Below are 115343 nucleotides of genomic sequence, written 5' to 3' on the forward strand. Positions count from 1 at the left end.
CCGGCTGGGTGAGCTGGGCCGGCGGGAGGAGGGCCTGGCCGCGATCCAACGCGCCGTCGAGGCCTATGAGCGGCTGGCCGCCGCCACCCCCGACGCCTACCTGCCCCACCTCGCCGCCTCGTTGAACAACCTGTCGCTCCGGCTGGGTGAGCTGGGCCGGCGGGAGGAGGGCCTGGCCGCGATCCAACGCGCCGTCGAGGCCTATGAGCGGCTGGCCGCCGCCACCCCCGACGCCTACCTGCCCCACCTCGCCGCCTCGTTGAACACCCTGTCGCTCCGGCTGGGTGAGCTGGGCCGGCGGGAGGAGGGCCTGGCCGCGATCCAACGCGCCGTCGAGGCCGATGAGCGGCTGGCCGCCGCCACCCCCGACGCCTACCTGCCCGACCTCGCCGGTTCGTTGAACAACCTGTCGGTCGACCTGGCTGCGATGGGGCGGCGGGTGGAAGGCCTGGCCGCCATCAGGGAAGCCGTACGTATTAGGCGCACCCTTGCTAGTGCCAGCCCTGACGCGTACTCAAAGGACTTGGCCACCAGTTGCCTGGTCAATGGCCTGCTGCTGATTGAATCCGCTCCTTCCGAAGAGGCGGTCATGTTGATCGTGGAAGGACTCGGGATCGCCGTCGAGCGAGATTTAGGAGATCTCACACAGACGGCGATATCCCTCCTCAGAGATGCCTATCGACAGAGCCCCTCAGAGATTGCGGAGGCATGGCGCAATGCGACCTCGACCGAACCACCAAAGTGGATGACGCACTGATCGTTATGACTTCCAGTAGTCGTCTCCTGGTCGGGCAGCAACCAACCCGGTGTTCGAGCACCATCTAACGCAACCCCCTGCACAGCGCGCATCTTACGAGCATGGGGTCCCGGACGAGGTCGTTCCCGGCCTAGCGGTTTTCAAGAGCACTTTGATCCCTGCACCTGTACCGCCTCTGACCTGCTGTTGCTCCTGGGAATCGACCAGCTCCAATCAAGATCATCCCGTACATATCCCGTACGGAGACGCCACGGTCTCACCCCACGCTCGCATAGGCCGCTCTACTGCCGGCCGGCACCCTGAGCTGTCAGTCTGAGGGTGCCGTACACCCCTGTCGCCAACACCATTTAATCCGTAGCAGCTCGTCAGGGGCCTTCTACCCAGGTGAGGCGGCGAATGCGGGTCAATGTCGTGTGATCGCGTAAGCCGGTGTTGCTGTATGGCGCTGCTGTACAGCAGCGCACAGCACCCTGGGCCAAGCGCTCGTATCGATGTTGTCGCTGGCCTGCCCTAGCTAGCGTCTTCTCATCCGCGTGGAGCCACGTCGCCTCGGGGCACCAGGACGCGAACGAACATGCCCTGGGCGGTCGAGGGCCCGTAGCAGCGTCGCGATCTACATCTACTTGGAGCCGTAGAATCAAGCCTTCAGCTGGAGTGGTGTGGGCTTTATCGGGAGGCATGGTGATCTCCACTAGCACGACTCGGGCGCTTCTGCGCTACGTCCTCCCACTCGGCAAGGACATTCCTTTCGATCGTGATGGCTTCCTCGATCTCCCCCCTGAAGGCGCCTGGTGGCTTGGCCCCAACGCGCACCCGCGTCCCGTGACCGAACTTCTTGATCAAGGCGGGAGCTTCGTCCTCCTGGCCGCAGGCGGCGTGGGCAAGACGCGCGTTCTCGACGACATGCGTGCCCGAGAAGGGGATGTCGCGAAGATCGACCTGGTTGGTGCTGAGAGCCGGGACATACGCGAGGCGATCAGCCAGGCGATCGCTGAGGGAAGACCGATATACCTAGACGGTCTGGACGAAGCGGTCATCTACCTCCCCGCCCTCTTCCGCATCCTTGAGCAATGCCTGAACAAGGCTTCGGCGGGCGAAGTGCCTTGGCGCCTGAGCTGTCGTCCAGCGGCTTGGGACGCCACGCTTGCGCGCAGGCTAGCGGAGGTCGTACCCGGATTCCGGGCACTGCGGCTCCTGCCACTCACTCGTGCGCATGCTGTCGATCTCGCTGAGCGGCTTATGGCCCAGCCCGGCTCTATTGCTGATCCGGCCGCCATGGTTGAGCGACTTGGCAGACTAGCTTCCACTCCAGGCGGACTGCACGCCGCGATTCGCCGATGGAGGAAGACAGGTTCACTGCCTGACGGACAGCTCGAAGCGCTGCGCTTCGAAGTCGAGGATCTCCTGACGGAAGTGAATCCCTCGCTGCCGACGCCGATGGTCTCATTGGATCGGCGGTATCGGCTGGCCTCCAGGCTGGGAGCCATCTCCCTGTTCAGCTTGGGAACAGGGAGATTCTCGCGCTCCGTAGGAGATCAAGCAGACGTCGTGGGCGTTTCTGAACTGCCGTCCGATCCCGAACCCGAGGAGCCGGGCACCCCCGTGACGCCGCAGGAGTACCAGGAGATCCTGAACACGGCACTCTTTGACGCTGCGCCGGATTCAACAGTCAGTTTCCGCCATCACCAGTACGCCGAGTTCCTCGCTGCCTATTTTCTGGTGGTCAGAAAGATCGGCCGCGCACAGCTGAAGGGAGTGCTCGGCGTTCATGCGGAAGGTAAGCTTCCCGGCGCCATGATGGGTGTCGCTGCCTGGCTCGGGGCACTGAAGCCGAGCCTGATAGAGGACCTCATCGTCGGTAATGCCTTGGGATTGGCCCAGACCGGAGTGGCCCTCTCAAGCGATGTGCGAGCGAAAATTGTCGACTCCCTGCTGATGCTCGCTTCTACAGGGAATATAGACCCGTGGTGGCAGATCGATCTCTCAGTACTCAGTCATCCAGATCTTGAGGCCCAACTCAGGCGCCATCTCGATGACGCACATCGCGCAGAACATCTGTGGTGGATTGCGCGCTTTGCTCAAGCCGGAATGTGCCGCCCATTGGTTGGACGACTACTTGAACTTGCCATCGAAAGCCAGGCGCCGTCTTGGGCGCGCGGCGCACTGGTCGAGGCGGTCGGTGCATTGGGCACGGACCAGGACCGGGTGGCTCTTCACGCCTTTTTGACGTGCGATGAGATCGCGGACCCTGACGACGATCTCCTCGCCAAGGCTTTCGCGGTGCTGTACCCAAATCAGATGAGCTGTCAAGATCTTCTCGGCAAGCTTCGGCCGAGGCGAAACAGGCAATTGGTCGGCTCCTACCTGATCTTTTTGGGGGGACTCGCCGAACGTCTACCCGCCGATGATGTACCTACGGCCCTTGCGTGGGCTAGCCGGCATCTAGATGACGCGCAGGACGCCTACGGTCGGCTCTTCAGTCAACTGCTCGCAAGAGGCTGCTCGACTGCGTCACGCCGGGACATAGCTGAAGCCCTGGCCGGTTTTCTAGCTGACCTCCTTAACCATCCGGCCTGGAGTCGGGAGATGTACCGCGATGGCATGCCTTGGCACAGGATGGATGCCGAACAGCGGCGCCTCTTGGCCGTCAAGGTTGCGAACCGCTTGACCTCCGACGCCTGGTACAGGCTGTATCGGAGCGAGCTCATCCAAGCTGACGATTTGCTGTGGCTCATCAAAGAACTTACCAGTTTGCCAAAACCTGCGCAGGAAGCACTCGCCGAATGCGTTTCCGTGCTGAGCCATCAGCCTACGGCGGCCACAGCTGAGCTCATCCTGTCGCTGGAGCCGGACCATCCCGCATACCCGTTAACGGAACATCTGCGGCAGCCCATGGCGATCGACTGCCACTCCGCGCAACAATGGCGGCGAGCACGGGACAGCGAGACTGTATATGAGCAACGCCGCAGCACTGCGGCTTCCGAGCAGGAAGCTAACCTGCGAACAGCCATCGATGAAGCTGAGACGAACACGGAGTCGTGGTGGAAGATCATCTATTGGATCTCCCTGGACCCCCATCAATCCGATCACAAGTTCTTCGCTCATGATCTTACTACCCGTCCCGGCTGGCAGCGCCTCGATGAGATGCAGCGCGACCGGGTCCTAGAGATCGGGCTCGACTATGTGAAGACGCACCAAGTGAACGCGTCGGAATGGGCAGGTCGCGATAGCTTTACCCTGGATCAGGTACTGCCGGACTGGTCAGGAGTCCACCTGATGACCTCGCTAGCCCAACGCAGGTCGGAACTCCTCCAGGTACTCGAGCCCTCGGTATGGAAGTGTTGGGCGCCCGCGATCGTAGGCGCCTGGATAGAAGATCACCAGGAAGATGGGATCCGGACGCGCGCGGATCTTTTCGACATGGCCCCCGACAAAGGCCAACAAGCCATTCTGGCTGCTGCCTTGGACTTCCTGGACGATCTGCAAACCCACGGCAGCCAGTTGTCCTTTTATCCATTGTACAAGCACATTGCCGACCGTCTCGCCTCTGATGTGGCGGAGCGTCTTGTGGCAGATCGCTATGACGATCATTTGGCAGCGGCTCTTCTCCGGTTACTGACCGAGAAAGCCCCCAATGTAGCCACGGCAACCTGCCGTCAATTGCGCTCGAACCCTTCATCGATGCAATCCATTGTGGCATCCCAGTGCTTAGCTGAGCTGGATCCGTCCTCCATAGTCGATTCTCTCTGCGCCGGCGAGTCAGACCTCGAAGGCATCGGTCCCTACCTAAAAATTGAGGCTCTCGACGAGCCGCACCTTAGTGCTCTCGCCAGACTAATCTTGGATCGGTTCTCCTACGCAGACGACACATCCGCGTCCAAGCCCTGGGGAATTGGACGCGACATCCGCCAAACTCGCCAGGCAGTCCTACAGCAGATGACGGACCTCGGCCTGGTGGAGGAACTCGAATCACTGAAAGAAGGCCGCCCGCTCGCCGACAGCGAGATAGTCGCCTGGTACCTCAGGACAGCCCGCTCACGCGTCGCCGATCTCGCCCTCACCCGGCCCACGCCACCTGAGTTGCTCGTCTTCCTCGCCCGATCAGATACTCGACTCATCCGACACGGTGACAACCTCCAAACCGTCGTTCTCGAACAGCTTCACCTAATGCAGCATGAGATCACGCACAATACCGCCTTTCGTGACCTGTGGAACGAAACCAAGCAGGGAGACTCCCCTAAGGGGGAAGACGACATCTCTGATTGGATTCGAAGGGCAATCGAGGTGCACCTTACCAATGGATGTGTCATCGATCGCGAGATTCAGGTAGCACGTCGAGCTTCCAAAGGCTTTGGCACGCGTATCGACCTCACAGCAACGGCGACCGCTGCGACTCAGGCACAAGAAGTGGTACGAGTCATCATCGAAGCGAAGCTGGTCGGCAACGACGAACTCCTGACCGCCATGCATCAGCAATTGAAGGAGAAGTACCTCATCCCAATGGGAGTCAACCACGGCATCTACCTGGTTTATTGGGTCGCGCCCGAGCAACGGCCCGCGGGCTGGTCGAGACGTAAGCATCCTGACCTGGCAACGTTGATGAACCAGCTCCGTGAGCAAGCCCAGCAGATACAGCCACCCTTGTCGATCCAACCGTTCGTCCTGGATATCAGCCGTCCCGCACCCTTCTAAAGGGTGTCGCGGTGGGATGCCCGGTGGTAAGGCCCGACGAAGGAGGGCCGCGGCAGTTCCCTGAGTCGACCCTCTGCCGGGTATAGAGGGCGTTGTTGCTGGTCATGAGCGCAGCATGAAGCGTTCTGGGTGCGGTGAGGACGTGGGGTGTCCGGCGGCAAGGTGACCCGGACCGCAGCGAAGTGTTCGCTACTCCTGACCTGCGGCGCAGCGCTTCCGTACGACCCCTGCCAGCAAGATCATTGCACGCATATTGCAGGATGAGACGATCAAGAGTTGGGCTCGTGCGGCCCGCACGTTCCACCCTCGTCCGCGCATCCCGTATGCCATCGACCCATCGCGAAGCGACAGCGGGCCGGCGACGTAGGCGCAAGCCCGTCTTCGCGTATACGTCAGCCGGTCGCCATTCCTCGGCCATTGGACGCCAACGTGCACAGATGGGCTTGCGTCGGAGGAGTCTTCGGCCGTTCACGTCCAGGGAGATGGTGTGCGGGTGATCTAGACCTGGCGCTGGCACGGGTGAGATCGATGTGACATGAGACGGCCACTCCGTAATCCTTCGATTCGCTCACATCAACACGAAGGGGACGAAGTGGCCGTCAATAACATTGTGCCCGCTGCCGGGGAGTACTTCGAAGACACCCTGGCTGCGGCGAGCCCGGACCTGCTGCGCACGATGATCCGGGAGTTCGCGCAGCGGATGATGGACGCCGAGGTCGAGCAGATCTGCGGCGCCGGTTACGGCGAGGTCAGCGACCAGCGGGTCAACACCCGCAACGGCTACCGGGTACGGCCGTGGGACACCCGGGCCGGGTCGATCGAGCTGGCCGTACCCCGGCTGCGGTCCGGCTCGTACTTCCCGGACTTCCTGCTGGACAAGCGGCGCCGGGCCGAGCGGGCACTCACGTCGGTGGTGGCCACCTCGTATCTGTTGGGGGTCTCGACGCGGCGGGTGGAGAAGCTGGCCGAGGCGATGGGCATCACGAGCCTGTCGAAGTCGCAGGTGTCGGCGATGGCCGCCGAGCTGGACGGCATGGTGGAGCAGTTCCGCTCCCGGCCCTTGGACGGCGGCCCGTACACGTTCGTGTGGATTGACGCGCTGACGCAGAAGGTGCGTGAGGGCGGGCGGACGGTGAATGTGCACGCTCTGGTTGCTACCGGGGTCAATGCAGATGGCCATCGAGAGATCCTCGGGCTGGAGGTGACCTCCTCCGAAGATGGCGCGGGCTGGCTGGCGTTCCTGCGCGGCCTGGTCGCCCGGGGCCTGTCGGGGGTGGAGATGGTCACCTCCGACTGTCATGCCGGGCTACGGGATGCGATCGCCGCCACGCTGCCGGGCGCGTCCTGGCAGCGGTGTCGCACGCACTACGCGAGAAACTTGCTCTGCCGCGTTGCGAAGTCGGCGCAGCCGTGGGTGGCGACCATGCTGCGGACCGTCTTCGAGCAGCCCGACGCCGCCTCGGTCTACGCCCAGCACCGTCACGTCGTGGAGACGCTGGAGGCCAAGTACCCGGCCGCTGCCGAGCACCTGGACCAGGCCAGGGACGACATCCTGGCGTTCACCGCGTTCCCCAAGGCGGTCTGGCGTCAGGTCTGGTCCAACAACCCTCAGGAGCGGCTGAACAAGGAGATCCGCAGGCGGACCGACGTGGTCGGCATCTTCCCCAACAGAGAGGCGATCATCCGGCTGGTCGGTGCCGTGTTGGCAGAGCAGAACGACGAGTGGACCGAGCAGCGCCGCTACATGGGGCGGGAGATCTTGGCCGACTGCCGGAAGAAGACCGGCACGGCGAACGAGACAAACGATGCTAAAGTGAATATTGAGGCGATTACCTCTTAATAGACCACCGGGTTACGGGTGGCCTTCTCAAACACCATCTCCCCGGACGTGGCCAGTCGGCCGTTTCATAGTGACTTGCCTGGGTCGATGGCAGGAGGGATGCGCGGCCTCTACCTCAGCCACCTGCGAACACCGACTCCGGGTCGTTGCGATCATCCCGGCGCCGGAGTGCCCCCGCCGGAGGCACGACGCTGCGCGCGGCGGGCAAGTAACCGCGCCACTCGGGCAGGTTCTTGGTAAATACGATCGAGCAGTAGGTCTGTCCACTCAGCACTTTCTTGCGCCTCAGACATGGTAATCGGCGGTCCGTCGAAATCCGCATGTGCAGCCTCATTGCCCAAAAATCGAATTTCGTGGACTGCCTCCTTTAGCTCTTGCCCGATAAGGCCTGCTGCCGCTAGAGCTTCAATTTTACTCTGAAGGTTTCCTTTCGTAATGTTGTGGTCCTTGGCAACAGCCTCGACGAGGGTCCGTGTCATCGCTGCCGCAGCCCTGGGCGCCCCTGCTTGCAAGCAGCGGTCAATCTCACCGGCAGCGAGCGCAATGTGTTTTGGAAGGTCGTCGTATACCTTCGTACTAAAGTTCTTTGGCCAGTAGTCGCGGAGCTCATTGTCTTGCACGTCTCCTACTATCGGCCCCCGGCACCAATCGCAAGCCATGAATACGGGGTCGAAAGTTGGCGCCCCCCCTTGCCCGGGCCGAATCGCTGGAAAGGGCTGCGACTGTCGGTAAGGTAAATGTAGCTAAAGGTGCTGCGAACTCCGCAGTGCGGACATAGAAGGACGACTATCGGGAGCTTCGAGTTCGTCATGTCGGGCATAAGAATCACGGTCCTCTAGTCGTTCAATGCCGGGCTGGAAAAGCGACCCGAGTGGCGGCCGGGACCGGCCCCCAGGCCGCATGCCCGGCCGCCGAGCGGGCGTAGGGCCGCGAGGCGGCGCGGAGCGCCGCCCTTGATCGCCCTACAAGTGTCCTGCGTTCGCTGAGTCGGGCCACCGTGCCATTCGATGGCAAGGTCCGACGAAGGAGGGCCGCGGCAGCGATCACCCTGTCCTCGACGGCGAGTAACGACGGCTCACCTGGTCGTCGGGGAGCGCCGGTCGCGCTTCGTGGCAACGCATCCGGCCGTGGACACCACCGGACGCTCGCGATCAAGGGCGGAATGCAACTCGAACTGCAACTGAGCCCGCGCCTAGCGCTGTGGCCTCACCGCCGCCGGTGGCTGATGCGGTGAATCTGCCAGATCGCCTCGCGTATGGATTCCGCTGTGAGATTGCTACGCGGCTGATTCGAGCTTGCCGATCAGATTGGACAACTCCCTGTACCAGGCATAGCGTGCCCGACGGGCTGGGGCAGGAGGATCGCCCAAGGCGACCACGAGATCGGTGACGTTGTAGCTAATCCGAAAGCACAGCACTTCCGCTGCCACGTACATCCACTGGTCGGTCTGGGCCGGCGGCGGATGACCCAGGGCCGTGGTGAACCACACCGGCAGCAGCGCCCGCTGGTTGAGCGCGAGGGCGACGCGCTGACGCATCAAGCTGTGCAACTTGGCGTAGGCGGCATCCCCGGTCATCATCGCCGGGCCATGGGTAGCACGGCGAGCATTGTCGGCGGCAAGGTCCCTCTGGGCTGTCTCATACTCCGGTCGCAGTCGGCCCAGCTGCTCAGCCAGTTTGTTGATCTGCTGCAGCACCGTTTGAAAGTCAGCCGCCGCCTTGGTGTGCGCCGCCTCACCGGCATTGGTCTTGATCAGGGTCTTGCTGTGCTCCATCGCCTGGTCGAGGTGGCCCTGATATTCGCCATACAAACTCTGGTAGTACTTGATGCGGTAGTCCATGCTGGTTCGCGCCGTATCGGTGCGTAGGGCCGCCTGGGCCTCGCGCCCCTTGGCCGTCCGGGCCGCCAGCGTGCTGATGGTCTTGTCCACCACGTCCAGGTTCGCGGGCTCGGCCCCGCTGGCTGCCTGAACGTTTTGCTCCAGTGATGCGACCCGGTCGACCAACCGCCGCAGCGCTGCCTTGACCTTGGTCAGCTCCGAGGGCAGCTCGGAGAACTCCTCGCGTGCCTCGCGCAGATCGTACTCCAGGCTCTCCAGCCGCTGGTGCTCGATCACATTGGCGCGCCGGTCCAGCTCTTCCTGAGTGTCGCGCAACTCGTCGATGCTCCAACGCATCTGGTTGAGCTCGTCCTTAACCTCTTGTAACCCCTCCAGCTCCTGCATGGGCGTCTCCCTCGCCGAATCAGCCTTCATCGCTATGTGCGGACTCCGGTGGTATCCCCGCGGTCAGATACGTGACGAACGTCACCGACACCACGGCGATCACTGCGATGGACCACCACGTGCTGACCACTCCGGCGCTCAGCACCGCCGTAGCAGCCGCAGCCGCCATGAACACCCACACCGTGAAGGTCCGCTGCTGTTGGCCTTGGTACGGCCAACCAGCCTCACTCAAGGCCACGAACGTCACCGCCGCCAGCAGCGGAATGATCAAAAAGAGCCAACCCCGGGGCACCCATCCGATCCCGGCCACCACCCCGAGCACCAAGAGGCCGCCTGCGGCCAGCACACCGGTCCGCCGGATGACCCGCGCTGCTGCCATCCGCTTGCTCTCCTGCGCCTGTGCCACGAGCTGCTCTTCACGTTGCAGCAGGGTTTGGGTGTCCTGCAGCACGGCGGACGCCAGCGTCGTGTATTCCTTACTACCTGGCTGCGCTGTGTCGATCTCGGCATGATGGTCGGCAAGCCGCTTCTTCAGCTGCTCGACATCGCCCACATCGTCAGGCACCTGTCCTCCATCCAAAGTTGGCACGACCCATGTCATCAACGGTGAAGAAACTCACCGCGACTGTAACTCGGCCCTTCGACGAAATAACCAGGGTTGAGGAGATTGGCGAGACTCCCTGCGGGCTCTGGCGACATCCGGGCCGACCGCGCCGAACACGCCATCAGCGAGGAGATCACCACCGGACGCCTTCCCCTTTTCGATGAAGACACTGTCCTGGTCATCGCCGAGTGGCAATACGTCGGCCGCGGCTTCACCCCCGGTGACGCCCTCATCGCCGCCTCCATCACCGGAACCCGGCCCCCGGACGGTGACCATTGATCACCCTCGAACGGCTCTGGACGGTGGAAGAGGTCTCGGAGTTCCTCGGCGTCCCGGTGGCCACGCTCTACCAGTGGCGACACCACCGGACCGGCCCTCGCAGCCGGAAGATCGGCCGTTACCTGCGCTACCTGCCCGAGGACGTCATGTCCTGGGTCCGGGAGCAGGTGTAGCCGGTGGCCTTCGTCAAGGACCTGTGGACCAAGACCGTTCGCCACCCGGACGGTAAGACAGAGAAGGTCAAGTCCGCGCGGTACGGCGTCGGCAAGCGATGGCTCGCCGTCTGGCTCGATCCGGTCGGGAAAGAGGTGTCGACCGCGTTCGAGCGGAAGGCCGACGCGGAGAAGAAGGCGTCGTCCATGGAGACCGACGTCAGCCGCGGCGAGTACATCGATCCGAACGCCGGTAAGGCGCTCTTCGGCGACTTCGCCGCGCGCTGGCTGGACTCCCGCATCGTCGACCCGTCAACCAAAGTCCGATACGAGTACATCTATCGCCTCCACGTCTCCCCCGCCTTCGACCGGCGGCAGGTGAAGAGCATCCTCCCGTCGCACATTCAGGCGTGGATCAGTGACCTGAACGAGCGCTACGGGCCGTCGACCATCAAAACATCGTTCCTCGTCCTGCAAGGAGTCCTGGACTGGCCATCGCAGACGAGGCGATCAAGAAGAATCCGGCCCGATCCCCGGTCGTCCAGGTGCCGAAGCACAACGGGGAAGAGCTGATCGCATGGGCTGACGAGCGGGTCCACGCGGTGATTCACGCCCACCCCGATCTCTTTCGCCTGATCCCGATCATTGCCGCCTCCTGCGGCCTGCGACAGGGCGAACTGTTCGGCCTGGCCCTGGAAGACGTCGACTTCGACGAGGAGCTGATCCGGGTCAGGCGGCAGATCAAGAAGTTGGGCGCTGACCATGTCTATGCGCTGCCCAAGAACGACCGTGAGCGCGTCGTCCCGCTCCCCCTGTGGGCCGCTGAGGCGATCAGGCGGCATGTGAAGGCGCATCCTCCGCTCGTCTGCTCGCTGCCCTGGGAGAAGCCGAACGGCAAGATCCAAACACACCACCTGCTGTTCCGCTGGACGGACGACAAGTTCATCAGGGCACGCAGCTACAGCGAACTCATCTGGAAACCCGCCCTCGTCGCCGGCGGCGTCATCCCGACCCCTGAGAAGGACACCCGCGCCCGGAAGCGGTTCACGACCTCCCGGAAGGAAGGGCTTCACCAGCTCCGGCACTACTACGCCAGCGTCATGCTCGCCGGAGCCGTCTCCATCCGAGAACTCGCCGAGTACCTCGGCCACGCGGACCCTGGGTTCACTCTCCGTGTCTACGCCCACATGATGCCGGGCTCTCACGACCGCGCCAGGAAAGCCATCGATGAGCGCCTGTTCCAGCTGCGTGCCGTCTCTCACGGAACAAGGACGGAACAGTGATCATTTAGAGGCTGGATTCGGAGACAGCGAACCCCGCCCACCGAACACGGCAGGCGGGGTTTTCACTGGTCAGGGGTTACTTGAGGAGTTGGCGGGCCATGACCATGCGCTGGATCTGGTTGGTGCCCTCGTAGATCTGGGTGATCTTGGCGTCGCGCATCATGCGCTCGACGGGATACTCGCGCGTGTAGCCGTAGCCGCCGAGGAGCTGGACGGCGTCGGTGGTGATCTCCATGGCGGCGTCGGAGGCGGCGCACTTGGCCGCGCTGGAGAAGAACGTGAGGTCCTTGACCGGCGTGCCGTGCATGGCGCGCTCGGACTTCGCGGCGGCGGCGTAGGTGAGCTGCCGGGCGGCCTCCAGCTTCATCGCCATGTCGGCGATCATGAACTGGAGTCCCTGGAAGTCGGCGATCGGCTTGCCGAACTGCTTGCGCTCCTTGACGTACCCGATGGCGTAGTCGAGCGCGCCCTGCGCGATGCCGAGCGCCTGAGCGGCGATCGTGACGCGGGTGTGGTCGAGGGTGGCCAGCGCGGTCTTGAAGCCGGTGCCGGGGGCGCCGACCATGCGGGACTCGGGGATGCGCACGTTCTCCAGGATGACCTGCCGGGTGGGCGATCCCTTGATGCCGAGCTTCTTCTCCTTGGCGCCGAAGGACACGCCCTCGTCGGACTTCTCCACCACGAACGCCGAGATGCCGCGCGCGCCGGCGGACGGGTCGGTCACGGCCATGACCGTGTAGTACTCCGACACCCCGGCGTTGGTGATCCACATCTTGGTGCCGTTGAGCACGTAGTGGTCGCCGTCCTTGACCGCGCGGGTCTTCATGGCCGCGGCGTCGGAGCCGGCCTCGGGCTCGCTCAGCGCGTACGAGAACATCGCCTCACCGCGGGCGACGGGCGGCAGGTAGCGCTGCTTGAGCTCGTCGGACGCGGACAGCAGCAGCGGGACCGTGCCCAGCTTGTTGACGGCGGGGATGAGCGAGGACGAGGCGCAGGCGCGCGCGACCTCCTCGATCACGATGACCGCCGCGAGCGCGTCGGCCCCGGCCCCGCCGTACTCCTCGGGGACGTGCACGGCGTGGAAGTCGGCGGCGACGAGGTCCTTGTAGACCTCCCAGGGGAACTCCTCGCTCTCGTCCGCCTCCGCGGCACGCGGGGCGATCTTCTCGTCGGCAAGGGCACGGATGGCCTCGCGGAGCATCTGGTGCTCCTCGGACGGCTGGTACAGCTCCGCGTCCACGGTTTATCCTCCTTTATGACATCTTGTGCACAACTATAAGACACTGAGTGCCACTGGAGAAGGTGCTCTTGCGGGAAAGGACGGGTCACCCGTGGCGGTTCGACGCGACGTACGGCGGAGCCTGACCGCCGCCGCCCTGGACCTCTTCCTCGCCCAGGGGTTCGACGAGACGACGGTGGACCAGATCGCCGAGGCCGCGGGTGTGGCCAGGCGCACCTTCTTCCGGCACTTCCGGGTGAAGGAAGACGCGATCTTCCCTGACCACGACGCCGTGCTGCGGGAGATCGTCGGCCATCTGGAGGCGGCGTCGCCGCTGGTCCCACCGCTGACGGCGGTCACGGAGGCGGCGTTGATGGTCGTGGACACCTACGCCACGGATCCGGAGACGTCGGTCAAGCGCTACGAGCTGACCCGGCGCGTCCCGTCCCTGCGGGAGCACGAGATCGGGGCGACCAGCCGCTACCAGCGGGCCTTCACCGCCTTCCTCAACGAGCGCGACGGGGCCGACGAGCCTCGGCGGCTGCGCCACGAGGTGATTTCGGCGGCCGTCGTGACCACGCACAACCACGTGCTGCGCGCCTGGCTCCGCGGTGGCGGGACGGGTGACGTGCGAGCCGAGCTCACCGAGGCGCTGTCCGGCATCCTGGCCGGGTTGCAGCCCTGGCTGGACGATCGCGACCGTCCCCGGGAGGTCGAGGACGACGTGCTGATCGTGGTGACCCGCCGCGGCACCCCCTTGTGGAAGATCGCACAGGAGATAGAAGCCGCCGGGTGAATTCCGGATGCCCCCGCGGGGAAGGGTTTGTGCACGTCAGGGGAACGCATCCGTAGCCCCCGGCGTCGTTTGGCGAGGTGCTGACTGGGGCAGTTGACTGGCCCGATACCATGCGCACACCCCGACAAACAGGTAGATGGGAGCATGGCCGTGCCGTACCGCCTGACAGTGATCGGGACCGGGTACCTGGGAGCCACCCATGCGGCGTGCATGGCCGAGCTGGGCTTCGAGGTGCTCGGTCTCGACATCGATCCCGGCAAGATCGAGCGCCTACAGCGCGGCGAACTGCCCATCCACGAGCCCGGTCTCGAAGAGCTGCTCCAGCGCAACCTCGCCGCGGGCCGGCTCAGGTTCACGACCTCCTACCAGGAGGTGGCCGAGTTCGGCGACGTCCACTTCGTCTGCGTCGGCACGCCGCAGAAGAAGGGCGAGTACGCCGCGGACGTGTCCTATCTCGACGCCGTCGTGGAGTCCCTCGCCCCTTTTCTCGATCGCGAATGCGTGGTCGTGGGCAAGTCGACCGTGCCCGTCGGCACCGCCGAGCGGCTCGCCGAGAAGCTCGTACGGCTCGCGCCCGCCGAGTCGCAGGTGGAGCTGGCGTGGAACCCCGAGTTCCTGCGTGAGGGCTTCGCCGTGCAGGACACCCTCAAGCCCGACCGGATCGTGCTCGGGGTGACCTCGGAGCGCGCCGAGAAGGTGCTGCGGGACGTCTACGCGCCGCTCGGCGACATCCCGATGGTCGTGACGGACTACCCGACGGCCGAGCTGGTCAAGTCGGCGGCGAACGCCTTCCTGGCCACCAAGATCTCCTTCATCAACGCGATGGCGGAGGTGTGCGAGGCCTCGCACGCGGACGTCAAGCAGCTCTCCCTGGCCCTGTCGTTCGACGAGCGGATCGGCGGGAAGTTCCTCAACCCCGGCCTCGGCTTCGGCGGCGGGTGCCTGCCCAAGGACATCCGGGCGTTCATGGCGCGTGCCGGGGAGCTGGGCGCCGACCAGGCGCTGACGTTCCTGCGCGAGGTGGACGCCATCAACATGCGCAGGCGGGCGCGCATGGTGGACCTCGCGCGCGGCCTCGTCGGCGGCTCGTTCCAGGGCTGCACGGTCGGCGTGCTCGGCGCGGCCTTCAAGCCCAACTCCGACGACATCCGGGACTCCCCCGCCCTCGACGTGGCGGTGACGATCAGCCAGTCGGGCGGCCGGGTGACGGTGTACGACCCGGTGGCGCTGGACAACGCGCGCCGGGCCCACCCCCGGCTCGGATACGCGGAGAGCGCCACCGGCGCGGTCAGCGGCGCGGACGTCGTGCTGCTGCTAACCGAGTGGCAGGAGTTCGTCACCCTCGATCCCGAGGAGCTCGGCACGGCGGTGCGGATCCGGAACATCGTGGACGGCCGCAACGCGCTCGACGCGGAGACCTGGCGCGCGGCCGGCTGGAACTACCGCGCCCTCGGCCGCCCCTGATCCGGCGCGACACCTCCTGATCAACCACAAAAGAGATGCCCCAGGGATCACCTGGGGCATCTCTTGATATTTCACGACATTTCCCGGCCGCGCAGAGCCCAGAACATGCCACAAACAGGGCTCAGAGCGCCCTGGAGCGCCGCAAGATGCCATAAACAGCACAGAGTGCCAGCAATACCTCAGAACGCCTCAAAGTGGCTCTGAGGCGTTCCGGAACCGGGAACCAACGGCTCGGAGCGGTCCTCAGGGTCAGGACAGAGAGCCAAGCTCCCGTGCCTCGGCGCGGAGCCGCTCCCCCTTGTCGTACGCCTGGGCCTTCAGGTCGGCTTGGAACATCTCCATCCGCTCCCGCAGCGCGGGATCGGCGGCGGCCAGGATGCGTACGGCGAGCAGCCCGGCGTTGCGCGCCCCACCGACGGCCACGGTGGCCACCGGCACGCCGGCCGGCATCTGGACGATCGACAGCAGCGAGTCCATGCCGTCGAGGTACTTCAGCGGCACCGGGACGCCGATCACCGGCAGCGGCGTGACCGAGGCCAGCATCCCGGGCAGGTGCGCCGCCCCGCCCGCCCCCGCGATGATCACCCGCAGGCCGCGGGAGGCCGCGTGGGTGCCGTACTCGATCATCTCGGCGGGCATCCGGTGGGCGGAGACGACGTCGGCCTCGAACGGCACGCCGAACTCCTGGAGCGCCTCGGCGGCCTGCCGCATGACCGGCCAGTCCGAGTCGCTTCCCATCACGATCCCGACGGCGGCCCCGGTCTCAGACAACATCGATCGGCCCCCTCAGGCAGTCGGCGGCGTGCCAGGCACGGGCGCGGACCTCGTCGAGGTCGGTGCCGAGCGCGGTGACGTGCCCGATCTTCCGGCCGGGCCGTACGTCCTTGCCATAGAAATGGATCTTGATGCCGGGGTCGTTCGCCATGACGTGCTCGTAGCGGGCGAAGACGTCAGGATCGGGCCCGCCCAGCAGGTTGACCATGACGACGACCGGCGCGGTGAGCGACGGCGAGCCGAGCGGCAGGTCGAGGACGGCCCGCAGGTGCTGCTCGAACTGGGAGGTCCTGGCCCCCTCGATGGTCCAGTGGCCGCTGTTGTGCGGCCGCATCGCCAGCTCGTTGACGACCAGGCCGGACTTGGTGGCGAACATCTCGACGGCGAGCAACCCGGTCACGCCGAGCTGCTGCGCGATGCGGAGGGCGATCCGCTGCGCGGCCGCGGCGTCCTCGGCGGCCAGACCGGGCGCCGGGGCGATCACCTCGACGCAGATGCCGTCCTTCTGCACGGTCTCCACGACGGGATAGCTGACGCCCTGCCCGTGCGGCGACCTGGCGACCAGCACGGCCAGCTCGCGCTCGAACGGCACGAACGCCTCCGCCAGCAGCGGCACCCCAGAGTCGACGACCTCGCGCGCCTCGTCCGCCGACGCGCACACCCACACGCCCCGGCCGTCGTAGCCGCCACGCACCGCCTTCAGCACGACCGGCCAGCCGTGCTCCTCGCCGAACGCCTCGACGTCGGCGAGGCCGGACACGGGCGTCCAGGCCGGGCAGGGGGCGCCGATCTCGGTCAGCCGCTGCCGCATGACCGCCTTGTCCTGGGCGTGGACGAGCGCCTCCGCCCCCGGGTGTACGGCTAGGCCGTCGTCGATGAGGGCCTGGATGTGCTCGGTCGGCACGTGCTCGTGGTCGAATGTGACTGCGTCGCAGCCTTTCGCGAAGTCGCGCAGGTCGGCGAGGTCACGGTAGTCACCGACGCGGGTGTCCACGATCACGCGGGCGGCGCTCTCGTCCCGGGAGTTCGCGAGCACCCGCAGCTCGACGCCGAGCGCGATCGCGGCCTGCTGGGTCATCCTGGCGAGCTGTCCCGCTCCCACGAGGCCGACCACCGGGCCGGGGGAATGGGGCACGTTTGGGCTGTTCACGACATGCCAGCCTACCGATCCCGCCGGACCAGGATTTCCCCTGCCGTACCCGGCGGAGCTGTAGCCGCTCTCCCGCCGCGGATCAGGCGTCGGGAGAATAGTGCGTCCCACCCACCTTGGCTCCACATAGCCCGATATTTCATGAAACTTTCTTCCGTTTCCAGGAAGACCGGGCCTCCTTCCCAGGTGGCGGCGCCGGACCGGGGTGACCCGGACCACTGGAAGCCTCGAGACCGGTAATCTGGTGAGAACGCAGTGCAGGCCTGGAAGGATCGAGCGAGTCGTGCAGCTTCTCCGAGGCGTTTACGAGCGGTTCGCCGCCATCCTCCATGAGCTGATCAAGTTCGGTCTGGTGGGCGCGCTCGCGTTCGTGGTCGACTTCGGCGGTGCGAGCATGCTGCGCTTCGGCGTCGGCCTCGGACCGCTGACCTCCAAGACCATCGCGACCGTGATCGCGGCCACGTTCGCCTACTTCGGCAACCGGTTCTGGACGTTCCGGCACCGGGAGCAGAGCGGCCTCGCCCGCGAATACCTGATGTTCTTCCTGCTCAACGCCGTCGGCCTGGCGATCTCGCTGTCCGTCATCTCGTTCGTCGAGTACGTGCTGGGGCTGCACGACGCCGTCAGCTACAGCATCGCCCAGATCATCGGCCTGGTTCTGGGCACGCTGTTCCGCTTCTGGTCTTACAAGAAGTGGGTGTTCCTCGAGGTTCCCGACACTCCCGCCGTGATGGTGGAGAATCAGGCCGGACCGCTCACCACGCGGTAACGCCCGTCATCCTCGACGTGCCGTAGGAAGATCGCGAAGATCGCCGGCTGTCGCTTGATCAGTTCCAGCCGCCCGCCGTCCGCGGCGACGATCGACCGGGCGAGCGTCAGCCCGAGGCCGGTGCCCCCCGCCCCGCTGATATTGCGTTCGAAGACCCTGGTGCCGAGCTCCTCGGGGATGCCCGGCCCCTGGTCGGCCACCTCGATGACGACCGACTTCTCCGTGCTCGTGGTGGTGATGGTGAGCGTGCCGCCGCCGTGCTGGAGCGAGTTCTCCAGGAGGGTGGAGATCGCCTGGCCCAGCCCGCCCGTCGTGGCGAGCGCACGCAGGCCGCGGCTGCCCACCAGCTTGACGGAGCGCTGCGCCCGCCGGAACGTGGGCTCCCATTCGGTGACCTGCTGGTCCAGGATCTGGTCGACGTCGATCGGCTCGGCCTGGGCGTGCCGCTGCCGCCGCGCGGCGGCGAGCAGCTCGTCGATGACCGCGGTCAGGCGCTCGACCTGCACGATCGCGGCCTCGCCCTCCTCGCGGACGATCGCGGGCTCGCCCGCCGCGGCGACGATCTCCTCCAGCCGCATGTTCAGACCGGTGAGCGGCGTGCGCAGCTGGTGTGACGCGTCCGTCGCGAACTCGCGCTCCCGCCCGAGCAACTCCGCGATGCGTACGGCACTGCGGTCCAGCACCTCGGCGACCCGATCCAGCTCGGGTATGCCGTATCTGTGCCGGCTCGGCCGGGCGTCACCCGAGCCGAGCCGCTCCGCGATCCTGGCGAGATCCTGGAGCGGCAGCGTCAGACGCAGCGAGGTCACGATGGCGAGCCCGACCGCCACCCCGAGCGCCGCGAGAACGAGCGCGACGATGAGCACTAATCGCGCCCGGACGTCCCGCTGGACCTGCGCGGCGTCCCGGCTGATCCGGACGTAGCCGTTCTCTGACCGCGCTTCCGCGGTCAGTTGCCGGTGCGTGGGGGGCGCCGTTCCTGCCGCGATCGGCGCGGCCCCCTGCACGAACACCTGGATGTAGCGGTCGGGATAGTTCTTCTCCAACTGCTTGGGGTCGATGGACTGCTCCTGGCTAATGGAGTATTCGACCCCGATCAGCAGCCGGGTGGCCTCCGAACGCAGCTCCTGTGCGGCGTCCTCATGGATCAGGCGGACGACGACCACGCCCAGGGGGACCCCGAGCAGCAGTACCGCGATGACCGCGACGAGCAGCATCGAGGAGAGCAGGCGCCGACGCACGCGCTAGTCCCTTCGTCTATATGGATCTATTCGCGCTCGAATCGGAAGCCCACTCCCCTGACGGTTGTGATGTAACGCGGCTTGGCTGCGTCGTCCCCGAGCTTCCGTCGGAGCCAGGAGATGTGCATGTCCAGGGTCTTCGTGGACCCCCACCAGTTGGTGTCCCACACCTCCCGCATGATCTGCTCGCGGGTGACCACCTTGCCCGCGTCGCGCACGAGCACGCGCAGGAGATCGAACTCCTTGGTGGTCAGGTGCAGCTCCTTGTCTCCCATCCACGCCCGGCGGGAGTCGGCGTCGATCCTGACGCCTTGGACCACCGGGGTCTCAGAGGTGCCACGCCGGAGCAGGGCCCGTACACGGGCGAGCAGCTCGGCGAGGCGGAACGGCTTGGTCACATAGTCGTCGGCCCCGGCGTCGAGGCCCACGACGGTGTCGACTTCGTCGACACGTGCGGTGAGAATCAGCACCGGCGTGCCGTGCCCTTCGGCGCGGATCCGGCGCGCGACCTCGAGGCCGTCCATCTCGGGCAGGCCTAGGTCGAGAACTATGAGGTCGACACCTCCCGACAGAGCCCTTTCCAGGGCCTGCGGGCCATCAGGGCTCACCTCTACCTGATAGCCCTCCCGGCGCAACGCGCGCGCGAGCGGCTCGGAAATCGAGGTGTCATCCTCGGCGAGAAGTACGCAGGTCATGGTGCGATCGTAGGACCTTAAGGGGTTGTTTCCCGGCCACAGCGCGCGGTTTGACTTGTCGTTGACCCATCAATTGACCTGGGCAAACACTGATATATGCCGAATAGTCTCCACGCAAGGGTTCCAGCTTTTCGCGATCCCGTGTCATCGCCGTACCCCGAAGGGGGATCGCCGACACGTTGCGGCGGGTTCTTCATCGGAATGGAAAGGGACCCAAAAAAGAACGCCCGCCGAAACCGGCGGGCGTCAAATGTCCGGAAATTTCATGAGGACGATGGTTCGGCGTACCGCTGGAGGTAGAGCTTCTCCCCGAGGCTCTCGAAGAGGCCCAGCTCGGTCTCCAGGTAGTCGATGTGCTTCTCCTCGTCTTCCAGGATGTCCTCGAAGATGTTGGCGGAGGTGATGTCGCCGCGTTCACGCATGAACGCGACGCCCGGCTTCAGACGCTTGACCACGCCGTACTCCAGTGCCAGGTCCGCCTGCAACTGCTCCTTGACGGTCTGCCCGATGTGCAGCGTGTTCAGCTTCTGGTAGTTGGGCAGCCCGTCCAGGAAGAGGATCCGGTCGGTGAGTCTCTCGGCGTGCTTCATCTCGTCGAACGACTCGCGCCGGGTGTACTCGGCGAGCTTGGTGTATCCCCAGTTCGCCTGCATCTTGGAGTGCAGGAAGTACTGGTTGATCGCGGTCAGCTCCGAGGTGAGCTGCTCATTGAGCAGCGCGATGATTTCCTTGTCGCCCTGCATCAGGCCTCTCGATCTATGCGCTGGTTACGAGGTCGTCTGATCTCTTCAGCATCGCACAGATCTTCCGGACACAGAGTGCGCAGTCCCCCCCGGCGCCCGTCATGTCGCGCACCTGCCGCGCGCTCTTCGCGCCGTCGGCGATGCAGTCGTGCACTTCACTGTCGGTCACTGCACGACAAACGCAGACATACATGGCAACCTCTCGGGAGGATTAGGTAAGGCACACCTAAGGTACCTCACAGAGGTAAGGCTTGCCTATGTGAGGCCCCCCACATCGGTCGATGTGGGGGGCCTCGTCGTACGCCCTGCGCCTCGCCCTGCGCCTCGCCCTGTTACTTGACGTTCGGCGCCTCGGCGCCGATCGTGGTCGACTCGCCGTGACCGGTGTTCACCACGGTGTCCTCCGGGAGCGTGAGGAGCCGCTGCCTGATCGACTCGACGATGGTGTCATGCGACGAGAAGGACCGGCCGGTGGCGCCCGGACCGCCCTGGAAGAGGGTGTCACCGGTGAACACCACGCCCAGTTCGGGCGCGTACAGGCAGACCGCGCCGGGAGCGTGACCGGGCGTGTGCAGCACCCTGAGCTCGGGGCCGCCGGTCTCGATCACCTGGCCGTCCTCCAGCGGCTGGTACGGCACCGCGTCGCCGTACTCCATCTCCCAGAGGACCTGGTCGGCGGGGTGGAGCAGGATCGGCGCCCCGGTGCGCTCGGACAGCTCCGCCGCGGCGTTGATGTGGTCGTTGTGCGCGTGGGTGCAGACGATCGCCCGCAGCCTGCGGGGGCCGACGGCTTCGGCGATGGCGGCGGCGTCGTGCGCCGCGTCGATCACCACCACCTCCTCGTCGGAGCCGACCAGCCAGACGTTGTTGTCGACCTCCCACGTCCCCCCGTCCAGGGAGAACGTGCCCGAGGTGATCAGGCGGGAGACAGTGCTCATCGATGGATCTCTTCTCGCGTCGCAGGTTTCGCGTGGTTCGCCGGTATCGCTGGGTTCGCTGGGTTCACGAGTCCGTCAGAGGACCACGACCGAGCGAAGCACCTCTCCGCGGTGCATCTTGTCGAACGCCTCCTCGACCTGGTTCAGCCCGATCGTCTCGGAGACGAACCCGTCCAGGTTGAGCCGCCCCTGCAGGTAGAGGTCGATCAGCATCGGGAAGTCCCGGCTCGGCAGGCAGTCGCCGTACCAGGAGGACTTGAGCGAGCCGCCACGGCCGAAGACGTCGAGCAGCGGCAGGTCGATCCGCATCTCCGGCGTGGGGACGCCGACCAGCACCACGGTCCCGGCGAGGTCGCGGGCGTAGAACGCCTGCTCGTAGGTCTCGGGCCGGCCCACCGCGTCGATCACGACGTCCGCGCCGTGGCCGCCGGTCAGCTCCCGGATCGCCTCGACGGCGTCGGTCTCCCGCGAGTTGACCGTGTGCGTGGCCCCGAAGTCCCGGGCCCAGGCGAGCTTGCGGTCGTCCACGTCCACCGCGATGACCGTGCCGGCCCCCGCGAGGTGGGCGCCGAGGACCGCCGCGTTGCCCACGCCGCCGCAGCCGATGACCGCGACGGAGTCGCCTCGCGTCACGCCGCCCGTGTTGATCGCGGCGCCCAGCCCGGCCATCACGCCGCAGCCGAGCAGGCCGGCGACCGCGGCCTTGGCGTCGGGGTTGACCTTGGTGCACTGCCCGGCGGCGACCAGCGTCTTCTCCGCGAACGCGCCGATGCCGAGCGCCGGGCTGAGGACCGTCCCATCGGCCAGTGTCATCTTCTGCGCGGCGTTGTGCGTGTTGAAGCAGTACCACGGGCGTCCGCGCAGGCAGGCCCGGCACTGGCCGCACACGGCACGCCAGTTGAGGATCACGTAGTCACCGGGCGCGACGTCGGTGACGCCCGGGCCGACCGCCTCGACGACCCCGGCCGCCTCGTGCCCGAGCAGGAAGGGGAAGTCGTCGTTGATCCCGCCCTCGCGGTAGTGCAGGTCGGTGTGGCAGACGCCGCAGGCCTGGACGTTCACCACGGCCTCCCCTGGACCGGGATCGGGGACGTGGACGGTCTCCAACGTCACCGGCTCGCCCTTGCCCCGTGCGATCACACCCTGGACCTCGTACGGCATATCTGCTCTGCCCCTCATTTCAGACAAACGGAACGAACAAGAGTTTTTCATGATGGTCAGGCTCGTCAAACGCCTGTCCCCGTGGCGGGAGAACTGCGACGAACGACATACGGCTGGACGAGCCCCAGGCCGCGGGCCGGACGGCGGCGGATCCGCAGCACCTGGACCCCCGGGACACCCTCCAACCCCTGGGCCATCTCGCTGTCGGCGAGGATCGCCCCCGGCCGCGCGATGGCTGTCAGCCGCGCCGCCAGATTGACCGTGGTGCCGAACACGTCACCCATCACCGGAAGCACCGGGCCGTAGGAGAGGCCGATCCGTACGTCGGGTCCCTCCCCGCCCTTGCCGGTGGAGCGCTTGAGCTCGTCGACCAGATCGAGGGCGATCCGCGCCGCCGTCGCAGGGGCCGCCGCCGTGAACAGCACCTCGTCCCCGAGCGTCTTCACCACCCGTCCCCCGTGCGTCGCGATGACGTCGGAGGTCCGGGCCTCGAACCCCTCCACCAGATCCGCCAGGGCGAACTCGTCCAGCTGCCGGGAGAACGCCGTGAACGACACCAGGTCGGCGAACCCCACGGCGAGCGACATGCGCGTCGCCGTCGGCAGCTCGTCCGCGAGCTCGGCGAGGGCGAGCAGGCGGCTCGCCGTGGCGGCGAGCTGCGCCCGCCAGACGTGGACCAGTGTCTGCTCAAAATCCGGCAGGAAGCGGGCGGCGACGGTCATCGACCGGGCCAGATCCTCGTCGGTCGGCCGCGTCTGCGGATCGAGGATCGCGCCGATCATGATCTCCGCCTGCCACTCGGCGAGCCGCGACGTCGTACGGCCCATCGCCCTCGCCATCCGGATGATCGCCCGCTCGTCCAGCAGGCCGGTGTCCAGCATGGCCCGGATCCGGCGCAGCGCGTCCACGTCGCCGTCGTTGAACGCCACCGCGTCGTCGGCGAGCGTGGCGAAGCCGAGCGCGCGCCAGATCCGCCCGGTGAACTCCTGCGGCAGACCGGCGGCGGCGGCGACCTCGCCGCGGGTGTAGCGGGGCGGCGACCCGACGAACAGCCGCCGGATGTCGTCAGAGGTGGGACGCCGTGTGGCCACCTTCCCCTCCTGCCGGGCTACTTGCCGTCCATGGTCCCATCGGAGGCATCCTCCACCAGGCGGAACAGCTCCTGGCGGACGAGCTGGATCTTCGGGATCTCCCGGTAGTAGATCTCGCCCTTCTCCGAGGCCGACTCGACCCGAAGCGTCCCGCACCCCAGAATCCGCTCGGAGAACCTCTGATCCGAACTGACACTGTTGACCTTCGCCAACGGGATGTCGTCGTCCGACTTGTTCAGGATGCCGGTGCTGATCGCGAACCGGTGCGACGTCAAGGTGTACGACGTGGTCTTCCACCGCAGATAGGGGATAAACGTCCACAGCGTCAGGGCGACGACCGCGACCACCGCCACCGCGATCCGGGCATACCCGGAATAGGCGTAGTCGCTGGGGATGAAGTAGATCGCGGCGCTGGAAGCGGCCACGACGAGGACGAACGCGAGGAAGGGCAGAACCAGCCGCTTCCAATGAGGATGAAACGAGAGCACGATGCGCTCGCCCTCAGTCAATTGGTGTTCGGGGAGACCCATGCCGCAAATCGTGGCACGTTCCCGCCCCGCCGCGCGACGGTCACCGCCCAGGTGTCGCGCCACCCCTGCTCATCGCTCGCTCACCACACATGCCTACTGCCCGCTCACCACTCGCCGTACATGAACGACGTCGCCCGCGCTCAGCGCGTGCTCCTCGCCGGCCGCGCGTACGAGCAGGCGGCCGGACTCGTCCACGCCGGTGGCCACCCCGGTCAGGACCCGGTCGCCGGGCAGCTCCACCCTGACCTCCTGGCCGATCGTCGCGCACGAGGCGAGGTACGCGGAGCGCAGGCCGCAGGCATCCGGATCCCCGCCCACGGACAGCCACTCCCGGTAATGCGTCTCGATCTCCCGGAGCACGGCCCGCAGCAGCGGATCGCGGTCGAGGCAGGCGGCCTTCTCGACGGCCAGCGACGTCGCCCGCTCGACGGGCAGCTCCTCGGGCCGTATCGAGACGTTGAGCCCCATCCCGACGACGATGCCGTCCTCCACGCGTTCGGCCAGGATCCCGGCCAGCTTGCGCTCACCGATGAGCAGGTCGTTGGGCCACTTCAGCCAGACCTCCACCTCGGCCACGCCCCGCACGGCCGCGGCGGCGGCGACGCCGACCAGCAGCGGCAGCCAGCCCAGCCGGACCGGCCGCGCGGCCGAACCGCCCGGCCGGAACAGCATCGAGACGGTCAGCCCCGAACGCGGCGGGGCCGACCAGACACGGCCGAGCCGCCCCCTGCCCTCGACCTGCGACTCGGCGACCAGCACCGCGCCCTCGGGCGCCCCGCCCCCCGCCGCCTCCACGAGGTCCGCGTTCGTGGACCCCGTCCGCTCCACCACCGTGATCTCGGACCAGAGCGACCCGGGGCGGATCAGCGCCTTCCGCAGCGCCTTCTCTGACAGCGGCGGCCGATCGAGGTCGGTGAAGCGAGATTCCGGCATCCGCCCAGGCTACCGGCCGTGCCGTTCCCGCCGGCGGTCGGGCGTACCCTGGACGGCGCATCCGGGCGCCGCGCGATCGTGGTTCCGCCTCTCCCCTCCGAGCAGCGAAGATGGAGCCGTGACCTTGCAATCGGGCGACAGCCGTACACACCGCCCCGGGCCGATCACCAGGATCCGGGTCCGCCAGGTGTCCGGCTCCGGGGTGCGGGACCGACGGGACGATCTGGCCACCGAGGAGCCGCTGGAGATCCGGCTGACCGCCGGAGGCGAGAGCCGGACCATCGCGATCACCATGCGCACGCCGGGCGCGGACTTCGAGCTCGCCGCCGGGTTCCTGCACGGCGAGGGAGTCGTCGGCCCCGGCGACATCGCGGCCATCGGCTACTGCACCGACGTGGACCTCGAACCGGAGGCCCGCTACAACACCGTGACCGTCCGGCTGGCCGCCGGGCAACTCCCCGACATCTCACGGCTTGAGCGGCATTTCATGACGTCGAGTGCCTGCGGAGTGTGCGGCACGGCGAGCCTCGACGCGCTGCGCGGCCGTTGCGTGCCGCTCACCGCCTCCTCCGGCCTCGCCGTCAGCCCCGAGGTCCTGTACGCGCTGCCGCACCGGCTCAGGGAGGCCCAAGGCGTGTTCGGGCGGACCGGCGGACTGCACGCGGCCGGCCTGTTCACGCCCGGCGGCGCCCTGATCGGGGCCCGCGAGGATGTGGGACGGCACAACGCCGTGGACAAGCTGGTCGGCTGGGCGCTGCTGAACGACCGGTTGCCGCTCAGCCAGCACGTCCTGCTGGTCAGCGGGCGGTCGAGCTACGAGATCATGCAGAAGGCCCTGGCCGCGGGCGTCCAGGTCGTCTGCGCGGTCTCGGCGCCGTCGTCCCTCGCCGTCGACCTGGCCCGCGAGTTCGGCATGACCCTCGTCGGCTTCCTGCGCGACGAGCGGTTCAACATCTATTCCGGAGCCGAACGGATCACCGCCTGAGACCCGGCGCCGGAACCCGGCGCCGGGCGGCGGTCCGGACCGGCGTCCGGACCTGTGGATCAGCGGGTCGCGACGGTGACGTACGTCTTCCGCATGGTCTCGTGCACTTCCCAGGTGCCGCGCCAGCCGTCAGGCAGCACCACCGTCGAACCGGGGACGAGCTCCACGACCCCGCCGTCCTCACCGCGTACGGTGGCACGGCCGGTGAGGATCTGGCAGATCTCGTGGAAGCCGTCGCGGACCGCCGTGAAGGTACCCGGTTCGCATTCCCAGATCCCGGCCTCGGCGCCGTCGCGGTCGGCTGCCCAGAGCACGAGGAGGCTTTCCTCCTGGCCGGTCAGGCTTGTCGGCTTGGGCCGCGCGGCCGGCAGCTCGGCCTGGGGGGCATCCACCAGGTGTGCCAGGGCGGTGGACGTGTCGCTCAAGAGTTCACCCTTCTGCGGGATTCGGTGATGAGAGTCAGGAAGGTCTGGGGGCGGCCCGGCCCGGGGGTGAGCCGGGTCACCGGCCGGAGATGAGGCCGGCCAGCCGGGCATACGCGGAGGTGTGCTCCATCCGGGTCTCCCTGCGGTCGGCGGCCCGGAAGAGCGAGTAGATCAACTGCACGCCGATCCAGCGCAGCGGCTCCGGCTCCCACTGGCGCACCTGACGCCCGACCCACGGCAACGCGGTGAGTTCGGTGTCCCGCCGCAGCACGAGGTCGCGGAGAGTGCGGCCGGCGAGGTTGGTCGTGGTGACGCCGCTGCCGACGTAGCCGCCGGCCCAGCCCAGGCCGGTCGCGTGATCGACGTGGACGGTGGAGCACCAGTCGCGCGGCACGCCGAGCACGCCGCACCACGAATGCTGGATCCGCGCCGCGGCGGTGGCCGGGAACAGCTCGGTCAGGATCTTCCGGAGCGCGGCGACGGTCTGCGGCTGGGTGGCCCCGCGTACGTCCGTGCGCGAGCCGTACCGGTAGGGGACGCCGCGCCCGCCGATGGCGATGCGGCCGTCGGCGGTGCGCTGGGCGTAGCAGTACGCGTGCGCCTCGTCGCCGAGCAGCTCGAACTCCCGCCAGCCGATCCGCTCCCACATCTCGGCCGGAAGCGGCTCGGTGACGATCATCGAGCTGTTCATGGGCAGCCACTGGCGGTGCTGCCCCTTGATCCCGGCGGTGAAGCCCTCGGTGGCGCGGATGACGTACTCGGCGGCGACCGTGCCCCGGTCGGTGACGGCCGCGGCCTTGCCGGCGCCGGTCCGTGGGCGGATCTCGGTGACGGTGGTGCCCTCGAAGACGTCCACGCCCAGATCCGCCACCACACGGGCCAGCCCGACGGCGAGCTTGGCGGGCTGGATGCGCGCGCAGTGCGGGCTGTAGGCGGCCGCCAGCGCCCCGGAGACGCGGATGCGCTCCCCCATCTCGTCGCGGTCGAGCAGCCGCATGTCCTGCTCGGCGAAGCCCCACGTGCGCAGGTCGGCGAGATGGGCCCGCAGGCGGCGGTCCTGCGCCGGGTTGGTCGCGACGTGGAGCAGCCCGCCCTTGTGGATGTCGGCGTCGATGCCCTCGGACGCGGCGACCTCGATCACCTCGTCCACCGCCGTGAACATGGCGTGCTGCAGATCGATCATGGCCTGCCGTCCGCGCGCCGCGGCGTGCCGCTCGCGCGAGCCGGCGAACTCCGCCGACAGCCAGCCGCCGTTGCGCCCGGAGGCGCCGAACCCGGCGAACTCCTTCTCCAGGATCACGATCCGCAGCTCGGGCTGGGCTTTCTTCAGGTAGTACGCGGTCCACATGCCGGTGTAACCGCCGCCCACGATCGCCACGTCGTACTCCCGCGCACCGGGCAGCGGGGCCCGCTGCGCGGGGATGCCGATCTGGCGGTACCAGAACGAGACGTCCCCGTTCTGGAAGTTGTCCGTCAGGGGAACGCCGTTCAGTGCGTTGTCACTCATGAGGTCTCCGTGACAGAAGTGCTGTGCTTGCCGATATCCATCGCGCCGGGCGATCCTCACCGGTCAGGTGAAGACCGTCTCCACTTCCGGGTCGTCGGGGAGGAGAACGGAGTCCTCGACCCGCCACGTCAGGGTGACCTCGTCACCTGGACGTGCGTCGCTCAGCGTGCCCGCCGACTCGCGCACCAGCGCGGTGGAACCGTCGGGGAGGGCCAGCTCGAGCTTGCGGCTGGAGCCGAGGTAGATCTCACTGGTGACGGTGGCCGGCAGCACGTTCCGATCGGGTTCCGGCTGGTGCCCGCGGGGCTGTACTGCGATCCGCTCCGGCCGTACGACGATCGCGGCCCGTGGGCCGTCGATGTGCCCGGCGGCGCGCAGCGTGCGGGCGCACACGCCGACCACGGAGCCGTCCCCTTCGCGGGTCGCCTCCCCGCGCAGCACCGTCGACTCCCCGAGGAACTTCGCGACGAACAGGGTGGCGGGGCGCTCGTACATCTCGCTCGCCGGGCCGACCTGCTCGATGCGGCCGTGGTTGAAGACGGCGATCCGGTCGGAGAGGACCAGCGCCTCCTCCTGGTCGTGCGTGACATAGACGAAGGTCGTGCCGAGCTCGGCGTGGATGCGCTTGATCTCCAGTTGCAGCCAGTCGCGCAGCTTCTTGTCCAGCGCGCCGAGCGGCTCGTCCATGAGCAGCACGCGCGGGCTGTAGACGATCGCGCGGGCGACGGCGACGCGCTGCTGCTGCCCGCCCGAGAGCTCGCGCGGGTACCGGTGGCCGTAGTCGCCGAGGTGGACGGTGTCCAGCGCGGCGCGGATCAGCTCCGCCCGCCGCGCCTTCGGCATGCCGCGCCGCTTGAGCGGGTAGGCGATGTTCTCGGCGACGGTGAGGTGCGGGAAGAGCGCGTAGTGCTGGAACACCACGCCCATGTCCCGTTTGTGCGCCGGCGTCGCCTCGATCGCCGCGCCGTCGACCTTCAGCGTGCCGGACGTCGGGTGGACGAACCCGGCGATGATGTTGAGGGTCGTGGTCTTGCCGGAGCCACTGGGCCCCAGAAAGGTCATGAACTCGCCCGGCTCGATGACCAGCGAGATGTCGTCCACCGCGGCGAAGTCGCCGTAGCGTTTCGACAGGTCGGTCAGCTCGATGCGGGCGCCGCGACCTGCGAGGTCGTTGTGGCCTGACGCTGCGCCGGGGACCGGCGCCTGGACGGTGTTACTTGGCACGGGTCCTCCTGGCGACGAAGAAGGTGGCCGCGAAGACGAGCGTCGTCGTGAGCACGATGATCATCGTGGCGGCCGCGGCGATGGTGGGGTCGGTCTCCCTGGTGACGCTGGCGTACATCTTGACCGGCAGCGTCTGCAGGTACGGGCTCTGGATGAACAGGGAGACCACGACCTCGTCGAAGCTGGTCACGAAGGCGAAGAGCGCGCCCGAGGCCACGCCCGGAGCCACCAGAGGAAGCGTGACGGAGCGGAACGTCGTCCAGGCTCCGGCGCCGAGGCTCGCGGCGGCGTTCTCCAGGCGGCGGTCGAAGCCCCGCAGGCTCGCGGTGACCGGGATCATCACGAACGGCAGGGCGAGCACGGTGTGCGCCATGACGAACCCGGCGAGCGTGCCGACGAGCTGCAGCTTCAGGAACACCGAGTACGTGCCGATGGCCAGGACGACGCCCGGCACGATCATCGGCGCGAGCATCGCTCCCTGGGCCGCGCCGAGCCAGCGGACGCGGGCCCGGGTCAGGCCGATCGCTGCCGCGGTGCCGAGCGTCGTCGCCACCACGGTGACGAGCAGCGCCACCTGGACCGAGGTCCAGAACGCCGACGTCCACGCGCTGTCGCCGAAGAAGTTCGCGTACCACTGGGTGGACCAGCTGTCCGGCGGGAACTTCAGCGACGGCTTGCCGGTGAAGCTCAGCGGGATGACGACGAGGACCGGCACGACCAGCCAGCAGCCGATGAGCGCGCACAGCGCCCAGAGGAGGCCACGTCCCACACGAGAGGTTCTCATCCGCTGACTCTCTTTCCGGCGCGGCGGAGCGAGACCGCCAGGAGAGCGATCATCGCCAGCGTCAGGCCGAGCAGGATCACGCCCATGGCGCCGCCGCGCCCCCACTTGAGCAAGCCGTTGACCTGCGTGAAGATCTGTTGCGAGATCAGCGCGTCGGTCGGCGAGCCGAGCAGCGCCGGGGTGATGTAGAAGCCGAGGGCGCTGATGAACACCGTCAGGCAGCCCGCGGAGACGCCCGGCAGCGACAGCGGCATGTACACCGTGACGAACGCCGTGGCCGGGCGGGCCCCGAGGCTGCGGGCGGCCGGGAGCAGGCGCTTGTCGATGCCGGACATCACCGCGTACAGCGGCAGCACCATGAACGGCATGAGCAGCTGCACCATGCCGATGATCACACCGGTCTGCGTGCGGATCAGGCTGAACGGGCCGAGCCCCACCGCGCCGAGGATCTGGTTGATCACTCCGGTGTCCTGCAGCAGGATCACCCAGGCGAAGGTCCTGACCATCAGGCTGGTCCAGAAGGGCAGGAGGACCAGCATCATGAGCGCGGCGCGGACCCGTGTACCCGCCACCGTCATCGCGTAGGCGTACGGATAGGAGAGCACGAGCGAGACGAGCGTGACCCACAGGGCCGTGGTGAACGTGCGGACCAGCGTGGCGATGTTGGCCGGCTCGCTGAAGAACCACGTGAAGTTGCCGAGACCCGGCTCCGGATCGGTGAAGGCGTTCCAGCCGACCACGGCCAGCGGGTACAGGAAGAACACGGCGAGGGCGATCAGCGCGGGAAGGATCAGCAGCGCCGGGCGGCGTGCGCCGGGTTCGCGGGCCGCCGCCCGCCCCTTGGTGACGGGGCGGGCGGCGCCGGACAGTTCGTCCAGAAGGGCCATGTCAGATCGGATCCCGCCTCAGCCGCCCAGCCAGGCGGACCACTTCTCGATCATCGCCGGCTGGTTGTCCGCCCACCACTTGGAGTCGATCGGCACGGCCTTGGGGGCGACCTCCGGCTGCGTGGTGAGGAAGGAGGTGCCGAGCTCGTCGAGACCAGGCTTGGCGTCGGTGTTGATCGGCGAGTAGGAGGTCAGCTCGGTGAGCTTCGCCTGCTGCTGTGCGCCCAGGTAGTAGTTGATCAGCGCCATGGCGGCCTTGGGGTTCTTGGCGTTCTTGGGCACGCCGAGCGTGTCCATGATCGGCATCCACTGGTTCCACTGGACCTGGAAGGACGCGCCGTTCTTGACGGCCGCGTACGCCCGGCCGCTCCAGACCATGGCCATGTCGACCTCGCCCGACTCCAGGAGCTGCTGCGACTCGGCGCCCGTCTTCCAGAAGACGAGGGAGGAGCGAACGCTGTCGAGCTTCTTGTTCGCCCGGTCGGTGTCCAGCGGGAACAGCTGGTCCGGCGCGACCCCGTCGGCGATCAGCGCGGCCTCCCACGGCCCCGGAGCCGCGTCACCGGGAAGGCCCGGGTAGCCGCGCTTGCCGGGGAACTTCGCGGTGTCGAAGAAGTCCTTCCAGTCCTGCGGCGGGTTCGCGCCGAACTTCTTGGCGTTGTAGGCGAGCACCATGCCGTACTGCATGGCCGGGACGCTGCACTCGGTGGCCAGGCCGTCCGGGATCTTCGACTTGTCGATGATCGAATAGTCCAGCGGCTGGAGCAGCTTGCCGCACTGGGCCTCGGCCCAGACCGCGTCGGTGTCCACGACGTCCCACGTGACGTTGGAGGAGTCGACCTGCGCCTTGATCTTGGCGTAGTCGGTCGGCCCGTCCTGCAGCACCTGCGCGCCCGACTCCTTGGCGAACGGGTCCACGGCCGCGTCCTGCTGGCCCTTCTGGTAGACGCCGCCGTACGAGACGAAGGTCAGGTTGACGCCCTTCAGCGCGTCCTTCTTCACCGTGCCGGCCGTGGCCGGCCCGGACCCCAGGTCGACCTGCGCGGGCGTGGGCGTGCCACCGCCGCAGGCGGTCGCCAGCAGCAGTGACGCGGCGACGGCGGCCAGCGAGACGGATCGTGAGGTTGGTGACATGGGTCCCCCTCAGGTAGCGGGTGATGGACAAGACGTCAGGACATGTCTCGTCGCGCCCCCGCGAGGCCGCGGGCGCGTGGTGGAGGTCGGGACAGCCGTTCCCTTGCGGGCCGGCCGTTCAGTTCGGGGTGGGGGGGCTGATCAGCCAGAGCACTTCGACCGGCTCCGTGCCCGTGTTGACGACGCGGTGCGGCGTCGAGGTCCGGTACTCGATGCTGTCTCCTGCCTCAAGCTCGTACGAGGACGCGGCGTCCGACTGTCCGATCCACAGCGTGGCCCGGCCGCGCAGGACCAGGAAGATCTCCTGGGAGTCTCCGTGCGTGTAGGGCTCATCACCGGTGGAGGCTCCCGGGTCGAACTCTCCGCTGTACATCTCCAGGTTCTGCAGCGGTCGCTGCGATATCAGGTACTTGCGGACGCCCGGTCCAGTGGGCAACTCCGGGCGCTCGGATCTGCGCACGATCCGAGGCTCGACGATGTCGCCCTCGCTGAACAGGTCGGCCACCGTGAGACCGAGCACTCCGGCGATCCGCCGGAGCATCCCGACGCTCGCGCTGGTGCGCCCGCGTTCGAGCTGGCTGATGAAGCCGGGGCTGGCCCCCGCCTGGCCGGCGAGGTCCCGCAGCGTCATCTGGCGCATGCTCCGGTATGCCCTGATCCGCGTTCCCAGGCGTACGGCGTCCGCCTCGGCCACGTCGTCAGCCCCGAAGTTCCGCGCCATCAAACATTCCGATCTTCTTTACTAAACGTGGTGTTTGCTAGCGATTGCAAGGACTGTATAGAGCCGCATTACGGCTTCTCAAGGGCCAAGAGATAACAAAGGTGTCACACGTTACGGCGCACCCCAAAGATGCGAATAACTCACATTCCTGACATATCGCCTAAACGTGACGTTGAGGAGTGATCGTGGAGGTGGTCAGCCGGTGTTCTGCAGGCCGGCGGCCACGCCGTTCACGGACAGGAGCAGCAGCGCGGACAGGCGATCCCGCTCCCTCTCGGACAGGTCGCCGTCCGCGCGCAGGGCCGACAGCGCGCGGAGCTGGAGGTGGCTGAGCGCGTCCACGTACGGGTCGCGCAGCTGCACGGCCCGGGACAGGACGCGGCGGTTCTCCAGCAGCCGGGAGTGGCCGGTGGTCTCCAGGACCAGCTTCCTGGTGCGGTCGTACTCCTTGAGCACCTGCCCGGTGAAGTCCGCCCTGCCGCCCAGCGCGAGATAGCGCGAGGCGATGGCCCGGTCGGTCTTGGCCAGCGACATCTCCACGTTGTCCAGCAGCGACGCGAACAGCGGCCACTCCTTGTAGGCCGACCGCAGCTCGGACAGCCCGCCGCCCGAGACGACCTCGGCCAGCCCGCTGCCCAGGCCGAACCAGCCGGGGAGGTTGACCCGGGTCTGCGCCCAGGCGAACACCCACGGGATGGCCCGCAGGTCCTCCAGGGACCGCGGCGCGCCGAGGCCGCGGCGGGCCGGACGCGAGCCGAGCCGCAACGAGCCGATCTCCTCGAGCGGGCTGACCAGCGCGAACCACTCGGCGAAGCCCGGCGCCTCGGTCAGCGCGCGGTAGGCACGCTCCGACGCCGACGCCACCCGCTCGGCCAGCGCGCGGAACTTCGCCGCCGCGGCGGCCGTACGCGACTCGACGGTGGGCGTGGAGGCGAGCAGCACGGCATTGGTCACCTGCTCGATGTGCCGCCGGGCGATGGCGGAGTGCCCGTAGCGGGCGAAGATGACCTCGCCCTGCTCGGTGACCTTGAACCGGCCCGCGACCGAGCCCGGCGCCTGGGCGAGCACCGCCCGGTTGGCCGGGCCGCCGCCGCGGCCGAGGGCGCCGCCCCGGCCGTGGAACAGCGTGAGCCGGATGTCGTTGGCCTCGGCCCACGCGGTCAGCGCGGCCTGGGCGTCGTACAGGCGCAGCGTCGCGGCGGCCGGGCCGAGCTCCTTGGCGGAGTCGGAGTAGCCGAGCATGACCTCCAGCCGGCGGCCGTTGGCGGCGAGCCTCCGGCGTACCGGCTCCAGCTCAACCATGCCGGACAGCACCGCGGCCGCGTTGTCGAGGTCCGCGCCCGACTCGAACAGCGGTACGACGTCGAGGACCGGGGCCCGGTCGCCGAGCGCGTGCCTGGCCAGCTCGTAGACGGCCGCGATGTCCTCGGCCGACCGCGTGAACGACACGACGTAACGGGAGCAGGCGGTCACGCCGAAGCGCTCCTGGATCCAGGCGATCGTCCGGATCGTGGCGAGAACCTCCTCGCCGCGCCCGGAGAGCGACCCCGAGGTGATCTCCTCCAGAGTCGCCGCGTGGACCTGCGAGTGCTGGCGCACCTCCAGCTCGGCCAGGTGGAACCCGAACGTCTCCACCTGCCAGATCAGGTGCTGCAACTCGCCGTACGCCTGCCGTAGGGCGCCGGCGTCGCGCAGGGACTCCTGCACCAGCCGGAGGTCGTCGAGCAGCTCGGACGGCGAGCGGTAGGCCAGGTCGAGGTCGCGGCGGCGCGTGGCCGCGATGCGCGCGGCGGCGAAGAACAGCCACTGGCGGTGCGGCTCCTCGGGCGACCGGGTGGCCATCTCCGACACCATGTCGGGGAAGTCGCCGGTGGCACGGGCGAGCGCGGCCCGCAGGTCGGCGGACGGCGGCGTGTCCTTGGCGCCCGCGGTCATGGTGCGCCCGATCCGGATGGCGGCGTTCTCCAGCGCGGTGAGCACGTGCTCCGCCTGGATCAGCACGGCCTCGCGGGTCACCTTGGACGTCACGTTCGGGTTGCCGTCGCGGTCGCCGCCGATCCAGCTTCCGTACCGGATGTACGCCTTGGCCAGCGGCTCGCGGGTCCCGGTGCCCGGTTGGAGCGCCGTGTCCAGCGCCCGGTAGATCTGCGGCACGACGCGGAAGAGCGTCTCGTCGAAGGCGGCCATGGCGGTGCGGACCTCGTCGAGCGGGTCCAGCTTGGTCGAGCGCAGCTGGGCGGTGCGCCACAGCAGGTCGATCTCCTCCAACAGCCGCCGGTGGGCCTCCTCCCGCTCGCCCGCTCCCCTGTCCGGGGCGTTGTACGCGTCGAGCTGCCCGCTGATCCGCTGGATCGCGGTGACGACGGCCCGCCGCCGCGCCTCGGTCGGGTGGGCGGTGAGCACCGGGCGGTATTCCAGCCCGCCGATGAGGTCATCCGGCCGCTCGTAGCCGCGCAGTTCCCGCACGGCCTCCGCGAGCGACTCCTTCAGCGGGACGTCGTCGCGGTCCCGTTGCCGGAGGATGCGGATGCGGTAGTGCTCCTCGGCGAGGTTGGCCAGGTGGAAGTAGCAGGTGAACGCCCGCGCGATCAGGACCGCGCGGTCGATGGGCCATTCGGCGACGAGGGCGGCGACCTGGTCGGTCGTCGTGTCGCCACGCCGCGCGCCGATCACCGCTTTGCGCAGGCGTTCGACGTCGGCGAGGAGATCGGGACCGCCGTGTTCGGCGATCACCTGACCCAGGAGTCCACCCAGGAGACGGACGTCGGCACGGAGCTCATCAGGCATCTCCGTGACGGCACTGTGTCGATCGGCAGGTGCGATGGCGGCCATATTTCGAAGACTAGCGACTTCGGTCACAATGCCGGATACCGGTCTCACTAATTGGACTAGACCACTCACCCGAAGCCGCTCACCTGGAAAAACGGCGCCTCCCCTCGACGGCGCGTCAGGTCGGGCGGGACACCGCCGCGACGATCTCCGGCAGCCGGTTGTGGCCGATCATGCCGCCGAGCCTGCGGCCGCCCCACGCGGCCAGCAGCCCGTACGGCACGGCCAGCACGCTCGCCCAGGTGGCGCCGAAAATGAGGGGCACGAACACCGGAAGCGCGACCATGCTGGTGCCCAGCATCGCCCCGAGGGAGCCGAGGAACGCCTCGCCGCCCTGCCCGGGGGCCGCGCCGGTGAAGGCGTTGAGCCGATCGGGGAGGGTGTAGGGCAGGATCACGCTGGTCACCGCCCCCACGCCGAGGCCGACCCCGAGCACGCCCCACGCGCTGAGCACGGCGGGCACGGCCCAGGCCGGCTCGCCCGCGACGAGGGACGCGCCGACGGAGAGCACCAGCAGGAGCGGCACCGCGATGATGGCGATCGCGAGTTGCCGGCCGGCGAAATCGGTGCGCACGTCCCGCTCGGAGGAGAACGCGACGGCGTTCATCCAGAGGGAGCGGCCGTCGATACCGAAGGAGTTGGCCGCCTGGATCCCGATCATCGTCGCCGCCAGGCACGCCGGGCCGATCACGAACGCGGGCCCGGTCAAGCCGTCCGGCCCGCGCAGCGAGAACGTGAGGACGCCGGTCACCACGACCGCCAGGAACCAGGAGATCCGGCCCCGCGGCTCCCTCCTGGCGTACTTGAGCTCCTTGGCGACGACCGCGCCGATCACGCCGCCCGGCAGGAGGCCACCGAGGCGCGAGCGGCGCACCGAGCCGCCGCTCTGGTTGGAGGAGTCGGGCGTGACGAGGGCCCGGCGCAGCGCGATGATCCACAACCACCCGAGCACCGCGACCGCCGCCGCGACGACCACCAGCTCGCCGAGGCCGACGAGGCCGCCGGCCTCGATGGCGTGGGCGGCCATGCCGGGCGGCGCCCAGCGCAGGACGGAGGCCGCCGAGTCGAGCAGCACCCGCGGATCGCCGGAGAAGCCCTGGCTGGCGAGCATCCCGGGAAGCTGGAACAGGAGGATGACGAGCACGGCGGCCACCGCCAGCACGTCGCGCCCGCGGCGGCTGCGCAGCGAGGCCGACAGCGCGGTGGTGACGGCGCGGGACGCGACCACGCACAGGGCGAACTGCAGCAGCACGGCGGGGACGCCGATCAGCACGCCGCTCGGCCCGGACGCGAGGCCGACGACCGCGCCGGAGAGCGCGACCAGCGAGGCGAGCGGCCAGGGCCCGGCGACGGACGCGGCGAACAGCCCGGCCGCCATCTGCCGGGTGGTGAGCGGGAACAGCGCCAGACGGGACGGATCGAGCGTCTCGTCCAAGCCGAAGGCGAGCAGCGGAACGAGGATCCACCCGATCGTGAAGACGGTGAACGCGACGATCCCGAGGTCGCCCGCCACGCCGGGAACGGCCAGCCGGAGCAGGGCGAACAGGGCGAATCCTCCGACGGCGCAGCCCAGCGCGGCCAGCGTGGTGAAGGCGAAGCCGATCTGCTTGACCGTGTCACCGTGCAGGTTGCCGCGGATCAGCCGCAGCTTCAGACGGACGAAGAGCCCAACCACGACAGCCCCTCCTCTCCGCCATGGCGCGCGCCGACCAGGTCGAGGAACGCCTCGTTGAGCGTGCGTCCACGCCGGATGGAGTCGAGCGGCCCCTGGGCCACGATGCTCCCCCGGCTCATCACGGACACCCAGTCGCAGAGCCGCTCGACGAGGTCCATGACGTGGCTGGAGAAGACGACCGTGGACCCGGACGAGGTGTACCGCTGGAGGACCTCGACCAGGGTGTTGGCCGAGACCGGGTCGACGCCCTCGAACGGCTCGTCGAGGAAGAGCACGTCGGGGTTGTGCAGCAGCGCGGCGGCCAGGCCGATCTTCTTACGCATGCCGGTGGAGTAGTCCACGACCAGCTTGTCCTGCGCCTCGACGAGGTCCATGACGCGGAGCAGTTCGTCGGCCCGGCGCTCGACCTCGTCGCGCGCGATGCCCCTGAGCTGGCCGTTGTACAGCAGGAGCTCCCGGCCGGAGAGCCGCTCGAACAGGCGCAGCCCCTCGGGGAGCACCCCGATGTGTGCCTTGACCTTGACCGGGTCTCTCCACACGTTGTGCCCGTTGATCTCGATCAGGCCGGCGTCAGGCCGCAGCAGGCCGGTGACCATGCTGAGGGTGGTGGTCTTGCCCGCGCCGTTGGGGCCGACCAGCCCGGCGAAGCTGCCCTTCGGCACGATCAGGTCCACGCCTGCGACGGCGACCTGCGTGCCGAATCTCTTGAACAATCCTTGGGTGCGTACTGCCTCGGGCTTTCCCTCAACCATGCCCTCAACTCTGCCAGACGGCCCGGGAGGCTCGGACGGCGCCAGGCGCGTGGTTACCCTGCAGAGCATGACCGCGGAACGGGCACCTGAGATCGACATCCACACGACCGCAGGCAAGATCGCCGACCTGGAACGCCGCCGGGAGGAGGCGGCCCACGCCGGTTCGGCGCGAGCGGTGGAGCGACAGCACGCCAAGGGCAAGATGACCGCCAGGGAGCGGGTGCGCGCCCTGCTCGACGAGGATTCCTTCGTCGAGTTCGACGCCATGGCCAGGCATCGGTCGACGAGCTTCGGCCTCGACCGCGAACGTCCGTACGGCGACGGCGTCGTCACCGGCCACGGCACCGTGGACGGCCGCCCGGTCGCCGTGTTCGCGCAGGACTTCACGGTCTTCGGCGGCTCTTTGGGCGAGGTCTTCGGCGAGAAGATCGTCAAGGTCATGGACCACGCGCTCAAGACCGGCTGCCCGGTGATCGGCATCAACGACTCGGGCGGCGCGCGCATCCAGGAGGGCGTCGTCTCCCTCGGCCTGTACGCCGAGATCTTCAAGCGGAACGTGCACGCGTCGGGCGTGATCCCGCAGATCTCCCTGATCATGGGTCCCTGCGCGGGCGGCGCGGTCTACTCCCCCGCCCTCACGGACTTCGTCCTGATGGTTCGGGAGAAGTCGCACATGTTCATCACCGGCCCGGACGTCATCAGGACCGTGACCGGCGAGGAGGTGACGTTCGAGGAACTCGGCGGCGCGCACGCGCACGGGACCAGGTCCGGCGTCGCGCACTACGAGGCCGTGGACGAGGAGGACTGCCTGGACTTCGCCCGGGCGCTGCTGTCCTACCTGCCGTCCAACAACATGGACGACGCCCCCGTCTACGACGCCGACGCGCCGATGGAGATCACCCCGGAGGACCTCGAACTCGACACTCTCGTCCCGGACTCGGCAAACCAGCCGTACGACATACGGTCGGTCGTCGAGCACATCCTGGACGACGGCGAGTTCCTGGAGGTTCACGCGGGTTTCGCGCCGAACATCGTGGTGGGTTTCGGCCGGGTCGAAGGGCGCTCCGTCGGCGTGGTCGCGAACCAGCCGATGAGTTTCGCCGGAACGCTGGACATCGCGGCGTCCGAGAAAGCCGCACGCTTTGTCAGAACTTGTGATGCCTTCAATATTCCAGTCTTGACATTTGTTGATGTTCCGGGATTCCTGCCGGGCACCGACCAGGAATGGAACGGAATCATCCGGCGCGGGGCGAAACTCCTCTACGCGTACGCGGAGGCCACGGTGCCCCTGGTCACCGTCATCACCCGCAAGGCGTACGGCGGGGCGTACGACGTCATGGGATCCAAGCATCTCGGCGCGGACGTCAACCTCGCCTGGCCGACCGCCCAGATCGCGGTGATGGGCGCCCAGGGGGCGGTCAACATCCTCTACCGGCGCGAACTGGCCGCCGCCGAGGACGCCGAGGCCGCGCGCGCCGTGTTCGTCAGCGAGTACGAGGACACGCTGGCCAACCCCTATCTGGCGGCGGAACGCGGCTACGTGGACGCGGTGATCAGGCCGTCGGAAACGCGGACCCAGATCGTCAGAGCGCTGCGCGCCCTCCGCGACAAGCGGGCGACGCTGCCGCCCAAGAAGCACGGGAACATCCCGCTGTGATCGATCCTGAGGCGCTTCGCGGCGAGATCGTACGGGGTGACCCGATTTCGGAGGAGATCGCCGCCCTCGTGTCCGCGCTTCTCTCCGCCCGCCATCGCGGTGTCGTGTCCCGAGCCGTTCCCATGCCTTCCGCCGCATCGGCGCGTAAGAAATGGGCAAACCCCGCACATGGGATGCGAACGGGACTCCCGCACGGTCCTGGGGCGTGGCGTTCGCCCATGCTTCGGCATTAGATCAGCGGAACAGGGTGTCAACAGGCTCAAGAGTTGGGAGTATCTAGAAAAGGGGGAGATATAGTCAGCCGATCATCTAGTGACGAGTCCTGGAGGACGACATGGCCATCCTGGACCTCACCGCACACAGCATGGCTGCCAAGTACGCGGTCCTCGTGGACGTCGGCTACCTATATGCGGCGGCCGGCGAAGTCCTGCTGGGGGCGAAGGAGCGTAAGGAATACCGCGTCGCCGCGGACGAGCTCATCCAGTCGTTGCAGAAACACGCGCTGGAGCGCATTCCCGGCGAGTTGCTCCGCGTCTACTGGTATGACGCCGCACGCGACCGGGTTCCGACGGTCGACCAACGTGTGATCGCCCAGCTTCCCTGGGTGAAGGTACGACTTGGCAACCTGAACGCGCGCGGCCAGCAGAAAGGTGTGGACGCCCAGATCCGCAGCGACCTGGAGGCCCTTGCCCGGCATCACGCCGTCAGCGACACCGTGCTGATCGCGGGTGACGAGGACATGGTGCCCGCGGTGGAGGCCGCGCAGGCATACGGCGTACGCGTCCATCTTTGGGGGGTGGAGCCGCCGTTCGGCACCAACCAGGCCGAGCGGCTGGTGTGGGAGTCGGACACTGTCGAGATCTTGAGCGCCGATTTCCTGCGTCCCTACTTCAACCGGGCGCCCGTTCCGGTGCCTGTCACGCCCGCGCCGTCCCCGGCGCAGGTGTTCGCGGGCCGCACGGTCAGACCGGTGCCGAAGGCGCCTGTCGGGCAGATCACCAAGCTGGGGCCCGGACGGCCGCATGTGGAGGAGGTCGGCGAGCACGTCGCGCAGAAGTGGATACTGACCCGCGGCCGCGACAACATCAGGGACCTGCTTCCCGGGCCCATCCTGCCGACCGTCATCGACACCGAGCTCTTGATCGAGGCGGAGAAGGAGCTGGGCCACTCGCTGCGCCCCTACCCGGAGGCGAGGGTGTGGCTGCGGGACGGCTTCTGGGCCAGGGTGTACCGCGAGTTCGACCTCGGAGTCGGCATCTCCAGCAAGTGACCGGACCGGCCGCGAGGCCGTGACGGTGAGGTCCGATTTCCGCCAGCCCGATGGTCCGGGCAGGGCATAACGTCGAACACGTGAGCACACGACACCTGGACTTCGAGTCATGCTACCTGGCGGTGTCCGCCTGTGATCCCCGGTTCGACGGGCGTTTCTACACGGCGGTCACGTCCACGGGCATCTACTGCCGGCCCGTGTGCCCGGCGCGCACGCCCGCGCGGAAGAACGTCCGCTTCTACCGGCACGCGGCCAGCGCCGAGGCCGCCGGGTTCCGGCCCTGCCGCCGCTGCCGCCCGGAGCTGAGCCCGGGCGCCCCCGGCTGGGACGTGCGCGCGGACCTCGTCGGGCGGGCGCTCCGCCTGATCGGGGACGGCGAGGCCGACGACCACGGCGTCAGCGGCCTCGCGCGGCGGCTCAACGTGACCGAACGGCACCTCCACCGGCTGTTCGTCGCCGAGCTGGGAACCGGACCGCTCGCCGTCGCCAGGACCCGGCGGCTGCTGCTGGCCAAGCAGCTGCTCACCGAGACCCACCTGCCGATCGCCGACGTGGCCTTCGCATCGGGGTTCGGGAGCGTGCGCCAGTTCAACGCCGCCATGAAGGAGTCGTACGGCTTCGCACCCGGAGACCTCAGGAAGACCACCGGAGCGGTGGGCGCCGTTCCCCGGCCGTGCCTCGCCCCCCACGGCCTGACCCTGCGGCTGCATTACCGCGGGCCGTACGACGCGGCGGCGCTGTTCCGCTACCTGGCCGCCCGCGCCATCCCCGGGACCGAGTCCGTCACCTGGCCGGCAGGGGAATCCGCCGAGTCCGGGGAGATCGGCCAGGACGCCGGCGGCAGGCCGACCTACCTCCGGGCCGTCCCCGGCGGGTGGATCGCGCTGGTTCCCGTGGCAGACCACATCCGGCTCACCGTGCGTACCGCCGACACCCGGCAGCTGGCCCGGATCGTGGCGCGGTGCCGCCGCCTGCTGGACCTGGACGCCGACCCCGAGGCCATCACCTCGGCGCTCGGCGCGACCTCGCTCGGGCCGCTGGTCGCGGAGCGCCCGGGCCTGCGCGTCCCCGGCGCGTTCGACGGCTTCGAGCTGGCCGTACGCGCGGTCGTGGGGCAGCAGATCTCGGTAGCGGGAGCCCGGACGCTCCTCGGCCGCATCGCCGCCAGGGCGGGCACGGCCGTCACCGCGCCGCCCGGTGACGAGGTCACGCCGGTCACCCTGCTCTTCCCCACGGCGGACCGGCTCGCGGCGGCCGATCTGACCGGCCTCGGGCTGACCACCCGCCGCGTCGGCACGCTGCGGGCGCTCGCCGAGGAGGTCGCCGCGGGGCGGATCGACCTCGACGGCGCCGAGGACGTCCCGGAGACGGTCGCCAAACTGCTCCGCCTCCCCGGGATCGGACCGTGGACCGCGAGCTACGTCGCGCTGCGCGCGCTCGGCGACCCGGACGCGTGGCCCGGCGGCGACCTGGTGCTAAAGAGGACCATGCAGTGCCTCGGCATCCCGGCCGAGCACGCCGAACGATGGCGGCCCTGGCGGGCGTACGCCGCGCTCCACCTGTGGAACGCGAGCACCGGCCCGGCCGCCGCCCGCGACATCTGAGAGAACGCAGACAGGAGGGAGCGGCGGGCCCGCGCGGCCCCCCGCGAGCATCATGATCATTGCTCAGGTTCTTCCCACACCGGTGGGCCCGGCGAGCGTGCTCGCCCGTGACGGCGTCGTCGTGGCCGCCGGTTTCAGCGCGGATCCCCGGGAGCAGTTCGCCCGCCTCCCGGCCGCGCTCCAGGAGCTGCCGCTGGTCGAGGGCGACCTCGGCGACATCGCGCAGGCCGTACGGGACTATCTGGACGGCGAGATCGACGCCCTGGACCGCGTCCCGGTGACGCAGCCGGGAACGCCGACCCGGCAGCGGCTCTACACGGCGCTGCGGAGCGTCTCCGCCGGGACCACGGTGTCGTACGGCCGGTTGGCGGAGATGGCGGGGCTGCCCAGGACGGCGGCGCGGGCGGCCGGGGCGGCGTGCGCCCAGAACCTGATCGCGCCGTTCGTCCCCTGCCATCGCGTTCTGCCCACGACGGGCGGGTTCGGCGGCTATTACTACGGCGTCCCCGTGAAGGAGTGGCTGCTCGCCCACGAAAGCCACCGATGACCACGGCGGCGACGGGCGACCGGCTCCACTGTCAGCCCGTGACGACGGATTGCACCTCGCCCACGGGGACGTCGCGGGTGGCGGCAGCCCGGATCGGCTCGAACGGGAACGGCTGGCCCCCCTGGTCGTCGGTGCTGACGACCTGCCACACGGAGGTCACGGTGAGCGTGTAGACGTCGCGCGACTGGTCGATCGAGGCCCTCAGGTAGCGGACGCCGCAGGTGAAGTCGCCTCCCTTGGTGTACGGGCGCCCGCCGGCGCCGCAGTTCTCACGCACCTCGGCGCGGTCGGACGTGGTGCCCGGGTCGATCTCCACGTTCTTGGGGGTGGCAGTGACCGTCACGCTCATGAACCCCGGGAGGGTCGCGGTCACCGAGCGCGGCACCTGTGCCCCGCCCTCCAGCCAGACCCAGGTCGGCAGGTTGACGTAGCTCTTGGCGTCCGGGCTGAGCTTGACCTGCGGCTCGGGCACGGTCAGCGCGGCCCGGGCGATCGCCCGAAGCTCCTCCGCGGTGATCCCGCCCGGGGGCGTGGTCCCGGTCGGCACCCATACGGCGGTGGCCAGCGCGGCCGAGCAGGCCGCTCCGTTCTGATCGCCCGCGTTGTACGCGGCGCGCCACCAACGCCCCTGCTGCCCCAGTTTGTCCCTGTACTGCTGGAGGAAATCATTCGTGTACTGCCGGCTGTTCGAGCTGGAACTGGAGAGGTCGGGGTCGGCTCTGAACGCGTGTTGCAACGTCGAGTCCTCCTCGCGGAGCATCTCCTCGGCGCTCTTGTACGGCTCGTACCAGCACGGGCGTGGAATCCGGTAGCCGTCGCCCTTCGCGCCCTTGCCGCCGAGGCCGTTGCCGGAGAGCACGATGGCCGAGTGCATCAGCCGTACACCGGCGGTCCTGCCCTCCTGGAAACCCTCCGCGGTCGGGTGGGACGGATCCGGCGCCGCGAGCAGAGACGCCACCAAAGACGCCACCAGAGGCGTGAGCGGGGCGGCGAACGGTCTCATCGGGCACACTCCTTCGCGGGTGCGGCCGGGTAGGTGGCGATGCGGAACAGCCTGATCCGCCAGACACCGTGCTCATCCCGGCCGATCGCGGCGGACCAGAGATAGACCGACGTCGGCGGCCGGGTCCAGCTCGGCTGGTCCGCGATCGGCTTCCCCTCCGTGTCGATCATCCGGATCGCCGACTCGTCCACGCAGCCGAGCACCTGCACCCCCATCCGGTCGCCGACCGTGACCGAGGAATCGACCCGCAGCGCGTACAGCCGGGCCACGCCGCGCGCCGACAGGTTCCGGTCGAGGAACCCGCGCAGGCGGGTCACGATGTCGCCGATGGCCGTCTCGTCCACCTTCGTGAGGTAGGAGGCGTCATGCCCGCCGGTGGTGACGGCCCGCCACAGGGCGGTGTAGCTCTCGGCGTACGCCCGCACCGCTCCGGCCACGTCGGCGTCCAGCCCCGAGGGCCACTCGATCTCGACCCGCAGGCCCTCTCCGGCCGGGACCGCCTCGACCCCCGGAGTGATCGGGACCTGCGTCTGGCGGCCGGGACCGGCCGTGGCGGTGGGCGGTGTCCCCTGTCCGGCGTCGGGCGCCGGCTGCCCGGCCGTCTTTCCGGCGAGCGCGCCTGTCCCCCCAGGGGTGAAGACCGGCTCCTTCCCGGAGGAGCCGCACCCCGCCGCGAGCAGGCCGCCCAGCAGGCCGCACAGCAGCCCGCACAGTACGCCGCCACGCAAGACCGCGGCACCCCGCGCCGCTCTGCCCGTTCGCATGGCTCTCGCCCTTCGCATGGCTCTCACCGTCGCCCGTGACCGGTCACGCGAGGCGCGGGGTGCCGAGGCCCGAGGGGGCGCCCCGGCGCCAGTCCGGGAGCAGTTCATCGATCAGCGCCTCCGTCTCGGGAGCCATGCCGCCTCCGTAGGGATGCGACGCGGACCTTCGGTGCATGCCGTCCACCACCGCGCGCAGCCGCGCGGGATCGCCGGTGGCGTGCGCGGCGCGCAGCAGGTCGCGCCAGAGCCCCTCGTCGTCTGCCGCGAGGAGCAGGCCGGCCCGGGCCGCCGCGACCGCGGCCTCGGCCTCGCCCCGCGCCAGCCGCAGCTCGCAGAGGCGGTGGGCGGCGTCGGCCACGCTCGCCGTGACGTCGTACTCGAGCGAGTCGGCGGCGAGCCAGGCGTACCGGCCCGCCGGTCGGCCGCTCAGCAGCGGCCCGCGCACCAGCCCGACGGCCTTCTCCAGGAGGAGAACCTCCGCCTCGGGATGCTGATCGCGGGACCGGCGGACCAGCTCCTGGAAGAGGTGCCAGTCGCTTCTGACCTCGGGGCCGAGCCGCAGCCGTCCCGCCTCGTCCAGGTGGACGTGGGGGCGGCCGTCGGCGTCGGCGCCGAGCCACTTCACCACGCGGGCGATGGTCGCGTCGCGCACCACCGCCTGCACGCCGCGCGGCCACAGGACGCCGCCGAGCACGACGGGATGGACCCCCGCCGGGTGCCCCGCCAGATAGACGACCATCTCGTGCGCGAGCGCGGATCGGCCCTCCTCCAGGGGGTTCACCGGGCCGATCTCGATCGGGCCGAGGATGCGGACCTCGATCGACGGCGGCTCGTCGGGCACCCGTACCTCGGGCTCGGGCAGCGGCTCGCCGTCGGTGCGCTGAGCCGTACGGAACAGGTCGATGACGGCGGTGTAGTGGCGGCGCGGCAGCAGCTGGGCATCGACCTCGAACCCCAGGGCGTCGATCCTGGCCCGGTCGTCGTCGGTGATCTCCCAGGTCCAGGTGGCGTGCGGCATCCCGCCCGCCACGACGTACCCGGTGGCCGTGCGCGTCGCCTTGCCGAGCACCGCGAGGCGGCGCGCCTCGTCCTCGTCGGGACGGATCGCCGAGAGCAGGTAGTGCGGCGTCCAGACGGGGTCGTCCACCCGGGAGTGGATCCGCCCGGTGAGGACGTCTCCGGTCTCGTGGGCGGCGCGCTCCTCCAGTTCGGGCAGGACCTCGGCGAGGCTGCCCGCGATCCGGATCCGTTCGGGGGCGATCAGCGTCAGCTCCTCGCCGAACCCGACGAGGGTGAGCCGCATGTGGTCCGACCAGCGGTTAGTCGCCAGTTCCACCGCGAGCGCGGACATGGCGGCGACGGTTCGGGTGCCCTCCATGGCGACGACGCCCTGCGCGGCCTCCAGGTCGATGAGCACCCGGCCGCCGTCGGCGGTGCCCAGGGAGACCAGGCCGGGGTACGGCGCGGGCACTCCGGCGAGGTCCTGCTCGTCGATCCGGCGGCCCTCGTGCGCGTGGAGCCGCCAGACCTGCCCGCCGTCGCACGCCTCCCAGGGCTCTGGGGCGTCCAGGTCGGCGGGGTGGATCCACAGGTCGAGGCCCCTGCTGGACAGGTGGACCGCGTAGATCGTCGGCGGGCGCCTGCCCTGGTCGGCGAGCAGCCGGCCCAGCAGGCGCAGGCCCAGATCGAGCATGCGGCTGCCCGGAGCGTCGGCCCCGAGGCGGATCGCGACCTCGGCCCCGGCGGCGTCCCCTCTGGGCCGGACCACCCGCCGGCCGAACGCGCGCCGCCAGAGCTGCTCCCTGCGCCGCCGTCCCAGTACGGCGAGCAGCCCCGCCGCCGCCAGCGACGCCGCCGCGAGGTAGTCGGCCAGGTCGAGGCCACCGTCCTGCTCCTGCCCGTGGCGTCCGGCCAGAGAGGGTTCGCCGCGCGAGGATCGGTCGTCCGCCGCTCCCTGCCGGTCGTCCCTCGCGGACCTCTCCCGCGGTGACGGAACCGCTGACGAGTCGGCGTCGGCGGTCTCGTGGCGGGGTCGCTCCGTCAGGGCGGGCGGCGGCAACCGGAAATCGCCCTTCCCCGACGCCGGATCGCGGTTCTCGTGCCGCCCTGTGTCCCGCCCTGTGTCTCGGCCGGTGTCCTGGCCTGCTTCCTGGCCGCCGCCGAGGTCGTCATTCAGGTCGCCGCTGGTGTCCGTGGGCATGCGGGGGTGGTGTTCCAGCGTGGTCGGCCGGTCCTCGTCCGCGGGGACGATCAGGACGTTCCTCGCGTCGTCCGGCATGTCGAGGACCCAGCCCGGCCTGATCAGGTCGGCCATCCGCAACCGGCTGCCGTCGGGCTGCTGCTTGTGCTGGTTGAGCCGGTAGATCTCGGGATAGCGGCGGCCGTCCCCGAGGCACTTGTCGGCGATCTCCCACAGGCTCTCGTGGTGCCGCCCATGCGGCGGCTGCACGACGTAGACCTTCTTGACCTCGCGGGCCTGGAGCGGCGGGCGATCGTCGCTCGTGACGATCGGCGCGGACAGCGTGGCCGCCTGGGGGCGGATCGCGGGGGTCGTGCCGCCCCCCGTGCCCGGCCCGATCACCGGGACGGCCACCGCCGCCGCCGCGAACAGCAGCAGCACCGCGGAGACGAGCCGGTGGGCGAGTGCCTGGGTGCCTCCGGACAGGGGCACCCGCGCGGGCATTCCCACCCGGCGGATCCCGGCGTACACCTCGACGATCACGCAGACGAACAGCTGCAGCCAGGCCAGCCACACCAGCAGGACGAGGATCGCGATGACCGTCTCCGGGCCGACGTCGCTCGTGAGCAGGTCCAGGTCGCGCAGCTCGGGCCGCAGCGGCGGCCCGGCCAGCCTGATCAGCGCGTACGGCACGCCGCCCACGAGAGCGGCCAGGGCCAGCAAGGCGGCGATCCCGGCGAGGATGTCACGCGGCGTCCGTTTCGGCGGGATGCGCACCGGCCGCCGGGCGGCCCGGCGGCCGGGCTGCCGGTGCGGGTGCGGGTGCGAAGCGGGCCGCTGGAAGGTCGAGAAGGCCGACGGGTCCGGATCACGGGTCGGCGACCGGGTGGAGCGCGTGTCGGACGGCGGCACGGGATCACGGGCAGGGGGCAGCGCGGGCGGCAGTGTCGGCTTCAGGTTCGGCGACACGTTCGGCGGCACGTTCGGCGGCAGGGTGGTCGGGGCTGCGGGCGCCGGCGGCGTCCGCTGCCCGGGAGGGCGGCCACCGCCAGGAGGACGGCCGCCACCGGGAGGGCGGCCCGCTCCACGGGGGCGGCGCGGCGATCCCGAGCCGCGCGGCCACGAGTTCCCGTCACCGGTCATGCGTCCCCCGCGTCCGGCCCGGCAGTGGCGGTCGCCGCCATCTCCGAGCCGCCGAATCCGAGCATCGACAAGAACACGGCGTCCCAGCGGACACCGACCTCGACGGTCACCTCCGCCTGGGCGCCGCCGATCTCGCACCGCTTCAACTGCACGGCCTGGTCGTCGTGCGCACTCACGATCTCCCGCGCCCGGCCGCACACGGCACCCTCGTCGGCGAGCAGCCGGACCTGGCCAGTGGCGCGCAGCGCCTCCACGTCGATCTGGTCGGCCGCGGCGCGGGCGCCCTGCTCGGCGACGTCGGCGGCCCTGAGCCGGGCGTTGATGGCCGCCCCGCCGTCGACGAGCAGCCCCGCGAGCAGGAACACCGCCACTGAGAAGATCACCACGAAGACCGACATCGATCCCCGCTCGGCCCCTGCGCGTCGCTCGTGTGGGCACCGAGGTCCGTGCCTTCGGGTCACTCCACCCTCCGGAACTGCTCCAGCGGGACGACGGACGTCCCTTTCATCCGCCGCGTCGCGCCGAACCCGAGGAACTCCAGGTCCAGCTCGCAGGTCACGGCGACGTGGACGACGCCGCCCTCCTTCCATTCGGTGCCCGACAGGCCGACCTCGGGAGCGCATTGGCCGGAAAGCGCGGCCTCGGCCGTCTCCTTCGCCGCGGACTCGGCCTCGGAGCGGGTCCGCTGGACCGACGCCGCGCGGGCCGCGTCCCTGGCCGCGCCGTTGACCTCCCCCTGGGCCTCGACGACCCGGCCCGCTCCGACGAGGAACATGAGGAAGAGCAGGAAGACGGGCGCGAGCATCACGGTCTCGGCCGTCATCGACCCGCCGTCCCGCGATTTGGAGTGGGGGCGGGCCGTCGTGGGCGGCGGGAGCCGTACGGGCCGGGTCATCGGCAGCCGTCCGAACCGTCGTCGGGCCGGAAGCACTCGATGGGACCGCCGAAGCTCGCCGTGATGGTGAACGTCATCTCGGGGAGCAGCGGCACCACCTGGACGGCGCTGCCGGTGACCTCGACGCCGCGCTGGTCGCCGCGTTCCCAGGCCCGGGCCGTGGCGTTCTTGAGGATCTTGGGCCCGACCGCCCGCACGATCTGCTCGGCCTTCGCCTCGGCATCGCCCTGCCAGCCCTCCGAGGTCCCGGCGGCACGGGCCAGCCTGGCCCCTTCCCTGGCGGCGGCGTCGGCGACCTGCCGGCCATGGAACCAGAGCGTGAGCTGTACGACGAGGAGCACCACGGCCAGCACGATCGGCATGATCATGGCGAGCTCGATGACGGTGGCCCCCCGATCGCGCGCGGACCGGGACACCACAGACCGGGCCACCACAGACCGCGCCACCACGGGCCGGGCCACCACAGACCGCGCCACCACAGACCGCGCCACCACGGGCCGGGCCACCACGGACGGGGTTACCGCAGACTGGACCACCACGGGCCGGGCCACCGGGGACGGGGTCACTCTGAACCGCCGTCGAACTGACCTCCCCCGCCGCCCCCGCCGCCGCCACCGCCACCGCCGCCACCGCCTCCGCCGCCGAAGTTGGAGGTGATGTCGGCTTCCTTCTGGGTGACCAGGTTCTTGATGAGGGTGGCCAGGCCGAGGGCGACTCCGGCGATGATCGCCGTGATGATCACCCATTCGACGGCCGAGGCCCCCTTGCTCGGCGCGTTACGGGCGCGGTCGATCCGCACGTGGAGCATCGCGATCAAATAGGTGAGCATCTATGCCCCCAACATCTTCATGGCCGCCGGAAAACTGAGGAAGATCACGAACCCGGCGCACAGCAGGAGCTGGGCGACGAGCATCGACTGGGACCGCTCCCCCGCCTTGCCCTCGACCTCGGCGAGCTCCCGTCGCCGGAGCGTCGCGGCGCGCGCGGTGAGCGAGGAGCGGACCTTGGCGCCGTCGTCGGCGACCAGGCCGAGCGCGGCGGACAGGTCGCGCAGCTCGTCCACGTTGATCTCGTCGCCGAGCTGGCCGAGGGCCTGCCACGGGGTGATGCCGACGATGCGTGCGTTGCCGAGCGCCTCGCGGATGCGTTCCATGGCCCAGTTGGCGCCCGCCCCGGAGCTCCCGGTGGGGCTGCCGACGGCGACCGCCATCATCAGGGCCTCCGGGACGCCGCGGCCCCCCGCGAGGTTCATCGCGACCAGGTCGAGGAACGCGCCGACCGCGTGCCGGAAGTCGCGGCGGCGCACCCCCGCGTCCCGCCGGATCTGCAGGTCGGGCAGCAGGAAGAAGACCGCGGAGACCGCCAGCGCGGACCAGAGCGGGATGCCCAGCGACAGACCCAGGTCCATCAGCGCCAGCCAGCCGACCAGGAGGGGGAAGACCAGCAGCCCCGCCGCCGCGAGCAGGACCTTCGTCGCGAGGAACCCCTCGAAGGACTTGCCGAGCAGCGCCAGGTCGGCCCGGGTGGAGCGCGCCTCCCACCCCCTCGCCGCGTAGAAGCGCGCGAGCCGTACGCCGAGGTCACGGCGGAACGCGCTGACCTGCTCGTCCGGCGCGATGAGCGGCGCCTTCGGCAGGTCTTCGCCAGCGCGCGCCAGGTCCAGTGCGGTCAGCCGGGCGAACAGCCCGGGCCGGGGCGGGAAGAGCGCCCGGAAGAGCAGGAAGAGGCCCAGGCCGAGTACGGCTCCCGCCAGCGCCGGCTCCGTCATCGCTTTCCCCCCGTCCGGAGCGTGTGGTCGTCCGCGACGTCATCGCGCGCCTCACCGCCCCTCCCCGCCGCGCCCTGCCCGCCCGTGCCCTGCCCGCCTGTGCCCGCGTACGGCGCGAGGATGCGGGCGGGCTTGTCGAAGCGGGCCAGCCGGCGCATCCACGCGAACCCTGCGCCGAACAGCCCCGCCACCACGACGAGGACGGCCTGGCCGAGCAGTGAGCCGTACTCCTCGACGTACGAACGGTTGAAGATCACGAGAGCGGCGGCGAAGGCCAGCGCCGTGCCGACCACGATCTGCACGCTCTTGCGGGTGGAGCGGCGCTCGGCCTCGACCCGCCGCCGCATGTCGAGCTCCTCGCGGGCGGAGACGGCCAGCGCGGACAGCACGTCGCGCAGGCCGGGGCCGCGCAGCCGCGAGTTGAGGATCAGCGCCGCGACGACGAGGTCGGCGGAGGGGTCGTCCAGCTCGTCGGCGAACATCCGGAGCGCGTCCGCCAGGGGCATGCGGGAGTGCAGCCGGTCCACGAGCGCGAGCAGGTGCGGCCGGAGCATGGGCGCGGCCGCCCGGATGGACGACGGGATGGCCTGTTCGAGCCCGGCGGCCCCAGCGATCGTGTCCCGCAGCGACTCGGTCCACGCGGCCAGCCCCTCCAGGCGCCGCATGGCGGCGCGCTCCTCCGACGCGCCGCCGGTGAGGCCACGCCAGGCCAGGACGAGCAGCACGGCGCCGACCGCCACCACCGGCCACCCCGTGACCAGCAGGACGACGACCCCGACGATCACCGCGACGGCCGTCCGGGTGGAGAGCGTCCTGAGCAGCTCCAGCCATCCGGCCTTCCCGTCGGGACCGGCGGGCCGGGGGCGCACGCCGTACAGGGCGAGGGCGAGGAGGAACAGGCCACCGCCCGCCACCGCGCCGGCCAGCAGCGCCAGCGGATCGAACACCCCGGCGGGCATCAGCGCCACACCTCCTGCGCGGGGTCGTAACCGTGCGCGGCCAGCTCGTCCAGGCAGGAGATCGGGGCGTGCGGGACGACGCGGTCGCCGGCGGCGATGAAGACCTCCGAGGACAGCACCCGTCCGTCGCAGCCCGTGACCTCGCGGACGCTGGACACGAAGCGCCGGAGCGTCCCGCCACGGTGGTAGTCGTTGCGCTTCTCGATGAAGACGACGAAGTCGATCGCGCCCGCGATGAGCATGTGGGTCGCCTCGATGGGGAGCCGCTCGTCGGCCTGCAGGGCGTACGTCGCGATGCGGTTGAAGACCTCCATCGAGGAGTTGGCGTGGATCGTGGAGAGCGAGCCGTCGTTGCCCTGCGTCATCGCGTTGAGCATCGTGACGATCTCGTCGCCGAGGACCTCGCCGACGATGACCCGCGAGGGGTTCATCCGCAGCGAGCGCCGGACGAGCTCGGCCATGGTGATCTCACCCTGCCCCTCGGAGTTCGGCAGGCGCTGCTCGAACGCGACCACGTTGGGATGGAGCTCAGGGAACTGGTCGAGGCCGAGTTCGAGCGCGCGCTCGACCGTGATGAGCCGCTCGGCCGCCGGGATCTCGTTGGCCAGTGCCCGCAGCAGCGTCGTCTTCCCCGCGTTGGTCGATCCGGCGATCATGAGGTTCTTGCGCGCGGCCACCGCGGCGGCCAGGAAGCGGCCCAGCTCGGGCGCGAGCGTGCCGTTGCCCACCAGGTCGCTGAGGAACACCTTGCCCAGGCGGGCCCGCCGGATCGACACGGCCGGCCGGACGGTGACGTCCATGACGGCCGAGAGCCGGGAGCCGTCGGGCAGGCGCAGGTCGAGCTGCGGGTTCGCCGTGTCGAACGGCCGGGACGACAGGCCGGAGTACGCCGCCAGGATCTGGATGAGCTCGATCAGCTCGTCGTCGGAGTCGGCGACGGGCTCGTGCGCGATCTCCTGGCCGTCGGCGTAGCTCACGAACACCCGGTCGCAGCCGTTGATGTCGATGTTCTCGACCTCGGGGTCGTCCAGGAACGGCTGGAGGCGGCCCACGCCGAACAGCGCGGCGTGGATGCCGGCGGCGAGCGCCTCCTCCTCATCGGCGGTGGGCGGGGTGCGGCCGACGCCGATCTCGCCCCTGGCGTACTCCTCGAGGACCTGGGCGATCAGCGCGCGGGCGAACTGCCGCTCGTCCTCCCCCGTCATCGGGGGGACGCCGCTCGCCTGGTCCAGCCGCCGCTGATGGGCCAGCCGGTCGCCGACCTCCTGGCGGAACCGTTTCACCAGCGCGTGGTCGACGCCGGCCTGCTGCCCGCTCATCGGCTCGCTCCGCTCCGGTCCGTCCGCTCCCCGGCCGCCGTCTCCGGCGAGAGCAGCGCGGCGAGCCGCCCGGCCAGCTCGCGCGCGGTGCGGATCAGCAGGCTGCGGTCCAGCCGCCCGCCCCACTGGCCACGCAGCAGCTCGGCGCCCTTCGGGTCGTGCGCGAGGCCGGCCACGAACGCGACGTCCCAGGGCGCGACGATGCGCCGGACCTCCTCGATCGACGCGCGGTACGACCGGGGGTCGGCGACCACGACCACAACGGGCCGGCCGTCCAGCAGGGCCAGCCGCTCGCGCAGATGGGCGACGTGGTCGAGGCTCGGCCGGGTGAAGAGCACGACCTGGGCGGCCTCCGCGATCAGGTCGCCCACCTCGGCGTGCGCGCCGAGGCGGCCGCAGTCGGCCAGCACGTCGGCGTGCGGCAGCGCGGCCAGCGACCGGCCGAGCGGACCCCACAACCAGGTGAGCCCCCCGGCCTGCTCGCCGTGGGTCAGACCGGTGAGGACGTCCAGACCGCCGACGAGCTTCTGCGTGTGCTCGTAGATCTGGTCGGCGTGCAGCCCGCGCCGGGCGACCGCGCCCAGGCTGAGCAGGCCGCGGCCGGGATTCAGCACGCCGCCGTCGTGGGCCGGCAGCCGGTACGCGAGGTCGCCGCCGGACGGGTCGCACTCGGCCAGCAGCACCGGACGCGGCCATACCGCTCCGAGGGCGGTCGCCGCGGTGGTCACGCCGGGCGCCCCCTTGTCGGCGGCGAGGACGATGAGGGCCACGTCACCCGGCTCCGGGCAGCACGGCCAGCGCGATCTCGCCGCTGGAGGCGTACGCGGCGACGGCGGGCGAGATGGACGCGTCGACGACCACCGAGACCAGCCCGCTGCCCGACCTCCCGGGCGCGCCTACGCTGTGGACGCGGGCATTGGGCGCGAGCACCCGCTGCTGGGCCGATCCCTTGCCGCCCGCCGGAACGTAGATCACCTGGACGACGTCGCCCTTGGTCATGCCGACCGGCGCCTGCCCCGCCTTGAGCGCGAGGCCCACGATGGCCTTGCCCGGGCCGAGCTCATCGCTCGCCTTGGTGACCATCGTGCTGGTCAGCAGCGTGCCGGGCAGGAGGGTCACCGCGGCATAGGTGGTCTCGACCTCGTTCCGGTATCGCCAGGGGACGTAGTCGATGCCGGTGTCGGCGATCTGGACCTCCTTGATGGCGGAGGCCGGGATGAGCTGCCCCGCGCCGACCTGCTGGACGATTCCCACGGCCGAGACGCGGTCGCCGCTGCGCAGGACGAGCAGCGTGGTGGTCAGCGCCCCGCCGAGGATGAGGAGGACGGCGAGGGCGGCGAGCGCGGGCTTGCGCTCGCGCGGCGGGACGGGCAGCTTGCGCGAGGCCGGTCCGGACAGCCCGGGCCGCTCGCCGGCGGGTACGCGTCCGTCGGAGGCGGGCTTGTCGCTGATCCTCATGGGTGGGGGGCTCCCAGGGACGATCGCTTCCGGTACTGGAATGAGGGCCGGAGTAACGGCCGCGCCTTCATCCGCAGTATTGGTCAGTTCGAATTACTGAATTGACGCCATTATGGACAACCACCCGCTGTTGTGTGGCCGGAAACCGGCCATCCATGCTTATCCGTTGGAAATACCGGTGTCAAATGCCCGATTGATCGATGCCTGTTTACTATTATCACTTTCCTGTGGTTGAATCGCGTGATAAGAAGCACTCTGTCCACATAGATCACATCGCTCCCACCGGCCCGGCCACGCCTTGGACGTACGGCGGGGGGCGGGCTCCGGCGTTTCTCGCGAACAAGGAGATATCTGGGGATAGCCCCGATACCTTGGCTCGGCAAGAGCCCTTTCGCCGGGCGCGTCCCGGAGGGACACTCCCCCGAAAGGGGTCGCGGGCCGGTTCCATGGGCGCCGGCCGATTGGCACGCACCGAGTTCACACACCGAGTTCACGCCATGAGTTCACGCACCGAGTTCACGCCATGAGTTCACGCACCGAGTTCACGCCATGTTCACGCCATGAGTTCACGTCACGGCGAACCGCCCTTCCCCCGAGAAGGCGGCCCTTGGGAGTCTGAGTATGCGGATCATGCTCACCGTGGTGGCCGGGCACGGTCGGCGCGAGGTGATGGTCGAGGGCGACGAGTCCACCACGGTCGGCGCGCTGGCCACCGCGCTCGCCGGCCCGGCCCGCCCCTCCAACGTCGTACGGCTGCCGCCCGCGAGGGCGCCGTACGACCTGGACAGGGGACGGCGGCGCCGGGCCGAGGGCCCCAAACTCTGGGTGGACGGGCGGCCACTCGATCCCGACGCCCTCGTCTTCGGGCTGATCCGCGACGGCGACCTGGTCGCGCTCGACGGCCAGGCGGCGTCCGCGACGATGGCCGAGGAGCCGGACGGCGTGATCGAGCTGCGGGTGGCCGGCGGCCCGGGAGCGGGTTCCGTCCACCGGCTCGGCCCCGGCCTCCACACGATGGGATCGGACCCTGGATGCGCGATCGCCGTACCCGATCCGCGGATGCCGCCCCACGCGGCGACGATCCGGGTCGCGCCCGGCGGGGTCACCGTCGAGCCGGCGCATCCGGCCGCCGGCCTCGAACTGGACGGCGAGCACGTACGCGAGGCGACACCGTGGGAACCCCGGGACCCGGACCGGCGAGCCGCCGAGGCATCCGGGAAGGCCGGGCGCGGAGCGGGCCGCAGATCCCGCAGGTCCCGCGAAGCCCGCAAATCAAGCAAAGCAGGCAAATCGCGTGAAGATCGTGAAACTCGTGAAGCGCGGAAATCCCGCAGCACCCGTGAAGCCCGGGCCCGTACGACATTAGGGGCGCGCCAGGCGGCGGAGCCCGGCTCAGACAGGATGGCGGGCCGGGCGGCGGCCGCTGACCCGCGGCAGGTCCTGCTGTCCTGCGGCGGCTCGGTGTTCTCCATCGGCCCGGTCGAGCCGCCGGACGCCCATCTGGACGCGCTGCCCGACGGAGGGCTGGCCTACAACCGGCCGCCCCGACTCCGCGCGCCCGAACGGCACCGGCGCGTGGAGGTGCCCGCCGAGCCGAAACGCGCCGAGGGAGCCCGGCTCCAGCTCCTGGCCGCGCTGCTGCCCGCGGTGCTCGGCGTGGGCATGGCCATCGCCCTCCACACTCTGTACTTCCTGCTGTTCGCCCTGATGAGTCCGATGATCATGCTTGGGCAGTGGGCGAGCGACCGCAGGCACGGCAGGAAGAAGCACCGCCAGGCCGTCAGGGCATACCGGGATCGGCTCGTGGAGTTCGAGGCCGAGGTGGCGGGGGCGCGCGAGGAGGACGAGGCGGCCCGCAGGGACGCCGCCCCCGACCCGGCCGAGATCCTGCTGACCGCGACCGGACCGCGCCGCCGCCTGTGGGAGCGGCGGCTGCACGATCCGGACAGCCTGCGGCTCCGCGTCGGCCTGGCCGACCTCCCCGCGGATGTCGGGTTCGCGCCGGAACGCGGAACGCCCGCCGACGAGCAACTGCCCGAGCCGCCACTTGCCCGGCACGTGCCCGTCGCGCTCGCGATGCGCAGGCTGGGCGTGGCGGGTGTGACCGGCCCCAGGGACGTGGCGCTCGGCGCCGCCCGCTGGCTGGTCGGGCAGGCGGCGGCCCTGCACAGCCCCAGGGATCTTGCCGTCGTGGTGCTCTCCGCGCACGCGGACGCCGCCGAGCAGTGGGGATGGGTCCGGTGGCTGCCGCACTGCGCCGCCGAAGGAGCGGCAGGGGGCGCGCCGAGCGTCGCCTCCCTCGCCTCCGGCACGGTCGCCCTCGTCGGCGCCGATCCGGAGGCCGCCGCCCGCCGGATCGCCGATCTCGCCGCGCTCATCGGCGAGCGGCTCGACCCGGCCGAGCCCGCCCCGCCCGGCACCGGCTCGTACGGCACCGGCTCGTACGGCACCGGCTCGTACGGCACCGGCTCGTACGGCACCGGCTCGTACGGCATGGCGGCCCGCGGCGGGCCGCTGTCCGGAGGCCCCGCGGGCTGGGCGGATCTCGGCCGCCCGGGGAGCACTCGGCCGGACGAGGCGGCCGAACCCGCGTTCGCGACCTACGACGAGCGGCCCTGCGACGTGCTGGTCGTCCTCGACGGCGCCCAGGTGCTGCGCGGCCTTCCCGGGATGCCGCAGGTCCTCAGGCAGGGCCCCCGAGCCGGGGTGTACACCGTCGCGATCGACGACGACGAGCGGCTCCTCCCGGAAGAGTGCGCGACGGTGGTGTCCTGCGAGCCGGACGGGTCCGTACGGCTCCGCGGCGGGGGGCTGGACGCGATCGGGCCGATCCGAGCCGACCAGGTCTCGGCGTCGTGGTCGGAACGGCTGGGCCGGGCGCTGGCCCCGCTGCGGGACGTCAGCAGGGACGACCAGACGTCGGCGCTCCCGGAGTCGGTGCGGCTGCTCGACCTGGTCGGCTCCGAGGGCATCGCGAAGCGGTGGGGCCGCTCGACCCGGGCGGTCATCGGCGTGGGCCCCGACGGGCCGTTCGAGATCGACATCAGCAGGGACGGCCCGCACGCGCTGATCGCGGGGACCACGGGCGCGGGCAAGTCGGAGCTGCTCCAGACGCTGATCTGCTCCCTGGCCGCCGCCAACCGGCCGGACGAGATGACGTTCGTGCTCATCGACTACAAGGGCGGCGCCGCCTTCAAGGAGTGTGTACGGCTCCCGCACACCGTGGGGATGGTGACCGACCTGGACGGCCACCTCACCCAGCGGGCCCTGGCGTCGCTCGCGGCCGAGATCCGCCGCAGGGAACGGCTGCTCCTGTCCGCCGGGGCCAAGGACATCGAGGACTACCAGGGGTCGCGGGCGTCCGGCTCCGCACCGCTGCCCCGGCTGGTGCTGGTCATCGACGAATTCGCGGCGATGGTGGCCGAGCTGCCGGACTTCATGGACGGCCTGGTCGACATCGCCAGGCGGGGCCGCTCGCTCGGCATCCACCTGGTCCTCGCCACCCAGCGGCCCGGCGGCGTGGTGACCGCGGACATCCAGGCGAACACGTCGCTGCGGATCGCGCTGCGGGTGACCGACGCCAGGGAGTCCGCCGACGTGATCGACGGCCCCGAGGCCGCCCACATCTCCAAGGCGACACCCGGACGCTGCTACGTGCGGTCCGGGTCCGGGCAGGCGGTCGCCGTACAGGCGGCGCGGATCGGGGGGCGCACCCCGGACGGCCGGGACGGAGGCGGGGCCGGCGGGAACCCGCGGGTGATCGAGCTGCCGTGGCGGGCGCTCGGCCATGCCCTGCCCAGCTCGTCCGGCTCGTCCACGTCGTCCGCCTCGTCCACGTCTGCGTCGCCCGGCTGGTCCGCGTCGCCCGGCTCGCCAGCGTCGTCCGCCGGGGAGACGTCGTCGCCCGGGACGGACCTCGCGCTGCTGGTGGACGCGATCGACGCGGCGGCGCGGGGCATCGCCCGCCGACCCAGCCCGTGGCTGCCGCCGCTCCCCGACGCCGTCACGTTGTCCCCCGAGCGGGGCGTGGACGGGCGGCCGCCGGCGCCGGGCGGCGCTCTGTCGCTGCCGTTCGGGCTGACCGACCTGCCGTGGGATCAGGCCAGGGGGCCGCTCTCCCTGGACCTGGAGAACGGCGGGCACCTACTGATCGCCGGAACGGCGCGGAGCGGGCGTTCCACGGCCCTGCGGACGATCGCGGGGTCGATCGCGGCCTGGGCCTCCCCCGAGGACGTCCACCTGTACGCCGTCGACTGCGGTTCCGGGGCGCTGCTCCCGCTGGTCGGCCTCCCCCACTGCGGCGCGGTCGTCACCCGCGACCAGCTCGATCGGGTGGAGCGGCTGCTGTCCCGGCTCCGCGCCGAGGTCGGCCGCCGCCAGCAGCTCCTCGCGGAGGCCGGGTACGCCTCCCTGGCCGAGGCCCGCGCCGCCGCCGGAAACGGGCCGGGGGGTGACGGGCCGGCGGGTGACAGGCGCGTGGGTGACAGGCGCGCGGGTGACGAGCCGGCGGGGCACACGGCCATCGGACGGCTCCCCTGGCTGGTGCTGCTACTCGACCGGTGGGAGGGGTACGTCGCCGCGTTCGAGAACTACGACTATGGGCGGCTGCTCGACGCGCTGCTGCAACTGCTGCGCGAGGGGCCGGCCGTGGGCCTGCGGGCGGTCGTCACCTCCGACAGGTCGGGACTGCTCGGCCAGATCTCGACGGTGTTCGAGGAGCGTCTCGTCCTGCGCCTGGCCGACCCCGCCGACTACGGACTGGCGGGGCTCCCGGTGAAGGACCTGCCCTCCTTCCTGCCTCCGGGTCGCGCCCTGTCCGTCGGGGAGCACGGGCTGGTGGAGAGCCAGATCGCGCTGCTCGCCGACGATCCGTCCGGCCCCGCGCAGGTGGCCGCGCTGCAGGCGCTGGGCCGTACGGCTCCCGCGCGGTTCGGCGGCGACCCGGAACGGCGAGGGCCGTGGGGGTGGCGGTCGGCGCCGCCCCTGCGCGTGGACGCGCTGCCCATCCGCGTCACGGCCGACCAGGCGATGGACCTGGCGCCGTCGTTCGAGCCGCCGTCGCCGCTGTGGGCGCTGCTCGGCGTGGGCGGGGACGCGCTGGAGCCGCTGGGGCTGGATCTCCTCTCCCAGGGCCCGGCGGCGGTGATCGGCGGCCCGGCCCGCTCAGGCCGGTCGTCGTGCCTGGTCACGGCCGCGCGGTCGCTGGTGCGGCGCGGGACGCCCGTCCTCGTGGTCACACCCCGCCGGAGCCCGCTGCGCGAGATGGCCGGCGCGCCGGGAGTGCTCGCCGTACTGGACGGCAACGCCAGGGGCGTGGCCGGAGGCGAGCCGGACGGATTCGGCGGGCTGCCCGGCGCGCAGGATCCGCGCGCGCTCCTTTCGGACAGGGAGGGCTACGTGGTGATCGTCGACGACGCCGAGCTGATCTCCCCGGACTCGCCGCTCGGCCTGGCTCTGGAGGAGATCCTGCGCACCGCTCGGGACGGGGAGCACGGGTTGCTGATCGCGGGGGCGACGGGTGATCTGGCCACGGCCTACCGGGGCTTCACCGCGGAGGCCCGCAAGTCGAGGACCGGCCTGCTGCTGTCGGTGCAGAGCCCTGCGGACGGCGATCTCTTCAGCGTGCGGCTGCCGCGCGGAGCGGTCGGCGGCCCGCCCGGGCGGGGGCTCCTGATCACCTCGGGAACCGTGACCCCGATCCAGGCCGCGGTCTCCGGATAGCCGGGCCGCGTCCCGGATCTGGGCCGGGAGGAAGATCGGGAAAGAAGATGAAGTCGTACCGCTCGGCCGAGGAGCGGCGGGCGGGCTACCGGGTCGCGGACTCGATGTTGCCGCGGTAGGCGTTGATCACCCGGGACGCCTCGTTGAGCTCTTCGGACATGCGCTGGAAGGCCGACCGGTAGCTCTGCCACGCCTCGTTGAAGCGCTGCGCGCCCGGCCCCGTCCAGGCGGTGCCGACCTTGGCCGCCTCGCGGTCGAGACTCGCCATCGTGGCGCGAACCTGGTCGGCCTGCTGGGTGAACTGGGCGGCCATGCTCTGCATCTCCGCGGGGTCGCCGCCGAGCAGGTTGTTACTCATCCAGTAGCTCCTTCGTCGACAGTTCGGGCGCCCTCACCGTAGATCACGTACGGTCCTTGTAAAGGTGTTATGCCGACTGGTTATGAAGCCGGTCAGGAGGATCATGAAAGGATGCAGATCGAGTCCCCGCCTTGAGGCCGTGAGAGGACGTCAATAGTCTGTCCCGCCGGATCAACTGCTGTGGGGGTCGGTCATGCGTCGTCTAGCCGCGATCACACCGGTGCTGTCGATGCTGCTGCCGATCGCGCTCATCACGCCGCCCGCGTCCGCGGACGCCGCGAAGAAGGACACCTGCGCCCCGTCCAGGCCGGGCTCACTCACCCTGAGCGAGCCGTGGGCGCAGCGGAGGCTCGACTTCACGTCCGTTTGGCCGCTCACCCGGGGCCGCGGGGTGACGGTCGCCATCGTGGACAGCGGGGTGGACGCCCGGCATCCGCAGCTCAAGGTGGCCCGGTCGGTCGACCTCACCGGAACGGGAACCCAGGACTGCATGGGCCACGGCACGAGCGTGGCCGGGATCATCGCCGCGACCGAGCGCAAGGGAAGCCCCTTCGCCGGTGTCGCCCCGGACGCCCGGCTGATCTCGATCAAGCAGACCAACGCGGAACGAGGAGATCCGGCCCTGCTCGCCAGGGCGATCGCCAAGGCGGCGGACCTCGGCGCCCAGGTGATCAACGTCTCGGTCAAGGCCGTCGACCGGATGGATCTGAGGAGGGCGGTGGGATACGCCCTGTCCAAGGACGCGGTGATCGTGGCCGCCGCGGGGAACGTGACCAAGGATGACGGCACCCCCTCGCCCGCGTACCCCGCCGCCTATCCCGGCGTCCTCGCGGTGGGATCGTCAACACCTGACGACGAGCTCGCCGAGTTCTCCAACACGAGCACGCCGGTCGCGGTCCTCGCCCCAGGGCAGGACCTCACCAGCACCTGGCCCGGGGGCACGTACCAGAACGATCTGAAGGGCACGAGCCACGCGACCGCGTACGTCTCGGGGGTGGTCGCGCTGGTCCGCGCTCGCTACCCGGAGCTGGACAACGTCCGGGTACGGCGGCGCGTGGTGCTGACCGCCGACGGCACGAAGGGCACCGGAACCGGCGCGGGCATCGTCAACCCGCGACTGGCCGTGACGATGATCCTGCCCTCGGAGGTCGTCGCCGTGGCACCCCAGGAGCCCGCGTCGCTCTCGGACGACGCGATCCTCAAGGCCGATCCGCCGGACGAGCACGCCATCGGCGTGGCGGCGATCGTGGCGGGTGGAGCGCTCGGCGCGGCGGCGCTCACGGTCGTGGCGACCGTGGTCCTCCCCTTGGGCCGCCGCAGGAGATGGCGACCCGGCGAGGCGAACTGACCCAGCGGGCGGCGACGGAGGTCGGGAGCAGCGAGGACCCGAAATTGACCGAAATCAACCGAAGTCGCGGAGCCGTCGCGAGCTCGGCGGCGGACCGGCAGTAGGCCGGCAGTGGACCGGCAGCGGGCTCGGTATCGCTGACATCGCGGATACCCCTTATCGGCCGGTGTTTGTCAATTAGTCACCCGGAATCCGTGATGGCAGGGGGTTGATTTTGGTTGAATGTGACTTGATCATGACTGCCCTCATTGAACCGATACGGCCCGGAAGGAAGTTCGATGGGCGATATACACCCCCTGCTGCCTGACGATCCAGAGCAGGTAGGCGGATACGCCCTCGTCGGGCGGCTCGGTGAAGGACCCCGAGGTGTCACCTATCTGGGACGCCCCTCTCCGGAGGCGGCGGCGTCCGTCGTCAAGGTGATGCACGCCCGGCCGTCCGCCGACGCGGAGGCCAGGGACCGGCTCGTCCAGGAACTGAGCGCGGCCAAGGGATTGTCCGGCTCCCACGCCGTCCCGCCGATCGAGGCGGGCTGGGTGGGCGACCAGCCGTATGTGGTCCGCGGGTACGTCAAGGGAGCCTCCCTGCACGAGACCGTGCGGGACGGCGGGCCGCTGGAGGCCGACGCCCTGGAGCGCCTCGCCCTGGGCACCCTCACCGCTCTCACCGCGGTCCACGCGGCCGGCCTGGTCCACCGGGGACTCACGCCGGACAACATCCTGATCGGGTCGGACGGCCCCCGGGTGTCCGACATCGGCATGGGAGAGGCCGTGGGCGCGTACCGCGCTCCCGAGCAGATCCGCGGCGAGCCCGGTGACGCACGGTCGGACCTCTTCTCCTGGGCGGCGTCCATCGCCTACGCCGCGACCGGACACGCCCCCGGCGCATCCGCCCCGGCCGCGGACACCCCGTCGGACCCTGCCGAGGACGGCGGGCCTTCACCTGAGATGACCGTCAACGTGCGGGGCATCGCCGCCGCCATCGCCGCCGGCAGGGCGGGCGGTACGTCAGGCGGTACGGCCACCGGCGCGCCAGGTGACGCGGCGGGTGGCGCGGGCGGCGACCGGCCGGCCGGGGACGTGCCCGCTCTGGACGGCGTTCCGCAGCCGCTGCGGCGCGTCGTCCTCGCCTGCCTCTCCCCCGATCCGGCCGCCCGGCCCACCGCGCGGAACGCGATGCTGCGGCTGCTCGGCGAGGACGACGCCGCGGCCCCGTCCGCGGACGTCGCCGTACCCGCCGCGCCGCTGCCCGGCGCTCCCGTTGCGGGCGTCGTCCTCCCTGCGCAGCAGCACGGCCCGCAGCCGTTCCCCCGGCCGGAGGGCGGGCAGCCCTGGGGGCCGCCTCCGCCGCCCGGTTCCGCGTCTCCCGCTCCGGGCCCGCACGGGAACCCGATGGCGGCTCCCGGCCAGGTCTGGCAGGGCCCTCCCCAGCAGCAGCTGCCGCCGGCCGCGCCCGCGTGGGGGGCGCCCCCGATGCCCAACCAGGCCCCGCCCGTGCAGGGGACTGTCGGCGGGCCGGGTCGCCAGGATCAGCGCGCTCCGCTGCGCAAGGGTCCCTCCCTCGGGCTGGCGGCGTCCCTGGCCGCGGTCCTCGCGCTGTCCGTCGGCGGGGTGTGGGCCGCCGGTCACTACGCCGACACGAAGTCGTTCGACCGCGCGGCGGCCGAGGGGGCCGCTGAAGGGAAGCACAGCATGGCGGCGAGCCCCGCGGACACCATCCCGTCCGTGGGGACCACCGGCAAGCCGCAGCAGCCCCAGACCCAGGTGACCGTCCCGTGGGCGACCACTCCGGAGCCGGAGGCCACCGGCGTGTTTCCGCTGACGTTGCCCACCGACTGGGTGTCGGAGAACCCCACACCCGACGTGGTCACGGTTCCGACGATCCCGAACATCCCGATGTCGCCGCCCCCCGTGCCGATCACACAGCCGACCACACAGCGGACGACGGAGAAGCCCACGGCCGCCCCGTCGCCGACGCGCAGCCACCGGGGCCGGCCCAACCGCACACCGTCGCCCACGCCCACGGCGACGCCTATCGAGACGCAGGAACCGGCTCCCGACCCGACGACGCCGGCTCCCACGCACATCGTCACGAGGCGGCCCGATCCCACGCCGACGAAGACCGTGGCACCACCTCCCACGCCGACGAAGACCGTGGCACCGCCTCCCACCAGGAAGCCGGACCCCACGCCGACGAAGACCGCACCGCCTCCCACGCCGACGAAGACCGTGGCACCGCCTCCCACCAAGGCGCCGGAGCCGCCCGCGCAGAAGCCGGCGCCCCAGCCGGCCAGGAACCCGTACACGCCGGAGCAGGTCTGCAACTCCGGCGGTCACGGATCGGGCTACTACGTCCAGCGGTCGGCAGGCTTCAACGGGGGCACGGTCTACCAGCTCTACAGCAACTCCTCCGGATACAACTGCGTGGTCGCCATGAAGACGGCGGACGTCGGTAAGGCCACCCAGGTCTGGGCCAAGCTGGAGATCCAGGGCGGCGGCAGCTCGAGCGACGGCGGGGCCTTCCAGTACTACGCCGGTCCGGTGATGCTGTCCGGAAAGGGCAAGTGCGTGCGCTTCTCCGGTGGCGGCGACGGCGGCAGCACCGGCGGCGACTGGGCGAACTGCGGGTGATCGCCCATCCCGGATGAGCCCGGCGGATCCCGTACGAGGCGCGGCGGCCACGATGATCGTGACCGCCGCGCCTCCGGCCGTCCTGACCGGAGAGAATCGGAGGCTCCGGCGAACCGCCCTGATCACCCGCCTCGGGAGAACGGACTGGGATGCAGACCCGTAAGGATCTCTATCAGGCACATCGGCTGATGATGCAGCGCCTGGGCATGGCCCTGCTGCAGGCGGAGCCGGACGTGCCGGAGTCGCCGATGCGCAGGCACAGCGTCGCGACGTTCTCGGGCGTCCTGGTCGCGATCCTCGTCCTGGCGATCTTCGGGATCTGGGGGCTGCTCAAGCCGGGCGGCGCGACCAACCTGACCGAGCCCGGCCAACTGCTCGTCGAGGAGGAGAGCGGCGCCACCTACGTCTTCAGCGAGCCCGGGGACACGCTGCTCCCCGTCGCCAACTACGTCTCGGCGCGCCTGCTGCTCGACAGCGCGAACGTGACAACGCGCACCGTGTCGGCGGCCTCGCTCGCGAAGTTCGACCGCGGTCCGCTCGTGGGCATCCCCGGAGCGCCGAACTCCCTCCCCGCCTCCGAGAGCCTGGTCCGCGGCCCCTGGTCGGCCTGCGTGACCGAGGCGACCGACGCCGCCGGGTCGCACACGGCGTACGTGACCCTGGTGGGTGGCAGGGACGTCGGGGGCCGGGCGATCGGCGGGGACGCCATGGTCGTCGAGGACGGCCGGCAGGAGTGGCTGATCTGGGGCGACCAGCGGCTGCGCGTCACCGGTGGCGGCGCCCGCGCGCTGCTCGGCGCGAACCCCAGGACGGTGCCGGCTGCCTGGCTCAACGCCATCCCGGAAGGGCCCGGCTTCCGCGGCCCGGACGTCCCCGAGCGCGGGCGCAAGGTCCGCGGGCCGGACGGCCGGAGCGCCGTGGTCGGCCAGGTGTTCACGGTCCCGCCGATCGCCGGGAGCCCCGCCCGGTGGTACGTCCTCCTCCGTGACGGGCTCGCCCCGATCTCCATCACCCAGGCGCGCCTGCTGCTGGAGGACCCCGAGAGCAAGAGGCAGGCGTACGGCAGTCGGCCGGTGAAGCCCATCGAGATCGACGCGGCCACGGCGAACGGCGCCCCCGCGTCGGGGACCGACCTGACCGTCGCCGGGCTGCCCACCGAGATGCCGGAGATCATCACTCCGGACGTGTCCGCGCCGCTGTGCGCCGTCTACGCCGACAGCCAGGCCGGGTCCGCCCGAGCCCGGCTCACGATCGGCAGCGGGATGGAGATCCCGGTCCCCCCGACGAGCGGCGACCAGGAGCATTTCGACCAGGTGCTGCTCCCGCCCGGCGGAGCGGCCGTGGCGGGGGTGCTGCCCGGTGACGGCCAGCTTTCGGCGGTCCACACCTACTCGCTGATCACCGACCAGGGGCGCCGGTTCGCCGTCGCGTCCGCCGATCTGCTCGCCAAGCTCGGCTACGAGCTCTCGGACGTCACGCCGGTGCCCACGCAGATCCTCCACCTGATCCCCGAGGGCCCCGTGCTCGACCCCGCCGCCGCCAGGAAACCCCTGCAGTACGGCCAGTGACAGTGCGACCGGTGACTGGGACCGGTGACCAGGCCCGCCGGCGGCGGTAGGTCCGGATGCCGAGGGGTCGCCCGCTTCGGCCTGCGGTTCGTACCTACCGATAATTCGACGGCATCCGGATGTCCTGCCTGAGCCCGGCGTCCTTGGTGTGCTTCAGGAAGGCGCTGGAGAAGTCGGCACCCTGCTGGGGCAGCGCCTTCATGCTGGGGAAGAGTTCCCCCGTCTGCGAACTCAGCGAGTTCACCAGCGCGATGACTCCGGTGAGCGTGAAAATGGCCCTGCCCTGCTTCTCCAGGAGGCCTTTGAGTAAGGTCGCCAGGTCGGCCAGCGCCGTGCTCGAGGCGATCCGGACGGCCAGCTTGGACGGTGGGTAGGCGAGGCACAGGTACTGGATCGCGGCCAAGCTGGCCAGCACGCCTGCCACGACGACGCAGACGATGGCGCCGACATGGTAGAGCCGGGCGCTCTGGTCGAGGGAGTCACCCGCCGCGTCGTGGTTCTTCTTGAGCTGGTCGATCCCCTCGACAAACGCGTCCACGGTGGAGGTGAAGGTCGAATGCGCCGGCCCCTCCCATTTGTCCTTGATCGAGTCCCGCAACCGGACGATCTCGTTCTTGAGTTGGTCGAGGTCGATGCGCCACATCTCCGCCCCGGCGGCCATGGCCTGCGGATTCGAGAGGAACGACGTCATCATGAGGACGATGGTCTTGGCGACCGGGTATTCCCACAGCAACGTCGCCGCACCGGCCGCCACCGCCGTCGAGTCCATGTACAGCATCGTGTCGTTCTCGTAAGCCACGAGCGGCGTCCTCTTTCTGCGGTGGTGTTACCTGATGGTTCTCAGCCGATGTGACCGACCACTGGGGGCGCCACATCGTCGTCGGCGCCCCAGTCGTCCTCGTTGCCGGAGAGGTACTTCGGCTTCTCCCTCTCGCGTTCCTGCCCCCCGGCGGCGCCCCCGCCCATCGGCGGCGCGTACACCGGCGGGCCGCCCGTTCCCGCAGCGCGCGCGCCGACCGCCGTCCCCGTGCCTGTGCCCGTGCCCGTGCCCGCAGCGCGCGCGCCGACCGCCGTCCCCGTGCCCGTGCCCGTGCCCGTGCCCGTTCCGGACCCGGAGTAGCCGGATCCACCGGTGGTCGTGCCCGTGTCGGCTCCCTGCCAGGTCGGGCCGCCGGTTCCTCCTGGACCTCCGGGAGGCTGCCATTGCGGGGTCGACGGAGCGTTCGGGTCGAATCCCGCGAGCCGCGTGCTCGGATCGGTCACGGACGGGGTGTTCAGCCCACCGGTGTCCTTGTCGGGGAGACCGGTTCCCGCTGAGCCGAGATCCGGCTGCGTGACGCGGGGATCGGGCAGGCCGCCGGTGCCGTTCGTTCCAGGCGATCCGGGCAATTTGGTGTCCGGCTTCGGCATATCGCCCAAGCCGGAACCGCCACCCGGCCCTCCGGTCCCCCCGCCCGTTCCCGTGCCCAGATCACCGCTCCCCAGATCCGGCTTGGTCCCGAGCCCCCCTGGATCCAGGTTCCCCAGATCCGGCTTGGTCCCGAGACCTCCGGGCCCCAGGCCCCCCAGATCCGGCTTGGTCCCGAGACCTCCAGGACCCAGGCCTCCAGGACCCAGGCCTCCAGGACCCAGGCCTCCAGGACCCAGGCCTCCGGGGCCCAGGTCTCCGGGGCCGGACAGGTCCTTGATCTCCTTGGTGTTGTTGGACCGGTCGTAGTTGTCGTCCATGGCCGCGAGTGCCTCCTGCCAGGTCTCCAGCGCGTCCCGGGCTTCCGAGAGAGCCTTCGCGGCGGCCTTGCGCGCGCTGTCGTGCGCCATGGCGAGACCGATGCCCATGACGCCGAACCCCGGGAAACCGATCTCGATCGAACCGGTCACCGTCGAGATGTCCCCCAAAGCGGGAGCGTGGCCGCCGAACTGCTTGCCGAGGTCCGCCACCACTCCCTTTTCCCTCGGGAACTTGATCTCACCGCTGTTCATCAGGTCGGCGGCACTCGGCAGCGACGGGTTGGAGGAACTCATATGCGCGCCTTCCGCTGTTCGCTACGTCACGATCGGGGGAGTGGCGGTGCCGCCGTGGCCCCAGACTTCGTCGTCTTCCGTGAGCCAGGTGTCGTTCTCGCGGTCCGCCTGCTCCTCGCGGCCCCGTCCGCCATGCGAGGCGGGCATCACCATGCCGTTCGCGCCCGGCCGGCCCGCGCCCGCACCCGCGCCCGCGCCACGGGCTCCCGTACGCGGGGAGGTCGCCCCGCCGCCGGACATGCCTCCGGATCTGCCGCCGGACATGCCGTCGTACGCCGGAACGATCCCCGTGGAGCCCCCTCCGAAGGCGCCGGAGCCGGTGGAGCCGCCAGAACTGGGGAGGCCACCACTGGAAGGGCCGGTGAGCGAGGTTCCCGGTGGCGTGAGCGTCCCCGGACCGTTGTATCCGGCGAGATCGGCCGTGCCCGGTCCGTTCCCCGGTCCGTTCCCCGACCCGGTCCCCCATCCCGTTCCGGCCCCCGGTCCCGTCTCTGGAAGTCCGCCACCGGTCGCGCCTCCGTTCCAGCCGCTTCCCCCGGAACCTCCCGTGGACGGGCCGAGAACGGATGGTGTCACCCCGTCCGTGCCGGGGCCGGTGAGCCCCAGGTCGCGGGAGTTCAGCCCCGTCCCCGTCATGCCGTCCACTTTGGGCATCGACGGGTTCGGTGCCGACGGCATGCCTCCTGGTCCGGAGAAACCCGGGAGGGTGCCGTTCGGGCCCCCTGGCATCGTGACGGTGACCTTGTCCGGGTCGAATCCGGTGGGCGTGTAGACGGGCAGGTCGATCGCGTTCGGATCGGGCAGCGCCAGCTGGACCTCGGAGGGAAGCGCGGCATAATGCTTGACGATCAGCTTGTTGACCTCCCTCAGGTGGTTCACCGCGCGCTTTTCCACTCGCTGGATGCCATAGAACGGAATCGCGTCGGCCCAGTCCATGTCGTGATCGGAGCGCGAGTCCTCGAACCTCTTGACCACGACGTTCCGTTGCGCCCAGACGAGAGTCTCGGCGTAGTCCTGGAGCGTCCGTCCGATCTGCCCCAGCTTGGCAGCGAGCTCCCGCGCGCTCGCGTGCAGGCTCCGCAACTGCTTCTGCGTTTCGACGGCCACCGGGCCTCGGTAGTTCTCCGCCAGCGCGACGGCGGCGCTTTTGACGTGCCCGGCGAAGTCCTCGAGCAGCGTCTGGGCGGCGCAGTAGTACTGCCCGGCCCTCCGCACCGTGTTCGGTTCGGTGTCGTCGACCCAGTTCTTGATCTTGTTGATGTTGGAGTGAAGTGCGGCCGACAACCAGTCGGTGGGGAGCTCGACGTCCTCGGTCGGAGCGATCCCCATCTCTTTCAGTTTCATGGACTTCGGTGTCGGACTCGTCATCGTGAACTCCGTCAGACCTCGCGCGGTACGTGGGCTCCATTGGCCTGTTCCGCCTTGTCAAAGCTTTCGACCATCTCCAGCAGCGTCTCGGCCATGGCGTCGGCCCGCATGACCACATCCGCGTACGCGCCGCTTCCCGCCTGCAGGCGGTCGCCGCCCGGGGAACCTCTCCTGTCCCCGTCCCGTTTGATCGCGCCCTCCCCGATGAGCAGGCCGTACGCCGTCCCCATCGTCGACGCGAAGTTCTGCGCCGCCTGCCACTTCCCGAGATGCTCGTCACTGATCGCGCACTGCAGCCGCAGGTCCGGCAGCGATCCCGCTCCGGCCGGAGGCCCGGGAAGTGGCGGCGGAGTGTCCCCCTTGGCGAACGCCACCGCTCTGGCGGGCGGCGCCGTCGCGGTGATCAACGGTTCCAGGGCCTTCCGCAGGTCACCCGCGATCCGCTTGATCTCCGTACGGTTGAGTTCCGGGTAGCCCGATCCGCCGACGTCGTCCTTCTCGGAGAGGCCGGGCCAGTCGGGGTCGTGTTCAGGCGACATGCGCACCTTCCTGGTCTGGTTGAAGCTAGGTCGTGTTCCGTGGATCCTCAGTACGGCGAAGATCCACGGACACTCTCTAGCCGATCACCGGCGGGGTGGCCCGATGGGTCGAGGCCCAGGCGTCCGGGTCCTCGGGCAGCGAGGTCGTTCTTACCTGGTCTCCGGAGTCACTCGCTCCGCCTGCTCCACCCATCGGTATGAACGGCATCGGCGATCCCGCCGGGCCGCGGGGCGCGACGAGACCCGGCTCGGCGGTCACACCCCTGCCGGATCCCGGCCCGCCGAGGATCGACGGAACGCCTGGCGGGACCGTGCCCGGGCCCGTCACCGGACCGGTGATGTTGCCCGGGTACGTGGAGATCGGTGCGGAGATCGGCGTGGAGGTGGGCGTGGAGGTGGGCGTCGTGATCGGCAGATCCGGGACGCCCGCCACCTCGGTGTGCTGGGGATCGCTCCCCGCCGATCCGTGGCCCTGCCCGATCACTGGCGGGGTGACACCGTCACCGGTATTCGTTCCGGTGCCCGAGCCGTTCGCCGAACCGCCCGGGGCGCCGCCGTCGGCCGTACCTCCCGGACCGCCCCCGGTGCCGCTTCCCGTGTCACCACCGGTGCCGCCGCCTGTACCGCCCGAGGTGTCGCCACCGGTGCCGCCGCCTGTACCGCCCGAGGTGCCGCCGCCTGTGCCGCTGCCTCCGGTGTGCCCACCGGGCCGGTCACCGCCTGTACCGCCTGTACCGCCAGTGCCGCCGGTTCCGGCCGATCCCGATCCACCGGCGCCCGACCCTCCGGAGCCCGATCCACCGGGGCCCGAGCCACCGGTTCCGGAGTTCCCCCAGGACGTCGGGCTCGCACCGCCGGAACCGCTTCCCGACGTGCCCGCCCCACCGGTGTACGGAGACGTGTCGCCGTAGTGGACCGGCCGCCGGGGAGAGGAGTCGCCGTCCGCAGGAGCCACCATGGGCAGCTCGTAGGTCACGTTCGGCGGGATATGCGCGTGATAGAGATCGACGATTTTCTGGTTCAGCTTGTCGAGCACCTGCCGGGCCTGGCTGTCCGCGTACGCCTGGGCCTGCAGGTAGCTGGCCTTGGTGGTGATGCCGTTGGGCGGCAGAGCCGGCGGCGCGGGAAACCTGGTCGGGTTTCCGTCCGTGATCAGCATCGGCGGGCGCAGCAGGGGGTCGGTGCCGGTGGTCGACAGGAGCGGGCCGGTGGTCGTCGTCGGAGGCGGGACCATGCGCGCGGTGTCGTAGCACATCCCGGGCAGCTGACCCTGCAGGTAGGTGTCGAGCTTCTCGATGGCGGCCTTCGCCTCGGGGAGGTGGACGTCGCCGTACAACCTGAGCGCCCGGCTCATCTCCCGCATTTTGGTGGTGAGCTCGTTGCCCGCCGCGGTGAGGAACTGCAGCGCCTTCTGGACCTCGACGGCGGCCGGGCCCTTCCACGCCTCCGAGAGCCGCTGCGCGCGCGCCTGCATCGCGTCGGCCATCAGCTCGATCGTCCCGGCGGCGTGCTCGTAGGCGAATCCCGCGTCGTTCACCGCGGTCGGGTTGCTCTTCCGGAACGATGCGGCGATCTCGTGCGTGGACGAGGTCACCGCACGGGCGGTGGGAGGCTGACCCTCCTTGATGACGTACGTCTTTCTGTCGGTATCCACGACGGTCTCTCTCAGACGTTCCGGTCGGCCTCGTTCGCGTGGTTGGTCTTGGCGTACTCGTCGGCATGGGCTTCCATCGCCGCGACGACGGCCGCGTACGCCTCGCCGAACCGCTTGTAGGCGTCGAGGAACGCCGTGCCACCCCTGGTGACCGTGCCGGCCAGCGCCTGCGCATCCTCCCATTCACCGAGTTGCCCGGAGTTGAGGCTCTCCAGGCTGCTCTCCTTGATGCTGCTCAGCGTGCCGGTGGTGTAGCCATCGTCGAAGGGCCGTCCGTTCACGCCGCTCAGGTAGGACTTGAGCTCTCCGGCGATCGTCCTGATCGTGGGGACGTCGTACTCCAGGGGGACGTCACCGTCCAGGCCCGGCCATTTCGGGTCGACCTGGAACGTGTCGCCGCCACCGCCCCCCTCCATGGCGTCTTTCTGGGTCATGTCCCTCCCACCCGTGGGGACGCGAAGCGCGTCGCGGAACCGAACACGGCACCCAACACGGAACCGAACCCGGGGTCGTCCCGGCCGTCGAGAGCGGCGACGGCCGGTCGGGGCCCCGTGTGAGGGCGGGTCAGCCGTTCACCCACATGCTCTTGTTCCTGTGCTCGGCCGCCCGGTAGTTCTCGTTCGCGATCTGGATGGCCCGCTGGATCTCGTCGAGCTGGCTCTTCATCCTCGCGGCGGCGGTGTCCCACTTCCGCTGGTGCTCCCTGAAGAACGCCTCCGCGCCGTCGTCGCCGTCCCAGTGACCCGCGAGGTCCTGCTGGAGCTTGGTGATCAGGTCGGTCGTGGCCTGCTCGAAGGACTTGAGGATGTTGACGATGTCGCCCTGGGCCAAGTCCATGTGGCCGAAGTTGACCTTGGTGAAGTCGAGTTCAGCGGACACTGAGCACTCCGTTCCTGCCTGGCTGGGTTGGGGTCACTGGATGTCGACGTTGATCAGCGACTCGACGCGGCCGACACCGGCCTGCACGTCCTGGTCGGCGGCGTCGTAGACGATGGCGTTGACGCCCATCGTCTGCGCGATCGACTCGAGGTCCTCCCGGACCGCGCGCATGCTGTCGTCCCAGGTGGTCATCGCCCGCCTGAACACGGCCGCCGCCGGGCCGATCCACCCCGTGGCCAGCAGGCCGTTCGCCGTCGTCTCGACACCGGCGCGAAGACCCTCGATGTACTGGGCCGTGTCGACGACGTGGCCGGACGCGAGCTTGATCTGAGCCGGGCTCGCGCCAAAGAACTGCGACATTCTGTCACCTCCGTGGCATAGGGCCAGATTGGGCCCGTGATGTCCTCACACCTCGTGGACATCCCGTGCGAACATCACCAACTGGCATCGTAAGTGTCAAGATCTAACTAGATATCACGCAGGTAGATTACGGATAAGTAAACTTTGGTCAGCATGTCCGTAATCGGTCACGCTCTGTCTTCGAGGCGCCGCCGGATGCGATCAAGGTCGGCCATCACGTCGTCGAACGTCCGGTTGTAGACGGCCTCCGCGGCCGCGACCTTGTGCATCGCCGCATCAGGGTCCTTGAGCAGCCGCATCGGATCGTCGTCCGTCCCGAAGATCTCCTGGGAGGCCTCCCCGACCTTCCGCTGCAGGTCGTCACCCGCCTCCTTGATCGTCGCCTTGATCTTCTCCGCGAGCTCGCCGGAGCTCAGCCGCATCGCCTTGGGGTGCAGCTGCAGCTCGCGCAGGCCGTTCGCGGCGTATTCCACGGTGACGAGGCGGTCCTCGTCCTGCGCCTGGCCGACCAGGCCGGAGATGACGCTCTCAAGCTGCCGCATCTGGTCGCTCTGCTGATCCCCGTGCCGCATGAGCTGCTCGATGTCAATGTTCGCGAAGTCGCCGAATCCCGTCATCCGCTGCTCCATCTTTCGACACGGCCGCCCGTCCGGCACAACAAGTCACATACGGCCATATTTCGAGCAACGTACCTCATTACCCATCACCATCACCGGATTTCCGGTTCCCCTGACCGGCCCCGCGAATGAGCCGGGGAATCAGCCGGAACGGCTCCGGAACCGCTCCAGGTCGGCCAGGCGGCCCTCCATCGAGTCGAGGAAGGAGTCCTGGATCGCCTCCAGCCGCCGCCGGGAGCGATCGATGTCCATCGCTCGGTCCGTCGCCGTTGCCCGGTCCGTCGAGCCGGGGTGGGACGCCTCTCCCGGCGGCTCGTCGAGCACCGAGCCGAGCACGTCGGCGGTCTTCCGCCGGGCGTCCTCCTGCGCGGCCCGTACCGCGTCGACCACCGCCTCGGCGAGGCTCTCGCTGTCCTGCCGCATCACCCGGGGGTCGAACCGTAGGTCCTGGATCCGGCCCTCGCCGTCGACGGCGGCGCGCACCATGCCGCCCGCGGTCTCCCCCTCGCCGGTCACCTCGCCCAGCCGCCCCATGGCGTCGGTGAGGTCCCGGAGGGAACGATCCGCCTGCCGGATGATCCGGTCGAGCTCCTCCGGGCGCACCGTCGCGGGATCGAAGTCGAACATCCCTGCCCCCTCATGGTCGTATCGCTCCCGCGAGTTGATCAGCGGGCGGTGAACCGGCTTCCAGCACCGCGTGGCCACGGCCCGAACCCCGCATGAACAAATGGCTCCCACCTGCGCGAACGCCGTCAGGAGCGTCGCCGCCTGGACGGTCGCGGTGATATGGAGATCACATGTCTCCCCCTCATCCGATCGAGGCCGCCGCGTCCGGCACGACACCTGACGCGACATCTGGCGCAACGACGCCCACGGCCGGTGCCTCCGCCACGCCGTCCGCGAGCCCCAACGGGTCGGCGAGTCCTTCGGCGAGCGCCACGCCCAGCCCCTCGGACACCTCGTCCGCGTCCCCGTCACCGTCACCGAGCGGATCGGCCACCCCCGGCGGCGGGGCCAGTCCGTCCGCGAGCCCGTCCGCGAGCCCCTCGGGAAGCGCCTCCCCGAGTGCGACTCCGAGCCCGACGCCCGGCTCACCCTCCCCGTCCCCCTCCTCGTCGGCGCCCTGCCCCCATTACCCGCCCTGTCCCAGCATCTGCCCGTCCACCGGAAGCTCCAGCCATACCGGCGGCGCGGGGGGTACGGGGGGCGCCGGGGGTTCCAGTACGCCGCGCCACCCGGCGACACAGCAGCCTTCCAGCGGAACAAGCAGCAACCAGGACCGGTACGTGACCTCGAACGGCATCAGGAACCTGAGAGTTCACCTGCACGAGGACGTCATCCCCCAGTTCGAGACCCGCCGCCAGCAGATGAACGAGACCACTCTCGGCCCGTGGGCCCTCGGCATGTCCGGCAGCGCGATCATCCTGCCCACCTACGAGAGAGCCGTGACGAGGGCCCGCGACCACCTCAGCGACGCGATCGACGCGGCTGAGCAGTGGATCGTCCAACTGGAGACGGCGGCGACCAACTGGCGCACCGCCGAGGACGCGAGCACCGTCAAGTACGTCTGATCGCGTCGGCACACGGGATCTCGACGATCCGGCACTCGCGACGCTCACTGCAATCACGGCAATAGCGGCATTTCATCGCACACGGCACCTGAACACGGAAAGGCGGCACGACATGGGCAAGCACGCGGGCGCCCCCGCGGTCGAAGCGATCGGCAACCTGAAACGGGTCCAGATCCTCGCGGGAATGGGTCTCCTCACACTCACCCTGGTGGAGAACATGCTGATCGACGACGAGGCGATCATTCACGCGGCCAACAACTGGCTCGCGGTCGCGCGCGAGCTGGACGGCGGGCCGAAGCGGATGCTGGCGCTCATGCTGGCGGAGTCGAGGGACACCTGGATCGCCGACGACCAGACGGCGTTCGAGGACGCCGTCGTGACCTTCCAGTCAAAGCTGGAGGTCCTGCGGGGCATGGTCACCGACACGGGCGGGCTGCTCGACGAGATCGGGGCCACGTTCCGCGACTTCGGGTGGGCGATGTTCGTGTTCTCCGGCACCCTGCTCGCCACGACCGCCTCCGCCGCGGTCCTGCGGTTCACCCCGGCCGGCGCCCAGGCGCAACTCTTCATGCGCGTGCTGATCCAGACCGCCGACAAGATCCTCGCGGCGTGGGGCAAGGCGCTGCTCGCCTACCTCGGCGGTGCGGCGTTCATCCTCGGCTACCTGTGGCGCAAGGAGATGCAGATGCGGAACGTCGAGCCGACCGGTGTCGCCGCCATCGACTTCAAGAAGGCGACGATCAACGTGGATCGCAACCCGACCTTCAGCAAGCCCGGCAAGCCCGGGACGTTGCCGCCGTCCACCGCCGGCTTCGACTGGATCGCCCCCAAGCGCGACGTGCCCCTCCCGTACGGCCAGTAGACACGGGTCAGGCGGCTGGAGGGCGGCGGCGGGTCAGCCGGACAGGCCCCGGATCCAGGCGTAGACCTCCAGCACGCCCAGCGCGAGCGGGAACAGCGCGGCGGTCAGCACGACGTCGGCGATGTCCCCGGCGCGGCCCCAGAACGGGGACGGGCGGCCGGACGGCAGCCACAGGCCGAGGCTCACCGGGATCACCGCGGCCCACACCAGGCCGATCACAATCGCGATCGACGCGCCGTCGCCCGCCCGCATGCTCAGCGCGAGCACGAGCAGAACGAGGCCGGCCAGCGCGGAGACCGTCAACCAGAGCCGCTGGGCGACGCCGTGGAAGACGCGGGTCCGCATGACCAGCGTCAAGGACAGCGCGAACGACATCACCGGCGCGATCCATCCCTCGGAGAGCACGAGCAGCGGCTGGGCGGCGAGCACGGCCACCGCGATCCCAGCGATGAGCCCCGTCGCGTAACGCTGCGCCTGGCCGGTCCGCTCCAGGATGGACGCGCTGTCCACCCGCTCGTTGTCCGCGCGCAGCTCCTCGGCCGTGGTGGGCATGGAGGGCAGCGGCAGCCGGGCCAGACGGAACGACAGCGATGGGATGAACGGGCTGCACGCCAGCAGGACCGACACGGCGACGGCGGCGACTCCCGCCGGGGGCGCGTCGAACACCATCACGACGGCGGCGCTCACCGCGCCCGCGATGGACGCGACGGCGGTGCCGAGGAACCCGGGCACGCCGTCGGCCACCGCCGCGCCGCCGACCGCGGCCACGAGCGCGGTGCAGGCGAGCGCGGCGAGCAGGTGCGGCGCGCCGAGCCCCGCGAGCCCGGACGGCCCGGCCGGGGCGAGCAGCCCCGCCAGGAACCCGTACGGCAACGCCGCGTAGCCGATCGCCGCGCCCGCCCCGGAGTCGCCCAGCGCCCGGGACATCGAGGCCGCGGCGACCAGCAGGATGAGGGCGAGCACGCCAGCGACCACGGCGGCGACGGCCGGGGCCGCCCCGGACAGCGCCAGCGCCGGGGCTCCGGCGGCGAGGAGGGCGCAGGAGGCGCCCACCCCGAGCAGCCGGGTGTGCCTCCCGGCCCACGTGCCGCGGCCCTCCTTGACGCCGGTCGCGACCACGTCGGCCACGTCGTCGAACATCGCCGGGGGCAGCACGAACTCGCGCGGGCGCAGGTAGAGCACCTCACCGTCGAGGACGCCCAGCGCGCCGAGGCTCTGCCCGATGTCGAAGGGGGTGCCGCCGAGCCGTTGCAGCACCCAGCCGGGAGCGGCCGCCGACCCCCCGTCGACCTCGCCGAGCGCGCGCAGCAGGCCGGGCATGACGTGCGGCAGCGGGATGTCCGAGGGCAGTGCGAGATCGGCCCTCCTGCGCGGGCCGACGATCGTCACGTGGCACAGCGCGGGCAGCCGGGCGCCCGCGGCGGCCAGGGCTCCCTGTGGCATCGGCTCGTGGGCGGCCAGCGATGTCACGTTCGTATTCCTCCCCGTGCGGATCAGCGAACAAGGCGAAGATAGCGCGCTTGCTTTCCGACACTCGGACGTAAGGCGCATCTGGTAAGAAAAGATCAAAACGATCTGGAGGGCCATTCAGGGTGAGCATCGTCATTGTGCGCCGTCCTGAGCGCCGCCCTGGCCCGAAGCCGCCACGAGGCGAGATCCTGCTCGAGCCGCCGCCGGAGGTCCCGGAGGTGCAGTCGCAGGGCTTCGGCAACGTGCTCACCTACCTGCCGATGCTGGCGGGAGGGGCGGCCATGGGGCTGATGTTCACCGCGAACGGCAACGGCAACCCGCTCATGTACGTGTCGAGCGGCCTGTTCGCGGTGTCCATGCTGGGAATGAGCCTCGGACAGATGGGCCGCCAGGCCGGCGAGCGCAAGGCCCGGATGAACGGCCTGCGCCGGGACTACTTCCGGTACCTCTCCCAGGTGCGCAAGCGCGTACGGCGGACCGCCAAGCAGCAGCGGGAGGCCCTCGAATGGAGCGGCCCCGACCCGGACTCCCTGTGGTGGCTCGCCATGGGCCCACGCCTCTGGGAGCGGCGGCCCCGCGACGACGACTTCGGCACCGTACGGCTCGGTACGGGCGTGCAGAAGCTCGCGATCCAGCTCATCCCGCCGGACTCCAAGCCGGTCGAGGACCTCGACGCGCTGTCGGCGGGCGCGCTGCGCAGGTTCGTCCGGGCGCACTCGACCGTGTCGAAGCTTCCGGTCGCCGTGGCCCTGCACTCCTTCGCGCGGATCAAAATCACCGGTGACCCCGTCGCCGTACGGGAACTGGTCCGGGCGATGGTCGCGCAGACCGCAGTGTTCCACTCGCCCGACGACATGCGGATCATGGTGTGCGCGGACCAGGAGTGGATGCCCCACTGGGAGTGGGTCAAGTGGCTGCCCCACGCGTTGCACCCGGAGGAGACCGACGCCGCCGGTCAGGTGCGGCTGATGACCGAGAACCTCGCCGAGCTGGACCGGCTCGTCGGCTCCGAGCTGAGGGAGCGCGCGAGGTTCAAGCCGGGAGGCGCCGCCGACGCCCTGCCGTACCACGTCCTGATCATCGACGGCGGGCGGGTGCCGATCGACTCCCAGCTCGGGACGGACGCCATCCAGGGCGTCACCGTGATCGACCTGTCCGGGACGGCGGGAGTCGTCGAGGAGCAGAGCACGCTACGGCTGGATGTCCGGCCCGACGGATTCTTCATGATCAAGCTGGATCACGCGGGCAAGGAGTCCCGGACCCGGCTCGGCGACCCGGACCGGCTCGACTTCCTCAGAACCGAGGGCCTGGCCAGGCAGCTCGCCCCGCTGCGCGCGTCCACGGCCAAGGGCAGGGAGACACAGGACGTCCTCGCGACGAACACGTCGCTCACCGACCTGCTCGGCGTCGGCGACGCCGCCCTCATCGACCCCGCGGTGACGTGGCGGCCCCGGGCCGGCCGCAACCGGCTGCGGGTGCCGATCGGGCTCGGCGCGGACGGCCGCGTGGTCGAGCTCGACATCAAGGAGTCGGCTCAGGGCGGCATGGGGCCGCACGGCCTGGTGATCGGCGCCACCGGATCGGGCAAGAGCGAGCTGCTGCGCACACTCGTGCTCGGCCTCGCCCTCACCCACTCCTCGGAGATCCTCAACTTCGTCCTCGTCGACTTCAAGGGCGGCGCCACGTTCCTCGGCCTGGAGAGCCTCTCCCACGTCTCCGCGGTCATCACCAACCTGGAGGACGAGCTGCCGCTCGTCGACCGCATGCACGACGCCCTGCACGGCGAGATGGTCCGCCGCCAGGAGCTGCTGCGGGCCGCGGGCAACTACGCCTCGCTGCGCGACTACGAGCGCGCCAGGGAGCAGGGGGCCGACCTCGCGCCCATGCCCACCCTGTTCGTCGTCCTCGACGAGTTCAGCGAGCTGCTCACGGCCAAGCCCGAGTTCATCGACCTGTTCGTCATGATCGGACGGCTCGGCCGGTCACTCGGCGTGCACCTGCTGCTCGCCTCGCAGCGCCTGGAGGAGGGGCGGCTGCGCGGCCTGGACACCCACCTGTCGTACCGGATCGGGTTGCGGACCTTCTCCGCGATGGAGAGCCGGGTCGTGCTCGGCGTGGCCGACGCGTACGAGCTGCCGTCCGCTCCCGGCAACGGGTACCTCAAGTTCGACACCACTGGGATGACCCGGTTCAAGGCGGCCTACGTCTCCGGGGCGTACGAGGCGGGGACGCACCACGCGGCCGCGCCCGACGGCGGCGCCGCGCCGCCCCGCGTGGTCGAGTACGGCACGGCGTACGCCCCTCTGCCGGAGATCGAGAAGGCGCCGGAGGAGGCCGGAGACTCGGCCGCCGAAGGAGCGACGGCCGACGGCCCGCAGACCCAGGACAGCCTGCTCGACGTCGTGGTGGCCAGGATGACGGGCAAGGGACCGGCCGCCCACCGCATCTGGCTGCCGCCGCTCGGCGACCCGCCAACCCTCACCCACCTGCTCCCCCCGCTGTCGGTCACACCGGAGCTGGGGTTGTCCACCGCGGGCTGGGATGGCCGGGGACGGCTGCACACCGTGATCGGCGTGGTCGACAAGCCCTTCGAGCAGCGCCGCGAACCGTTCTGGCTGGACCTGTCCGGCGCGGCCGGCCACGTCGCCGTCGCCGGCGGCACGCAGAGCGGCAAGAGCACGGTGCTCCGCACGCTGATCACGAGCATGGCGCTCACCCACACGCCCCGCGAGGTCCAGTTCTACTGCCTGGACTTCGGAGGCGGCTCGCTCGCCTCGCTCGACGGGCTGCCGCACGTCGGCGGCGTCGCCAGCCGTCTCGACGCCGACCGGGTCCGCCGTACGGTCGCCGAGATCTCGACGCTCCTCCAGCAGCGGGAACGCGAGTTCGCCGAGCAGGGGATCGACTCGATCACGGCCTACCGGCGGGGGCTGGCCGACGGCACGATCGAGGGCGACGGGTGGGGCGACATCTTCCTGGTGGTCGACGGCTGGCTGACCATCCGGCAGGACTTCGAGACGCTCGAACCCATCATCACCGACCTGGCCGCGCGCGGGCTCGGCTACGGCATCCACGTCGTGGCCGCCACCAACAAGTGGTCGGAGTTCCGGCCCGGCATCAGGGACCTGTTCGGCACCCGCGTCGAGCTCAAGCTCGGCGACGCGTACGAGTCGGAGATCAACCGCAAGAAGTCGCTGGCCGTGCCGGAGGGCGTGCCCGGCCGCGGCCTGACCAGGGACGGCATGCACTTCCTGTCGGCGCTGCCCCGCATCGACGGCGTCCAGCGCGCCGACGACCTCCCGGACGGCGTCCGCGCGCTCGTCCAGGCGGTGCGGAACGCCTGGACGGGCCGGCCCGCCCCCGCCGTACGGCTCCTGCCGTCCGTGCTGCCCGCCGAGACGCTGCCGGACGTCGCGGCGACCGGGCCGGGCCGGATCGCGATCGGCATCGACGAGGGCACCCTCTCGCCCGTGCTGCTCGACTTCGACACCGATCCGCACTTCGTCGTGGTCGGCGACACCGAGAGCGGCAAGTCCAACCTGCTGCGGCTGGTGGCCGAGGGCCTGGTGGCCCGGCGCACCCCGCAGGAGGCCATGATGATCGTGATCGACTATCGCCGGACGCTTCTCGACACCGCCGTCACCGACCACCGCATCGGCTACGCGGCGTCCGGACCCGCGGCGCTCGAACTGATCAACGACGCCCGCAACGCGCTGCTCAAGCGGCTGCCCCCCGCCGACCTCACGCCCGAGCAGCTCAGGGCGCGCAACTGGTGGCGCGGCTCCGACCTCTACATCGTGGTGGACAACTACGAGCTGGTCGCCACCTCGTCCAATCCTCTGCTGCCCCTGGCCGAGCTACTGCCGCAGGCCCGCGACATCGGCCTGCACCTGGTGATGTCCCGGGCGATGGGCGGTCTCGGCCGGGCCATGTTCGACCCCGTCATCCAGCGGCTCAAGGACATGGCCAGCCCCGCCGTCGTCCTGTCCGGCAACCGGGACGAGGGCTTCCTCTTCGGCAACGTGCGGGCACACCCGCTCCCGCCCGGTCGCGGCTACCACGTCGATCGGAAGTACGGCAACCGCCTCATGCAGACGGCGTTCCTCCCGCCACACCAGCCCCCGGAAGCGGACTGATGGGCCTCCACCTTCCGACCGGGCTGGTCCTGGCCATGGGTCTCGTCGGCTACACCTGGCCCGCCGCCGACGAGACCAAGCTCCTCGAAGCCGGACGCATGTGGATCGGCTTCGCCGACACCCTCTACGAACAAGCCCAAAACGCCAACGACCACGTCCAACGTGTCGTCACCCGCAACAGCGGCCAAGACATCACCGCCATGTGGGACCGCTGGACCTCCGCCGAGGGTCCCACCGCCCAAAGCAACGACGCCATCACCGCCACCCGGCTCATCGGCGCCGCCTGCCTCGCCGGAGCCGCCATCGTCGCCGCCTTCAAAATCGGCATCATCACCGCACTCGCCCGCCTCGCCGTACGGGTCGCCCAGGCCATCGCCGCCGCCGGCGCCAGCCTCGGCACCTCACTCGCCACACTCCCCCTCTCCATCGCCGCCACCCGCGTCGCCATCCGCGGACTCCTCCACACCACCCTCCACCGCCTCAAACGAATCGTCGGCTCACTCCTCGAGCGCGCCCGCGCCCTCTTCCAGAAGATCACCCCCATGGGGCTGCGCATGCGGCTCGCCAGACGGCCGGACCCGCTCCGCGCCGCGGCGGACCGAACCGTGAACGTCAAGGCCATCACCCCGTCCCCGGTGTGGCGTACGGACCGGCTCATCCTGCGACGCGCGGACGACCGTCACCCGGACGAGGTCTTCGGGCCCGGCTTCCATCCGCGCAACCCCCGCAACGCCGACCTGGAGTCCCACCTGCGGTTCGAGGAGTCGGCGTTCGTCAGCACCACCCGGCTGGACAACCCGATGGACATCTTCCCGACGAGATACCTGTACGACGTGGACGCGCCGGGAGGGATCGACATCGTCGACACCATGGGCAGCGCCCTGCGCACCGGGCACCAGCGGGAAGTCGCGTTCCCCGGCGGGATCGAGGGCAGGTTCATCAAAGGGGCCCGACCGTACGACGCCACGACCGGGACATTCGGGGGCTACGTCCCCAACCCCGGTTACCGACCGTGATCAGACCATCCGGCCGGGAACGGCGTTGGCCGCGGCTTCCGCGCCGGCCAGCTCGGCGCGACCGTGATTCCCGGACATCGTCTCGACAGTGATCCCCGCGTCCCTGATCCCGCCGGCGAGCGTCACGTACGCGTCGATCGCCTCCCGCCTGATCATGGCGTAGATCGGGCCGCACATGCTTCCCAGCTCGTCGTCGCCCCAGGGATCCAACCGACCCGCCAACTCCGTGGCGAAGACCTCGACCTCGAGCGCCATGTCCTCCCCCACGCGTAGGAGCCCGTCACCGCCGGCGCGCAGGTCCGCGTGGGAGACCTCGATCCCGCCCGGTTCCCTCATGCCCCGTCTCCTTCCTCATCAGCGCTCTCCGAATGCCGTCTGCTTGTCACCACCAAGCATGCCGAAAAGTGCCGGATCCTGCCCTCAAGTCCGAGATGCCGCCCTGCCTCCGCATGCTGAAGGCCGCCCGGACGCGGACACCCGCCCGGATCCGTCTCGGCGGTGCCTGGAGTGGTGAGCGTGATAGTCAGCTTCTCGGCCCTGAAGGACCAAGCTTGCAGCTCCTCGCCGTACCTGGCAGGTACGAGTCAGGCCGCGTCGTCGGCAGCGTGACTCACTGCCCAGCCCGTGACACCGCGCGAGGCGATGTTGCGGGCCGCGTTGACGTCGGCGTGCTCAGCGAAGCCGCACGACGTACAGGAGAAGGTTGCCTGGCCCGGCCGGTTGGCCTTGTCCACATGCCCGCAGGCCGAGCAGGTCTGGGAGGTGTAGGCCGGATCGATGTGGATCACGGCGACCCCGCGCTGGGCCGCCTTGTAGACGATGAAGCTCCCCAACTGGTGGAAACTCCACGAGTGCAGCGTGACCCGCTGGGGCTTGCGGAGCCGTACCCGGTCACGGATCCCGCCCAGGTCTTCCAGGGCGATCCCGCGTCCGGTGCGTTCTGCCTCGGTCACGATGCGTTTGGCGATGCGGTGATTGGTATCGGCGGCGAACCGCGCCTCCTTGCGGCGGCGCTTCTTCAGCAGCCGTTTGGCGGACCTGGTGGCCTTAACCTGCAACCGGCGGCGCAGCTCCCGGTTGCGGTGACGGACCGCGTTCAGTCCCTTACCGCAGTGGCGGGCGCCGTCACTGGTGGTGGCAATGTTGGCGATGCCCAGATCCACCCCTATGAAGGCGCCCGGTTCAGTGACCGGAACATCAGGGATCTCACAGGTCGCATACAGAAACCACATGCCATCCCGGCAGACCAGGTCGGATTCGCCCTTCCGGTACAAGGCCAGCGCCTTGAGCTGGTCGGCCGAGCCGACGAACGCGACATTGCGCAACCGGCCGGCCGCGGTCCAGATCGACACCGTGTGGGCGGTGTGGTCCCAGGACAGGCAGCGGTCATCGAACGGCTGCGCGGCACCGGCGCGGAAGACGATCGGTTTACTCTCGGCCCGCGCACGGCGCCGGGAGCCTTCCGATCCCAGGTTCCCGGCCCGGATGTTGGCCTTCAGTGTGGTGTAGGCGTCGGCGACCTTCTTGATCACATGCTGGGCGGCCTGCGCCCCCAACCCGCGCGCTCTCACCTCGCGATAGGTGTGCTTGCGCAACGCGTACTCACGCCGGTCCCCGGTCGTGAACGCGGTCGCCGAGGCGAAGTTCGCGGCGTCGTTGCAGGCGCGCAAGGTCGCCTCCAGCGCCGCCGCCTGCTCGGGCGTCGGCCGGAGCCTCACCTGCACCACCAGCTTCACATCGAACACATTATCGGCTGGTGCGCGTCGCCGTGATGGAAACCGAAACCGGATATCCGCCAAGGTCGCAGCGTGGTCTACAGGTCTACAGCCTCCACGCGCATTCGGTCTCCACCACCAAGTACCGGCGTGGTGTGTTCACGGGCGAACTCCTGTCACGACGCGAAGAGATCATGATCGAGGTGAGCGACAGCTTCGGAGCGGAGCTGCGCAAGTTCAACGGCGACAGCGACCACGTGCATCTGCTGGTGTGCTACCTCAAGGGGCGTCTCGGCACGCCTGCTGCGCAAGGAGTTCCCCAGCCACATCCGCAAGTATCTGTGGGGCGGCCTTTTCTGGTCACCGTCGCACTTCGCGGCGTCCTGCGGCAGCGCCCCGCTGTCGACCATCAAGAAGTACATCGAGAACCAGAAACGCCCGGACGACCGTCCGGGCAAGGCGCAAGGCGAGGGAAGCGATTCCTCCCGGGCGTGAACGCCCGGGGTTCCTCGCTAGATCACGCTGAGAACAGGAGGGCGGCCGGACGCCGGAACCGGTCCTGGAACGGTTTCACGAACGGATACCGTTTCGGCGGACAGGAACAATTACGCATCGCGGTTCGTCCTCAAGGGCGAAGGAGGCTTACGCCGTGACCATCACCCATCCGCTGGGCCGCGTGGGGGCCGCCGTTGCGGCGCTCCTCGTCGGCCTGTTCACTTTGCTCGCCTGGAGTCCGTCGGCGCACGCCGACGCTCTCCCGGATGTCAGCACGGTGCTTTCGCACTGGAAGGACAGCAAGGACCCCCTCTACGTACAGGACGGGTCCCCTCTGTCGTCCGGTGACGAGTCTGAGATCCGCGACGCGTTGAAGAACGCGAACACCAAGATCTACGCGGTCGCGTTGCCCGACGGGTCGATCACGACCCAGCAGCAGGCCGGGACCTACATCCAGTCGCTCGGCCTGGCGCTCCGGGAAGCGGGACGCGCCAAGGCGACCGTCGCGGTCCTCGACGGCAAGACCCTCTTCGCCGGTTCCAGCGCTCTCGGACGGTACAACAATCAGGCCGGGCCGATCGCCCGGGCCTCCATCGAGACCAACGACAGCGTCGCCAAGGGCATGCAGGACTTCGCCAACCGCATCGACCTGGCGGCGAAGGGCAAGATCAGGGACGCGCTGAACAACAGGAGCCCGGTGTCCTCCGGCGGCGGCGGAACAGGCCTGCTGGTCATTCTTGGCATCGCCCTTGTCGGAGGTGGCGGTTTGTGGATCTTCGCTCGCCGGGCCAAGCGCAAGCGCGAGGAGCAGGAGGCGGCCGAGCTCGCCGCCGTCAAGAATACGGTCGAGGAGGACGTCACCAAGTTCGGTGAGGAGATCACCGCGCTGGACGTCGACGTCAAGATGCTGCCCCAGTCCGAGACCTCGGGCGACTGGCAGCGCGCCCTCGACTCCTACGAGCGCGCCAAGAACGAGCTCGCGGCCGTCAAGCGGGCCGACGAGCTGCGCACGGTCACCGCGACGCTGGAGGACGGGCGGTACGCCCTGGCCTGCGTCAAGGCCCGCGTGAACAACCAGCCCCTCCCCGAGCGGCTGCCTCCGTGCTTCTTCAACCCGCAGCACGGCCCGTCCGCGCGGAATGTCCACTGGGCTCCCCCGGGCGGCGCCCCGCGCGAGGTCCCGGCCTGTGTGGCGGACGCCGAGGCGGTCGAGCGCGGCTTCGACCCGCAGATGCGCGAGGTCATGGTGAACGGCCAGCGCCGCCCGTACTGGGACGCCGGCCCGGCCTACCAGCCCTACGCCTACGGCTACTACGGCGGTTTCGGCGGCGGCGACATGCTGACCGGCATGCTCGTCGGCACCATGCTCGGCAGCGCGTTCGGCGGCTTCGGTCACGGCGGTTACGGGTCCGGCTATGCCGACGGCCTCGCGGCCGGCGGTGCCGACTCCGGCGGTGGCGGTGACTGGGGCGGCTTCGGTGGCGGCGACTTCGGCGGCGGCGGCGACTTCGGCGGCGGCGGTGACTGGGGTGGCGGCGACTTCGGTGGCGGCGACTTCGGCGGCGGCGACTGGTGATCCGCACCCCGCGTCCCGATCGGATCCTGTCCGGTTCTTGATCGGTTCCTTCTCTCAGGTGACCTCGCACCCCACCGGGTGCGGGGTCACCGCCTTTTCCGGCCATTTGGGGCGATGCCGGGAGAGATCAGGGACGCCGCCTACCATCGTCGCGAGAGACTGGGGGCGTTTCCGCAGGTTTGTGAGGAGGTTCCGTTGCGTCGCTCCCGAGCGTTGGCCGTCGCGTTGGCGGCCTCCGCCGTGTCGTTCCCCGCCCTGCTGGGCGCCGGAGCCGTGCCGGCCGCGGCACCTTCCGCGGGCTGCACCCCGGGCAGCGGTCTGGACCTGCGCGGCGAGGACTTCACCGACGGTGCGCGTCTCCCCCGCAACCTGCGCTGTGCCAACCTCGCCGGAGCCGCACTCGACGGCGTCGACCTCTCGCATCGGGATCTCACACGGGCGATCCTGCGTGACGCGTCCCTCCAAGGGGCGTCCCTCAGCTCGGCCCACGCCGACGGCGCCGACCTGCGGGGGGCGAATCTCACCGGCGCCGACCTCGGCCAGTTCCGCGCCAGGCGGGCGAAATTCCGCGGCTCGCTCCTCATCGGCGTGTACGGGGTGCAGGCGGAGCTCCCCCGTTCCGACTTCACCAGCGCGATCCTCAGCGGGGCGCTGCTGACCCAGGCCGACCTCACCGAGAGCACGTTCGTCGCCGCCGATCTCACCAAGACCACCATGGGACAGGTGAAGGCGAGCGACGCCGACTTCACCCAGGCCACGATGCGCGGCACCAGGCTCGGAGAGGCCCACCTGGAGCGCGCGGAGTTCAAGGCCGCCGATCTCAACCGGGCCATATTCACCCAGGCCTGGCTCGACGGCGCCGACCTGACCGGGGCGAACGTCAGCGGCGCCACCTTCGGGCAGGCGCGCGACGTCGACCTCACCGGATCACGCGGGACGCCCGCCGACGTCCCCGCCGCCCCTACACCCAGCTCCGCGCCCCCGGACGCCGACACCGCTCAGGGCCTCACGGACCAGGCCATCGCGGACGATCCCGTGAGGACCACGGCGGGGCTGTTCCTCGTGGTCCTCAGCAGCATCGGGCTCGGCCTCACGCTGCTCTTCTGGATCGCCTTCCACCGGCGCAGGAAGCGCGACGCCGCCGCCTTCGAGCTGGCACACCAGGCGGTCATGCAGGATCTCACCCGGTTCTGGGACGAGATCAACGCTGTCGTCGCCGAGCTGGAGGCCGGGCGGATCGACGACGCGCTCGGCGAATCCGGCGACTGGCGCGCCGCGCTCGACGCGTACGAGGCGGCCAGGCACGTGCTCACGGTCGCGCGCACGCCGTACGAGCTGCAAGGGGCGGCGGCGGCCGTGGAGCACGGCAGGGCGTCGCTGGGCCGGGTAAGGACGCCGCTGTCAGATCACGGTGGTCAGCGGTGACATGAGGCGGCGGGCCGCCTCGGTGATCGAGCCCGACAGCGAGGGATAGACGGCGAACGTCTGCGCGAGCTGGTCGACGGTCAGCCGGTGCTGCACCGCGACCGACAGGGCGAGGACGAGCTCGGACGCACGGGACGCCACGATGACGCCACCGAGCACGATTCCGGTGTTCGGCCGACAGAAGAGCTTGACGAAGCCGTCGTTGAAGCCCTGCATCTTGGCCCGGGCATTGGTGGCCAGCGGCAGCTTGACGACGTTGGCCTCGACCTCGCCGGCCTCGATCTGGCGCTGCGAAACGCCGACGGCCGCGATCTCGGGGTCGGTGAAGATGTTGGCGGCGACGGTGGCCAGGCGGATCGGCTGGACGGCCTCGCCCAGGGCGTGCCACACGGCGATCCGGCCCTGCATGGCGGCGACGGAGGCCAGCATCAGCACGCCCGTGCAGTCGCCCGCCGCGTAGACGCCGGGCGCGGAGGTCCTGGAGACCTTGTCGACCTCGATGAACCCGCCCCGGTCGAGCCGTACGCCGGCCTCCTCCAAGCCCATGCCGGAGGTGTTGGGGATCATGCCGACGGTCATCAGGCAGTGGCTGCCCTCGGCCGTCCTGCCGTCCTCAAGCGTGACGACCACGCCGTGCTCGGTGCGCTTGACCGACGCGGCGCGGGAGCGGCCCATGACGTTCATCCCGCGGCGCCGGTAGACCTCTTCGAGCACCTCGGCGGCGTCGGCGTCCTCGTTCGGCATCATCCGGTCGCGGGAAGAGACCAAAGTCACCTCGGAGCCGAGCGAGCGGTAGGCGCCGGCGAACTCGGCCCCGGTCACGCCGGAACCGACCACGATCAGGTGCTCGGGCAGCTCCTGCAGCTCGTAGATCTGCCGCCAGGTGAGGATGCGCTCGCCGTCCGGCTCGGCGCCGGGCAGCACCCGCGGGTGCGCGCCGGTCGCGACGATGACGACGTCGGCCCGGATGGTGCGGTCACCGGCCCGCACGACCTGCGGGTCCACGAGCCGGCCCTTGGCCCGGATGATCTCCACGCCCTCGGCCGCCAGTCGCGCGGCGACGTCCGCCGACTGCGCCTGCGCCAGCTCCTTCACCCGCTTGTTCACCAGGGGCATCTCGACCATGACGCCGCCGGTATCGCCGTCCGGCCCCCCGTCGAAGTGGACGCCCACCGAGGCCGCGTCCAGCAGCGCCTGTTTGCGGACAGAGGTGGCGATCAGCGTCTTGGACGGCACGCAGTCGGTGAGCACGCACGCGCCGCCCGGCCCATCCTGTTCGACGACGGTGACCTGCGCTCCCAGTTGGGCGGCGACCAGTGCCGCCTCGTACCCGCCAGGGCCGCCACCGATGATCACAATCCTTGTCACGTGCCCATTCTCCCGCATAATCCCGCTCGTCACAGATGTGGGGGCATGCAAGGGTACGACGTCGCGGCGACCACACGAGATGGCAGGTCATGGCGGGTCGTGCGGCATGGCCCTCTCCGAACGCGCGTCGTGGTTTAGGCTTCGTGCCGTGCCTGTCTACGCCGCCTACAGCAGCAACATGGACCCCAAGCAGATGGCTGAGCGGGCCCCGCATTCGCCGATGCGCAGCACCGGCTGGCTTCCCGGCTGGCGGTTGACCTTCGGCGGGGAGGACGTCGCCTGGGAGGGCGCGCTCGCCACCATCGTGGAGGACTCAGACGACCAGGTCTTCGTGGTCCTGTACGACGTCCCCGAGTGGGACGAGGCATCGCTCGACCAGTGGACCGGGACCGAGCTGGGCTTCTACCGCAAGGTGCGGGTCCGGGTCGCGACGCTCGACGGCGACGTGCTGGCCTGGTCCTACGTCCTCGACTCCTACGAGGGCGGCCTGCCATCGGCCCGCCACCTCGGCATCATCGCGGACGCGGCGGAGAGGGCCGGGGCGCCGGACGACTACGTCAGGCACCTGCGGACCCGCCCCTGCAAGTCGCTGGGCGGCTGACGACTCCTTCCGCGCCTCCTCCCGAACCGCGAAGCCTCCCGAACCGCGAAGCGCTCACCGGGCCATTAAAAAGGGTCCTTTACTATCACCTCGCGCCAACTTATCGTGACGGTGAAAGTCGACGGGGGCGACACGGCTGACGTGCCGGCGGGCTGTGCCCCGCGCGGTACGCGGGTGACCTCTCGGAGGCGTCGATGAAGGTCTACGGAGGGCGGCGCGGGCTCGCGTCCCTGTTACTCGCGCTGAGCACCGGCCTGGCGACCGTCGGATACGGCGCGCTCTCGATCACACCGGCGGAGGCCGCCGTGACGCCCGTACCGTTCAGCTCCGTGGTCCCCGCGGTGGCCGTCTCGACTCCCACGTCGGGCGTCACGTACGGCATCGGCGCCGCGACCACCATCTACACCGAACCCGGCTCGACCGCCGCCGCGTCCGTCGGCGGCTACCTCGCCGGACTCCTCCGCCCCTCCACGGGATATCCGCTTCCGGTCACCGCCGCGTCCGGCTCCTCCCCGTCCGACGGGATCTCGCTGCTTCTGTCCGGCGCGCCGAGCAGCGCCGGGAACGAGGGCTACCAGATGGACGTGACGGCCGACGCGATCGTCATCCGCGCCAACCGACCGGCCGGGCTGTTCGCCGGGGTGCAGACACTGCGCCAGTTGCTTCCGGCCGCCGCCGAGAGCACGACGGCCCAACCCGGCCCGTGGCCCGTCGCCGGCGGAAGGATCGTCGACTACCCGAGATTCGCCTACCGCGGCGCGATGCTCGACGTCGCCCGGCATTTCTTCCCGGTGTCCACCGTCGAGCGCTACATCGACGAGATCGCGCTCTACAAGATCAACCATCTGCACCTGCACCTGTCCGACGACCAGGGATGGCGCATCGCCGTCAACAGCTGGCCGGACCTCGCGGTTCACGGCGGGAGCACGGCCGTCGGCGGCGGGGCGGGCGGGTACTACACCCAGGCCGACTACCAGCAGATCGTCGACCACGCCGCGTCGCGCCACATCACGATCGTCCCCGAGATCGACATGCCGGGGCACACCAACGCCGCCCTCGCCTCGTACGCCGAGCTGAACTGCAACGGCGTCGCCCCGCCGCTCTACACGGGGACGGACGTGGGGTTCAGCTCGCTGTGCACCTCGAAGGAGCTCACCTACACCTTCATCGACCAGGTCGTCGGAGAGCTCGCCGCGCTGACGCCCGGGCCGTACGTGCACATCGGAGGCGACGAGGCGTCGTCTACCCAGCCGGCGGACTACGCCGCGTTCATCAACCGGGTGCAGCAGATCGTCGCGGCGCACGGCAAGACCGTCGTCGGCTGGCACGACATCGTCAACGCCACGCCGCTGCCCTCGACCGTGGCCCAGTTCTGGGGCACCACCTCGCGGAACGCGGCCGTGACGAGTGCCGCCCAGCGGGGCACCAAGATCATCATGTCTCCGGCCAACCTCACCTACCTCGACATGAAGTACAACTCCCGGACCACCCTCGGCCAGAACTGGGCCGCCTATATCGACGTCAAGAACGCCTACGGCTGGAACCCCGGGGCGTACCTGAGCGGCGTCGGCGAGTCCTCGGTCCTGGGCGTCGAGGCGCCGCTGTGGACCGAGACCCTGAAGACCTTGCCCGACCTCGAATACATGGCCTTCCCGAGGCTGCCGGCGATCGCGGAGCTGGGCTGGTCGCCCTACAGCACCCACGACTGGAAGGCGTTCGGTCAACGGCTCGGCGCCCAGGGCCCCCGCTGGCGCGTCATGGGCCTCAACTACTACCGCTCCACCCAAGTGACCTGGCCGGCCGGTTCGTAGGCACCCCGTAGTCACCCGTACAGGTCACCCGTACAAGCCGGACGATCACGTCTCCACGCCCGCCTGAACCAACCCCACCAGGCCGGCGCCAGCACGAAGGAGGTCGTTCCATGCCCGTTCTCGCCGTGCCCGTTTTCGGCACACGTTCCCGGCCGCTCCTGTCCCGATTACTCGTCGTCCTGCTCATGGCGTTCGCCATAGGAGCCATCGACACCGGCGGTGCGACGGCCGCCACCCTCGGCTCGACGGAACTGACGACGGGGTGGGCACTGAGGTCGGCCACCAACTTCACCGACACCGGCGCCGCCATCTCCCGGGTCGGTTACAGCACCGCCTCCGGCTGGAACCCGGTCACGCTTCCCTCGACCGTGCTGGCCGGGCTGACCGCAAACAACGTCTACCAGAACATCTATTTCGGGACGAACCTCAAGTCGGTCCCGGACCTGACAGGCCAGAAATGGTGGTTCCGCGGCGAGTTCCCCGCCGCCGCGACGGCTCCCGGCCAGGTCTACTGGCTCCGCTTCAAGGGGATCAGCTACCGCGCCCAGATCTGGCTGAACGGGACCCAGCTCGACGCCAACGCCGTGGGCACGATGGTGAACCACGAGTACGACGTCACCAATCTGATCAACCCGGGGGCGGCGAACGCGCTGGCCATCCTCGTGACGCCACCCGTCCACAACTGCAAGGACCTGTCCTTCTGCACGGTGGACTGGAACCCCGAAGCCCCCGACATGAACGCGGGCCTGTGGGGCAGAACCCTGCTCGACACGACCGGCCCCGTCGCGCTGCGCGACCCGTACGTCAAGACCGTCCTGCCGCTGCCCGCGACGAACTCCGCCGACCTGACCGTCTACGTCGACGCCGTCAACGCCACGAACGCGCCGGCCACCACCACCGTCAGCGGGACGATCTCGAAGCCGGGCTACCCGACCGTCTCCGTGAGCCAGAACGTCACGCTCAACGCGGGCGAACGGCGGGAGATCACCTTCACCCCGGCGGCCTATCCGCAACTGCACGTCACCGGCCCGGCCCTGTGGTGGCCCTACCAGTTCGGCAGCCCGGAGCTGTACCGGCTCTCGGTCTCCGCGGCCACCGGCGGAGCCACCTCGGACAGCAAGTCGATCGACTTCGGGATCCGCCAGTTCACCGACTACCGGACCACCGTCAACGGCACCTCGTTCGCGGGCTACAAGGTCAACGGCCAGAACATCATGTTCCGCGGCGGCGGTTACGTGTGGGACATGCTGCAGCGCTGGGACACCAGGACGAACGCGGCGCACATCCAGTACGTCAAGGACATGGGGCTCAACACGATCCGTCTGGAGGGCACCCTCGGCAACGAGGAGCTCTACGACATGGCCGACAGGGCGGGCATCATGCTCATGCCCGGGTTCGTCTGCTGCAGTGTCTGGGAGAACGACAGCGGCTGGTCCGCCGAGCAGGCGCAGGTGGCGGGCGCGTCCCTGGACAGCCAGATGCGGGCGCTGCGCGCCCACGCGAGCACCTTCCTGTGGACGTACGGCAGCGACCAGCCGCCGACCGCGGCGCACCTGACGGCCTACAAGAACACCGCCACCGCGCTGCACTGGCAGAACCCCACCCTCGACAACGTCGCCACCTGGTCAAACGCCAACGCCGGCATGAAGATGGACGGCCCCTACGTGTGGGAGCCGCCGGTTCTGTGGTGGGACACCACCAAGGCCGGAAGCGCGTTCGGCACCACCGGCGAGGAGGGCACCGAGTCCCCGCCGCCGCTGGAGAGCCTGCAGAGGTTCCTCGCCCCGGCCGACCTGTGGCCGATCGGAACCGCCTTCAACTATCACGCGGGCAAGCCGGGCAGTGTCTTCGCCACCATCACCCCGTTCACCGACGGCGTCAACAAGCGGTACGGCACCGCCACGAGCGCGGCCGACTACTCCAAGAAGTCGGAGCTGCAGAACTACGAGAACACCAGGTCCTTCTTCGAGGCGTGGAACGCGCACGAGCACACCCAGTCCTTCGGCACCATCTTCTGGATGCTGAACAGCGCCTGGCCGTCGGTCCACTGGAACCTCTACGACTACTACTTCAAGCCGGGCGGCGGGTACTTCGGCAGCAAGAAGGCCAACGAGCCCGTGCACATCAGCTACGACTACGCCACCAAGAAGGTGTTCGTCGTCAACTCCACGCTCGCCGCGCGGAACGGCCTGACGGCGACCGCGACCGTGTACAACATCCCGGACCTGTCGCAGAAGTACACGACCCAGACGGCCGTCAACGCGGCCGCCAACGCCTCCACGCAGGTGCTGACCATTCCCGCGATCACCGGCCTGTCGACGACCTACTTCGTGCGTCTCCAGCTCAAGGACGCCACGGGCGCGGCGGTCAGCGACAACCTCTACTGGTACTCGACCCAGGGCGACGTCCTGGGCAACAAGACCAACTGGTACCAGTCGGCCGTCAAGACCTACGCCAACCTCACCGGCCTGGGCGGCCTGGCCGCGAACCCGAACGTGACGGCGACCGCCACGCGGACCGTGTCCGCCGGTCAGGAGACCGCGACCATCACGATCAACAACACGAGCACGACCAACATCGCGTTCTTCCTCCGGCCCGAGATCACCGCCGGGAACGGCGGCAACGAGGTCGTGCCCGTCAACTACACCGACAACTACGTCTCGCTCTGGCCGGGTGAATCCACCACGATCACCGCCACCTACCAGACGAGCGATCTGGGCGGCCAGGCGCCCTACCTACGGGTGAGGGGCTACAACGTCCCCACCGCGTCGATCCCGCTTCCCTAGCGCCGGCATGTACGCGGTGGAGGTCCCTTCGCGCGAGGGATCTCCGCCGCCGCCGGGCTGCCGGCCCGTGCATTGGAGAACATCTTTGGAGAACATCGCCGAATTCCGCCGGGCTGATTCTGGCAGGTGACGTGGCTAGGGCGGTTCATCCACTTCTGTACGCTCGGTGAACGTGACCAACGACGCTTACGCAGTTGCGGCCGAGGCCGCGGCCACCCTGAAGAACCTCACCGGCATCGGATCCTTCGACGTCGCCCTCGTCATGGGGTCGGGCTGGGTCCCGGCCGCGGACGCGATCGGCGAGACCGTCACCGAGTTCCCCGTGACGAAGCTGCCCGGATTCGCCCCGCCCGCGGTCGCCGGGCACGCGGGCACGATCCGCGCGATCAAGACGGCGTCGGGGCAGAACGCCCTGATCCTGCTCGGCCGTACGCACCTCTACGAGGGCCGCGGCGTCGAACCGGTCGTGCACGGCGTCCGCACGGCCGTCGCCGCCGGCGCGCGCACCGTGGTCCTGACCAACGCCGCGGGCGGCCTGCGCCCCGAGACCCAGAACGTGGGCGACCCCGTCCTGATCAGCGACCACATCAACATGACCGGGGCCAATCCGATCACCGGCGCCAACTTCGTCGACCTCACCTCGGTCTACTCGCCGCGGCTGCGCGACCTCGCCCGCGAGGTGGACCCGTCCCTGGCGGAGGGCGTCTACGTCGCCTTCCGGGGCCCGACGTACGAGACCCCGGCGGAGATCAGGATGCTGCGCACCCTCGGCGGCGACCTGGTCGGCATGTCCACGGTGCTGGAGGCCATCGCGGCGCGGGAGGCCGGGGCGGACGTGCTCGGCATCTCCCTGGTGACCAACCCGGGCGCCGGTCTGGTGGGCGAGCCGCTCAACCACGAGGAGGTCCTGGAGGTGGGGCGCGCCACCGCCGCCCGGATGGGCGTGCTGCTCGCCAAGGTCGTCGACAAGCTGTAGGAGTCCCGATGAGCGATCTCGTACAGCGGGCGCGCGAGTGGCTGGCCCAGGATCCGGACCCGGAGACCCGGGCGGAGCTGGAGGCGGTCCTCGCCCTCGACGACGAAACGGAGCTGGCCGCCCGGTTCGGCTCCCGGCTGGAGTTCGGCACGGCCGGCCTGCGCGGCGAACTGGGGGCCGGCCCCGCCCGGATGAACCGCGTCACGGTGATGCGCGCGGCCGCCGGCCTGGCCCGCGTCCTCGGCCCTGGACGGCACGTCGTGATCGGCTACGACGCGCGGCACAACTCGGACGTGTTCGCCAGGGACACCGCCGCCGTGCTGACCGGCGCGGGCCTGCGGGCCTCCGTGATGGACGGCCGGTGGCCGACCCCCGTGCTGGCATTCGCGGTACGCCACCTGGGCGCGGACGCGGGCGTCATGGTCACCGCCTCGCACAACCCGCCGCGCGACAACGGCTACAAGGTCTACTGGGGGGACGGCGCCCAGATCGTGCCGCCTGTGGACGGCGAGATTTCGCGGGCGATCGACGCGGTCGGCCGGGTGGACGAGCTGCCTCTCGGCGACACCGGGGAGACCCTCACGCACGAGGCGATCGTCGTCCCCTACCTGCGGGCTCTGGCCGCTCTCCCGATCGGTGACGCCCGGGACGTCCGCATCGCGTACACGCCGATGCACGGGGTCGGCGCGGGCACCCTGTCGGAGGCGTTCCGGAGCGCGGGCTTCGCGGCTCCGGAGATGGTCGGCGCGCAGCGCGACCCCGACCCGGACTTCCCGACCGTGGCCTTCCCCAACCCGGAGGAGCCGGGCGCGATGGACCTCGCGCTCGACCTCGCCGGGGAGATCGGGGCGGACATCGTCCTGGCCAACGATCCGGACGCCGACCGATGCGCGGCCGGGGCGCGTCTCCCGGACGGCGGCTACCGCATGCTCACCGGCGACGAACTCGGCTCACTGCTGGCCGAGCACGTGCTGCGGAACACCTCGGGCGACGACCGTCTGGTGGCGACCACCATCGTCTCGTCGTCGCTGCTCGGCAAGATCGCGGCGGCGCACGGCGTGCGGCACGCGGAGACGCTGACCGGCTTCAAGTGGATCATGAAGGCGGGTCCCGGCCTGGTCTTCGGCTACGAGGAGGCACTGGGCTACAGCGTCGGCTCCGGCACCGGGCTGCCCGTCCATGACAAGGACGGGATCGGCGCGGCGCTCGCGGTCGCGGGCCTGGCCGCCGGGGCCCGGCGGGACGGCCGGACGCTGCTGGACCTGCTCGACGACCAGGCGCGGCGGTACGGCCTGCACGCGACCAGCCAGCTCTCTGTCCGGGTCGAGGACCTGTCGCTCATCGGGCAGGCCATGACGCGCCTGCGCGAGGCGCCCCCGGTCAAGCTCGGCGGCCGCGAGGTCGAGTCCGCGGAGGACCTCGGCGCCGGCCTGTCCGGACTGCCCCCGACCGACGGCCTCCGGTACCGGCTGGCCGGAGGAGCCCGCGTGGTCGTCCGGCCCAGCGGCACGGAGCCGAAGCTCAAGTGCTATCTGGAGGTCGTCGTCCCGGTCGCCGGACCGGAGTCCGGCGACGTCACCCGGGCACGGGCGACCGCCGCGGCCGACCTGGCCGCCCTCAAGGCGGACCTGTCCGCCGCGCTCGGAGTCTAGGCCGGTTTTTCGCAGCGCTGATCGGCCGTGCGGGCAACAGCACGGACGGCCGATCAGACGGCGTGATCAGACGGCGTACGCACCGCTCAGGCGAGGGCGATGGTCACCGCGACGAGGACGACCGCCGCCGCCACGCCGGCCAGCGCCACGGGCGACCAGGACGTGCTGGTCGTCCCGGAGGCGGTCCGCTTGCGCAGCACGGCCATCTCCAGGAGCTGCTGGGCCACCCAGTCGGCGTGGGTGCGTCCCAGCACGGCCGCCTCGTGCGGCCGCTGGTCGGACGCCGGCTTCCTGGACGCCCGGCGCGCGGCTTTCGCCCGCTCGCGGGCGCTCGGCTGGGGGCTCCAGCAGCGGACGGCGGTGTCACCGGCCACGATCACGATCGCGTTGGACACCCGGACCTCGTCCACCGAGCTCCACGGCACGTACGCGTTCCGGAACGGGTTGCGGATCCGGACGCCGCCCTCCTCGGGGATAATCGCCGGGCGGAGCGCCAGCAGGCAGACGAACACGGTGATGACGCCGAGCACCGCCCCCGCGATCAGCGCCGATGGCATGCTGCCACGGACGATCAGGTCCCCGGTGTTCCACGCGGCGAAGATGATCCACGCCCAGCCGAAGACCCACGCCAGCTTCGATCGGAAAACCTGTCTCATGCCTGCCACTTCAGCTGCGCGAAGCCCGGCTTGATCACACCGTTGATCAGGGCGAGCCTCTCGTCGAAGGGGATGAACGCCGACTTCATCGCGTTGACCGTGAACCACTGGAGATCGTCCCAGCCGTAGCCGAAGGCGTCCACGAGCTTGGCGAACTCCCGCGACACGTTCGTCGCGCTCATCAGCCGGTTGTCGGTGTTGACCGTGACCCGGAAGCGCAGCCGGCGCAGCAGCCCGATCGGGTGCTCCTCAATGGACGGCGCGGCCCCGGTCTGCAGGTTCGACGTCGGGCACATCTCCAGGGGGATGCGCTTGTCCCGGACGTACGCGGCCAGCCGGCCGAGCTTGGCCTCGCCGTCCTCCGAGAGCGCGATGTCGTCGATGATCCGCACGCCGTGGCCGAGCCGGTCGGCTCCGCACCACTGGATGGCCTGCCAGATCGACGGCAGCCCGAAGCCCTCACCGGCGTGGATGGTGAAGTGCGCGTTCTCGCGCTGGAGGTATTCGAAGGCGTCGATGTGGCGGGTGGGCGGGTAGCCCGCCTCGGCTCCCGCGATATCGAACCCCACCACGCCCGCGTCGCGGTAGCGCACGGCGAGCTCGGCGATCTCCATCGAGCGCGCCTGGTGCCGCATGGCGGTCAGCAGCGTGCCGACCCTGATCCGCGGGGTGCCGTCGGGGCCGATCGACCCCAGCCGGAAGCCCTCGATGACCGCCTCGACGACCTGGTCCAGCGTCAGGCCGCCGGAGGTGTGCTGCTCGGGCGCGTACCGGACCTCGGCGTAGACGACGCCGTCGTCCGCGAGATCCTCCGCGCACTCGGCCGCCACCCGGACCAGCGCCTCGCGGGTCTGCATGACCCCGACGGTGTGGTCGAAGGTCTCCAGGTAGCGTTCGAGCGACCCCGAGTCGGACGCCTCCTGGAACCAGACGGCCAGGTTGGCGGCGTCGTCGGACGGCAGCTTCGCGTAGCCGGAGTCGCGGGCGAGGTCGATCACCGTCTGGGTGCGCAGGCCGCCGTCCAGATGATCGTGGAGCAGAACCTTGGGGGCCCTGCGGATCTCCTCAATCGTCGGCCGGCTCATGCGTCCACCTCGTCGACCTTGCCCAGCGGCGCGGAGTCCGGTCGTGTCGGAGGCACGCGATGAGGCACCGATCGCGTCGGAGACGCGCAATGAGGCACTGCGCGAATCGCGCAGTGCCTACTGATTCGCTCGCTCATGGGTTCTCGTCACTCCTCCGCGCCTGGCAGCCCCCGGGATCGCCGGATGCTGCACTCACTCATCTCGGCATCCTATGCCACCTGCGGAAACGCCGATCATGTGCTGTTTGCCGATTATGAGTCGTCGCGATTGGCAGTCTCGGGCGAGAACGCCGGAAGGCAGACGGCGACGTACTCGGCTCCGGAGGGCCCGGATCGGTAGCGGATCTTCTCTCCGGGATCGCTGACGAACGCCTGACCTGCCCCGACCTCGGTGCTTCCGCCCTCGTGCTCCACGATCACCGATCCCTTGAGCACGAGGGTGTACTCGCCGAACTCCGGTGTCTGCGGCGGCTCCTCCCAGTCGGGAGGCGCCTGCATGTGCGCGATCGAGACCCTTTCGTCGCCGCTGTTCACCCGGCCGACGTACTCATCGATGATCTTTCCACCTGGAACCGGGATCCGGGTGGCCGCGTCGATCTTCCTCACCATGCCCACAAGTCTGTCAGTGCGCCACGTCGATCACGATCCGGGACGGCCCCGACTGCGACAGCACGCGGAACCCGGCCTTGCGGCCGAGGACCAGACCCACGCTGACCATGCCCTCGAAGTCGCCGTTGTTCACGATGTGCCGCACGTTCGGCAGCTTCGCGGCGACCTGGAGCGGCCCCTTCCAGGTGGATTTCCCGGCACTGTCGTGCGCGGCCGCGGGGGTGACGCGCACCTGGAGGTACGCCCCGCCCGTGAGGCCGACGGCGGAGCCCGATCCGTCGTAAACCAGCTTGTCCGTCCAGTTCACGGAGTAGCCGGTCATCGGCCCGTTGAGATCGATCACGACGCGGTCGAAACCCGCGTGCTTCGCGAACCTGACCCCGGTCACCTTCGGCGGCTTGGCCGGGTTGCGGGTCACTGTGACCGGCTTGGTGCTCGTGGGCGGCGCCGGCGCGGACGCCGCCGGCTTCGCCGCGGCCGTACCCGCGGGTCCGGACGTCCGGGCGGCAGCGGTGGCAGCAGTGGCAGCCGTGGGATCGGCACCTTGGGCGGCGCCGGACGGCGCGTGCGCGCCGGTGTCCGGGACGGACAGGGAGGCGACCCGCCCGGCCGGAGCGGCGGTTGCGCCGATACCGCCGCTCCCGCAGGCGAGGGTGGCGGCGACCGGAACGAGGGTGAGAGCGAGGGCGAGCGACGTCTTCTTCATGGCAGCCTCTTTCGAACGTTCCAAAGCTGACCAGCGCGTTTTCGCGCCAACCGATTAGACGCATGCTTCCGACTCGGGGTTCGGATCTCCGTTAATGTGGCCGCCGCAGCGCATCTCATATTCCGAAATATGCGCAGTTTCCACCCGACAAGTGGAGGGGCAGTGATCATCGAGCCACGCCGCGGGCGCGGCCCGCTTCGCCGCCGGACCCGCCTGGGCACGGCGCGGACGTGCGCGGCATGAGCGACCTGAGCAGGCTCGCCGGCTTCGAGGCGTTCGTCGCGGACCAGGCTCAACCACTGGCCCGAACGGCCCTGCTGCTCGCCGGCGATCCGCGCTCCGCACACGCCCTCGTGGTGCGGACACTGGCCCGGGTCGCCTCTCGCTGGAGTGCCTTGCGCTGGGCGTCCCCGGCCGAGTCTGCCCGCAATGAGCTCTTCACGCGCTACCTCAAGAAGTTCCCGGGTCACGGGGACAGCGCGGGTCTCCCGTCCGCGGCGCACCTGGACGTCCCGGCCACACCCGGGAGGTCGTACGCCCGGGAGGCACTGGCGGCGTTGTCCCCGCTGCGCCGCGCTCTGGTCGTCGCGCACTTCCACGAGCGACTGCCGGAGTGGCCGGCCGCGAAGCTGTGCGGCGTGGACGTCCCCACAGCGCAAGCGGAGATCGCGCTCGCTCTTGAGGAGCTGCTCCACCGCGTTCCCGGCCTTTCCGCCGACCCGGAGCCCACCTCCCCCACGGCCGCAGGGCCCGGCGCGACCTCCACCACAGGCACGACCCCCACCGCCAGTACGGCTTCCATTACAGCTACGGCGTTCAGCGGTACGGCCACCGGCGCGGGGTCGAATGTCGTCTTACCTGACGAGAGGAACGCGCGCGAGCCACAGGCGCGGGAGGCGTCGTCGGCGACGGTGTGGGCCTCTCCCACGACGGAATCGAACGTCCTGGCGTCGGCGACTTCCTGGGCGTCTCCGACTCCGGAGCCGGAGATCAGCGGCTTTCCGAAGGATCCCGCCTGGGCGTCGGTGCCGCCATCAGTGGTCCCATGGGGCGGGTCCGCCGCCCCGGCGGAACCGACCGGCCCTGTCAGGACCGACCCGATCGAGGAGGCGCTGCGCCGGGAGCTGGACGCCATCGCCTCCGAGATGCCACCCGTCCGCGTCGCCGACGAGGTCCTCAACACCGCCCGGCGACGCCGTGCCTTCCGTGTCTCCCTCATCGTCGGCGGCTGCGTGACGCTGGCCGCCGCCATAATCGTGCCCTTCGTCTTCGGCGTGGCCGTTTACGTCAGCGCGGTGAGGGGCGCGTCCGACCGAGCCGTGCCCGAGGACACAACGGACGATCCGTACTACGGGATCTACGAGGACGATCTCGCCGAGGAGGGCCCCGGCACGCTCCCGTCCGTCGTCGACACCCCGATCAGCTACGCCTACCGGACGTCCTGCGTAGCGGCCCAAGCGAGCTCGGGCTGCGAGGAGTGGCGCGTGATCACAGAGGAAGGACAGGCCTACCTGATCCCCGATGCGGGGGTGGAGGACAGCCCGCGCGCGAACCACCTGCTCGTGATCAGCAGGGATGGGAACCAGATCGCCTACTACAGCTCGAGCTTGTCCGAATTCGTGATCGTGGATCGCCGTCACTCCGTTCCGGAAGCCGCCGAACTCATCCCGTCCGGGCAGGAGCTCACCAAGGACACTTCGCTGACCATCTCTCCCACGGGGCGCTGGCTGGCCACCGACTTCGGTTTCCGCAAGGGCGCAGGACGGCCCCGGCTGCACGACGTCACCGCGAAACGCACCTGGACACTGCCTCAGCGCATGCGGATCCTGGCCGTCTCCGACGACGGCACTGTCCTCGGCACGATCGTCACCCGCGTGAACACCACTCGGGTCACCGAACTTGTACGGATGCGCCCAACCGGCCGGGTGCTGAGCCGGGTGCGCTTCGGCGCCGGCTCGCTCGCCACCGGAACCGCCCTGTCTCGCGACGGCCTCGACCTGGCCCTGATCAAGAAGATCACCCGTCCGGGGAAGGCCGAGAGAAGGGTGCTGGTCACCGTTGACCCGGCCACCGGGCGGATCCGGAACCTGTGCGCGCCGGACCTGCCCAGGGGCCTGCATGCCGTACGCGTCCGAAGCTGGGTGAACGACCGCGAGGTCATCGTCGAGGCCACGCGCCGCGCGGGTGGCGCGCGCTCCATCCACGCCGTCGACGTGTTGTCGGGCGTCACCCGTGGCGTGATCCTCGACGAACAGAACCGGTTCACCTCCCCCTGGACCCCGGGTTCGCTGGGCTGACCCGCGCGTCGCATGGCAGAGGTGTACTCCCGGGCCTTCGTCACGTTCGTGGCCAGGTCCGCAATCGAATCGAGTACCAGCCGGTCATCCGTCCAGGGCTGGTACTCAGCCCGCCGCTGCTGAACAGCTTCCCAGGTCGGCGTGGCGGCCACGGGCCGATCGTGGACGCAACCTCGATGACAGGCGTCCGTCCGATGGTTGTGGCGCATCGGCCCCTCGACGGCGCCTTTCAGCTTTAGGATATTCTTGAATTCGATCGGCGGGCGGCGAGGGGGTCGCATGAGCGAGTGGGAGATCTTCTTCACCGATGAGGTGGGAGAGCTCCTTGACTCGCTCTACGACACCGATCGCGACTCGCACAAGCTGGTCAATCAGGCGATCTTGATTCTGGAACGTAATGGTCCGGCCGAAGGCAGGCCACTGGTGGACACCGTAACCGGATCCAAGATCCCCAACATGAAGGAGTTGCGGCCCGGTTCGACCCGTCGCAGCGAGATTCGTATCTTGTTCGTCTTCGACCCGTGGCGAGCAGCCATCTTGCTGGTTGCGGGAGACAAGGCGGGCAACTGGGAACGCTGGTATCGGCGGGCGATTCCGCGAGCCGAGCACCTGTACGACATCTACCTGACAGAGCGGCACAAGGAGATGAACCAGTGAGCAGCTATCGCAAGTGGCGCGAGAGCGGTCACTTGGAGCGCGCGATTGAAGCCGCCGGCGGCGTAGAGGCGTTCGAAGACGAGGTTCATCACCTGCGCGAGGAGGCGCAGGGGTGGCGGCTCGCGGAGATGCGCAAGCGCCGTGGGCTTACCCAGAACCAGGTCGCCGAGCGTATGGGCATATCTGTGGCTCGTGTGTCACAGATCGAAAAGGGCGATGTGTCCACTCGCGAGGTCCTGGACCGTTACGTTGCCGCGCTCGGCGGCACACTCAAGCTCGTCGCGGATTTCGGCGATGAGCAACTGAAGGTCAGCTGACGCGCCGGACGGAGCCGGAGGGTCCTCGGGTTCGACACCGTGCAGGTCTGAAGGTGCGTTGGGCGGAGATCGAGAACTTCCCCGCATTTCAGCGATATATAGCGAGGAACCCCGGGCGTTCACGCCCGGGAGGAATCGCATCCCTCGCCTCGCCCGGACGCTAGTCCGGGCGCTTCTGGTTCTCGATGTACTCCTTGATGATCGACAGTGGGCCGTCGCCGCAGGACGCCGCGAAGGGCGACGGTGACCAGAAATGGCTGTTGAACTTGCCGCAGGTGAGGTGCTGGGGCGGATCGGCGTCGGCTGCCCAACCAGGGACAGCGATGCGCAAACGCAGCCGGAGGCCCGATCTTGTGTCACCGTTCGCAGTGGACTTCTTCGCGTACCCGCTCAGATCGGTCAACGGCGCACCCGATAGCGCAGGTGAAGCACCCGGTTGCCCTGAATCACCACGTCAGGATCCTCCAACAGGTGCTGCGCGTGGACCGACCCGAAGTAGCGCTTGCCGGACCCGAACACGACGGGTACGACGTCCATGCGCACCTCGTCGATCAGGCCCGCGGCAAGCACCTGGCCACCGACATCGCCAGCGGCGACCTCGACCATGCGGTCACCCGCAAGCTCCTGCGCCTTGGCCATGGCTGCCTCGACGCCGTCGACGAAGTGAAACGGCGCCTCGGGGTCCCAGCCCTCGGGCATCGGCCGGTGCGACACGACGACCACGTGGTCGATGCCGCCCGGAGGCTTCCCGTCCCAACCGTCCGTCATGTCGAAGACGTGGCGGCCGACGATCGTGACTCCGATCTGGTCCCAGTACGGCCGGGTGTAGTCGTAGGACGTCTGCGACACCTTCAGCTCGCCGCTCTCGTCCAACGGGACGTCACCGCTGGACAACCAGTCGAACAGTGGTCCGGGCTGGTCATTCTCGTCCGCGACGAAGCCGTCCACCGACACCGAGCTGTACATGACCACCTTGCCCACGGGCTCTCCTCCTCTTTGGGGTGCCCCCAAATTAGCGTGTCGTGAGCTGTCGCTTCTTGTAAGAAATCAATCGGCTGGCAGCGGCCAGCTGTCCAGCACGTGGCCGGGATGTTCGCGCAGGAACCGCCGCCGGACTTCGACGTACCGGGTCGGCGTGAGCCCGGTGAACGCCCGGAACTCGTGGCCGAAGTGGGCCTGGTCGAAGTAGCCTGCGCCACCGGCGAGGTCGCCCCAGTCGATCGGTCCGGCGGGGTTGATCGCGAAAACGGTGGCGGCGAAGCGGTAGGTGCGGGCCAGCCGCTTCGGCGTGACGCCGATGAGCTCCTTGAACCGCTGTGCCAGATGAGTGCTGCTGACACCGGCTGCCACCCTCAGGTCGCCGATCGCCACCGCCCCGCTGGTCGCCGCGATGACACTGCTCGTATGGCGGACCAGCCCCAGGCCGGCGGTCTCGCACAGCCGTCGCATTAGCTCCTCCTCGAGCAGCGTCAGCATCTCGTGCGGTCCGTCCGCCGTGGCCAGCCGGTCTCGCAGCTCAGCAATGGCGGGCCGGCCCCAAACCTGCTCTACCGTCACCGGCCGGTCACACAGCTCGGCCGCGGGCATCGGCAGGAACGGCGCCAGCCCCCACGGCTTGAAGTGCACGCCGACGGACCGGGTCCGGAGTGGGTAGCCGAACTCCAACGCGCGGGTGGGCATGGTGACCACGCAGCCGTCGGCGTACTCGGCCGTCTCGATGTCGGTGCTGGCGCGGATGCGGAACGGCGCCCCGAGGTTGACGATGAGCAACGCCGACGGCATCGGCGGCAGCGTCAGCCGGGCGTACGGCGGCGCACCCTCCAGGTAGTAAAGGTCGTCGATCAGCCCGTCCAGCGGCGGTCGCGGCACTCTGGACACGTACTCCACGCCCACAGCATCGCCGCCACCGTGTTCGCGATCAACCCCGCCGGCATCGCGCGCCGGGATGGTCCAGCCGCGCTGCCGCCAGCATCGAGCCGGCGCCGATCCCGGACGAGCGCCCGGCCGCGGACATTTGCGTGGGTTACGCGTGCTGCGTGAGCGATGGAGGATTCTCGGCCCAGGGCATTGCCAACATCGCCACCACCAGCGACGGCGCCCGCCACTGCGGTAAGGGCCTGAACGCGGTCCGCCACCGCAACCGGTGTGAGGGGCGCTTCCCCCGTGGAGCGCCCCTCACGCTGTCGTCAGACCGTTTCGAGGGCCTGCTCCGCGGCGGCGGTCGCCGTACCGGACCGGGAGCGGAGCCGCAGCCCGCTCACCGCGACGGCCAGGCCGAGCAGGGCGAACAGGGCCGAGACGACGATCGCCGCGCGGAAGGCGCCGATCGGGTCGGAGGACGAACCGGACGTCAGGACCGCGGTAACGATGGCGAGCACCACCGCGCCGCCGACCTGACCGGACGTGTTGAGCAGGCCGGAGGCGAGCCCCTGCTCGTCGTCGGAGACCCCGTTGGTGGCCTGGATGTTGAGCGACGGGAAGGAGAGCCCGAACGCGATCCCGAGCAGCACCATCCCGGGCAGGACCATCCCGGCCAGGCTGGGGTGCCTGTCGACCTGGAGGAAGACGGTGTACCCCGCCAGCAGCGCGACCGAGCCGAGCGCGATGAGCCGCCCTGTGCCGAAGCGGTCCGCGAGGTCGCCCATCTTGGTCGAGCTGACCGCGACCAGCAGCCCGGCGGGCAGGAACGCCAGGGCGGTCTGCAGCGCGGACCAGCCGAGCAGGTTCTGGAAGTACTGCATGGCCACGAACTGGAAGCCGACGTACGAGCCGAACAGGATCACCAGCCCGACGTTGGCCCGGACCAGCGGCGCGGACCGCAGGATGCCCAGGCGGACCAGCGGGTGCTTGACCCGGCGCTCCAGCCACACGAAGAGCCCGAACAGCGCGGCCACCGCGACGGCCGACAGCGCGGTGCGGACGACGCTGACGTCGGGGGCCTGGACGACCGTGAACACGAGCAGCAGCATCGCCGCGGTGATCGTGACCGCGCCCAGGATGTCGTGGCCGCCCTCGCCGCGCTCGTCGGAGCGGGGAAGCAGCCGGGCGCCGGCAACGAGGGCGATGATCGCCACCGGGACAGGCATGAGGAACGTCCAGCGCCAGCCCAGCTCGGTCAGCAGGCCGGAGAGCACCAGCCCGAGGGAGAAGCCGCTCGCCCCGCAGGCGGTGAAGATGCTCAGCGCGCGGTTCCTGGCCGGTCCTTCGGCGAAGGTCGTGGTGATGATCGACAGCGCCGCCGGAGCGGTGAACGCCGCGCTCATGCCCTTGACGAACCGCGCCGCGATCAGCAGCGCGCCGTCGGTCATCAGTCCGCCGAGCAGGGACGCGACGGCGAACACGGCCAGCGCGATGAGGAAGACCCGGCGGCGGCCCAGGAGGTCGGCGGCGCGGCCCCCGAGCAGGAGCAGGCCGCCGTATCCCAGCACGTATCCGCTCACGACCCACTGGAGGGCCGCCGTGGACATGCCGAGGTCGGCCTGGATGGAGGGCAGGGCCACGCCCACCATCGACACGTCGAGAGCGTCGAGGAAGATGACTGCGTAAAGAACGCTGAGCGCACCCCACAGGGGCGCCCCCCAGCGCTCGTCCTTCGTGGAGGAGGTCATGGGCGAGGACACTACATGCACATGCATTCAATGCACAAGCATTTAATGCTGTTGCATGCAATGGGGGTGCGTGCTAGGCTCCGCGCGAGAAGGAGGCTGGGATGACTGGGATGGCTCGCCAGAAAACCGGCATCGACGTCATCGACACGTGGCGCGAGTTGCTCGCGCGGCACGCCGCCGTCTCCTGCGCCTTGGAGCGCGAGCTCAGCGACCGGCACGACCTCGGTGTGAGCGAGTTCGAGGTGCTCGACCGCATGGCGGAGGGCCTCGCCACCTGCGACACCGGTGGCGCTGGCGGCACGGGCGGCACGGAGAAGTTCCGCGTGCAGGAGCTCGCCGACAAGGTCCATCTGAGCCAGAGCGCCCTGTCCCGGCTCATCGCGCGGCTGGAGCGCGAGGGGCTCGTCACGCGGGCCATGTGCGAGGCCGACCGCCGGGGCGTGTACGTCCTGCTCACGGAGGAAGGCCGGAAACGGCACGCCGAGGCCGCCCCCACGCATCTCGCCGTCCTCACCGAGCATCTCGGCTGACCGGTTCCTGCCCCTCCCCGCCGGCCGGATCCCGCGCCCTCCCGCCGGTCTGATCCCGCGTCCTCCCAGCGGGCCGCTCGGGCCGTGCGTCTCGGCCTTTCGCGCACATGGCTCGGCCCGGCGCGAGTGAGCTTCGTGCTTTACGGGGCTCGCCCAGGCCGGGCCGTACTTCTAAGCCGTGCTTCTGATGCGTGCGGTCAGTTCCGCGCGATGATCCGGTCGATCACCAGCGGGAGCAGGGCGGGGTCGGTGGTCTCACCAATCTCGTAGGCGCCCTCAAGGACTCCCAGCGCCCGCTCGAACCGTCCCGGCTCGTCGGCGTGCAGAGTCATCAGCGGCTGCCCGGCCCGCACCGTGTCGCCCGGCTTGGCGTGCAGGGTGATCCCGGCGCCGAAGGAGACGGCGTCCTCCTTGCGCTCGCGCCCGGCGCCGAGCCGCCAGGCGGCCACGCCCACGCTGAGGGCGTCCAGCCTGCGCAGCACGCCCGACGACGGCGCGACGACGTCCATCGTCTCGGCCGCCCTGGGCAGCGGCGCGTCCGGGTCGCCACCCTGCGCGCTGATCATCCGCCGCCAGGCGTCCATCGCCGTGCCGTCCTTGAGCGCCTGCTCGGGGTCCCTGGCGCCCGGTACGGCGGCGGCCTCGAGCATCTCCCTGGCGAGCCGTACGGTCAGCTCGACCACGTCGGCCGGCCCGCCTCCGGCGAGGACCTCGACCGACTCCTCGACCTCGAGGGCGTTGCCCACGGCGCGTCCCAGCGGCCGGTCCATCGCGGTGAGCAGGGCGACCGTCCGGACCCCGGCGTCGACGCCGAGCGCGACCATGGTCTCGGCCAGCTCGCGGGCGTCGTCCACGTTCTTCATGAAGGCGCCGGAGCCGACCTTGACGTCGAGGACGAGCGAGCCGGTGCCCTCGGCGATCTTCTTGGACATGATGGACGAGGCGATCAGCGGGATGGACTCGACCGTCCCGGTGACGTCGCGCAGCGCGTACAGCTTCTTGTCCGCCGGGGCCAGGCCGCTGCCGGCCGCGCACACGACCGCGCCGGCCGTACGGATGACGTGCAGCATCTCCTCGTTCGACAGGGACGCGCGCCAGCCGGGGATGGACTCCAGCTTGTCCAGCGTGCCGCCGGTGTGGCCGAGCCCGCGCCCGGAGAGCTGCGGCACGTAGGCGCCGCACGCGGCCACCAGCGGGGCGAGCGGCAGGGTGATCTTGTCGCCCACGCCGCCGGTGGAGTGCTTGTCCGCGGTGGGCCGGTCGAGGGCCGACCAGTCCATCCGCTCCCCGGTCTGGATCATGGCCAGGGTCCAGTCGGCGATCTCCCTGCGGTTCATGCCGTTGAGCAGGATCGCCATCGCCAGCGAGGACATCTGCTCGTCTGCCACGCCACCGCGCGTGTACGCGTCGATCACCCAGTCGATCTGGGCCGTGGACAGCTCGCGCCGGTCCCGCTTGGTGGTGATGATCTCGATCGCGTCGAAACCCATGATCCCCCTCGATCGTGTACGGCTCCCGAGGGAGCCGTACATCCACATTTATCGCGACAAGTCGTCAGGGCCGAAGGCGAACGGCAGGATGTCCGCCAGCCGCCACGGGCCTTCCGGGGTCTCGACCAGGAGCTCCGGACCGCCGTGCTCCATCAGGAGCTGGCGGCAGCGCCCGCACGGCATCAACAGCTCGCCGTGCCCGTCCACGCAGGTGAACGCCACCAGCCGCCCGCCACCGCCCGCGTGCAGCGCCGACACGAGACCGCACTCGGCGCACAGTCCGATGCCGTAGGACGCGTTCTCGACGTTGCAGCCGGTGACCACCCGCCCGTCGTCCACCAGGGCGGCGGCGCCGACCGGGAACTTGGAGTACGGCGCGTAGGCGTGCGCCATGGCCTCGTTCGCCCGGGCGCGCAGCGCGTCCCAGTCGATGGTCGGCTTGGTCATTTGGCCTGTCCTCTTCGATAGGGAACGCCGTCGGCGGCCGGCATCCGCAGCCGCTGCGAGGCGAATGAAAGCACCAGCAGCGTAGTCAGGTGCGGCGTGAACGACGTGAAGGCGTCCGGCACCGTGTCGGTCACCGCGAACACCGCGAACACCGCGATCGCGGCGATCCCGGTGAACAGGGCGGCCCGGTTCCGATGCTGCCGTACGAGCTGGAAGACCGCGACGGCGGCGAGCAGCATGGCGACGACGAGCAGCAGCGCGTGCACCGAGGTGCCGCCCTGCCTGAGCTGGAGCGCGTCGGTGTAGCCGAACAGGGCCGCACCGCCGGCCAGGCCGCCCGGCCGCCAGTTGCCGAAGATCATGGCCGCCAGGCCGATGTAGCCGCGACCGCCCGTCTGCCCGTCGCGGTAGATCCCGGCGGCGATGAGCGACAGGAACGCCCCGCCGAGACCGGCGAGCCCACCGGAGACGACCACCGCGATCCACTTGTACAGGTAGACGTTGACGCCCAGCGACTCGGCGGCGACCGGCCGCTCACCGCACGACCTGATGCGCAGGCCGAACGCCGTACGCCACAGGAGGTAGAACGACAGCGGCACCAGCAGGATCGCCAGGATCGTGAAGTACGAGATGTTCTGCGTGAGCCCGTGGAGGATGCCGGCGACATCCGACACCAGGAACCATCCCTTGTCGTGCAGGTCCTGGAGCGGCTGGTCGATCCCCGGCACGCTGAACTTCCCCATCATCGGCACGCGCGGCGACTGCTTGGCGCCGCCGCCCGGCATGTCCGAGAAGACCAGCTTGGCGAGGTACTGCGTGAAGCCGAGGCCCACGATGTTGATCGCGACACCCGAGATGATCTGGTCCACGCCGAAGGTCACGGTCGCCAGGGCGTGGATGGCACCGCCCAGCGCTCCGCCGATCGCACCGGCGAGCACTCCGGCCCAGGGGTTGTCGAACTGGATGGCGCCCCAGGCGCCGAACCAGGTGCCGAGGATCATCATGCCTTCGAGGCCGATGTTGACCACGCCGGCCCGCTCCGACCACAGGCCGCCGAGACCGGCCAGCCCGATCGGCACGGCGAGGCCGATCGCGGCGCTGATCGTGCCGCCCGAGGTGATGTCGTCGGCGCCGGTCACCAGCCGGGCCACCGACAGCAGGATGACCAGCCCGGCGAGACCGATCAGCAGAACGGGGAAGGTCAGCTTGAACCGCCGGGCCGGCGGCGCGGCCACCGGCTTGCCGGCCGAAACGTCCGTGGCCGTCATGCCGCGGCCCCTTCCTTCTCGGCCGGGGCGGCGAGCTCATGGCTGACCCTGCGCTGCGCGGCAACGACCTGGTACCGGTGCACCAGCTCGTACGCGATGATCACCGAGAGCACGATCACGCCCTTCATGATGTCGACGAGCTCCTTGGAGATGTCCATCAACTGCAGGGCGTCCGAGGAGCTGTCCAGAAAGGCCCACAACAGCGCGCCGAGCGCCATGCCGACCGCGTTGTTCCGGCCGAGGAGGGCGATCGCGATGCCGGTGAAGCCGAGCCCCGTCGGGAAGTTCAGGCTGTACTCGAAGGAGCTGCCGAGGAGCTCGGGCATGCCGATCAGACCGGCCGCCGCCCCCGAGATGACCATCGCGGTGATGACCATCCGCTTGACGTTCACACCGCTCGCCACCGCGGCCGGCTCCGACTGGCCGGTGGCGCGCAGGTTGAACCCGAACCGCGTCCGGTTGAGCAGCACCGCGTAACCGATGCCGACAATGATCGCCACGATCAGGAAGCCGTTGATCTTCATCGGCGTACCCGGGATGAGCGCCATGCCGGGCATGTGCGCGTCCTCGGGGATCGGCGGGGTGCCGATGGCGTTGCCATTGAGCACGCCGAGCCGGTCGGCGGTCAGCAGCCAGCCGGTCAGGCCGGTCGCGATGGCGTTCAACATGATCGTGGAGATGACCTCGCTGACGCCCCGGGTCGCCTTGAGCACCGCGGCGATCGAGGCCCACAGGGCTCCCACGAGCATGGCCACGAGCACGACCAGCACGATGTTGAGCGCACCCGGCACGAGCCCGGCCCCACCGACGGACGCCGCGATGAGCGCGGCGAGCCGGTACTGGCCGTCGACGCCGATGTTGAACAGGTTCATCCGGAACCCGATCGCGACCGCGACCGCCGCCAGGAAGTAGGTCGTGCCGAGGTTGACGAGCAGGACCAGGACGCGCGGCTGGGCGCCGTATTCGACCAGGGTGGTGAAGGCGTCGACCGGCGCGTGGCCGGCGATCAGCAGCACCACCGACGTCACCAGGAGGGCGAAGACGACGGCGAGCGCGGGCGCGACGAACGCCATCACACCGTCGAGCCTGACCCTGCCGAACACACGATCAAGAAACGTACTCATGCGCCCTCCCCGGCGCCGGTCATCGCCGAGCCGAGCTGCTCGGGGGTCACAGAGCTGGGATCGACGTCGGCGACGATCCGCCCGCGCAGGATGACCTTGAGCGAGTCGGACAGGCCGATGAGCTCGTCGAGGTCCGCGGAGATCAGCAGTACGGCGAGCCCGGCGGCGCGGGCGTCGCGCAGGTGGTCCCAGATGGCCGCCTGCGCGCCCACGTCAACGCCCCGCGTGGGGTGCGACGCGATCAGCAGCACCGGTTCGCCGCTCATCTCCCGGCCGACGATCAGCTTCTGCTGGTTGCCGCCGGACAGGGCGGCCGCGTCCACGTCGATGCCGGGGGTGCGGACGTCGTACTCGTCGACGATCCGCTGGGTGTCCTTGCGGGCTCCCGCCCGGTCGATCCAGATGCCCTTGACGTTGGGCCTGCGCGTCTGGTGGCCGAGGATGCGGTTCTCCCAGAGCGGCGCCTCCAGCAGCAGCCCGTGCCGGTGCCGGTCCTCGGGGATGAATCCGATGCCGCCCTCGCGTCTCTTCAGGGTGGACCAGTCGGTGATGTCCGTGCCGCCCAGGTTGATCGTCCCGGCGGTGATGGAACGCATGCCCATGATGGCCTCGACCAGCTCGGCCTGCCCGTTGCCCTCGACCCCGGCGATGCCCAGGACCTCGCCCTTGTGGATCGTGAAGGAGACGTCCTCCAACTGGAGGCGCGCGCCTTCCGCCTTCAACTGTTCGGCGGAGGCGCCCTTCGGGACGGGTCCGTGCCCCGGGGCCGCCATCGTGAGGCCGGAGACCTCCAGCATGGCGACGTCGGTGACGGTGGACTCGCGGGTCTCCGGGCTGGGCAGCTCGCTGCCGACCATCAGCTCGGCGAGCTTGCGCGCGGTCACGCCGCTGGGCTCGACGCTGGCCACGGTGGTGCCCCGGCGGATCACGGTGATCGCGTCGGCCACCTTCAGGACCTCGTCGAGCTTGTGCGAGATGAACAGAATCGTCAGACCCTCGCGGACCAGCACCCGGAGGTTGTCGAAGAGCTCGTCCACCTCGTGCGGCACGAGCACGGCGGTCGGCTCGTCCAGGATGAGGATCCGGGCGCCCCGGTAGAGCACCTTGAGGATCTCGACCCGCTGGCGGTCCCCGACCCCGAGTTCCTCGACCAGCGTGTCCGGGTCGACGCCGAGGCCGTACGCGTCGGAGATCTCCTTGATCTTCTTGCGTGCCCGGCCGAAGTTGAGGGCGATGCCGAGCTTGCGCGGCTCGCTGCCGAGGACCACGTTCTCGAGGACGGTGAGGTTGTCCGCCAGCATGAAGTGCTGGTGGACCATGCCGATCCCGGCGGCGATGGCGTCGCCGGGGGTGTGGAAGCTCACGGCCGACCCGTTGATCCGGATCTCGCCCTCGTCCGGGCGCTGCATGCCGTACAGGATCTTCATGAGCGTGGACTTGCCCGCGCCGTTCTCACCGACGATGGCATGGATGTGCCCTTTGGCGACGCTCAGGCGGATGTCCCGGTTCGCGACGACTCCGGGAAACCTCTTGGTGATCCCCTTCAGCTCTACGGCGGGATCTGTGGCGATTACGGTGGTTATGGCGGCCTCCCCCACACGAAGTGCCTGCGGACAGGCACATTGGGCCGAGAAAGCCCGGAGCGATCTGCTCCGGGCCCCTCGGAGAGACGGCAGGTCAGGGGGTCGCGGAGACCGTGATCTCGCCGTTGACGATCTTCTGCTTGTACTCGTCGAGCTGGGTCTTGATGTCGTCGATCTTGCCGCCGGTGGTGGAGAAGTCGACACCGCCCGCCTTGAGGTCGTACCGCGCCTCACCCGACTTGACGTCGCCGGCCACGAAGTTCTTGAGGAAGTCGTAGACCGCGACGTCGACCTTCTTCAGCATCGAGGTGATGATGACGTCGGAGACGGCCTTGTCCGCGGTCAGGGCCTGGTCGGAGTCGACGCCGATCGCCATGGCGTCCGCGCCCTTGACGGCCTCGAAGACACCGCCGCCGGAACCGCCCGCGGCCTGGTAGATCACGTCGGCGCCGGCGTCCAGCATGCCCTGCGCCGTGGTCTTGCCCTTGGCCGGGTCGTTGAAGCCGGTGAACTCCGGCGGCTCGCTCAGGTACTTGACCTGGATCTTGATGTCGGGCTTGACGGCCTTGGCGCCGGCCACATAGCCCGCCTCGAACTTCTGGATCAGCGGAACCTTGACGCCGCCGATGTAGCCGATGCTGCCCTTCTTGGACTTCAGCGCGGCGGCCGCGCCGACCAGGAACGAGCCCTGCTCCTCGGCGAAGACCAGGTTGCTGATGTTGGGGCCGGTGGCGTCCGCGTCGTCGACGATCGCGAACTTGACGTCGGGGAACTCCGCGGCGACCTTCTTCATCGCCGCGGAGTACGCGAATCCGACCGCGATGATCGGGTTGTACCCGGTGGAGGCGAGCAGGCGGAGCCGCTCCTCCTTCTGCGCGTCGGTCTCGCCGGGAGCGGCGGAGAGGTCCTTGGTGCCCAGGCCGAACTCGTCCTTGGCCTTGTCGAGGCCGGCGGCGGCGGCGTCGTTGAACGACTGGTCGCCACGTCCGCCGATGTCGTACGCGAGGCCGACCTTGCCCTTCGCCGCGTCCGGCGCCGACGACGCGTTGGCGGTCGTCTCGCCCTTGGTGTCACTACCTCCACACGCGGCGGCGGCCATGAGCATGGCTCCCGCAGCAGTGGCGGCAGCCAGCTTGCTTACTCGATTGCGGAGCAAGGTGTACTCCCCTTCCGTGTCCCCGCCGTCCAACCGGTCGCGCACGCACGACGCGCGGCGACCCTGCACGGAAGATAGTTGTTTGACCTGCATAGACCAAATGGGCGCACGAGTCCGAAACCTCTCCGTTATGCAGCTCACGCCACCTTGTGACCAGTGGGTAATTCGGATCAACCGGACAGGCCCCGGATCCACCTCGCGATGATCTTCTTCGCACGTCGCCGCCCGGATCGACCGGCCGGATCCCGCCCCGCCCGGCCGGAGGGCGGCCGGGCGGGACCACCGGCCCGTCGGCAATCAGAACGAGCCGCGCCGGGCGCCGTCGAAGCGCGCGGTCGGCGCGTCGACGCCCTCCACGCCGTACGTCAGGAAGACCCTCCCGGCGTCATGAACTCCCGGAGACAACCGACGCCTCATGCGGCGCCAGGCGATTCCCGGAACGTCCAGGAATACCGCGTCGTCG

103 protein-coding genes are annotated in these 115343 nt (G+C 69.9%); 36 read left to right on the forward strand and 67 right to left on the reverse strand.

Going from position 1 to position 115343, the window contains the following annotated elements; all coding sequences use genetic code 11:
• The 3 genes from QSK17_RS00840 to QSK17_RS00850 form a co-directional block, all read left to right on the forward strand.
• Window positions 1–757: tetratricopeptide repeat protein (locus tag QSK17_RS00840; protein WP_285702386.1), on the forward strand; the 757-nt coding region annotated here is incomplete at its 5' end.
• A 678-nt stretch (window positions 758–1435) separates the two neighbouring features.
• Entirely contained in the window at window positions 1436–5449 is a 4014-nt protein-coding gene (locus QSK17_RS00845) for a DUF8371 domain-containing protein (RefSeq protein ID WP_285702387.1), read from the forward strand.
• A 592-nt stretch (window positions 5450–6041) separates the two neighbouring features.
• On the forward strand, window positions 6042–7289 hold the full coding sequence (locus tag QSK17_RS00850; RefSeq protein ID WP_502889110.1) for an IS256 family transposase: 1248 nt from the start codon (window positions 6042–6044) through the stop codon (window positions 7287–7289).
• A gap of 152 nt (window positions 7290–7441) precedes the next feature.
• Here QSK17_RS00850 and QSK17_RS00855 read toward each other — a convergent pair whose 3' ends face one another.
• The 3 genes from QSK17_RS00855 to QSK17_RS00865 form a co-directional block, all read right to left on the reverse strand.
• Window positions 7442–7909, reverse strand: coding sequence for a DUF4145 domain-containing protein (locus QSK17_RS00855; RefSeq protein WP_285702388.1), 468 nt, complete (start codon window positions 7907–7909; stop codon window positions 7442–7444).
• A 656-nt stretch (window positions 7910–8565) separates the two neighbouring features.
• The gene (locus QSK17_RS00860) at window positions 8566–9513 is read right to left on the reverse strand and encodes a hypothetical protein (protein ID WP_285702389.1); all 948 of its coding nucleotides are present in this window, start codon (window positions 9511–9513) and stop codon (window positions 8566–8568) included.
• A gap of 19 nt (window positions 9514–9532) precedes the next feature.
• The gene (locus QSK17_RS00865; protein WP_285702390.1) at window positions 9533–10078 is read right to left on the reverse strand and encodes a hypothetical protein; all 546 of its coding nucleotides are present in this window, start codon (window positions 10076–10078) and stop codon (window positions 9533–9535) included.
• A gap of 102 nt (window positions 10079–10180) precedes the next feature.
• Here QSK17_RS00865 and QSK17_RS00870 point away from each other — a divergent pair, with 102 nt between their 5' ends.
• Genes QSK17_RS00870 through QSK17_RS00885 form a run of 4 tightly spaced genes read left to right on the forward strand, consistent with a single transcriptional unit; the run spans window position 10181 to window position 11831 of the window.
• Window positions 10181–10396 carry a hypothetical protein gene (locus QSK17_RS00870; RefSeq protein WP_285702391.1) on the forward strand — a complete coding sequence of 72 codons (216 nt, stop codon included), beginning with the start codon at window positions 10181–10183 and terminating at the stop codon, window positions 10394–10396.
• On the forward strand, window positions 10393–10569 hold the full coding sequence (locus QSK17_RS00875; RefSeq protein ID WP_285702392.1) for a helix-turn-helix transcriptional regulator: 177 nt from the start codon (window positions 10393–10395) through the stop codon (window positions 10567–10569). The genes QSK17_RS00870 and QSK17_RS00875 overlap by 4 nt, the downstream gene beginning before the upstream one ends.
• Before the next feature lie 3 nt (window positions 10570–10572).
• A complete protein-coding gene (locus tag QSK17_RS00880; RefSeq protein WP_285702393.1) occupies window positions 10573–11121 on the forward strand; it encodes an N-terminal phage integrase SAM-like domain-containing protein in 549 nt (182 codons plus the stop codon).
• Window positions 11094–11831 carry a tyrosine-type recombinase/integrase gene (locus QSK17_RS00885; RefSeq protein ID WP_285702394.1) on the forward strand — a complete coding sequence of 246 codons (738 nt, stop codon included), beginning with the start codon at window positions 11094–11096 and terminating at the stop codon, window positions 11829–11831. The genes QSK17_RS00880 and QSK17_RS00885 overlap by 28 nt, the downstream gene beginning before the upstream one ends.
• A 76-nt stretch (window positions 11832–11907) precedes the next feature.
• Here the strand turns inward: QSK17_RS00885 and QSK17_RS00890 are convergent, their stop codons facing one another.
• Window positions 11908–13071, reverse strand: a complete 1164-nt coding sequence (locus tag QSK17_RS00890; protein WP_285702395.1) for an acyl-CoA dehydrogenase family protein — start codon at window positions 13069–13071, stop codon at window positions 11908–11910.
• Between the two features lie 91 nt (window positions 13072–13162).
• Here QSK17_RS00890 and QSK17_RS00895 point away from each other — a divergent pair, with 91 nt between their 5' ends.
• Window positions 13163–13846: a TetR family transcriptional regulator gene (locus tag QSK17_RS00895; protein WP_285702396.1), complete on the forward strand. Its 684-nt coding sequence runs from the start codon at window positions 13163–13165 to the stop codon at window positions 13844–13846.
• A 144-nt stretch (window positions 13847–13990) separates the two neighbouring features.
• Window positions 13991–15310 (forward strand): UDP-glucose dehydrogenase family protein, encoded by a 1320-nt coding sequence (locus tag QSK17_RS00900; protein WP_285702397.1) that lies wholly within the window; start codon window positions 13991–13993, stop codon window positions 15308–15310.
• Window positions 15311–15559: 249 nt separating this feature from the next.
• Here the strand turns inward: QSK17_RS00900 and purE are convergent, their stop codons facing one another.
• Both purE and QSK17_RS00910 read right to left on the reverse strand, forming a co-directional pair.
• On the reverse strand, window positions 15560–16084 hold the full coding sequence (gene purE, locus QSK17_RS00905) for a 5-(carboxyamino)imidazole ribonucleotide mutase (protein ID WP_285702398.1): 525 nt from the start codon (window positions 16082–16084) through the stop codon (window positions 15560–15562).
• A complete protein-coding gene (locus QSK17_RS00910) occupies window positions 16074–17234 on the reverse strand; it encodes a 5-(carboxyamino)imidazole ribonucleotide synthase (RefSeq protein WP_285702399.1) in 1161 nt (386 codons plus the stop codon). The genes purE and QSK17_RS00910 overlap by 11 nt, the downstream gene beginning before the upstream one ends.
• Window positions 17235–17517: 283 nt before the next feature.
• On the opposite strand from QSK17_RS00910, the gene QSK17_RS00915 reads away from it, so the two are divergent.
• Window positions 17518–18003 (forward strand): GtrA family protein, encoded by a 486-nt coding sequence (locus QSK17_RS00915; RefSeq protein ID WP_285702400.1) that lies wholly within the window; start codon window positions 17518–17520, stop codon window positions 18001–18003.
• Here QSK17_RS00915 and QSK17_RS00920 read toward each other — a convergent pair.
• From QSK17_RS00920 to QSK17_RS00960, 9 genes are all read right to left on the reverse strand, one after another.
• Window positions 17976–19244: a sensor histidine kinase gene (locus QSK17_RS00920; RefSeq protein ID WP_285702401.1), complete on the reverse strand. Its 1269-nt coding sequence runs from the start codon at window positions 19242–19244 to the stop codon at window positions 17976–17978. The two genes, QSK17_RS00915 and QSK17_RS00920, sit on opposite strands and share 28 nt — an antisense overlap.
• A 26-nt stretch (window positions 19245–19270) precedes the next feature.
• The gene (locus QSK17_RS00925) at window positions 19271–19939 is read right to left on the reverse strand and encodes a response regulator transcription factor (protein ID WP_030451323.1); all 669 of its coding nucleotides are present in this window, start codon (window positions 19937–19939) and stop codon (window positions 19271–19273) included.
• A 263-nt stretch (window positions 19940–20202) separates the two neighbouring features.
• Window positions 20203–20682 carry a bacterioferritin gene (bfr, locus tag QSK17_RS00930; RefSeq protein WP_285702402.1) on the reverse strand — a complete coding sequence of 160 codons (480 nt, stop codon included), beginning with the start codon at window positions 20680–20682 and terminating at the stop codon, window positions 20203–20205.
• Between the two features lie 13 nt (window positions 20683–20695).
• Window positions 20696–20875 carry a (2Fe-2S)-binding protein gene (locus tag QSK17_RS00935; protein ID WP_285702403.1) on the reverse strand — a complete coding sequence of 60 codons (180 nt, stop codon included), beginning with the start codon at window positions 20873–20875 and terminating at the stop codon, window positions 20696–20698.
• A gap of 139 nt (window positions 20876–21014) precedes the next feature.
• Window positions 21015–21620 carry an MBL fold metallo-hydrolase gene (locus tag QSK17_RS00940; protein WP_285702404.1) on the reverse strand — a complete coding sequence of 202 codons (606 nt, stop codon included), beginning with the start codon at window positions 21618–21620 and terminating at the stop codon, window positions 21015–21017.
• A 75-nt stretch (window positions 21621–21695) separates the two neighbouring features.
• The gene (locus QSK17_RS00945) at window positions 21696–22781 is read right to left on the reverse strand and encodes an S-(hydroxymethyl)mycothiol dehydrogenase (protein WP_285702405.1); all 1086 of its coding nucleotides are present in this window, start codon (window positions 22779–22781) and stop codon (window positions 21696–21698) included.
• Between the two features lie 65 nt (window positions 22782–22846).
• A complete protein-coding gene (locus QSK17_RS00950; protein ID WP_285702406.1) occupies window positions 22847–23872 on the reverse strand; it encodes an adenylate/guanylate cyclase domain-containing protein in 1026 nt (341 codons plus the stop codon).
• 17 nt (window positions 23873–23889) lie between these two features.
• Window positions 23890–24402, reverse strand: coding sequence for a PH domain-containing protein (locus tag QSK17_RS00955; protein ID WP_285702407.1), 513 nt, complete (start codon window positions 24400–24402; stop codon window positions 23890–23892).
• Window positions 24403–24495: 93 nt separating this feature from the next.
• On the reverse strand, window positions 24496–25335 hold the full coding sequence (locus QSK17_RS00960) for a biotin--[acetyl-CoA-carboxylase] ligase (protein ID WP_285702408.1): 840 nt from the start codon (window positions 25333–25335) through the stop codon (window positions 24496–24498).
• 118 nt (window positions 25336–25453) lie between these two features.
• On the opposite strand from QSK17_RS00960, the gene fdhD reads away from it, so the two are divergent.
• Window positions 25454–26320 carry a formate dehydrogenase accessory sulfurtransferase FdhD gene (gene fdhD / locus QSK17_RS00965; RefSeq protein WP_285702409.1) on the forward strand — a complete coding sequence of 289 codons (867 nt, stop codon included), beginning with the start codon at window positions 25454–25456 and terminating at the stop codon, window positions 26318–26320.
• Window positions 26321–26379: 59 nt separating this feature from the next.
• Here fdhD and QSK17_RS00970 read toward each other — a convergent pair whose 3' ends face one another.
• The 10 genes from QSK17_RS00970 to QSK17_RS01015 all read right to left on the reverse strand — a co-directional run bounded on the left by QSK17_RS00970 (window position 26380) and on the right by QSK17_RS01015 (window position 38258).
• A complete protein-coding gene (locus tag QSK17_RS00970) occupies window positions 26380–26745 on the reverse strand; it encodes a cupin domain-containing protein (protein ID WP_285702410.1) in 366 nt (121 codons plus the stop codon).
• A gap of 76 nt (window positions 26746–26821) precedes the next feature.
• A complete protein-coding gene (locus QSK17_RS00975) occupies window positions 26822–28252 on the reverse strand; it encodes an NAD(P)/FAD-dependent oxidoreductase (protein WP_285702411.1) in 1431 nt (476 codons plus the stop codon).
• A 63-nt stretch (window positions 28253–28315) separates the two neighbouring features.
• Window positions 28316–29476: an ABC transporter ATP-binding protein gene (locus QSK17_RS00980; RefSeq protein WP_285702412.1), complete on the reverse strand. Its 1161-nt coding sequence runs from the start codon at window positions 29474–29476 to the stop codon at window positions 28316–28318.
• On the reverse strand, window positions 29466–30260 hold the full coding sequence (locus tag QSK17_RS00985; protein WP_285702413.1) for an ABC transporter permease: 795 nt from the start codon (window positions 30258–30260) through the stop codon (window positions 29466–29468). Before QSK17_RS00985 ends, QSK17_RS00980 begins: the two co-directional genes overlap by 11 nt.
• Window positions 30257–31147, reverse strand: coding sequence for an ABC transporter permease (locus QSK17_RS00990; RefSeq protein WP_285702414.1), 891 nt, complete (start codon window positions 31145–31147; stop codon window positions 30257–30259). Before QSK17_RS00990 ends, QSK17_RS00985 begins: the two co-directional genes overlap by 4 nt.
• 18 nt (window positions 31148–31165) lie before the next feature.
• Window positions 31166–32281, reverse strand: a complete 1116-nt coding sequence (locus tag QSK17_RS00995; RefSeq protein ID WP_285702415.1) for an ABC transporter substrate-binding protein — start codon at window positions 32279–32281, stop codon at window positions 31166–31168.
• 118 nt (window positions 32282–32399) lie between these two features.
• Complete coding sequence (locus tag QSK17_RS01000; RefSeq protein WP_285702416.1) at window positions 32400–33002, reverse strand: helix-turn-helix domain-containing protein; 603 nt, start codon at window positions 33000–33002, stop codon at window positions 32400–32402.
• 195 nt (window positions 33003–33197) lie between these two features.
• Window positions 33198–35789 carry a phosphoenolpyruvate carboxylase gene (locus tag QSK17_RS01005; protein ID WP_502889111.1) on the reverse strand — a complete coding sequence of 864 codons (2592 nt, stop codon included), beginning with the start codon at window positions 35787–35789 and terminating at the stop codon, window positions 33198–33200.
• Between the two features lie 160 nt (window positions 35790–35949).
• Complete coding sequence (locus tag QSK17_RS01010; protein ID WP_285702418.1) at window positions 35950–37506, reverse strand: hypothetical protein; 1557 nt, start codon at window positions 37504–37506, stop codon at window positions 35950–35952.
• Entirely contained in the window at window positions 37482–38258 is a 777-nt protein-coding gene (locus QSK17_RS01015) for an ABC transporter ATP-binding protein (RefSeq protein ID WP_285702419.1), read from the reverse strand. Before QSK17_RS01015 ends, QSK17_RS01010 begins: the two co-directional genes overlap by 25 nt.
• A gap of 67 nt (window positions 38259–38325) precedes the next feature.
• Here QSK17_RS01015 and QSK17_RS01020 point away from each other — a divergent pair, with 67 nt between their 5' ends.
• The 5 genes from QSK17_RS01020 to QSK17_RS01040 all read left to right on the forward strand — a co-directional run bounded on the left by QSK17_RS01020 (window position 38326) and on the right by QSK17_RS01040 (window position 43336).
• Window positions 38326–39915: an acyl-CoA carboxylase subunit beta gene (locus QSK17_RS01020; protein WP_285702420.1), complete on the forward strand. Its 1590-nt coding sequence runs from the start codon at window positions 38326–38328 to the stop codon at window positions 39913–39915.
• A complete protein-coding gene (locus tag QSK17_RS01025) occupies window positions 39912–40148 on the forward strand; it encodes an acyl-CoA carboxylase subunit epsilon (protein ID WP_285702421.1) in 237 nt (78 codons plus the stop codon). Before QSK17_RS01020 ends, QSK17_RS01025 begins: the two co-directional genes overlap by 4 nt.
• A 101-nt stretch (window positions 40149–40249) precedes the next feature.
• Entirely contained in the window at window positions 40250–41185 is a 936-nt protein-coding gene (locus QSK17_RS01030; protein ID WP_285702422.1) for an NYN domain-containing protein, read from the forward strand.
• An 80-nt stretch (window positions 41186–41265) separates the two neighbouring features.
• Entirely contained in the window at window positions 41266–42789 is a 1524-nt protein-coding gene (locus QSK17_RS01035) for an AlkA N-terminal domain-containing protein (RefSeq protein ID WP_285702423.1), read from the forward strand.
• Between the two features lie 52 nt (window positions 42790–42841).
• Entirely contained in the window at window positions 42842–43336 is a 495-nt protein-coding gene (locus QSK17_RS01040) for a methylated-DNA--[protein]-cysteine S-methyltransferase (protein ID WP_285702424.1), read from the forward strand.
• A 31-nt stretch (window positions 43337–43367) separates the two neighbouring features.
• Here QSK17_RS01040 and QSK17_RS01045 read toward each other — a convergent pair whose 3' ends face one another.
• The 12 genes from QSK17_RS01045 to QSK17_RS01100 all read right to left on the reverse strand — a co-directional run bounded on the left by QSK17_RS01045 (window position 43368) and on the right by QSK17_RS01100 (window position 54824).
• Complete coding sequence (locus tag QSK17_RS01045) at window positions 43368–44339, reverse strand: hypothetical protein (RefSeq protein ID WP_285702425.1); 972 nt, start codon at window positions 44337–44339, stop codon at window positions 43368–43370.
• A complete protein-coding gene (locus QSK17_RS01050; RefSeq protein WP_285702426.1) occupies window positions 44336–45103 on the reverse strand; it encodes a hypothetical protein in 768 nt (255 codons plus the stop codon). The genes QSK17_RS01045 and QSK17_RS01050 overlap by 4 nt, the downstream gene beginning before the upstream one ends.
• A gap of 43 nt (window positions 45104–45146) precedes the next feature.
• A complete protein-coding gene (locus tag QSK17_RS01055; RefSeq protein WP_285702427.1) occupies window positions 45147–48263 on the reverse strand; it encodes a bacterial transcriptional activator domain-containing protein in 3117 nt (1038 codons plus the stop codon).
• Between the two features lie 158 nt (window positions 48264–48421).
• Window positions 48422–48823, reverse strand: coding sequence for a pilus assembly protein TadG-related protein (locus QSK17_RS01060; RefSeq protein WP_285702428.1), 402 nt, complete (start codon window positions 48821–48823; stop codon window positions 48422–48424).
• A gap of 59 nt (window positions 48824–48882) precedes the next feature.
• Window positions 48883–49320, reverse strand: a complete 438-nt coding sequence (locus QSK17_RS01065) for a TadE family protein (RefSeq protein ID WP_285702429.1) — start codon at window positions 49318–49320, stop codon at window positions 48883–48885.
• Window positions 49317–49799, reverse strand: a complete 483-nt coding sequence (locus QSK17_RS01070) for a TadE family protein (protein ID WP_285702430.1) — start codon at window positions 49797–49799, stop codon at window positions 49317–49319. Before QSK17_RS01070 ends, QSK17_RS01065 begins: the two co-directional genes overlap by 4 nt.
• 83 nt (window positions 49800–49882) lie before the next feature.
• Window positions 49883–50149 carry a hypothetical protein gene (locus QSK17_RS01075; protein ID WP_285702431.1) on the reverse strand — a complete coding sequence of 89 codons (267 nt, stop codon included), beginning with the start codon at window positions 50147–50149 and terminating at the stop codon, window positions 49883–49885.
• Complete coding sequence (locus QSK17_RS01080) at window positions 50150–51088, reverse strand: type II secretion system F family protein (protein ID WP_285702432.1); 939 nt, start codon at window positions 51086–51088, stop codon at window positions 50150–50152. It abuts the gene before it with no gap.
• Window positions 51085–52047: a type II secretion system F family protein gene (locus QSK17_RS01085; protein ID WP_285702731.1), complete on the reverse strand. Its 963-nt coding sequence runs from the start codon at window positions 52045–52047 to the stop codon at window positions 51085–51087. The genes QSK17_RS01080 and QSK17_RS01085 overlap by 4 nt, the downstream gene beginning before the upstream one ends.
• Window positions 52047–53366, reverse strand: coding sequence for a TadA family conjugal transfer-associated ATPase (locus QSK17_RS01090; protein ID WP_285702433.1), 1320 nt, complete (start codon window positions 53364–53366; stop codon window positions 52047–52049). The genes QSK17_RS01085 and QSK17_RS01090 overlap by 1 nt, the downstream gene beginning before the upstream one ends.
• Entirely contained in the window at window positions 53363–54136 is a 774-nt protein-coding gene (locus tag QSK17_RS01095; RefSeq protein ID WP_285702434.1) for a hypothetical protein, read from the reverse strand. Before QSK17_RS01095 ends, QSK17_RS01090 begins: the two co-directional genes overlap by 4 nt.
• Before the next feature lies 1 nt (window position 54137).
• Complete coding sequence (locus QSK17_RS01100; protein ID WP_285702435.1) at window positions 54138–54824, reverse strand: hypothetical protein; 687 nt, start codon at window positions 54822–54824, stop codon at window positions 54138–54140.
• A 621-nt stretch (window positions 54825–55445) separates the two neighbouring features.
• Between QSK17_RS01100 and QSK17_RS01105 the strand changes: the two genes are divergently transcribed.
• Window positions 55446–60545: a type VII secretion EssC family protein gene (locus tag QSK17_RS01105; protein ID WP_285702436.1), complete on the forward strand. Its 5100-nt coding sequence runs from the start codon at window positions 55446–55448 to the stop codon at window positions 60543–60545.
• An 85-nt stretch (window positions 60546–60630) separates the two neighbouring features.
• Here QSK17_RS01105 and QSK17_RS01110 read toward each other — a convergent pair whose 3' ends face one another.
• Entirely contained in the window at window positions 60631–60903 is a 273-nt protein-coding gene (locus QSK17_RS01110) for a WXG100 family type VII secretion target (RefSeq protein WP_061253375.1), read from the reverse strand.
• 193 nt (window positions 60904–61096) lie between these two features.
• On the opposite strand from QSK17_RS01110, the gene mycP reads away from it, so the two are divergent.
• The 3 genes from mycP (at window position 61097) to eccB (ending at window position 66449) form a co-directional block, all read left to right on the forward strand.
• Window positions 61097–62251 carry a type VII secretion-associated serine protease mycosin gene (gene mycP / locus QSK17_RS01115; RefSeq protein WP_285702437.1) on the forward strand — a complete coding sequence of 385 codons (1155 nt, stop codon included), beginning with the start codon at window positions 61097–61099 and terminating at the stop codon, window positions 62249–62251.
• Window positions 62252–62529: 278 nt separating this feature from the next.
• Complete coding sequence (locus tag QSK17_RS01120; protein ID WP_285702438.1) at window positions 62530–64881, forward strand: serine/threonine-protein kinase; 2352 nt, start codon at window positions 62530–62532, stop codon at window positions 64879–64881.
• A gap of 149 nt (window positions 64882–65030) precedes the next feature.
• The gene (eccB, locus tag QSK17_RS01125) at window positions 65031–66449 is read left to right on the forward strand and encodes a type VII secretion protein EccB (protein WP_285702439.1); all 1419 of its coding nucleotides are present in this window, start codon (window positions 65031–65033) and stop codon (window positions 66447–66449) included.
• A gap of 94 nt (window positions 66450–66543) precedes the next feature.
• Here the strand turns inward: eccB and QSK17_RS01130 are convergent, their stop codons facing one another.
• The 11 genes from QSK17_RS01130 to QSK17_RS01180 form a co-directional block, all read right to left on the reverse strand.
• Entirely contained in the window at window positions 66544–67248 is a 705-nt protein-coding gene (locus QSK17_RS01130) for a hypothetical protein (RefSeq protein WP_285702440.1), read from the reverse strand.
• Window positions 67249–67289: 41 nt separating this feature from the next.
• Window positions 67290–68471: a hypothetical protein gene (locus QSK17_RS01135; protein ID WP_285702441.1), complete on the reverse strand. Its 1182-nt coding sequence runs from the start codon at window positions 68469–68471 to the stop codon at window positions 67290–67292.
• A gap of 21 nt (window positions 68472–68492) precedes the next feature.
• The gene (locus QSK17_RS01140; protein WP_285702442.1) at window positions 68493–69800 is read right to left on the reverse strand and encodes a WXG100-like domain-containing protein; all 1308 of its coding nucleotides are present in this window, start codon (window positions 69798–69800) and stop codon (window positions 68493–68495) included.
• Window positions 69801–69850: 50 nt separating this feature from the next.
• Window positions 69851–70378, reverse strand: a complete 528-nt coding sequence (locus QSK17_RS01145) for a hypothetical protein (protein ID WP_285702443.1) — start codon at window positions 70376–70378, stop codon at window positions 69851–69853.
• 76 nt (window positions 70379–70454) lie between these two features.
• Window positions 70455–72032, reverse strand: a complete 1578-nt coding sequence (locus tag QSK17_RS01150) for a WXG100 family type VII secretion target (RefSeq protein WP_285702444.1) — start codon at window positions 72030–72032, stop codon at window positions 70455–70457.
• An 11-nt stretch (window positions 72033–72043) separates the two neighbouring features.
• On the reverse strand, window positions 72044–72466 hold the full coding sequence (locus QSK17_RS01155; RefSeq protein WP_285702445.1) for a hypothetical protein: 423 nt from the start codon (window positions 72464–72466) through the stop codon (window positions 72044–72046).
• A gap of 130 nt (window positions 72467–72596) precedes the next feature.
• Window positions 72597–72911, reverse strand: a complete 315-nt coding sequence (locus QSK17_RS01160; RefSeq protein WP_285702446.1) for a WXG100 family type VII secretion target — start codon at window positions 72909–72911, stop codon at window positions 72597–72599.
• A gap of 33 nt (window positions 72912–72944) precedes the next feature.
• Window positions 72945–73271 carry a WXG100 family type VII secretion target gene (locus QSK17_RS01165; RefSeq protein WP_285702447.1) on the reverse strand — a complete coding sequence of 109 codons (327 nt, stop codon included), beginning with the start codon at window positions 73269–73271 and terminating at the stop codon, window positions 72945–72947.
• A 167-nt stretch (window positions 73272–73438) separates the two neighbouring features.
• Entirely contained in the window at window positions 73439–73888 is a 450-nt protein-coding gene (locus QSK17_RS01170) for a YbaB/EbfC family nucleoid-associated protein (protein WP_285702448.1), read from the reverse strand.
• 141 nt (window positions 73889–74029) lie between these two features.
• Window positions 74030–74593, reverse strand: coding sequence for a YbaB/EbfC family nucleoid-associated protein (locus tag QSK17_RS01175; protein ID WP_285702449.1), 564 nt, complete (start codon window positions 74591–74593; stop codon window positions 74030–74032).
• Window positions 74594–74696: 103 nt separating this feature from the next.
• Window positions 74697–74888 (reverse strand): hypothetical protein, encoded by a 192-nt coding sequence (locus QSK17_RS01180; RefSeq protein WP_285702450.1) that lies wholly within the window; start codon window positions 74886–74888, stop codon window positions 74697–74699.
• A 286-nt stretch (window positions 74889–75174) separates the two neighbouring features.
• Between QSK17_RS01180 and QSK17_RS01185 the strand changes: the two genes are divergently transcribed.
• Both QSK17_RS01185 and QSK17_RS01190 read left to right on the forward strand, forming a co-directional pair.
• Window positions 75175–75459, forward strand: coding sequence for a hypothetical protein (locus QSK17_RS01185; protein WP_285702451.1), 285 nt, complete (start codon window positions 75175–75177; stop codon window positions 75457–75459).
• 112 nt (window positions 75460–75571) lie between these two features.
• Complete coding sequence (locus tag QSK17_RS01190) at window positions 75572–76321, forward strand: hypothetical protein (protein WP_285702452.1); 750 nt, start codon at window positions 75572–75574, stop codon at window positions 76319–76321.
• Window positions 76322–76354: 33 nt separating this feature from the next.
• Here QSK17_RS01190 and eccD read toward each other — a convergent pair whose 3' ends face one another.
• Window positions 76355–77791, reverse strand: a complete 1437-nt coding sequence (gene eccD / locus QSK17_RS01195) for a type VII secretion integral membrane protein EccD (protein ID WP_285702453.1) — start codon at window positions 77789–77791, stop codon at window positions 76355–76357.
• A 122-nt stretch (window positions 77792–77913) separates the two neighbouring features.
• Between eccD and eccCa the strand changes: the two genes are divergently transcribed.
• A complete protein-coding gene (eccCa, locus tag QSK17_RS01200; protein WP_285702454.1) occupies window positions 77914–81927 on the forward strand; it encodes a type VII secretion protein EccCa in 4014 nt (1337 codons plus the stop codon).
• Window positions 81927–82943, forward strand: a complete 1017-nt coding sequence (locus QSK17_RS01205; RefSeq protein ID WP_285702455.1) for a scabin-related ADP-ribosyltransferase — start codon at window positions 81927–81929, stop codon at window positions 82941–82943. Before eccCa ends, QSK17_RS01205 begins: the two co-directional genes overlap by 1 nt.
• Here the strand turns inward: QSK17_RS01205 and QSK17_RS01210 are convergent, their stop codons facing one another.
• Both QSK17_RS01210 and QSK17_RS01215 read right to left on the reverse strand, forming a co-directional pair.
• The gene (locus tag QSK17_RS01210; RefSeq protein WP_285702456.1) at window positions 82944–83279 is read right to left on the reverse strand and encodes a hypothetical protein; all 336 of its coding nucleotides are present in this window, start codon (window positions 83277–83279) and stop codon (window positions 82944–82946) included. It abuts the gene before it with no gap.
• 248 nt (window positions 83280–83527) lie between these two features.
• Window positions 83528–84679 carry an RNA-guided endonuclease InsQ/TnpB family protein gene (locus QSK17_RS01215; RefSeq protein WP_285702457.1) on the reverse strand — a complete coding sequence of 384 codons (1152 nt, stop codon included), beginning with the start codon at window positions 84677–84679 and terminating at the stop codon, window positions 83528–83530.
• A 20-nt stretch (window positions 84680–84699) separates the two neighbouring features.
• Here QSK17_RS01215 and QSK17_RS01220 point away from each other — a divergent pair, with 20 nt between their 5' ends.
• The 3 genes from QSK17_RS01220 to QSK17_RS01230 all read left to right on the forward strand — a co-directional run bounded on the left by QSK17_RS01220 (window position 84700) and on the right by QSK17_RS01230 (window position 88154).
• Window positions 84700–85311 (forward strand): IS200/IS605 family transposase, encoded by a 612-nt coding sequence (locus QSK17_RS01220; RefSeq protein WP_502889112.1) that lies wholly within the window; start codon window positions 84700–84702, stop codon window positions 85309–85311.
• Complete coding sequence (locus tag QSK17_RS01225; protein ID WP_285702458.1) at window positions 85308–86729, forward strand: hypothetical protein; 1422 nt, start codon at window positions 85308–85310, stop codon at window positions 86727–86729. Before QSK17_RS01220 ends, QSK17_RS01225 begins: the two co-directional genes overlap by 4 nt.
• Before the next feature lie 195 nt (window positions 86730–86924).
• Window positions 86925–88154 carry a pentapeptide repeat-containing protein gene (locus tag QSK17_RS01230; protein ID WP_285702459.1) on the forward strand — a complete coding sequence of 410 codons (1230 nt, stop codon included), beginning with the start codon at window positions 86925–86927 and terminating at the stop codon, window positions 88152–88154.
• Here QSK17_RS01230 and QSK17_RS01235 read toward each other — a convergent pair.
• Complete coding sequence (locus tag QSK17_RS01235) at window positions 88131–89522, reverse strand: NAD(P)H-quinone dehydrogenase (RefSeq protein WP_285702460.1); 1392 nt, start codon at window positions 89520–89522, stop codon at window positions 88131–88133. The two genes, QSK17_RS01230 and QSK17_RS01235, sit on opposite strands and share 24 nt — an antisense overlap.
• 148 nt (window positions 89523–89670) lie before the next feature.
• Here QSK17_RS01235 and QSK17_RS01240 point away from each other — a divergent pair, with 148 nt between their 5' ends.
• The 5 genes from QSK17_RS01240 (at window position 89671) to QSK17_RS01260 (ending at window position 97348) form a co-directional block, all read left to right on the forward strand.
• A complete protein-coding gene (locus tag QSK17_RS01240) occupies window positions 89671–90123 on the forward strand; it encodes a gamma-glutamylcyclotransferase family protein (protein WP_285702461.1) in 453 nt (150 codons plus the stop codon).
• A gap of 194 nt (window positions 90124–90317) precedes the next feature.
• Window positions 90318–91934 carry a beta-N-acetylhexosaminidase gene (locus QSK17_RS01245; protein WP_285702462.1) on the forward strand — a complete coding sequence of 539 codons (1617 nt, stop codon included), beginning with the start codon at window positions 90318–90320 and terminating at the stop codon, window positions 91932–91934.
• Between the two features lie 110 nt (window positions 91935–92044).
• Window positions 92045–94720: a glycoside hydrolase family 2 protein gene (locus tag QSK17_RS01250; protein WP_285702463.1), complete on the forward strand. Its 2676-nt coding sequence runs from the start codon at window positions 92045–92047 to the stop codon at window positions 94718–94720.
• A gap of 172 nt (window positions 94721–94892) precedes the next feature.
• Window positions 94893–95696 (forward strand): purine-nucleoside phosphorylase, encoded by an 804-nt coding sequence (locus QSK17_RS01255; RefSeq protein ID WP_285702464.1) that lies wholly within the window; start codon window positions 94893–94895, stop codon window positions 95694–95696.
• A gap of 8 nt (window positions 95697–95704) precedes the next feature.
• Complete coding sequence (locus tag QSK17_RS01260; RefSeq protein WP_285702465.1) at window positions 95705–97348, forward strand: phospho-sugar mutase; 1644 nt, start codon at window positions 95705–95707, stop codon at window positions 97346–97348.
• 86 nt (window positions 97349–97434) lie between these two features.
• On the opposite strand, the gene QSK17_RS01265 is transcribed toward QSK17_RS01260, so the two are convergent.
• The 4 genes from QSK17_RS01265 to QSK17_RS01280 all read right to left on the reverse strand — a co-directional run bounded on the left by QSK17_RS01265 (window position 97435) and on the right by QSK17_RS01280 (window position 100403).
• Complete coding sequence (locus QSK17_RS01265; protein WP_285702466.1) at window positions 97435–98004, reverse strand: PH domain-containing protein; 570 nt, start codon at window positions 98002–98004, stop codon at window positions 97435–97437.
• Window positions 98001–99089, reverse strand: a complete 1089-nt coding sequence (locus QSK17_RS01270; protein WP_285702467.1) for an adenosine deaminase — start codon at window positions 99087–99089, stop codon at window positions 98001–98003. The genes QSK17_RS01265 and QSK17_RS01270 overlap by 4 nt, the downstream gene beginning before the upstream one ends.
• Before the next feature lie 251 nt (window positions 99090–99340).
• The gene (locus QSK17_RS01275) at window positions 99341–99697 is read right to left on the reverse strand and encodes a cupin domain-containing protein (RefSeq protein WP_285702468.1); all 357 of its coding nucleotides are present in this window, start codon (window positions 99695–99697) and stop codon (window positions 99341–99343) included.
• A gap of 13 nt (window positions 99698–99710) precedes the next feature.
• Window positions 99711–100403, reverse strand: coding sequence for an AMIN-like domain-containing (lipo)protein (locus tag QSK17_RS01280; protein ID WP_285702469.1), 693 nt, complete (start codon window positions 100401–100403; stop codon window positions 99711–99713).
• A gap of 239 nt (window positions 100404–100642) precedes the next feature.
• Here QSK17_RS01280 and QSK17_RS01285 point away from each other — a divergent pair, with 239 nt between their 5' ends.
• The 3 genes from QSK17_RS01285 (at window position 100643) to QSK17_RS01295 (ending at window position 103674) form a co-directional block, all read left to right on the forward strand.
• Window positions 100643–102700: a SigE family RNA polymerase sigma factor gene (locus QSK17_RS01285; RefSeq protein WP_285702470.1), complete on the forward strand. Its 2058-nt coding sequence runs from the start codon at window positions 100643–100645 to the stop codon at window positions 102698–102700.
• A 279-nt stretch (window positions 102701–102979) separates the two neighbouring features.
• The gene (locus QSK17_RS01290) at window positions 102980–103357 is read left to right on the forward strand and encodes a type II toxin-antitoxin system RelE/ParE family toxin (protein WP_285702471.1); all 378 of its coding nucleotides are present in this window, start codon (window positions 102980–102982) and stop codon (window positions 103355–103357) included.
• Window positions 103354–103674 carry a helix-turn-helix domain-containing protein gene (locus tag QSK17_RS01295; protein WP_285702472.1) on the forward strand — a complete coding sequence of 107 codons (321 nt, stop codon included), beginning with the start codon at window positions 103354–103356 and terminating at the stop codon, window positions 103672–103674. The genes QSK17_RS01290 and QSK17_RS01295 overlap by 4 nt, the downstream gene beginning before the upstream one ends.
• Window positions 103675–103834: 160 nt before the next feature.
• Here QSK17_RS01295 and QSK17_RS01300 read toward each other — a convergent pair whose 3' ends face one another.
• The 4 genes from QSK17_RS01300 to QSK17_RS01315 form a co-directional block, all read right to left on the reverse strand.
• On the reverse strand, window positions 103835–104077 hold the full coding sequence (locus QSK17_RS01300) for a transposase (protein WP_285702473.1): 243 nt from the start codon (window positions 104075–104077) through the stop codon (window positions 103835–103837).
• Window positions 104074–104655: a dihydrofolate reductase family protein gene (locus QSK17_RS01305; RefSeq protein WP_285702474.1), complete on the reverse strand. Its 582-nt coding sequence runs from the start codon at window positions 104653–104655 to the stop codon at window positions 104074–104076. Before QSK17_RS01305 ends, QSK17_RS01300 begins: the two co-directional genes overlap by 4 nt.
• A gap of 66 nt (window positions 104656–104721) precedes the next feature.
• Entirely contained in the window at window positions 104722–105561 is an 840-nt protein-coding gene (locus QSK17_RS01310) for a helix-turn-helix domain-containing protein (protein WP_285702475.1), read from the reverse strand.
• 299 nt (window positions 105562–105860) lie between these two features.
• Window positions 105861–107282, reverse strand: coding sequence for an MFS transporter (locus QSK17_RS01315; RefSeq protein WP_285702476.1), 1422 nt, complete (start codon window positions 107280–107282; stop codon window positions 105861–105863).
• Between the two features lie 101 nt (window positions 107283–107383).
• On the opposite strand from QSK17_RS01315, the gene QSK17_RS01320 reads away from it, so the two are divergent.
• A complete protein-coding gene (locus tag QSK17_RS01320) occupies window positions 107384–107812 on the forward strand; it encodes a MarR family winged helix-turn-helix transcriptional regulator (protein WP_285702477.1) in 429 nt (142 codons plus the stop codon).
• Between the two features lie 197 nt (window positions 107813–108009).
• Here the strand turns inward: QSK17_RS01320 and QSK17_RS01325 are convergent, their stop codons facing one another.
• The 6 genes from QSK17_RS01325 to QSK17_RS01350 all read right to left on the reverse strand — a co-directional run bounded on the left by QSK17_RS01325 (window position 108010) and on the right by QSK17_RS01350 (window position 114880).
• Window positions 108010–109302 (reverse strand): thymidine phosphorylase, encoded by a 1293-nt coding sequence (locus QSK17_RS01325; protein WP_285702478.1) that lies wholly within the window; start codon window positions 109300–109302, stop codon window positions 108010–108012.
• Between the two features lie 48 nt (window positions 109303–109350).
• The gene (locus tag QSK17_RS01330; RefSeq protein ID WP_285702479.1) at window positions 109351–109749 is read right to left on the reverse strand and encodes a cytidine deaminase; all 399 of its coding nucleotides are present in this window, start codon (window positions 109747–109749) and stop codon (window positions 109351–109353) included.
• Complete coding sequence (locus QSK17_RS01335) at window positions 109746–111017, reverse strand: ABC transporter permease (RefSeq protein WP_285702480.1); 1272 nt, start codon at window positions 111015–111017, stop codon at window positions 109746–109748. The genes QSK17_RS01330 and QSK17_RS01335 overlap by 4 nt, the downstream gene beginning before the upstream one ends.
• Complete coding sequence (locus QSK17_RS01340) at window positions 111014–112141, reverse strand: ABC transporter permease (protein ID WP_285702481.1); 1128 nt, start codon at window positions 112139–112141, stop codon at window positions 111014–111016. The genes QSK17_RS01335 and QSK17_RS01340 overlap by 4 nt, the downstream gene beginning before the upstream one ends.
• Window positions 112138–113739, reverse strand: coding sequence for an ABC transporter ATP-binding protein (locus QSK17_RS01345; RefSeq protein ID WP_285702482.1), 1602 nt, complete (start codon window positions 113737–113739; stop codon window positions 112138–112140). The genes QSK17_RS01340 and QSK17_RS01345 overlap by 4 nt, the downstream gene beginning before the upstream one ends.
• Window positions 113740–113818: 79 nt before the next feature.
• Window positions 113819–114880: a BMP family lipoprotein gene (locus QSK17_RS01350; protein ID WP_285702483.1), complete on the reverse strand. Its 1062-nt coding sequence runs from the start codon at window positions 114878–114880 to the stop codon at window positions 113819–113821.
• Window positions 114881–115343: the final 463 nt, after the last annotated feature.

Source organism: Microtetraspora sp. NBRC 16547 (assembly GCF_030268965.1).
In the GTDB taxonomy this organism is placed as follows: domain Bacteria; phylum Actinomycetota; class Actinomycetes; order Streptosporangiales; family Streptosporangiaceae; genus Microtetraspora.

Coding starts and splice junctions, on each gene's coding strand:
- QSK17_RS00845 (WP_285702387.1), top strand. CDS start 1,436: ATGGTGATCTCCACTAGCACGACTCGGGCGCTTCTGCGCTACGTCCTC.
- QSK17_RS00860 (WP_285702389.1), bottom strand. CDS start 9,513: ATGCAGGAGCTGGAGGGGTTACAAGAGGTTAAGGACGAGCTCAACCAG.
- QSK17_RS00900 (WP_285702397.1), top strand. CDS start 13,991: ATGGCCGTGCCGTACCGCCTGACAGTGATCGGGACCGGGTACCTGGGA.
- purE (WP_285702398.1), bottom strand. CDS start 16,084: ATGTTGTCTGAGACCGGGGCCGCCGTCGGGATCGTGATGGGAAGCGAC.
- QSK17_RS00925 (WP_030451323.1), bottom strand. CDS start 19,939: ATGACCTGCGTACTTCTCGCCGAGGATGACACCTCGATTTCCGAGCCG.
- bfr (WP_285702402.1), bottom strand. CDS start 20,682: ATGCAGGGCGACAAGGAAATCATCGCGCTGCTCAATGAGCAGCTCACC.
- QSK17_RS00935 (WP_285702403.1), bottom strand. CDS start 20,875: ATGTATGTCTGCGTTTGTCGTGCAGTGACCGACAGTGAAGTGCACGAC.
- QSK17_RS00940 (WP_285702404.1), bottom strand. CDS start 21,620: ATGAGCACTGTCTCCCGCCTGATCACCTCGGGCACGTTCTCCCTGGAC.
- QSK17_RS00945 (WP_285702405.1), bottom strand. CDS start 22,781: ATGCCGTACGAGGTCCAGGGTGTGATCGCACGGGGCAAGGGCGAGCCG.
- QSK17_RS00955 (WP_285702407.1), bottom strand. CDS start 24,402: ATGGGTCTCCCCGAACACCAATTGACTGAGGGCGAGCGCATCGTGCTC.
- QSK17_RS00960 (WP_285702408.1), bottom strand. CDS start 25,335: ATGCCGGAATCTCGCTTCACCGACCTCGATCGGCCGCCGCTGTCAGAG.
- QSK17_RS00975 (WP_285702411.1), bottom strand. CDS start 28,252: ATGAGTGACAACGCACTGAACGGCGTTCCCCTGACGGACAACTTCCAG.
- QSK17_RS00985 (WP_285702413.1), bottom strand. CDS start 30,260: ATGAGAACCTCTCGTGTGGGACGTGGCCTCCTCTGGGCGCTGTGCGCG.
- QSK17_RS00990 (WP_285702414.1), bottom strand. CDS start 31,147: ATGGCCCTTCTGGACGAACTGTCCGGCGCCGCCCGCCCCGTCACCAAG.
- QSK17_RS00995 (WP_285702415.1), bottom strand. CDS start 32,281: ATGTCACCAACCTCACGATCCGTCTCGCTGGCCGCCGTCGCCGCGTCA.
- QSK17_RS01000 (WP_285702416.1), bottom strand. CDS start 33,002: ATGGCGCGGAACTTCGGGGCTGACGACGTGGCCGAGGCGGACGCCGTA.
- QSK17_RS01005 (WP_502889111.1), bottom strand. CDS start 35,789: ATGCCTGATGAGCTCCGTGCCGACGTCCGTCTCCTGGGTGGACTCCTG.
- QSK17_RS01015 (WP_285702419.1), bottom strand. CDS start 38,258: ATGGTTGAGGGAAAGCCCGAGGCAGTACGCACCCAAGGATTGTTCAAG.
- QSK17_RS01020 (WP_285702420.1), top strand. CDS start 38,326: ATGACCGCGGAACGGGCACCTGAGATCGACATCCACACGACCGCAGGC.
- QSK17_RS01030 (WP_285702422.1), top strand. CDS start 40,250: ATGGCCATCCTGGACCTCACCGCACACAGCATGGCTGCCAAGTACGCG.
- QSK17_RS01040 (WP_285702424.1), top strand. CDS start 42,842: ATGATCATTGCTCAGGTTCTTCCCACACCGGTGGGCCCGGCGAGCGTG.
- QSK17_RS01045 (WP_285702425.1), bottom strand. CDS start 44,339: ATGAGACCGTTCGCCGCCCCGCTCACGCCTCTGGTGGCGTCTTTGGTG.
- QSK17_RS01050 (WP_285702426.1), bottom strand. CDS start 45,103: ATGCGAACGGGCAGAGCGGCGCGGGGTGCCGCGGTCTTGCGTGGCGGC.
- QSK17_RS01060 (WP_285702428.1), bottom strand. CDS start 48,823: ATGTCGGTCTTCGTGGTGATCTTCTCAGTGGCGGTGTTCCTGCTCGCG.
- QSK17_RS01065 (WP_285702429.1), bottom strand. CDS start 49,320: ATGACCCGGCCCGTACGGCTCCCGCCGCCCACGACGGCCCGCCCCCAC.
- QSK17_RS01075 (WP_285702431.1), bottom strand. CDS start 50,149: ATGCTCACCTATTTGATCGCGATGCTCCACGTGCGGATCGACCGCGCC.
- QSK17_RS01080 (WP_285702432.1), bottom strand. CDS start 51,088: ATGACGGAGCCGGCGCTGGCGGGAGCCGTACTCGGCCTGGGCCTCTTC.
- QSK17_RS01085 (WP_285702731.1), bottom strand. CDS start 52,047: ATGCCCGCCGGGGTGTTCGATCCGCTGGCGCTGCTGGCCGGCGCGGTG.
- QSK17_RS01090 (WP_285702433.1), bottom strand. CDS start 53,366: ATGAGCGGGCAGCAGGCCGGCGTCGACCACGCGCTGGTGAAACGGTTC.
- QSK17_RS01100 (WP_285702435.1), bottom strand. CDS start 54,824: ATGAGGATCAGCGACAAGCCCGCCTCCGACGGACGCGTACCCGCCGGC.
- QSK17_RS01105 (WP_285702436.1), top strand. CDS start 55,446: ATGCGGATCATGCTCACCGTGGTGGCCGGGCACGGTCGGCGCGAGGTG.
- QSK17_RS01110 (WP_061253375.1), bottom strand. CDS start 60,903: ATGAGTAACAACCTGCTCGGCGGCGACCCCGCGGAGATGCAGAGCATG.
- mycP (WP_285702437.1), top strand. CDS start 61,097: ATGCGTCGTCTAGCCGCGATCACACCGGTGCTGTCGATGCTGCTGCCG.
- QSK17_RS01120 (WP_285702438.1), top strand. CDS start 62,530: ATGGGCGATATACACCCCCTGCTGCCTGACGATCCAGAGCAGGTAGGC.
- eccB (WP_285702439.1), top strand. CDS start 65,031: ATGCAGACCCGTAAGGATCTCTATCAGGCACATCGGCTGATGATGCAG.
- QSK17_RS01135 (WP_285702441.1), bottom strand. CDS start 68,471: ATGAGTTCCTCCAACCCGTCGCTGCCGAGTGCCGCCGACCTGATGAAC.
- QSK17_RS01140 (WP_285702442.1), bottom strand. CDS start 69,800: ATGGGGATCGCTCCGACCGAGGACGTCGAGCTCCCCACCGACTGGTTG.
- QSK17_RS01145 (WP_285702443.1), bottom strand. CDS start 70,378: ATGTCGCCTGAACACGACCCCGACTGGCCCGGCCTCTCCGAGAAGGAC.
- QSK17_RS01155 (WP_285702445.1), bottom strand. CDS start 72,466: ATGACCCAGAAAGACGCCATGGAGGGGGGCGGTGGCGGCGACACGTTC.
- QSK17_RS01165 (WP_285702447.1), bottom strand. CDS start 73,271: ATGTCGCAGTTCTTTGGCGCGAGCCCGGCTCAGATCAAGCTCGCGTCC.
- QSK17_RS01170 (WP_285702448.1), bottom strand. CDS start 73,888: ATGACGGGATTCGGCGACTTCGCGAACATTGACATCGAGCAGCTCATG.
- QSK17_RS01190 (WP_285702452.1), top strand. CDS start 75,572: ATGGGCAAGCACGCGGGCGCCCCCGCGGTCGAAGCGATCGGCAACCTG.
- QSK17_RS01205 (WP_285702455.1), top strand. CDS start 81,927: ATGGGCCTCCACCTTCCGACCGGGCTGGTCCTGGCCATGGGTCTCGTC.
- QSK17_RS01210 (WP_285702456.1), bottom strand. CDS start 83,279: ATGAGGGAACCGGGCGGGATCGAGGTCTCCCACGCGGACCTGCGCGCC.
- QSK17_RS01245 (WP_285702462.1), top strand. CDS start 90,318: ATGAAGGTCTACGGAGGGCGGCGCGGGCTCGCGTCCCTGTTACTCGCG.
- QSK17_RS01250 (WP_285702463.1), top strand. CDS start 92,045: ATGCCCGTTCTCGCCGTGCCCGTTTTCGGCACACGTTCCCGGCCGCTC.
- QSK17_RS01260 (WP_285702465.1), top strand. CDS start 95,705: ATGAGCGATCTCGTACAGCGGGCGCGCGAGTGGCTGGCCCAGGATCCG.
- QSK17_RS01265 (WP_285702466.1), bottom strand. CDS start 98,004: ATGAGACAGGTTTTCCGATCGAAGCTGGCGTGGGTCTTCGGCTGGGCG.
- QSK17_RS01270 (WP_285702467.1), bottom strand. CDS start 99,089: ATGAGCCGGCCGACGATTGAGGAGATCCGCAGGGCCCCCAAGGTTCTG.
- QSK17_RS01275 (WP_285702468.1), bottom strand. CDS start 99,697: ATGGTGAGGAAGATCGACGCGGCCACCCGGATCCCGGTTCCAGGTGGA.
- QSK17_RS01280 (WP_285702469.1), bottom strand. CDS start 100,403: ATGAAGAAGACGTCGCTCGCCCTCGCTCTCACCCTCGTTCCGGTCGCC.
- QSK17_RS01285 (WP_285702470.1), top strand. CDS start 100,643: ATGAGCGACCTGAGCAGGCTCGCCGGCTTCGAGGCGTTCGTCGCGGAC.
- QSK17_RS01290 (WP_285702471.1), top strand. CDS start 102,980: ATGAGCGAGTGGGAGATCTTCTTCACCGATGAGGTGGGAGAGCTCCTT.
- QSK17_RS01315 (WP_285702476.1), bottom strand. CDS start 107,282: ATGACCTCCTCCACGAAGGACGAGCGCTGGGGGGCGCCCCTGTGGGGT.
- QSK17_RS01320 (WP_285702477.1), top strand. CDS start 107,384: ATGACTGGGATGGCTCGCCAGAAAACCGGCATCGACGTCATCGACACG.
- QSK17_RS01325 (WP_285702478.1), bottom strand. CDS start 109,302: ATGGGTTTCGACGCGATCGAGATCATCACCACCAAGCGGGACCGGCGC.
- QSK17_RS01330 (WP_285702479.1), bottom strand. CDS start 109,749: ATGACCAAGCCGACCATCGACTGGGACGCGCTGCGCGCCCGGGCGAAC.
- QSK17_RS01335 (WP_285702480.1), bottom strand. CDS start 111,017: ATGACGGCCACGGACGTTTCGGCCGGCAAGCCGGTGGCCGCGCCGCCG.
- QSK17_RS01340 (WP_285702481.1), bottom strand. CDS start 112,141: ATGAGTACGTTTCTTGATCGTGTGTTCGGCAGGGTCAGGCTCGACGGT.